Origin of the sequence: Actinomadura montaniterrae (assembly GCF_008923365.1) — a bacterium.
Classification (GTDB): Bacteria; Actinomycetota; Actinomycetes; order Streptosporangiales; family Streptosporangiaceae; genus Spirillospora; species Spirillospora montaniterrae.
In genome coordinates this window covers 1-82,753 of the sequence record NZ_WBMR01000018.1, presented here as the reverse complement: position 1 = coordinate 82,753, position 82,753 = coordinate 1, and the positions used below count along the sequence as shown (strand labels likewise).

General features: G+C 69.9%; 74 protein-coding genes and 3 pseudogenes. 54 read left to right on the top strand and 23 right to left on the bottom strand.

Annotated features, from left to right (window positions below; translation table 11 throughout):
- The 6 genes from F9B16_RS09670 to F9B16_RS09645 all read left to right on the top strand — a co-directional run.
- The coding region (locus tag F9B16_RS09670) for an AMP-binding enzyme (RefSeq protein WP_225991507.1) at window positions 1-417 on the top strand (417 nt) is incomplete at its 5' end.
- Window positions 414-1,928 (top strand): AMP-binding protein, encoded by a 1,515-nt coding sequence (locus F9B16_RS09665; RefSeq protein ID WP_225991506.1) that lies wholly within the window; start codon window positions 414-416, stop codon window positions 1,926-1,928. The genes F9B16_RS09670 and F9B16_RS09665, both read left to right, overlap by 4 nt.
- Window positions 1,925-2,854 (top strand): enoyl-CoA hydratase, encoded by a 930-nt coding sequence (locus F9B16_RS09660; RefSeq protein WP_151539659.1) that lies wholly within the window; start codon window positions 1,925-1,927, stop codon window positions 2,852-2,854. Before F9B16_RS09665 ends, F9B16_RS09660 begins: the two co-directional genes overlap by 4 nt.
- Window positions 2,851-4,068, top strand: a complete 1,218-nt coding sequence (locus tag F9B16_RS09655; RefSeq protein WP_192808696.1) for an acetyl-CoA C-acetyltransferase — start codon at window positions 2,851-2,853, stop codon at window positions 4,066-4,068. The genes F9B16_RS09660 and F9B16_RS09655 overlap by 4 nt, the downstream gene beginning before the upstream one ends.
- Before the next feature lie 8 nt (window positions 4,069-4,076).
- Entirely contained in the window at window positions 4,077-6,233 is a 2,157-nt protein-coding gene (locus F9B16_RS09650) for a 3-hydroxyacyl-CoA dehydrogenase NAD-binding domain-containing protein (RefSeq protein ID WP_151539657.1), read from the top strand.
- 20 nt (window positions 6,234-6,253) lie between these two features.
- Window positions 6,254-7,372: an acyl-CoA dehydrogenase family protein gene (locus F9B16_RS09645; RefSeq protein ID WP_225991505.1), complete on the top strand. Its 1,119-nt coding sequence runs from the start codon at window positions 6,254-6,256 to the stop codon at window positions 7,370-7,372.
- Between the two features lie 702 nt (window positions 7,373-8,074).
- Here F9B16_RS09645 and F9B16_RS09640 read toward each other — a convergent pair.
- A complete protein-coding gene (locus F9B16_RS09640; protein ID WP_151539655.1) occupies window positions 8,075-8,923 on the bottom strand; it encodes a helix-turn-helix transcriptional regulator in 849 nt (282 codons plus the stop codon).
- A 22-nt stretch (window positions 8,924-8,945) separates the two neighbouring features.
- Between F9B16_RS09640 and F9B16_RS09635 the strand changes: the two genes are divergently transcribed.
- The 5 genes from F9B16_RS09635 (at window position 8,946) to F9B16_RS09615 (ending at window position 13,641) form a co-directional block, all read left to right on the top strand.
- Window positions 8,946-9,524: an rRNA adenine N-6-methyltransferase family protein gene (locus F9B16_RS09635; RefSeq protein ID WP_151539654.1), complete on the top strand. Its 579-nt coding sequence runs from the start codon at window positions 8,946-8,948 to the stop codon at window positions 9,522-9,524.
- Between the two features lie 397 nt (window positions 9,525-9,921).
- The gene (locus F9B16_RS09630) at window positions 9,922-10,365 is read left to right on the top strand and encodes an ROK family protein (protein ID WP_151539653.1); all 444 of its coding nucleotides are present in this window, start codon (window positions 9,922-9,924) and stop codon (window positions 10,363-10,365) included.
- Window positions 10,366-10,435: 70 nt separating this feature from the next.
- Complete coding sequence (locus F9B16_RS09625; RefSeq protein WP_151539652.1) at window positions 10,436-11,359, top strand: ROK family protein; 924 nt, start codon at window positions 10,436-10,438, stop codon at window positions 11,357-11,359.
- Between the two features lie 720 nt (window positions 11,360-12,079).
- Window positions 12,080-12,715, top strand: a complete 636-nt coding sequence (locus tag F9B16_RS09620; protein ID WP_404800487.1) for a winged helix-turn-helix transcriptional regulator — start codon at window positions 12,080-12,082, stop codon at window positions 12,713-12,715.
- 47 nt (window positions 12,716-12,762) lie between these two features.
- The gene (locus tag F9B16_RS09615) at window positions 12,763-13,641 is read left to right on the top strand and encodes an SDR family oxidoreductase (protein ID WP_151539650.1); all 879 of its coding nucleotides are present in this window, start codon (window positions 12,763-12,765) and stop codon (window positions 13,639-13,641) included.
- Window positions 13,642-13,946: 305 nt separating this feature from the next.
- Here F9B16_RS09615 and F9B16_RS09610 read toward each other — a convergent pair whose 3' ends face one another.
- A complete protein-coding gene (locus tag F9B16_RS09610; protein ID WP_151539649.1) occupies window positions 13,947-14,168 on the bottom strand; it encodes a hypothetical protein in 222 nt (73 codons plus the stop codon).
- Between the two features lie 540 nt (window positions 14,169-14,708).
- Between F9B16_RS09610 and F9B16_RS09605 the strand changes: the two genes are divergently transcribed.
- The gene (locus F9B16_RS09605) at window positions 14,709-15,104 is read left to right on the top strand and encodes an alpha/beta fold hydrolase (RefSeq protein WP_225991503.1); all 396 of its coding nucleotides are present in this window, start codon (window positions 14,709-14,711) and stop codon (window positions 15,102-15,104) included.
- A 641-nt stretch (window positions 15,105-15,745) separates the two neighbouring features.
- Here the strand turns inward: F9B16_RS09605 and F9B16_RS09600 are convergent.
- A complete protein-coding gene (locus F9B16_RS09600) occupies window positions 15,746-16,630 on the bottom strand; it encodes an alpha/beta fold hydrolase (RefSeq protein ID WP_225991502.1) in 885 nt (294 codons plus the stop codon).
- Window positions 16,631-16,647: 17 nt separating this feature from the next.
- Window positions 16,648-17,544 carry an SDR family oxidoreductase gene (locus tag F9B16_RS09595; RefSeq protein WP_151539648.1) on the bottom strand — a complete coding sequence of 299 codons (897 nt, stop codon included), beginning with the start codon at window positions 17,542-17,544 and terminating at the stop codon, window positions 16,648-16,650.
- 113 nt (window positions 17,545-17,657) lie between these two features.
- Here F9B16_RS09595 and F9B16_RS09590 point away from each other — a divergent pair, with 113 nt between their 5' ends.
- Both F9B16_RS09590 and F9B16_RS09580 read left to right on the top strand, forming a co-directional pair.
- Window positions 17,658-18,329 (top strand): winged helix-turn-helix transcriptional regulator, encoded by a 672-nt coding sequence (locus F9B16_RS09590; RefSeq protein WP_151539647.1) that lies wholly within the window; start codon window positions 17,658-17,660, stop codon window positions 18,327-18,329.
- A gap of 852 nt (window positions 18,330-19,181) precedes the next feature.
- Window positions 19,182-20,425: pseudogene (locus F9B16_RS09580) on the top strand (IS256 family transposase).
- A gap of 33 nt (window positions 20,426-20,458) precedes the next feature.
- On the opposite strand, the pseudogene F9B16_RS09575 reads toward F9B16_RS09580, so the two are convergent.
- A pseudogene (locus F9B16_RS09575) lies at window positions 20,459-20,821 on the bottom strand (transposase); the annotation flags it as partial.
- 246 nt (window positions 20,822-21,067) lie between these two features.
- On the opposite strand from F9B16_RS09575, the gene F9B16_RS09565 reads away from it, so the two are divergent.
- The 12 genes from F9B16_RS09565 (at window position 21,068) to F9B16_RS09515 (ending at window position 30,168) form a co-directional block, all read left to right on the top strand.
- Window positions 21,068-21,586: a pyridoxamine 5'-phosphate oxidase family protein gene (locus F9B16_RS09565; RefSeq protein WP_151539646.1), complete on the top strand. Its 519-nt coding sequence runs from the start codon at window positions 21,068-21,070 to the stop codon at window positions 21,584-21,586.
- 105 nt (window positions 21,587-21,691) lie between these two features.
- Entirely contained in the window at window positions 21,692-22,315 is a 624-nt protein-coding gene (locus F9B16_RS09560) for a dihydrofolate reductase family protein (RefSeq protein ID WP_151539645.1), read from the top strand.
- 101 nt (window positions 22,316-22,416) lie between these two features.
- Complete coding sequence (locus F9B16_RS09555) at window positions 22,417-22,839, top strand: SgcJ/EcaC family oxidoreductase (protein ID WP_318839225.1); 423 nt, start codon at window positions 22,417-22,419, stop codon at window positions 22,837-22,839.
- 63 nt (window positions 22,840-22,902) lie between these two features.
- Window positions 22,903-23,940, top strand: coding sequence for a hypothetical protein (locus tag F9B16_RS09550; RefSeq protein ID WP_151539643.1), 1,038 nt, complete (start codon window positions 22,903-22,905; stop codon window positions 23,938-23,940).
- Window positions 23,941-24,135: 195 nt separating this feature from the next.
- Window positions 24,136-24,465: a CHAP domain-containing protein gene (locus tag F9B16_RS09545; RefSeq protein ID WP_151539642.1), complete on the top strand. Its 330-nt coding sequence runs from the start codon at window positions 24,136-24,138 to the stop codon at window positions 24,463-24,465.
- A 754-nt stretch (window positions 24,466-25,219) separates the two neighbouring features.
- Window positions 25,220-25,507, top strand: a complete 288-nt coding sequence (locus tag F9B16_RS09540) for a transposase (RefSeq protein ID WP_192808694.1) — start codon at window positions 25,220-25,222, stop codon at window positions 25,505-25,507.
- Window positions 25,441-26,379, top strand: a complete 939-nt coding sequence (locus F9B16_RS09535) for an IS3 family transposase (RefSeq protein ID WP_225991509.1) — start codon at window positions 25,441-25,443, stop codon at window positions 26,377-26,379. Before F9B16_RS09540 ends, F9B16_RS09535 begins: the two co-directional genes overlap by 67 nt.
- 40 nt (window positions 26,380-26,419) lie before the next feature.
- Complete coding sequence (locus F9B16_RS09530) at window positions 26,420-26,707, top strand: hypothetical protein (RefSeq protein WP_151539639.1); 288 nt, start codon at window positions 26,420-26,422, stop codon at window positions 26,705-26,707.
- 256 nt (window positions 26,708-26,963) lie between these two features.
- Complete coding sequence (locus F9B16_RS09525; protein WP_151539638.1) at window positions 26,964-28,040, top strand: hypothetical protein; 1,077 nt, start codon at window positions 26,964-26,966, stop codon at window positions 28,038-28,040.
- Complete coding sequence (locus tag F9B16_RS50755) at window positions 28,040-28,207, top strand: hypothetical protein (protein ID WP_192808693.1); 168 nt, start codon at window positions 28,040-28,042, stop codon at window positions 28,205-28,207. Before F9B16_RS09525 ends, F9B16_RS50755 begins: the two co-directional genes overlap by 1 nt.
- Window positions 28,208-28,498: 291 nt before the next feature.
- Entirely contained in the window at window positions 28,499-29,248 is a 750-nt protein-coding gene (locus F9B16_RS09520; protein WP_151539637.1) for a hypothetical protein, read from the top strand.
- Between the two features lie 50 nt (window positions 29,249-29,298).
- Entirely contained in the window at window positions 29,299-30,168 is an 870-nt protein-coding gene (locus F9B16_RS09515) for a site-specific integrase (RefSeq protein WP_151539636.1), read from the top strand.
- A 624-nt stretch (window positions 30,169-30,792) separates the two neighbouring features.
- Here F9B16_RS09515 and F9B16_RS09510 read toward each other — a convergent pair.
- Window positions 30,793-31,434, bottom strand: coding sequence for a TetR/AcrR family transcriptional regulator (locus F9B16_RS09510; RefSeq protein WP_151539635.1), 642 nt, complete (start codon window positions 31,432-31,434; stop codon window positions 30,793-30,795).
- A 78-nt stretch (window positions 31,435-31,512) separates the two neighbouring features.
- On the opposite strand from F9B16_RS09510, the gene F9B16_RS09505 reads away from it, so the two are divergent.
- The gene (locus tag F9B16_RS09505) at window positions 31,513-33,114 is read left to right on the top strand and encodes an MFS transporter (RefSeq protein ID WP_151539634.1); all 1,602 of its coding nucleotides are present in this window, start codon (window positions 31,513-31,515) and stop codon (window positions 33,112-33,114) included.
- Between the two features lie 69 nt (window positions 33,115-33,183).
- Here F9B16_RS09505 and F9B16_RS09500 read toward each other — a convergent pair whose 3' ends face one another.
- From F9B16_RS09500 to mhpA, 4 genes are read right to left on the bottom strand one after another with little or no spacing between them, the layout of a single operon-like run.
- Window positions 33,184-34,110, bottom strand: coding sequence for an amidohydrolase family protein (locus tag F9B16_RS09500; protein WP_225991499.1), 927 nt, complete (start codon window positions 34,108-34,110; stop codon window positions 33,184-33,186).
- 43 nt (window positions 34,111-34,153) lie between these two features.
- A complete protein-coding gene (locus tag F9B16_RS09495; RefSeq protein ID WP_151539632.1) occupies window positions 34,154-35,158 on the bottom strand; it encodes a VOC family protein in 1,005 nt (334 codons plus the stop codon).
- Complete coding sequence (locus F9B16_RS09490) at window positions 35,148-36,005, bottom strand: alpha/beta fold hydrolase (RefSeq protein ID WP_151539631.1); 858 nt, start codon at window positions 36,003-36,005, stop codon at window positions 35,148-35,150. The genes F9B16_RS09495 and F9B16_RS09490 overlap by 11 nt, the downstream gene beginning before the upstream one ends.
- Window positions 36,002-37,576 carry a bifunctional 3-(3-hydroxy-phenyl)propionate/3-hydroxycinnamic acid hydroxylase MhpA gene (gene mhpA / locus F9B16_RS09485; protein WP_151539630.1) on the bottom strand — a complete coding sequence of 525 codons (1,575 nt, stop codon included), beginning with the start codon at window positions 37,574-37,576 and terminating at the stop codon, window positions 36,002-36,004. Before mhpA ends, F9B16_RS09490 begins: the two co-directional genes overlap by 4 nt.
- 212 nt (window positions 37,577-37,788) lie before the next feature.
- On the opposite strand from mhpA, the gene F9B16_RS09480 reads away from it, so the two are divergent.
- The 19 genes from F9B16_RS09480 to F9B16_RS09390 all read left to right on the top strand — a co-directional run bounded on the left by F9B16_RS09480 (window position 37,789) and on the right by F9B16_RS09390 (window position 59,714).
- Window positions 37,789-38,424, top strand: a complete 636-nt coding sequence (locus F9B16_RS09480; protein ID WP_151539629.1) for a TetR/AcrR family transcriptional regulator — start codon at window positions 37,789-37,791, stop codon at window positions 38,422-38,424.
- 409 nt (window positions 38,425-38,833) lie between these two features.
- A complete protein-coding gene (locus F9B16_RS09475) occupies window positions 38,834-40,003 on the top strand; it encodes an acyl-CoA dehydrogenase family protein (protein ID WP_151539628.1) in 1,170 nt (389 codons plus the stop codon).
- A 23-nt stretch (window positions 40,004-40,026) separates the two neighbouring features.
- Window positions 40,027-40,932, top strand: coding sequence for a VOC family protein (locus tag F9B16_RS09470; protein WP_151539627.1), 906 nt, complete (start codon window positions 40,027-40,029; stop codon window positions 40,930-40,932).
- Window positions 40,929-41,768 carry an alpha/beta fold hydrolase gene (locus F9B16_RS09465; RefSeq protein ID WP_151539626.1) on the top strand — a complete coding sequence of 280 codons (840 nt, stop codon included), beginning with the start codon at window positions 40,929-40,931 and terminating at the stop codon, window positions 41,766-41,768. Before F9B16_RS09470 ends, F9B16_RS09465 begins: the two co-directional genes overlap by 4 nt.
- 8 nt (window positions 41,769-41,776) lie before the next feature.
- Complete coding sequence (locus F9B16_RS09460) at window positions 41,777-42,268, top strand: flavin reductase family protein (protein WP_151539625.1); 492 nt, start codon at window positions 41,777-41,779, stop codon at window positions 42,266-42,268.
- Between the two features lie 121 nt (window positions 42,269-42,389).
- Complete coding sequence (locus F9B16_RS09455) at window positions 42,390-43,499, top strand: amidohydrolase family protein (protein WP_151539624.1); 1,110 nt, start codon at window positions 42,390-42,392, stop codon at window positions 43,497-43,499.
- 68 nt (window positions 43,500-43,567) lie between these two features.
- Window positions 43,568-45,448 carry a CocE/NonD family hydrolase gene (locus tag F9B16_RS09450; protein WP_192808692.1) on the top strand — a complete coding sequence of 627 codons (1,881 nt, stop codon included), beginning with the start codon at window positions 43,568-43,570 and terminating at the stop codon, window positions 45,446-45,448.
- A gap of 68 nt (window positions 45,449-45,516) precedes the next feature.
- The gene (locus tag F9B16_RS09445) at window positions 45,517-46,470 is read left to right on the top strand and encodes an alpha/beta fold hydrolase (protein WP_151539622.1); all 954 of its coding nucleotides are present in this window, start codon (window positions 45,517-45,519) and stop codon (window positions 46,468-46,470) included.
- Window positions 46,471-46,779: 309 nt separating this feature from the next.
- Window positions 46,780-48,051, top strand: coding sequence for an alpha/beta hydrolase family protein (locus F9B16_RS09440; RefSeq protein WP_192808691.1), 1,272 nt, complete (start codon window positions 46,780-46,782; stop codon window positions 48,049-48,051).
- A 226-nt stretch (window positions 48,052-48,277) separates the two neighbouring features.
- The gene (locus F9B16_RS09435) at window positions 48,278-49,015 is read left to right on the top strand and encodes a TetR/AcrR family transcriptional regulator (RefSeq protein ID WP_225991498.1); all 738 of its coding nucleotides are present in this window, start codon (window positions 48,278-48,280) and stop codon (window positions 49,013-49,015) included.
- A gap of 424 nt (window positions 49,016-49,439) precedes the next feature.
- A complete protein-coding gene (locus F9B16_RS09430) occupies window positions 49,440-50,909 on the top strand; it encodes an ABC transporter substrate-binding protein (RefSeq protein ID WP_192808690.1) in 1,470 nt (489 codons plus the stop codon).
- The gene (locus tag F9B16_RS09425) at window positions 50,906-51,919 is read left to right on the top strand and encodes an ABC transporter permease (protein ID WP_151539619.1); all 1,014 of its coding nucleotides are present in this window, start codon (window positions 50,906-50,908) and stop codon (window positions 51,917-51,919) included. Before F9B16_RS09430 ends, F9B16_RS09425 begins: the two co-directional genes overlap by 4 nt.
- 3 nt (window positions 51,920-51,922) lie before the next feature.
- Window positions 51,923-53,848 (top strand): dipeptide/oligopeptide/nickel ABC transporter permease/ATP-binding protein, encoded by a 1,926-nt coding sequence (locus F9B16_RS09420; RefSeq protein WP_151539618.1) that lies wholly within the window; start codon window positions 51,923-51,925, stop codon window positions 53,846-53,848.
- Window positions 53,845-54,819 carry an ABC transporter ATP-binding protein gene (locus F9B16_RS09415; RefSeq protein WP_151539617.1) on the top strand — a complete coding sequence of 325 codons (975 nt, stop codon included), beginning with the start codon at window positions 53,845-53,847 and terminating at the stop codon, window positions 54,817-54,819. The genes F9B16_RS09420 and F9B16_RS09415 overlap by 4 nt, the downstream gene beginning before the upstream one ends.
- A gap of 9 nt (window positions 54,820-54,828) precedes the next feature.
- Entirely contained in the window at window positions 54,829-55,812 is a 984-nt protein-coding gene (locus F9B16_RS09410) for an alpha/beta hydrolase (RefSeq protein WP_151539616.1), read from the top strand.
- 12 nt (window positions 55,813-55,824) lie between these two features.
- Window positions 55,825-57,369, top strand: a complete 1,545-nt coding sequence (locus F9B16_RS09405) for a phytoene desaturase family protein (protein ID WP_151539615.1) — start codon at window positions 55,825-55,827, stop codon at window positions 57,367-57,369.
- A gap of 148 nt (window positions 57,370-57,517) precedes the next feature.
- Window positions 57,518-58,219, top strand: coding sequence for a maleate cis-trans isomerase family protein (locus F9B16_RS09400; protein WP_225991497.1), 702 nt, complete (start codon window positions 57,518-57,520; stop codon window positions 58,217-58,219).
- Window positions 58,216-58,467, top strand: a complete 252-nt coding sequence (locus tag F9B16_RS09395) for a hypothetical protein (RefSeq protein WP_225991496.1) — start codon at window positions 58,216-58,218, stop codon at window positions 58,465-58,467. The genes F9B16_RS09400 and F9B16_RS09395 overlap by 4 nt, the downstream gene beginning before the upstream one ends.
- Window positions 58,464-59,714 carry an alpha/beta hydrolase gene (locus F9B16_RS09390; protein ID WP_151539613.1) on the top strand — a complete coding sequence of 417 codons (1,251 nt, stop codon included), beginning with the start codon at window positions 58,464-58,466 and terminating at the stop codon, window positions 59,712-59,714. Before F9B16_RS09395 ends, F9B16_RS09390 begins: the two co-directional genes overlap by 4 nt.
- A 10-nt stretch (window positions 59,715-59,724) precedes the next feature.
- Here the strand turns inward: F9B16_RS09390 and F9B16_RS09385 are convergent, their stop codons facing one another.
- Window positions 59,725-60,495, bottom strand: a complete 771-nt coding sequence (locus F9B16_RS09385; protein WP_151539612.1) for a TetR/AcrR family transcriptional regulator — start codon at window positions 60,493-60,495, stop codon at window positions 59,725-59,727.
- A gap of 144 nt (window positions 60,496-60,639) precedes the next feature.
- Here F9B16_RS09385 and F9B16_RS09380 point away from each other — a divergent pair, with 144 nt between their 5' ends.
- The 4 genes from F9B16_RS09380 to F9B16_RS09365 all read left to right on the top strand — a co-directional run bounded on the left by F9B16_RS09380 (window position 60,640) and on the right by F9B16_RS09365 (window position 65,537).
- Window positions 60,640-61,383 carry an SDR family NAD(P)-dependent oxidoreductase gene (locus F9B16_RS09380; RefSeq protein WP_151539611.1) on the top strand — a complete coding sequence of 248 codons (744 nt, stop codon included), beginning with the start codon at window positions 60,640-60,642 and terminating at the stop codon, window positions 61,381-61,383.
- Between the two features lie 49 nt (window positions 61,384-61,432).
- On the top strand, window positions 61,433-62,071 hold the full coding sequence (locus F9B16_RS09375; RefSeq protein ID WP_151539610.1) for a VOC family protein: 639 nt from the start codon (window positions 61,433-61,435) through the stop codon (window positions 62,069-62,071).
- Between the two features lie 140 nt (window positions 62,072-62,211).
- Window positions 62,212-63,822: an FAD-dependent monooxygenase gene (locus tag F9B16_RS09370; protein ID WP_225991495.1), complete on the top strand. Its 1,611-nt coding sequence runs from the start codon at window positions 62,212-62,214 to the stop codon at window positions 63,820-63,822.
- A gap of 14 nt (window positions 63,823-63,836) precedes the next feature.
- Entirely contained in the window at window positions 63,837-65,537 is a 1,701-nt protein-coding gene (locus F9B16_RS09365) for a (2,3-dihydroxybenzoyl)adenylate synthase (protein WP_151539608.1), read from the top strand.
- 117 nt (window positions 65,538-65,654) lie between these two features.
- Here the strand turns inward: F9B16_RS09365 and F9B16_RS09360 are convergent, their stop codons facing one another.
- Window positions 65,655-66,497: an alpha/beta fold hydrolase gene (locus tag F9B16_RS09360; protein ID WP_192808689.1), complete on the bottom strand. Its 843-nt coding sequence runs from the start codon at window positions 66,495-66,497 to the stop codon at window positions 65,655-65,657.
- 172 nt (window positions 66,498-66,669) lie between these two features.
- Here F9B16_RS09360 and F9B16_RS09355 point away from each other — a divergent pair, with 172 nt between their 5' ends.
- Both F9B16_RS09355 and F9B16_RS09350 read left to right on the top strand, forming a co-directional pair.
- Entirely contained in the window at window positions 66,670-68,760 is a 2,091-nt protein-coding gene (locus F9B16_RS09355) for a hydantoinase/oxoprolinase family protein (RefSeq protein ID WP_151539606.1), read from the top strand.
- A gap of 10 nt (window positions 68,761-68,770) precedes the next feature.
- On the top strand, window positions 68,771-71,071 hold the full coding sequence (locus tag F9B16_RS09350) for a hydantoinase B/oxoprolinase family protein (RefSeq protein WP_151539605.1): 2,301 nt from the start codon (window positions 68,771-68,773) through the stop codon (window positions 71,069-71,071).
- Between the two features lie 154 nt (window positions 71,072-71,225).
- On the opposite strand, the gene F9B16_RS09345 is transcribed toward F9B16_RS09350, so the two are convergent.
- Window positions 71,226-71,579 (bottom strand): recombinase family protein, encoded by a 354-nt coding sequence (locus F9B16_RS09345; RefSeq protein WP_151539604.1) that lies wholly within the window; start codon window positions 71,577-71,579, stop codon window positions 71,226-71,228.
- An 84-nt stretch (window positions 71,580-71,663) separates the two neighbouring features.
- Window positions 71,664-72,362, bottom strand: a complete 699-nt coding sequence (locus tag F9B16_RS09340) for a hypothetical protein (RefSeq protein ID WP_151539603.1) — start codon at window positions 72,360-72,362, stop codon at window positions 71,664-71,666.
- 119 nt (window positions 72,363-72,481) lie between these two features.
- Between F9B16_RS09340 and F9B16_RS09335 the strand changes: the two genes are divergently transcribed.
- Window positions 72,482-73,063: a site-specific integrase gene (locus F9B16_RS09335; RefSeq protein WP_151539602.1), complete on the top strand. Its 582-nt coding sequence runs from the start codon at window positions 72,482-72,484 to the stop codon at window positions 73,061-73,063.
- Between the two features lie 95 nt (window positions 73,064-73,158).
- Here F9B16_RS09335 and F9B16_RS09330 read toward each other — a convergent pair whose 3' ends face one another.
- From F9B16_RS09330 to F9B16_RS09315, 3 genes and pseudogenes are all read right to left on the bottom strand, one after another.
- Window positions 73,159-73,701, bottom strand: coding sequence for an ImmA/IrrE family metallo-endopeptidase (locus tag F9B16_RS09330; protein ID WP_151539601.1), 543 nt, complete (start codon window positions 73,699-73,701; stop codon window positions 73,159-73,161).
- Between the two features lie 65 nt (window positions 73,702-73,766).
- Window positions 73,767-74,515, bottom strand: a pseudogene (locus F9B16_RS52565) (transposase family protein).
- 196 nt (window positions 74,516-74,711) lie between these two features.
- Window positions 74,712-76,337, bottom strand: coding sequence for an acyl-CoA dehydrogenase family protein (locus F9B16_RS09315; protein ID WP_225991494.1), 1,626 nt, complete (start codon window positions 76,335-76,337; stop codon window positions 74,712-74,714).
- 188 nt (window positions 76,338-76,525) lie between these two features.
- On the opposite strand from F9B16_RS09315, the gene F9B16_RS09310 reads away from it, so the two are divergent.
- The gene (locus F9B16_RS09310; protein WP_151539597.1) at window positions 76,526-77,248 is read left to right on the top strand and encodes a DUF1707 SHOCT-like domain-containing protein; all 723 of its coding nucleotides are present in this window, start codon (window positions 76,526-76,528) and stop codon (window positions 77,246-77,248) included.
- 32 nt (window positions 77,249-77,280) lie between these two features.
- Here the strand turns inward: F9B16_RS09310 and F9B16_RS09305 are convergent, their stop codons facing one another.
- From F9B16_RS09305 to F9B16_RS09280, 6 genes are read right to left on the bottom strand one after another with little or no spacing between them, the layout of a single operon-like run.
- The gene (locus F9B16_RS09305; RefSeq protein WP_151539596.1) at window positions 77,281-78,264 is read right to left on the bottom strand and encodes an ornithine cyclodeaminase family protein; all 984 of its coding nucleotides are present in this window, start codon (window positions 78,262-78,264) and stop codon (window positions 77,281-77,283) included.
- 43 nt (window positions 78,265-78,307) lie between these two features.
- On the bottom strand, window positions 78,308-78,580 hold the full coding sequence (locus F9B16_RS09300) for a hypothetical protein (RefSeq protein ID WP_151539595.1): 273 nt from the start codon (window positions 78,578-78,580) through the stop codon (window positions 78,308-78,310).
- A gap of 43 nt (window positions 78,581-78,623) precedes the next feature.
- Complete coding sequence (locus tag F9B16_RS09295) at window positions 78,624-79,358, bottom strand: sirohydrochlorin chelatase (RefSeq protein ID WP_151539660.1); 735 nt, start codon at window positions 79,356-79,358, stop codon at window positions 78,624-78,626.
- A gap of 11 nt (window positions 79,359-79,369) precedes the next feature.
- Window positions 79,370-80,080 carry a phosphoadenylyl-sulfate reductase gene (locus F9B16_RS09290; RefSeq protein WP_151539594.1) on the bottom strand — a complete coding sequence of 237 codons (711 nt, stop codon included), beginning with the start codon at window positions 80,078-80,080 and terminating at the stop codon, window positions 79,370-79,372.
- A complete protein-coding gene (locus F9B16_RS09285) occupies window positions 80,077-80,238 on the bottom strand; it encodes an Insertion element protein (RefSeq protein ID WP_151539593.1) in 162 nt (53 codons plus the stop codon). The genes F9B16_RS09290 and F9B16_RS09285 overlap by 4 nt, the downstream gene beginning before the upstream one ends.
- A 13-nt stretch (window positions 80,239-80,251) precedes the next feature.
- The gene (locus F9B16_RS09280) at window positions 80,252-81,919 is read right to left on the bottom strand and encodes a nitrite/sulfite reductase (protein WP_192808686.1); all 1,668 of its coding nucleotides are present in this window, start codon (window positions 81,917-81,919) and stop codon (window positions 80,252-80,254) included.
- Between the last annotated feature and the right edge of the window lie 834 nt (window positions 81,920-82,753).

Here is an 82,753-nt window from a genome sequence, read left to right as displayed (position 1 = left end):
TACGAGGGCGGCTGGGAGTCGCTGGGCGACATGGGGTGGCTGGACGAGGACGGCTACCTGTATCTGGCCGATCGCGACACCGACATGCTGTTGGTGGGTGGAGCGAACGTGTATCCGGCCGAGGTCGAGGCCGCCATCTCCGAACACCCTTCCGTCTTGTCGTGTGCGGTGGTCGGGCTCCCCGACGACGACTTGGGCCAGCGTCCCCACGCGGTCGTCCAGACCGATCCCGCCGCCGATCTCACCATCGAGGACCTGCGCGCGTTCGTCGAACAGCGCCTCGTCCGCTACAAGGTCCCCCGCTCGTTCCGCTTCGTCACCGAAGCACTCCGCGACGACGCCGGCAAACTCCGCCGCGGCGCCGTCCGAAGGCAAGAGATCGCGATCGCGGCGGAGACCGAAGGAGAACCGGCGTGACGACAGCGCAGCCCGCTTCGGGCACGAGCACCCTGACGCCGATCGGCGATCTCCTCACGGCCTACGCCGCGGACGCCGATCGCCCGGCGGTCACCTGCGACGGGCACACCCGGACGTACGGCGAGCTCGAGTCCCGCGCCAACCGGCTGGCCCGCGCGTACGAGGCCCTGGGCGTCGGGCGGGGTGACTTCGTCACGGTCGCGCTGCCCAACGGGATCGAGTTCTTCGAGGTCTGCTACGCGATCTGGAAGCTGGGCGCCACGCCGCAGCCGGTGTCGCCCCGCCTTCCCGGCCCCGAACTGTCCAGGATCATCAAGCTGGCAGGGCCCGCCCTGGTCGTCGGCGCCGCGGCCGACGGCACACCCGCCGTCCCACCGGGATTCGAGCCCGACGCGGCGCTCGCCGACACGCCTCTCGGCCCGCGCGTCGCCCCGGCGTGGAAGGCGACGACCTCCGGGGGTAGCACCGGAAGTCCCAAGCTCATCGTGGCCGGCCGTGGCGGAGCCGTCGATCCCGACGCCTTCCTGCGCCCGTTCATGCTCCGCCGGGGGCAGGTCGCGCTGGTGCCCGGTCCGCTCTACCACAACGCGCCATTCCTGTCGGCGTTCGGCGGCACCTTCCTCGGCCAGCACGTGATCGTGCTGCCGAAGTTCGACGCGCGGAGGACGCTGGAGGAGATCGAGCGCCACCGCGTCACCTACCTCGCCCTCGTGCCCACCATGATGCTGCGCATCCTGCGGATCCTCGACGCGGAGCCCGGCGGGTACGACGTGAGCTCGCTTGACGCGGTGCTGCACACCGCTGCGCCCTGCCCGCCCTGGCTGAAACGGCGCTGGATCGACCTCGTCGGCCCCGAGCACCTCTTCGAGGCCTACGGCGGCACGGAGGGGCAGGCGTTCACCGTCATCTCTGGATCGGAGTGGGCCGCCCATCCGGGCTCGGTCGGCAGACCGGTCGTCGGAGAGATCAAGGTGATCGGCCGCGACGGGGACGACGAGGCCCCGCCCGGCGAGGTGGGGCGGGTCGTGATGCGCCGGTCCGCCGGCTCGGGCCCGGCCTATCGGTACATCGGCGCCGAGGCGCGCCGGTACGAGGGCGGCTGGGAGTCGCTGGGCGACATGGGGTGGCTGGACGAGGACGGCTACCTGTATCTGGCCGATCGCGACACCGACATGCTGTTGGTGGGTGGAGCGAACGTGTATCCGGCCGAGGTCGAGGCCGCCATCTCCGAACACCCTTCCGTCTTGTCGTGTGCGGTGGTCGGGCTCCCCGACGACGACTTGGGCCAGCGTCCCCACGCGGTCGTCCAGACCGATCCCGCCGCCGATCTCACCATCGAGGACCTGCGCGCGTTCGTCGAACAGCGCCTCGTCCGCTACAAGGTCCCCCGCTCGTTCCGCTTCGTCACCGAAGCACTCCGCGACGACGCCGGCAAACTCCGCCGCGGCGCCGTCCAGGCCGAGGAGACGGCCCGACTCACAGAGGCCCGACTCACAGAGGACAGCCAGTGAACGACGACCAGGCCGCCCGCCCGGGTTCGTACACCTACCTGCGCTACGAGCCGCACGACGACGGCACCATCGTCCGCATCACGCTCGACCGCCCCGAGACCCGCAACGCCCAGAACCGCGGGCTGCTGGTCGAACTCGACGACGCCTTCACCCGCGCCGAGCGCGACGACGACGTCCGCGTGGTGATCCTCGCCGGTGCCGGCGCGGCGTTCTCCTCCGGCCACGACCTCGGCTCGCGGCAGGCGCTGACCGAGCGCGCCCCCGGGCCGGACCAGCACCCGACCTACACCTTCAACGGCGGGACCCGGCAGTCGGTCGAGCGCCGCATGCTCCAGGAGTGGCACTACTTCTTCCAAAACACGCTGCGGTGGCGCAACCTGCGCAAGGTGACGATCGCCGAGGTCCACGGCTCGGTCTATGCCGCGGGCCTGATGCTCATGTGGGCGTGCGACCTCATCGTCGCCGCGGAGGACACCCTCTTCGCCGACCCGGTCGGCCCCCGCCTCGGCGGCGCGGGCGTCGAGTACTTCGCGCATCCATGGGAGTTCGGCCCGCGCAAGGCCAAGGAACTGCTCCTCACCGGAGACGCCATCGACGCCGAGGACGCCTACCGGCTCGGGATGGTCAACAAGGTCTTCCCGGGCGGCGAGCTGAGCGAGCGGACCCTGCGTTTCGCCCGCCGCATCGCGGAACTGCCCACGGTGGCCTCGCTCATGGTCAAGGAATCGGTCAACCAGAGCGTGGACGCGCAGGGGTTCGTCACGGCGTTGAACGCCGCCTTCTCCCTGCACCACGTCGTGCACGGGCACTGGGCGGAACTTCACGGCGGCGGCGTCCCGATGGCCACGGCCGACGACGGGATCGCCGACTGGAGGACCGCGCCCCCCGTCGCCCGGGCCGCCAAGGACACGGCGGGGCCGCAGTGAGCCGCCGCGACGTCCACGTCTTCGACTCCGTCCGCACCCCGCGCGGCAAGGGCGGGCGCCGCGGGGCGCTCCACGCCACCAAACCCGTCGACCTCGTCGCGGGCCTGATGCGCGAGATCGTGCACCGCAATCCCGGGCTGCGCCCCGACCTGATCAACGACGTCGTCCTGGGCGTGGCCACACCGGTCGGCGACCAGGGCGCGAACATCGCCCGCACGGCCGTGCTGAAGGCCGGGCTCCCGCACACGGTCCCGGGCGTCCAGGTCAACCGCTTCTGCGCCTCCGGCCTGGAGGCGGTCAACCTCGCCGCCCAGAAGATCGCCTCCGGATGGGAGGACCTCGTCCTCGCCGGCGGCGTCGAGTCGATGTCCCGGGTGCCGATGGGCTCCGACGGCGGCGCGATGGCGCGCGACCCCGAGACCGCCTACGCCACGCCCTACATCCCGCCCGGTGTCGCCGCCGACCTGCTGGCGACGATCGAGGGCTTCAGCCGCGCCGACGTCGACGGCTACGCAGCCCGGTCGCAGCGCCTCGCGCAGGCCGCGCAGCGGGAGGGCCGCTTCGCCCGGTCGCTCGTCCCGGTCCGCGACCTCACCGGCCGGATCGTCCTCGACCGCGACGAGCATCCCCGTCCGGGCACCACCCCCGAGGGGCTCGCCCGGCTGGCGCCCTCCTTCGCCGACGCCGGGGGAGCAGGCGGTTTCGACGCGGTCGCCCTGCAGAAGTACCACTGGATCGAACGGATCGAGCACGTCCACACCGCCGGCAACTCCTCCGGCGTCGTCGACGGCGCCTCCCTGCTGGTCCTCGGCACCGAGGAGGCCGGAGACGGGCACGGCCTGACCCCCCGGGCACGGATCCTCGCGACCGCGGTCACCGGCACCGACCCCACGCTGATGCTCGCCGGCCCGGCCCCGGCGGCCCGCACGGCCCTCGCGCGCGCCGGCCTCGGCGCCGGCGACCTGGACCTGGTCGAGATCAACGAGGCGTTCTCGGCGGTCGTGCTCCGCTTCATCCGCGACCTCGACCTCGATCCGGACAGGGTGAACGTGAGCGGCGGCGCGATCGCGCTCGGCCACCCGCTCGGCGCCACGGGGGGCATGCTTCTGGGCACCCTCATCGACGATCTCGAACGCACCGGCGGACGCTACGGCCTGTGCACCCTGTGCGTCGGCAGCGGCATGGGCATCGCCACCGTCGTCCAACGAGTGTGAGGAACCAGATGACGACCGACAGCCCGATCCGATGGGCACACGACGACGGCATCGTCGTGTTGACACTCGACGACCCGACCCAGTCGGCCAACACGATGACCGACTCCTTCCGCGCCGCGCTCGGCACCACCGTCGACCGGCTCGAAGCCGAACGCGACGCCATTCGCGGGGTCGTCATCACCTCGGCGAAGAAGGTCTTCTTCGCCGGAGGCGACCTTCGCGACATCCTCCGCACCACTCGCGACGACGTCGCGAAGAACCCGGACTACGGCCGGATCGTCAAGGGCCACCTGCGCCGCCTGGAGACCCTCGGCCGGCCGGTGGTGGCCGCGATCGGCGGCGCCGCGCTGGGCGGCGGCCTGGAACTAGCGCTCGCCGCCCACCACCGGGTCGTCGTCGACGATCCCGCCATCCCGCTCGGGCTGCCCGAGGTCACGCTCGGCCTGCTGCCGGGCGGGGGCGGCGTCGTGCGCACCGTCCGCATGCTCGGCATCACCGCCGCGCTCGACCGCGTCCTGCTGCCCGGCACCCGCTTCACCCCCGCGCAGGCCAGAGACCTGGGGCTGGTCGACGCGCTGGTCCCCTCGGCAGCAGGCCTGCTGCCGGCGGCGAAAGAGTGGATCGCGGCCAACCCCGCCCCCGTCCAGCCCTGGGACCGTCCCGGCCACCGGCTGCCGGGCGGCGACCCCGCCGACCCGGCGTTCGCGGCCGGGCTGCCGCGGCTGACCGCGAACCTGCGCAAGCGGCTCGGCGGCGCGAACCTTCCGGCGCCGCACCACATCCTCGCCGCCGCCGTCGAGGGCGCTCAGGTCGACTTCGAGACCGCCCTGGAGATCGAAGCGCGGTACTTCGCCGACCTGGTCACCGGGCCGACCGCCAAGAACATGATCAAGGCGTTCTTCGTCGACATGCGCCGGGTGCGGGGGCCGCGCGGCCGGCCGCCCGGGCCGGCGACGTTCGCCCCGGACCGGGCGGTCGTGCTCGGCGCGGGGATGATGGGCGCCGGGATCGCCCACGCCTGCGCGGCCGCCGGCATGCACGTCGTCCTCACCGACACCTCCATGGCAGCGGCCGAGCGCGGCAAGGAGCGGGTGGCCGGCGTCCTCGCCGACGCCGTCGCCAGGGGCCGCCTCGGCACCGGCGACCGCGACCGTATCCTGAGCCGGATCACCCCCGCCGCCGATGCCGCCCAGGCCTCGGTTGCCCGGCTCGTCATCGAGGCGGTGTTCGAGGACCCGGCCGTCAAGGCGGACGCGCTCGCCGCAGTCGAACCCCACCTCGCCGAGGACGCGCTGATCGCCTCCAACACCTCCACCCTCCCCATCACCGGCCTGGCCGAAGGCACGTCCGACCCGTCCGGCTTCGTCGGGCTGCACTTCTTCAGCCCCGTCCACAAGATGCCGCTGGTCGAGGTCATCCGCGGCAAGGCGACCAGCGACGAGACCCTGCACCGCGCGCTCGACGTCGTACGGCTGCTGAAGAAGACGGCGATCGTCGTGAACGACAGCCGCGGCTTCTTCACCAGCCGCGTCATCCGCACCTTCAACGACGAGGGGCTGCGGATGCTGGCCGAGGGCGTCCCGGCGCCCTCGATCGAGCAGGCGTGCCGGCAGGCCGGCTATCCCACGCCCGTCCTGCAACTGTCCGACGAGCTCAACTTCGCGCTCATGCGCCGCATCCGGGCCGTCGGGCGGGCCGAGGGCGAGGCCCCCGGAGTCGCGGAGCAGGTCGTCGTCCGCATGCTCGACGAGTACGGCAGGGGCGGCCGGACGGCCGGAGCCGGCTTCTACGACTACGCCAGCGGCCGGCGCGCCCGCCTGTGGCCGGGCCTGCCCGACGCCTTCGGCGGGGACCGGACCGACGTGCCCTTTCAGGACCTCGTGGAACGCCTGCTGTTCATCGAGGCGATCGAGGCGGTGCGCTGCCTCGACGAGCGCGTCATCGAATCCGCCGCCGACGCCAACGTCGGCTCGCTGCTCGGCATCGGCTATCCACGCTGGACCGGCGGCGTCCTGCAGTACATCGACGGATACGACGGCGGACCGGCCGGCTTCGCCGCCCGCGCCAGGCAACTGGCGGACGCCTACGGCGACCGGTTCCTGCCGCCGCCGTCGCTGCTCACCGGCGCCGAGCGCGCTGACCGCTACGCCGGAGAACCGGCATGACACTGGACGACCCCCCATGGATGACCGACGAACTCGCGCTGCTGCGGCGAACCGCCCGGGACTTCTTCGTCCGCGAGGCACTGCCGCACTCCGAGCGGTGGGAGCGGCAGCGGCACGTCGACCGGGCCTTCTGGCGGCTCGCGGGACGGGTCGGTCTGCTCTGCCCCACCGTGCCGGCCGAATACGGCGGACCCGGCGGGACACTGCTCCACCAGATCGTCATCACCGAGGAGCAGAACCGGGTGCTCGACAAGGGCTGGGGAAATCCCGTGCACAGCGGGATGGTGGCGTCGTACCTGCTCGACCACGGCACGGAGGAGCAGAAGAAGCGCTGGTTGCCCGGCATGGTCTCCGGCACGACCATCGCCGCGATCGCCATGACCGAACCATCGGCGGGCAGCGACCTCAAGGGCATCCGCAGTACCGCGGTCCGCGACGGTGACCACTACGTCCTCAACGGCACGAAGACCTTCATCTCCAACGGAGGCACCGCCGACCTCGTCATCGTCGCCGCCAAGACGCCCGCCTCCGGGCCCGGCGAACTCTCCCTCCTCGTCGTCGACACCCGCGACCGCGCCGGCTTCCGGCGGGGCCGCACCCTCGACAAGATCGGCCAGCATGCCGCCGACACGGCCGAGCTGTTCTTCGACGATGTCCGCGTCCCCGCCGGCAACCTCCTCGGCGGCGAGGGCGAGGGACTCGACCTGCTCCTGCGGCAACTGCCGCAGGAACGCCTGCTGATCGCCGTGGGCGCCGTCTCCAGCGCTGAACGGGCCGTCGACCTCACCGTCGACTACGTCAAGGACCGGACGCTCTTCGGCAGGCCGTCCTTCACCTTCCAGAACACCCGCTTCGAGCTCGCCGAGTGCGCGGCCCTCACCAGGGTCGGCCGGGCCTTCCTCGACGACTGCGTCCAGCGGCACCTGGCCGGCCGGCTCGACGGCGCCACGGCAGCGATGGCCAAGTACTGGCTTACCGACATGCAGTGCCAGGTCGTCGACCGCTGCCTGCAGCTGTTCGGCGGCTACGGCTACATGCGCGAGTACCCGATCGCCCGCATGTACGCCGACGCGCGAGCACAACGGATCTACGGCGGCGCCAACGAACTCATGAAGGAGCTGATCGCGAGATCCCTGTGACCGCCCTAGCGCACGCGTCCGCCGCCCGTGATCGGCTTTGCGGATCGAGGCGGAGGCGGGCAGGGACGACCCTGTGGCCTCCCGAAAACACCATGTCCGTGCAAGTCGTCAGCGTTGGGGGCGGCGGGCTGAAGCTCTCCACAAGCGCAGTGGCGGCCCATTCGCCCAGCAGGCGAGCGAGCGGCTCACTAGGAGGTTCGTCCAGCCGAGCGTGATGCAGGCGAGGACGTCGGTCTTGCGTGCGGACAGGACCGGCAAGAGCGCCTGGGTGGTGGCGCAGGCTTTGGCGAGTTCTTCGCATGTGAATACGGCTCCCAACTGCGACGTGACGGGGCAAGACCGGAGGATCTGGAGGCCGAGGCCGACGAGCCGAGCCCTGAGTTCAGCCGGAATTGATGGACTCGCTGCAGGTCGGATGGCTGCGCGGGCGGGATTCGGTGTGGGGAGGACGATGCTGGTCAGCGCCAGGACCGGTTCTGGTTCACGTGTGACCGGCTCTCCCGCGAGGTCACTGGAGCGATCGTCCGGGTCGACGCCCGCCGGCGAGCAGGAGCTTGCCTCATCGACTTCTTTGAGTGCGTCAGATCCCCTCGTCGTAGCCGCCAACATCTTCGACGGCGTACGTCCTTGCAGTGCGGCTATCCCGGGTTGTCACACCTCCTACTCGACCAAGGTGGCGCGTAACGCCTGCACTGCACTGGATCAAGCGACCTCTGAGGCGCCGCGCTTCTGCCGGAACGCGGTAGGTGTACGCCCGGTATAACTTTGGAATGCGCGGCTGAACGCGCTGGCGCTGTCGAACCCGACGGCGGTGGCGACACTCATGATCGTGGCTTCCTGATCGACGAGCAACGTCATGGCATGCAGGATTCTGCTGTGCAGGGTGTACTGCCGCCAGGTCATTCCGGTCGAGGCGTGGAAACGGCGGCGCAGCGTCCGCTCCGAGACGCGGACCGTTTCGCAGACCTGCCGCAGATCCACGGTGTCCAGATGGTCGTCGGTATGGCGCATCACGGCGGCGACGAGCGGGTCGGTGCTGGTGGGCAGGAAGAACGGCAGCTCGTACCGCAGCCCATCGGACACCAGATGGGCCAGGGTCTCGAAGTAGCTGTCGGCCACCGGATCGCTGGACGTCCTGCCGATGCGCCAGCGCAACGCATAGATCATCATTTCGCGGAGGACCGGTTCCACCGGCAGGACGCGGGCGCGGCCCGCCCGGTCAGGGACCAGGGACGGCTCGAAGAACACCGACACGGTCCTGGCCTGCGCGAAGGTGCTCTTGTGCGCCAGGCCCGCCGGAATCCACACCGCCTGCCGCGGCGGGAGGCGGTAGCGCGCCACCGCGGTCTCCACCAGCACCACGCCTTCGAAGGCGTATTCAAGTTGATGCAGATCATGCGAATGCCACGGCATGTCCGCCGGCAGATCGCGCAGATCGCCTTCAAATGCGTACGACCCGGCGGCCATCCCTCCGTACGGACCGGGCATCACCCGCCTGTCATTGGCCGCTGAGGGCGCGAGAACGGCCGTTTCCGCAGAGCGGGCTGCCATGCCCGAACGGTACCAATGTTGCATGAACGAATCCCACCTGTCGTACCTGGCGAGCCCCGCCTGGGCCCAGACGCTGCGCACCGACCTGCTTCCGTGGCTACAGCGCACGGCCGACCTCGGTGATGACGTCCTGGAGATCGGCCCTGGCCCCGGTCTCACCACCGACCTGCTCCTCGAAGTGGCCGGCAAGGTGACCGCGGTCGAAGTGGACCACGACCTGGCAACCGGCCTTCGCGAACGCCTCCACGGACAGAACGTGACGGTCATCCACGGGGACGCCCGCACCGTCGAACTCGCCGTGGGCCGGTTCACCGCCGGGACCTGCTTCTCAATGCTTCACCACATGGAGTCACCCCAGGCCCAGGACGAGTTGTTCGTCCGGCTCCACGCCCTCCTGAGGCCCGGCGCCGCTCTGCTCGGAGTCGACTCCGTCGACAGCGAAATGATCCGGCGGGGACACCGCGACGACACCTACGTACCCGTCGACCCCGACACCCTCGAAGACCGCCTGCACGCCGCCGGATTCGCAGACATCACCGTCCACCGCCCCAACCAACACCAATTCCGCTTCACCGCAAGAAAACCCACCCCCCCTTCGTGACCACCCCCAGACGAACGAGAAAGACGAAGCCAACACTCCTGGTTTGCGAATTGAGAGCAAATGGTTAGTGTGCGCGGCCCGCTGCCGTCCAGGTGTGCGCCGTTTGAGTCGGACTCTGTTAACGGCTGTGTGCGCACCAATTTTCGTACCGCTTGAGATGGCGAGCAGTCCGTTCTGATCGCAGCCTCGAATTATGTACGCACGCAGGCAAACCACGGTGCCGGGGTCAGTCTTTCCAGTTGGTCGCTGAGAGGCGCGGGCGCCGGAGGGTTACAGCCAAACCTGCGCCTAGCCTTGGACGATGGGCAGGGTGGGCAGGGTGGGCAGGGTGGGCAGGGTGGGCAGGGTGGGCAGGGCTCGTTCGTGCCGAGCAGGACCTGGATGAAACGCCGAGAGCCTGATCAGCCCCGCCGCCATCACCGCCGAGACGCACCGCAGGCTCGCCGAGGGCGGAACGGGCAGCACGCTGGAGACGCTCTTCAAGCGCGACCCCGGCACCGTCGACCACGCGGCGGTGCGGCACGCCGCCGCCGAGGGGGACCCACTCGCCACCGCGGTCACCCGCGAGGCCGCCGAACGCGTCGCGTCCGTCGCGGTCAACGTCGCGAACATCACCGACGTCGACCTGATCGTGCTGGGCGGTCACGGCATCAGGCACATCGAGGCCCTCTACCGTGACGCCGTCGCCGAGGCCCTGGCGACCAGACCGCTGTCACGGCACATCCGGGTCGCGGACGTCGCGGTGTCGCCGCTCGGCCCGGACGCCGCCGTCGTCGGCGCGGCCTCGCTCGTCCTGCACGCCACCTATTCGCCGCAGCTGTCGGCGCTCCTGGAGGACTGACCGGAGCCGTTCGTCGCCTCCGCCGTCCGCAAGCCGCTCACCCAACGCCTCGCAGACCAAGGATTTCTTCATGGACCATGACGTCGTGCTCGCGGCGGACATCGGCGGCACCAAGATCAGCGCCGCTCTCGTGGGCGCCGACGGGCGGCTGCTCCGCCAGTCCGAAATCGCCACCCCCGCCACCGAGCCTCTGCTCGAGGAGGCGATGCGCGAGCTGCTCGGCTCGGTGGCCGAGGGCGCGTCGCCACGCGCGATCGGGTTGGCCTCGGCGGGTCCGATCGACCTCTCAAGCGGCCGCGTGAGCCCGGTGAACATCCCGGCCTGGCGGGAGTTCCCGCTGCTCGACCTGGTCGGCACGATCATCTCCGGCGTCCCGTCCGTCCTGGTCGGCGACGGCATCGCGGCGGCGTTGGGCGAGCACTGGCTCGGCGCGGGGCGCGGGGTCGCGGCGATGCTCGGGATCGTGGTGTCCACGGGCATCGGCGGCGGTCTCGTCCTCGACGGCGAGGTGTACCTCGGTCCGAGCGGCAACGCCGGCCACATCGGGCACGTCGTCGCCGACCCGGCAGGTCCACCGTGCTCGTGTGGCGGCGTCGGATGCGTCGAGGCCTACGCGAGCGGACCGTCGATGGTCAGGTGGGCTCAAGGCCAAGGGTGGACGGGGCCCGACGCCCGCGCCCTCTCCGTCGATGCCGCTCAAGGCGACCCGATCGCGCTCGCCGCGTTCGACCGCGGCACCCGAGCGCTGGCCCGCGGCATCGCCGCCACGGCCACGGTCTGCGACCTGGACCGCGTCGTGATCGGCGGTGGCCTCTCGGCCGCCGGTGAAGTGCTCTTCGCGCCGCTGCGCAGGCACCTGGAAGGCTTCCTCACCCTCGATTACGTCCGGCGGCTGACCGTCGAACCGTTCGAGCTCGGACGTTCCGCCGGACTGCTGGGCGCGGCCCGCACCGCCCTCCCGACCGCTCAGCTCGAGTTCCCTATCCCGGGGTGATCTTGTTGTCTCGGGTGCGGGTGGCGAGGTCGGCTGTTTTCGTTCTTCTTCAGAGCCCCGGCCGAGACGCTGAAAGCCCACCCGATCATCAACGCCAGCATCGACCCCGACGAGAGGGGCGGGCGAGGTCTATCGCTGTCAGCGGATCCGGGCGAGGTTAGGGGTGTGAAGGGGGGCTTTGGTTCGGGCGGCGATGTCGCTGGGCGATGTCTCCGGCGCCGTCTCCACCAGGACGAGTCCGTGAAGAGCCGTTGAGGGCCCGCCGAGTGGCAACGGCTTTCTCATCCAGGCGCGGCCGCTGTCCAACAGCGTCTCGGCCGACTACACGCCCGACGTCTATGCCTACTCCAAAGCGTTCGCCGACGCCCAACCCGGTTACGCCGCGGCGATCGCCGTCGCCCTGGTCACCTTCGCGTTCTCGTTCGTGTTCCTGCGCGCCGGCCAACGGAGGGGGGCGCTGTGAGCGCGCCCGCCAGTCGTCTCGGACGCCCGGTCACCCGACTGGTGCTGATGACCGCCGCGGCCCTACTTCGTGCAGCCGCTGATCTGGCCGGTCATCGACTCCACCAAGAATGAGGACGACCTGTTCAGTGCGGTCGGCTTCTTCTTCGGAGACCACTTCTCATAATTAGAGAGAGCGATAACTTAGTATGTTTTCAGGACTTTTGGCGAGGGAGGGCTGCGGTGTCAGCGAAGCGGAGTTACGGGGACGGCTGCGGGATGGCCGTGGCGCTTGATCTGGTCGGTGAGCGGTGGGCGCTCATCGTAGTGCGCGAACTGCTCCTGGGGCCGAAGCGGTTCACCGACCTTCGCGCCGGCATGCCTCTGGTGAGTCCCAATGTCCTGGCCCAGCGTCTTCGAGAACTGGAAGACGCCGGCGTGGTGCGGCGCGCCAAAATCGGCCCTCCCGCAAGGGCGCAGGTGTACGAGCTGACCGAGTGGGGCATGCGCCTGGAGCCTGTGCTCCTTCACCTGGGTTCGTGGGCCACCGGGGCCCCGCAGGCGACGGACGCCCCCTACCGCAGCGCCGATTCCCTGATGCTGTGGCAGCGTGCCGCCTTCGATGGCCGGGTTGAGCCGGATTTGAGAGCGGTCTATGTCATGCGGATCGATGACGACGGCTTCGTTGTGCGGGTCGGCGGCGGCAGCCTGTCGGTGGAGCGCGGAACCGTGGAGACCGCGGACGCCCGCCTGGGGGCGAACCTGCAGACGATGAGGTCGGTGCTCAAGGGCCAGTACGAGTTCGCCGCGGCGGTCAGGGACGGTGCCCTGGAGTTCGAAGGCGACGAAAAGGCAGTGCTCAGGTTGATCCGCTCGCTCACACCGACACGGGTGCCGGCTACCGCCATGAGGTGACCTGCCTATGGTTGTTTTTTAGGACTAGTTACTACTAAAGTACAACCATGATCCTCGTCACCGGAGCCACCGGCCTCAGCGGCTCACTCATCGTCGAAGAGCTCTCTCGCCAGGGTGTCCCTGTGCGTGCGCTGTTCAGGAATCCTGACCGGGCCGGGCAACTGCGGTCGCTGCCCGGGGTGGAGCCCGTCCAGGGCGACATGCTCCGTCCGGAGACCCTGGTGGAGGCGTTCGAGGGCGTCGAGCGCGTTCTGCTGATCTCCTCCGCCAAGGAGCGCATGGGGGCGACGCAGGCGGCGTTCATCGACGCGGCCAAGGCCGCCGGCGTACCGCACATCGTCAAGCTCTCGGGCAAGGAGGCCGGTGTCGGCTTCGACCTTCAGGGCTTCCAAGGAACCCGCGAACACCTGGAGATCGAGCAGTACCTGGAGAAGTCCGGCGTGGCCTGGACCCACCTGCGCCCCAGCCAGTTCATGCAGCTCTACCTGCCCGGCGGCAACTACGGCATCGACCCGGTCCGGCATGAACTGCGCATCCCCAACCCCCGCACCAGGCTGTCGCCGATCGACATCGAGGACATCGCCAAGATCGCGGTGGCCGTCATGACCAGCGAAGGCCACGAGGGCAAGATCTATGAGATGACCGGGCCCGAGGCCCTGAGCATGCAGGACGTCGTCGAGCGCATGACGGAGGCGACCGGCGTCCGTCACACCTACGTCGAGGTGTCACGAGAGGACAGGCTTCGCGAGTACCGCGAGCGTGGCCTTCCGGCAGCGGGCGTCCAGATCATGGACGAACTCATCGCCGAACGCGGTCGTCACACCGAATCCCACCTCTGGCTGGACGCCCACCGCACATTCGGAGTCACCCCGACGAGCTTCGCCGACTTCGCCAGGCGCAACGCCAAGGCCCTCCTCGGCCAGTAGCCGTTTCAGGATCGGCCAGTGTGGACCCGTCCCAGGCACATGTGAGAGCCACCCATCGCTGGGCCTTTTCCACTTTGATCGCGCTGCTCACATTGCCCGGAAGAAAGACCTTCCAGGCTGGGGCCCATCGGGCAGCACGAGCAGGTCCGCGCCACTGTCGCGGGCGGCACCTCTCGGGCGGCGCCAAAGCCGGGGCGGGCTGCAGTAGAAGCCCGTGACGGCGAGGGCGTGATCGAGACGCTGCATGTGTAGCGGGCGGGCGTCCGCGACGGGCGTCGACGGTCCGCTGGTCACCCGGTCATGCGTCAGGAGTCGGCACCGGGCGCGACGCGGCTCTGGGCGAACGGCGCCAGGAGAAGGTCGATGAGGCGCTGGCGGGCGTCTTCCTCGCCAGTGAGGTGCAGGAGACCGGATCGGGCGGCTTCGGAGATGTCGATCTTGTGGGCGCACACCGCGCGGAGGGTGTCCGCGTCCGTGGTGAGAACCGCGTCGGGCCGTCCGGTCGCAGGCAGCCGAGCGATGCGCACCGCAGTGCTGGTGACCTCGGCGGCGTAGGTGTCGGTGCCGACGCGGAACTCGTAGGCGCCGCGCAGCCCGGCTGCCCGTGCCGGGTCGAAGGTTGGGTCGCCTTGATGCCGAGGAGCAGGGAGTCGATGCCGTGCACGCCTTCGGGCGGGGGCGGCGCGTCGGTTCCCCAGCGTCCGAGGTGGAGCAGGACGGGTTCATGGCCGAACTCGCACATGACCGCCCGAGGGATTGCGCTACGCCGCGTTCCGCCTCGACGACGGGGTGACCTTCCCGCACGTGGTGATCAGCGAGGAAGCGGCGGACCCGCTGGGGCGATCCGCCGCGTTCAAGGCGATTCAACGAAAGTTTGTTGAGCGCCAGGTCCCCGGCAACCCGTGCCCGCAATGCCGCCTCCCTCGTGGGGTCGTACCGTTTCGGTTTCGGGACCGACGGCCAGGACGCGGCGGCCGGCGAATGACCGCTCGGGCGGCATCCCTTCCCGAGCCGGTGCCGGCACGCACCGTCCGCGGGCTCCGGCCCGGGTCTGGTGCTCTCCCACGGTGCTAACGGGAGCATCGAGCGCCAGTTCGGCCCGGTCCTCGACGGCCTCGCGGCCCACCGCACCGTCGTCGGAGTCGATCTGCCGGGCTCCGGACGACGCCCCGGTCCGAGGCACCCTGAACGCGCCCGCGCACGCGGACCAACTGGTCGCCGCCGCCGAAGGGCTGGACACCTCGATCCGCGTCCCGACCCTGATCGTCGTCACCATCGGTGACCGGCTCGTCTCCCCGGACCTGCAACGGGGGCTCGCCGCCGCCATTCCCGGGGCGGCGCGCGCCGAAATCGGCACCGGCCACGCACCCTTCGGTGAAGCCTCAGGCGAGTGGCTGGACGCCATGAACGCCTTCCTCCGTCCCAGCCCCGCAGAAGGCCGCGTTCGCCGGAACAACGGATGAACCGGGTCATCTCCGGAGCCGCATCCAGAGTCACGGGGTTGTGATCAGAAACATCCGGGAGCCGGGGCCCAGTCCTGGGCCCCGGCTCTTGGAGGCCCCTCGAAACGACAAGCCGGTGCGCATCCAGGACCGGGCCGCTTCGCCGTCCACGGCGCCGTCCCGCTTCACCAGGATCTTCGCCGCCCGCCTTGGATACGTACCTAGAGTTCGTCGTGGTGGTCGTCATGCCCTTGAGTCAACCGGCGGAGCGGTTCGTCCGACATCGTTGAAAGCTCGGCTCCATGCGCCAGCGTCCATCCCGTGACCGAGTGCAACAGCTGCGGCTCACCACTGTCCGATTCGGAACCGCTCACCGCGTAGCCAGGCCAACATCGGCTTCGAGTTCTCCACCGACCGGACTGCATTCACGTGACGCAAGAAGGGTTTCTGGCAGATGGGCAGGAGTCCCGCGATCGTCGCTGGTCGCGGCGGCGCCGGATGTTCACCGCGCTCACCCCCCGCCGTCGGCGGGCACCTGTAGAAGGCCGTCGGCGGCAGGGGCGTCAATGCCTGCTGATCCTTGCCCGTGGCGGCTTGCAGCAGGGGCGGCGGCGGCCCGGGCGATCCGATTCCGACGACGGCCTGTTGTCGGAATCGGACGGTCAGAGCTGCAGCAAGGTTTCGGCGAGCTCACGCGGCTTTGAGACGAATGGGGAGTGGCTGGTGTGCATTTCTCGCACGTCGGTGGGGTTGCCGGGGGTGTGCTTGTCGGCTTCGTTGATGAAGCGGTGTTGGGCTGCGGGCGGAACGGCCTGGTCTTCGGTGCAGCTGATGTAGGTGCGGGGGATCCGGCCCCATCGGCCGGGGGTGATGGTCACCGGTTCGCCGAGCGGGCCTGCGGGAGTATCGGGGGTCAGCAGGTTGGTGATCGCGTCCCAGTCGTGGTCGTCCACATCGGCGGCGAACGCGGCCTTGACGCGGGCGCGGTAGTCCGGGTCGCCGGAGCGGAAGTCCATGCGCAACGCGCCGGCGACGGCCGGGTCGGCGAGGAGGATGGAGGGGATCAGGCCGGTCGAGAACTCCGGTGCGGCCATGTAGTCGCTGAACGACGTCCCGTCAGCGGTCATCCAGGCGGACAGGTAGACCAGGCGGCCGATGAGTTCGGGGATGGCCTCGCCCACCTGGTTGAGCACGAGGCCGGCCATGCTGTGTCCGAGCAGGATGATCTGGTGGCGGGGCAGGCGGTCGGCGAGCCCGCGGACGGTGGCGGTGACCTGGTCGCTGTAGTTGCGCAGGGTCAGGTGCGCGATGGGAGAGGGCTCGGTCGCGAACTCGTGCGGGTTCAGAGGCCGCGCGGCGTATGAGCGGGGGAATCGTGCGGCCAGTCCGTGCCCGGGTAGGTCCTGCGCGACCACGTAGTGGCCCTCCTGGGTGAGGAGGGCCGCGAGCCGCTCGAACGCCCAGGCGCCGTGCGACCCCCCGTGGACGAGGACGAATATCTTCGCGGCCTGGTTAGTGGGAGCCGTCGGCTGTGTTTCGCGGTTCACTGTTGTCTCCGGTCTGTTCAGGCGGGGGTGACGGTGTAGGGGGCGTCGCCGCGGAACACGTCGGCGTTGCGGCGGGCGAATTGGGCGAAGCTCGTCGGTTCGATCCCGAACCGCCGGTGGGTGGACAGGTCGACGGTGGAGGTGCCGAGGCTGCGGCGTTCTTCGAAGAGCTGCGCGAATGCGGCGGCGCGCGGCGGCGGGTACCCGGCCTCCAGCCAGGCGCGCTGCTTGTCCTCACTGGACACGTCGACGTAGCGGACGGGTTTGCCGATGGCGTCGGCGATGTGCCGGGCGGCTTCGGCCATGGTGAGGGCCTCGGGCCCGGTCATGGCGTAGGTCTCGCCTTCGTGGCCGGGTGTGGTGAGCACGGCGTAGGCGATCCTGGCGATGTCGTCGATGTCGATCGGGGCGAGGGTGGTGTCGCCGAGCGGGAGGCGGAGTTCGCCGGAGCCGACGATGTCGGGCACTTCCTCGAAGTACACGTGCATGAACTGGCTCGGGCGCAGCAGCGTCCATGGTGTACCGGAGGCGATCAGGTATCGCTGGATCTGCTCGTGGCTGCGGGTGGAACGGAACCTCTCCGGATCGAACCCGTCGGTCGATTCCTGTCCGGAGAACTTCACGATGTGGCCGACGCCGGCCTTGCTCGCGGCGTCGATGAAGGTGCACTGGGTCTCGAGCATCTGCGGGCCGGCGCTGGAGATCATCAGCACGCGGTCCACTCCGGCCAGTGCGGATTCCAGTGTCTCGGGCCAGAGCATGTCGCCGTGGACGATCTCGACGCCTGGCAGCTCCCGAAGACCTTCCGCCTTGGCCGGATCCCGGACGAGCGCGCGGACCGGCTCGCCGTGGCGCGCGAACTCGGCTACGACCGCCGATCCAGGGCGCCCGTTCGCTCCTGTCACGAGAATCATCGCTCCTGCTTTCCTCGGGGACGGAGCGACTCAGATTACACATCGGAACTAAAAAGTACAATTATGGAACCAAGGACGTTCGTTTCGGTACGGGGTCGACTAGACTCACTGCCATGGCAAGCACGCGCAGCTACAACGACGCCTGCGCCGCCGCGCACGCCCTCGATCTGGTCGGCGAGCGGTGGGCGCTGCTGGTCGTCCGGGAGCTGCTGCTCGGGCCCAAGCGCTTCAGTGACCTGCGGGCCGGGTTGCCGCACGCCGGCCCCAACCGCCTGTCGCAGCGGCTGCGCGACCTCGAACTGTCCGGCATCGTGCGCCGCCGCAAACTCGGCCCGCCCGCCCGATCCTGGGTGTACGAGCTGACCGACTGGGGCCGGCAACTCCAGCCGGTCCTCATCCACCTCGGCCGCTGGGGCCGGCTCTCCCCGTTCCGGGACCTCGACGCCGACATCAGCGTCGACGCCCTCATGCTGGCGCTCTACGGGGACTTCGACCCGGAGGCGAGCGACGGCCTTACCGCCACCTGCGCGCTGGTCTTCGGAGACGACCACGTCACCGTGCGCGTCAGCGACGGCCGCATCGACATCACCCGCGACGACCCTTCAACGCCCGACGCGACCGTCACCACCGACACCCGGGCATTCGCTGCTGTACTGACCAGAAAGCGCACCATCGAGGAGGCCGTGCAGGCCGGAGACATCACCGTGGCCGGCGACGTGACCGCCGTCGAGCGCCTGCTCGCCTCCATACCCCGACCCGACATCGCCCAGGCGCCGCGGGCATAACCGTTTGAGAGGGTGTGGAGCTCGGGGAAGACGCCCAAGGCCCCTGTTCCGTCCGGCGGAGCTACCGGGCAAGGGGAAGACCGGGCGGGTGAACGCAAGTGAACCCTTGGATGAGGCCTCGTCAAGGAACGCTCTAAAGGCGGGACGAGAACCAGGGCGGTAGGGCCTGGCCGCTGGAAGAGGCGGCAAGCGGCGTCCGGCCCCCCTTTAGCTGGACGTGAGAACACCGCTGGCCTTGGGGTTCAAAGGGCGTTCTTTCCGCCCGCATCTCGCATGCGCGGAACGTGGAACCTCGTCGAGGCCCGGACCGGAGTTGGTTCGGTAGGCCGGTCGCAAGAGGCGCGGAATCCCTCGGCGGGACAGGATGCCCAAGAAGCGGACGCCGCGGCCGAAAAGCAACGGGACTCGTGACAGCGCGGTTGCTCCTCCAGGCGACCGTCACAGGGAACCGGCCGGATGCCAGCCATGCCGCTGGGCCCGGAAGGGCGCTGACGTGGGCGGGTGAGCCTTTGAACGCCGAAGCCGAACGGCTTGGCCGAACCGACGGAGCAAGTTGGGCGCCAACGTGGTGAACGGGCCCGAGGACGTTCTGGACTTACTGGGCGTTTCATCCTGCGAGTTTCGTTTGATTCCGGGTCAGGTGCCTCGCCATGTGGGAGTGGATTCGCCGGTGAGGCGGCGGTTCATGAGGTCGATCATTGCGAGGTGGATCGTGGCGGTGGAACTGGCCGGGGGTTGCGTCCACGGAGGTGGTGTATGAGTTTGACCTGGTCAGAGGGCGTGGCGTCGTGACGTGAGACGGCCATCGCGTGATCCTTCGAATCGACCAAGATCAGAAGGAGAGGAAACGCGATGGCCGTGGACAACAGTGTGGACCCTGGAGGCTGGTTGGCCGAGCAGATCGGGGTGTGTGAGCCTGATGTGTTGCGGTCGATGGTCAAGACGATGGCCGAGGCGCTGATGTCGGCCGAGGCCGATGCGGTGTGCGGCGCCGGTTACGGGCAGCGCTCGGACGAGCGGGTCAACCGCCGCAACGGCTACCGGTCCCGGGACTGGGACACCCGCGCCGGCACCGTCGAGCTGGCCATTCCCAAGCTGCGGTCGGGGTCCTACTTCCCCGAGTGGCTGCTGGAGCGGCGTCGCCGGGCCGAGCAGGCCCTGGTCAGCGTCGTCGCCACCTCCTATCTCCTGGGGGTGTCGACGCGGCGGGTGGACAAGCTGGTCGAGCAGATGGGCATCAAGGGCATCTCCAAAAAAGCCAGGTCAGCGAAATGTCCAAGGTGCTGGACGCTCAGGTGGCGGCGTTCCGCAACCGGCCGTTGGAGGGCGGGCCGTATGCGTTCCTGTGGGTCGACGCCCTGACGCAGAAGGTCCGTGAGGGCGGCCGGATCGTCAACGTGCATGTGCTGGTGGCCACCGGTGTGAACGCCGACGGGCACCGCGAGATCCTCGGTGTCGAGGTCACCTCGGCCGAGGACGGCGCGGGCTGGGTGGCGTTCCTGCGCGGGCTGGTCGCCCGCGGCCTGACCGGCGTCCAACTGGTCATCTCCGACGCCCACGCCGGTCTGGTCGAGGCGATCGGGGCGACACTTCCCGGGGCCGCGTGGCAGCGGTGCCGCACCCACTACCTGCGCAACTTGCTCACCCGCGTGCCCAAGTCGGCGCAGCCGTGGGTGGCGACGCTGGTGCGCACCATCTTCGACCAGCCCGCCGCCGAGGAGGTCCACGCTCAGCACGCCCGTGTCGTCGCCTCGCTGGAGGCCAAGCACCCCGACGCCGCCGAGCACCTGGACCAGGCCAAACCCGACCTGCTCGCCTTCACCGGCTTCCCGCGGCAGCTCTGGCGGCAGATCTGGTCCAACAACCCCCAAGAACGCCTCAACAAGGAGATCCGCCGGCGCACCGACGTGGTCGGGATCTTCCCCGACCGGGCCGCGATCGTCCGCCTGGTCGGCGCCGTCCTGATGGAACAGACCGACGAATGGACCGAAGCCCGCCGCTACATGGGCCTGGAATTCCTCGCCAAAGCCCGCCTGCGAGTAATCGACGGCACCACACCCGACCCCGCTACCGAGCAGCAGAAACTCACCGCTTAACCTGCAGAAACAGGATCACGCGGAGATCAACTCTTACACCACTCCGCTGGACGTGACCCTGGCCGGGAGGGTCTCGTAGTCGCGGACCAGGCGGCGGTGCAGCATGAGCCAGCCGAGGGTGCGTTCGACCACCCAACGGCGTGGTAGCGGGGTGAAGCCCCGGGCGCCTGGCGGGCGTTGGACGATCTGCATGTCGATGCCGAGCGCGGCAGCGTGTTCGACCGGGTGTTGGCGGTAGCCGCCGTCCACCCAGATGGTGCGGAGGGCGGGCTGCCGGCCGGCGATCTGGTTGATCAGAGTGGTGCCGGCGACCGAGTCTTGGACCGAGTCTTGGACCGAGGCGGCGGTGACCAGGACGGCCAGCAAGAGGCCGAGGGTGTCGACCACGATGCTGCGTTTGCGGCCGTTATCTTGAGGCCCCGGCGTGCACGGGCAGACCGCCGAGCAGGTCGCTGAAGCGTTTGGGGCCGAGCAGGAGCTCCCGGTTCACCAGCAGAGCCCGCCGGTCACGATGACGTCCAGCCCGCGGGCCACCCCGCACAGATCGCCATAGCTACGACTCATGCCTCGATGATAGAGCTTAATCCTAATTTAGGATCACTGCCTATTTTTTTAGGAGTATCTCTTGTATGTTGGGGCGTCATGAGCTTTCTCGAGACCGGAGCCGCGGGCCTGCCGCAAGGCGATCTGCGGCTGCTGCACACGCCTGCGGCGCGACACCTGCTGACCACGGCCCTGGTGGCGCGGCTGGCCTACATCGGCAAGGACGGGACGCCACGGCTGAACCCGGTCAACTTCCTGTGGACTGGCGACGAACTGGTCATCGCAGCGTTCGCCGGCGCCTACAAGGTCCGGGACCTGCACGCACGCCCCGACATCGCCGCGTGCATCGACACCACCGAGGCGCCCCCACAGGTCCTCATGCTTCGAGGGCGGGTCACGCTGACCGAGGTCGAGGGTGTTCTTCCCGAATATGGCGAGATGCAGCGCAAGATGATGGGGGCGCAAGCCGGCGCGACCTATGTCGAGGCGATCGACCGCCCGGGGCTGCGCATGGTGCGCATCGTCTTGCGACCGGCCTGGGTCGGTGTGCTCGATTTCCGGGAACGGTTCGCCGAGCGCACGCCCGCTCCCGTCTTGGCCGCCTTCGGCGCGGGCTGATGGCACCGGGCCGTGGAAAGTCGTGGCGGCGGGAGACGAGGGCGTGCCGAACCATCCATCCGTCCGAAGAGAGAACCCGATGAACGCTGATGGGGAGGTGAAACGGTGAGCCGCCTTGTCGTCTCGATGCAGATGTCGGTCGACGGCTGCGTGGGCAGTGATGTCGCCGGGGCACGGTGGCAGCTGTGGGACTGGGGGCCGGACTGGCCCTGGACTCCCGACGTCCGCGCGCGGTTCAACGAGGTGTTCGCGTCCGCCTCGGGGATCCTGCTCAGCCGGCCGATGATCAGCGAAGGCTACCTGGACCACTGGCGCGGCACCGCCCAGCAGCATCGCGACGATCCCGACTACGCCTTCGCGGCCCGGATCGGCCAGCTTGCGAAGGTCGTCGTCACCCGGCACGCGCTGACCACCCAATGGCCGGGCACGACGGTGATCACCGGCGATTTCACGGAAGCAGTGCAGCAGGCCAAGCAGGCCACCGGCGGCGACCTGGTCTGCTTCGGCGGCGCCGGCTTCGTTGCGGCACTGCTCGACCATGGCCTCGTCGACGAACTGCAGCTCTACATCAACCCCGGCATCGCCGGGCACGGCCCACAGATCTTCGGCGACACCCTCGCCACCGGACGCCTCACCCTCCTGGACGCCACCCCCACCGACTGCGGAATCGTCATCACCCGCTGGCGGCCGCCGGACCGGCACCCCGAACCCCTAAAGGGTGATCGGTAATGCTCACTTGAGCCGGGATCTCCGGCCCGCGGCGCCGTAGGGGCCTGCTCGGCCCGACACCCGGGCCGGCAAGAGACACCCTCTGACATCGGGAGCACATTGTGAAGAGTGGTCGTACGCATGCTGTGAGGCCCGGTGGCGGCCTGAGCACCGAGGCCGGAGAACAGACCGTGGCCGCCGTGTTCGAGGACATTTCGCAGGCGTGGGCCGACGGCGACGCGGGTGCCTTCACCCGTCGGTACGCCGAACAGGCGACGGTGATCCTGCCGGGCGTCCTCCTGCGGGACCGGATCGAGGTCCGAACCGCGATGGCGGCGGCGTTCGCTACCTGCCTGAAGGGCTCGCAGCGCGTCCATGCCGTGCGAAGCGTCCGGTTCCTCCGCCAGGACGTGGCGGTCGTCATCACCAGGAGCGCCACGATGCTTTCGGGCCAGACCGGGGCTACGGACGAGCAGGGCGAATCGGCCACGTGGACACTCTGCCGGAATGACGGCCGATGGCTGATCGAGGCCCTTCACAGCTGACCCGCCCCTACCGAGCCGCCGGAAGCACACCATCCAGACAAGCGAATTTAAGAACCACCGAAAATGCGTTCCATTCCACGCTGGCTGTCGTCGACCACCGCCCTCACCCCCGCGGCCTGGCCGATCGCAACCGGGCCGGCGTCCGCGACCACGCGCGGACCGGCCACCACTACGGCCTCGCACGCCTGGACCGCCGCCTGGACCGCCGCACCGCAGCGTCCGGGCCCGAGCTTCACCCCGAACTGGTCCGAAGAAGGCTTCGCTCACCAGACCATCCGCCAAATCGTCCGCGTTACTACCGGCGGCACATTGGCCCGGATCAGGCTGTCGAACCTCTACGGCACCGCCCCGCTGACGGTCACCGGAGCGACCATCGCCCGCGCCGCGAGCGGAGCAGCCGTCCGGAAGGGCACCCTCCGGCACCTCACCCTCAAACGGGCGCGCACCTTCGCCATCCCGGCCGGCGCCGAACTCGCCAGCAACCCGGTGCAGCTCAAGCTGGTGCCGCCGGACTCGGTGACAGTCGCCCTGGTCCTGGCCGGACCGACCTACCACGCACTGGCCCAAGCCACCGGCTACCGAGCCGAAGGCGACCACCAGGCCGACGCCGGCGCCGCCGCGTTCACCGAGACGACCCAGTCCTGGTACTACCTGAGCGGGGCTGGATCTGACCGGCGTCCCGCCGCAACGCTCCGCCACCGTCGCCTTCGGCGACTCCATCACCGACGGCATGGGCAGCACTCCAGACGCCAACGACCGCTACCCCGACCAATTGGCCGAGCACCTGGTCATGCCCCGACCGTTTATGTCGACATCGCCAAGCGGGTCGTAACGACCGAGGCGCAGGTTCGACGAGTCCTAACTCCGCCGCGATTGGAAAGCCTCCCCTCACCGCACTGGGGGCAGGGCGAAGATGTCGTCCACTCGGAGAACTGGCTGATCGACCTGTCCTCGGATAATGAGGAAGAGGTACTACGTCGCTCCCAACTCTGCACCCTCCTCGGCGAGGGATTGCCGGGCCTCGATGACCGTGAACGATATTGTGCTATCGAATCTATTGACCAGAATCATCGAAAGGGGGAGAATGATCAATGTAGGTGATCAATCTCGCCCTGCCTTGGTACGTGGTGGGGCCTTACCTGAGGAAGTATTTTGGAGAAATCCCCCTCACGGGATGCGCGTCCCTCGTACGCCCGACTCGCCGTTCGCCTGGCCACCGCACTGGCGCTCGTTTGCGCGGTGGTAAGCGCTCCGATCCTTCAGCGTCCCGCATCGGCAGCGGACTTCTGCCAATGCGTGACCTTCGTGCAGCGCTACGAAAGGCTCACCGGAGCCATGGCCAATGCCACTGACATGGGGCCGGTCCTGCAGCGGAACGGCTTCGCATACGTCGGCTACGGGATCGATCCCAACGTCGGCGATGTGGCGGTGTGGAGGAACAACGTCATCGCCCCTAACGGTCACATCGCCGTCGTGTCCAAGGTGACCTGGGACTCTCCCGGCTGGATCATCACCTTCCGCGGCGCCAACCAGGGCCTCGTGGGAAAGTTCACCCAGAACAACTGCAGCAATGTCAGCCTGAGAGCCGATCTGCAAAGCAATAAGGCTTACTACTACCGGCGTTGACCGTTTCCGGGGGATCGTCACGGGTCTGACTTCCGTGGTGACGGTCAAGGCGCATCAAAAGGGGCCAAAAGGGAGGCGATCGCCATTATTCAGCCCTCCATGACCCCTGGCCGGGCATCCTTATGGGGATGCTCGTCGAAATGAAGGACCCTGGGCTCCTGGGGTGGCCGGTAATGGTCCTGAAACCGCTGTCCTCTCTCGGGGCGGCCAAATATAAGAGCCAAGAGGTCGAAAGAAGAGTGGAGCCATCCAGCATGAAAAGCGTGGCCAAAAGATCCCAAAAATCAGAGCCGTGAGAATTTCGACGGCACTCAGTGACAGCTGTTGAGTTGGATGAACGGCCTACAAGAAGACCGCCCGCCCTCCCGGCGGTTCGAGGGCGGGCGGCTTCCTGTGGTGCCGGCGGCCACTCCCGGACTTCCAAGCGACCGGAGTAGCCACGTTCTCGATGGCCACGGTGATCGGTACAGGGCAGCCTGCTCGCGCTCCGGGCCAACGCGAGATTCATGTACCTGACCCTTGACCTCGATGGGTACCACCAGGACGCCCGACGATCCACGGTTCGCGTCGGCCGGGTCAGGTATGCGGTTGCGGGGCATCGCCGTCTCCACCCGAGTGCCGTACGGCGATCGCCACGCTCCACAGCCCACGCTGTCCCCGATCGCCAAGCCGTCGCGCCTGATGGTGAGCTTCCCCCCGTTCCACGGCCACGTGACCTGAGTTGGCCGTGGGCCAACGGGGAAGGAAGTGTCTCGTGCCGCCACCTCATCCGCCGGAGTTCCGGCGCCGTGCTGTCGAGCTGGCCCGGACCGGCGACAAACCGGTCACGGCGCTGGCCAAGAGCTTGGGCATCAGCCAGTCGTGCCTGAGCAATTGGATTCGACAGGCAGAGGCCGACGAGGGCCGCGGGGACGGCCTGACCAGCGCCGAGAAGAAGGAACTGGTCGAACTGCGCCGCAAGGCCAAACAGCTGGAATTGGAGGACGAGATCCTCAAACGGGCGGCGGCGTACTTCGCCCGCGAGAACGTGCTCCCAAAATAAGGTACTCGCTGGTCCGTGAAATTGCCGATTACGACATTCCCGTCGCGGTGGCCTGCCGAGTCCTGGGCGTCTCCCGCTCCGGCTACAAAGACTGGCTCGGCCGGCCCACCTCGATCCGCAAACAGAGCAACGCCGAATTACTCAAGCTCATCCGCGCCGTCCACGCCGAATCCCGGCTCAGCTACGGTGCACCTCGCGTCCACGCCGAACTGACACTCGGGCTGGGTGAGCGGGTGAACCACAAACGGGTGGAGCGGCTCATGCGCGAGGCGGGCATCCAGGGGATCTACCGGCGCAAGGGCCGCCGCAACCCGGTCAACGAGCCCACCGAGGAGGACCTGGTGCAGCGCGCGTTCGACGCCGAGGCCCCGGACCGTCTCTGGGTCACCGATATCACCGAACACCCGACCGCCGAGGGGAAACTCTACTGCGCAGCGGTTCTTGACTGCTTCTCCCGCCGCATCGTCGGCCATTCCATCGATATCCGGCAAACCAGCGAACTGGTCATCGACGCGATGGCCGCGTCGGTGACCCGCCGCAAACCACCGGCCGCCTCCACGGTTCTGCACTCCGACCACGGGACGCAATACACGTCCTGGGCATTCGGGAAGCGCCTGCGGGATGCTGGACTGCTCGGCTCGATGGGCACGGTCGGCGATTGCTTCGACAATGCAATGATGGAGTCATTCTGGGGAACGATGCAACTCGAGCTTCTGGACACCAAGAAGTGGTCGACGAGAGCCGAACTCGCCGCCGCAGTGTTTGAATGGATCGAGTGCTGGTATAACCCATTCATAAGGCATTCCAGCCTTGGAATGCTGAGCCCGGTCGCCTTCGAGGAGCAACACCGCACCTCGCCATCGACCGACTGACCCATCTCACCCCAGGTGGCCGTGCTACGACTGCTACCGAGTGCTGCGGCGCGAACCGATGCTGTCGTCGCGTGTGCTGGTCTGGCAGGAGATGCAGGGGCTGTCCGATGAGGAGGTGCTGACGGTCATCCCTTCCTACCATCCGATCTGGCGCGACGCCGACCCGGAGGTGATCGTGTTCGCCAATACGAGCGCGGCTCACGGCAACTTCCGGGCGTGGGCGCGGATCACCGTGCTGGCCGACCACGCGCTGCGGGAGTCGGGCCGCGCCACGGTCGATCGGCAGGTGCTGGGGTGGGTGTTCAGCAGGCTCGGTGGTGAGCCATGAGCGGCCCGCTGCGGCGCGCGTCGGCAGCACGCGCAGGCCTGCGCCCGGGTGCGAGCTCGGGTGCGGACGCCTCGGATCGGGGGAGCCGGTGGAGCGTGGCGCAGGCAGCATCGGGGCAGGCAGCATCGGGGCAGGCAGCATCGGGGCAGGGGGCTGCGGGGCAGGAGGGGGTGGGACAGGACGCCGTAGGCGGGGCGGTGCCCGCAGTGGTGATCGTGGTCGATGCTCACAATGACTACCGGCATACCGGGAGGCGTTGGAGGCGCATGACGCCGCCGCCGGACGCATCACCGTGCATCCCACTGCGAGTTCCAAGGGTTTGCTGAGCCTGGGCCATGATCTGTTGGTGGTACTGGGGAAACAGCCGCACACCAGGTGGGAGAAGCGGGACATCGCGCGGGTGTGGCGGCAGGCCGGGGCCTGGATCTGCGGTTATCAGATCACCGATGTGACCGTGCTGCGCGCACACCTGCTGGAGCCGACCGCGCTGGCCCGGCTGTTTGAGTTGGCCGCCGACACCGGCGCGGCGCTGACGCTGGTGTGGCATGCGGCACCGCCCGCCGACTGGCATGCGGTGCTGCCGGCCGCGCCGCTTGCAGTCCTGCCCGACATTCAGCGGGCGTTCGCGGTGGCGCGGGACCGCCGCCCGACACTGTCCCCGCCCACGCCGGCGGCCATGTACTGCTCGCCGGTCGGTGCGCAGGCCGGCTGCGCGGATGCCACCGAGGCCCAAGCGGAGGCGCTGGTGGAGGCGCCGGCGCAGCCGCTGCCGCTGCCGCGACTGCCCGATCTCCAGCTCCCGCGGTTCCGGGCCGAGGTGTTCCGGCGGCTGCCGCGCCGTGAGTTCGCCCTCGTCGACGCCCTGTACGCGACCGGGATGGATTCGGCGTGCGCATTCTTGACCAACCACCCCCGCTACGAGCCGAAGGAGCCGGCAGCGTTACCGGCTCTGGAAACAGGTTCGCAAACGGGTTCTGTCCAGGACCTCAGCGGGGCACAGGCGCTGGGCGGAACCGGGCCGGAGCCAGCGGGGACACCGGCGGGGTCACCGGCGGTGCGGCTGTATCCGTTCCGGTGGCTCGTTGACGACGATGTGCGCACCTATCTGCTGTCGCTGGTGTCGACCAGCCCGTCTGCGGACCACTCCATCGCGTTGCTGCGCGGTGCGCAGGCGGGGTTCTTGCGGCACGGGCTGCTGCTGACGCTGCCCCCCGACCCTGGCCGTGCACCAGGTCCAGGCTTCATGAGTCCGCCGTTCACCGCCGATCTGGTCGAGCAAATCAGATCCAGCGTGGTCGAACCTGCGGCCTCGGCGGCGCTGCGGTGCACCTGATGACCGCTTTGACCTTCTCCCGGCTGGGCATGGTGTCGGTCCGTGACCTGGCCGACGATGTCTCCACCTTGGTCGTCGACGACCCTGCTGGGCGCTCCGGTGGGCAGATCATGGTGCCCGTGCCATGGTGCGCCCGCCACCTGCTGGCCGGTCATACGCTGAGCTGAGCGACCCCCCGTCCTACGGTCGGCTGCTGGCCGAGGGGATCGGGGTCCGCGCAGGCCTGGTGTGGGAGGCGGCGAGCGCATGTGGACTGCCGACCGATCAGTTCCCGCTGCCACGGAGCCCGGGCCTGCCCTGGTACGCCGACATCGCCGTGCACTGGGTGGCCGATCCGCCGCATCCCAACATCCATACCGTCCCGGGGCTGGAACAGGGCAGCTATGCCGCGCCGACTTGACCTCGACCGCCTTTGGCAACGCGCTGCCGAACGCGATCTGCTTCCGAGCACGCTGGCCATGCGTGCCGGACTCCACCTGGACGGGTGGAATTTGCGGCAGCATTTGCACGGGCTGCACGACCTCACCGCGGCCGAGCTCGTGGCGATCGCCGACCTTCTCGGGCTGGCCGTCGACGATCTGCTGATCGCCGACGATCCCGCTGCCGGGACGGGCACCAGCGAACAAGACCCGGGCGTGCCAAGCCCCGCCCCGGAATTCGGACACGTCAGCTGGGACACCGCCCGTGCCGTACTGGCGGCGCTGCTGACCTACGGTGCGCTGACCGAAGCAACGGTGATGACCGCCCTCCAGCTGCGCGCCAACGAGTTGGACGCCGTGTTGGAGCTGATAGGGCAGATGCTTCGCCTGGGCAATGTGATGACGGTGCGGCACGCTCACGGCCGACTGGAGCTGATCACGTGCGATCGCACGGACCTGAACCGCTATACCGATCGGCTCTGCGAGCTGATGGGGCAGGTGCGGTCGTTGTCAGCTGACCACACGCCCCTTCTGCTGGTCGCCATTCGCGCCCATGCGGTAGGTGCGCACGCCGGGCCGCCCCTGGTGCCCTGGAGCACCGCAGAGCCTCTCATCTGGCGGGGAGCCGCACAGGCACCCGCCCACCACGAGACCGCGGGCCGGCCCGTGCGGCTGATCCCCCACACCGACATGCTGTTCGCGTTGCGCCTGACCGACCAGCCCGCCGACCAGCCGGCCGGAACGGCCACGGTGCGGCAGCCTCCTCGGCCCGCCGGACCCGAGTGGTAACGCCCTACCGCCAAGCCCTACTGACAAGCCTCACCGACAAGGGCCTCGCAATGACCGACCCCGCCCTGCCAGACTCCGATTTCCCCGATTCCGAACCCCAAGACCGCGCCTCCCGCGCCCCGGTCGGCTCCCGTGCTCATGTCACCATCGGCGGTCTGGTGCCGTACGCACCTGACGAGGCCGAAGCAATACGCGCGCAAATGCACACCATCCTGGGCGATCAGATGGAGCAACTGGCACAAGCCCAGCTGTCGAGCCGGCCCGCCGCATCGTCCGACGGCGGCGGCCACCGCCCGGCCCACCATGACCAGTGCGGACATGACGACCAGTGCGAACACTGCCTTCGGCCGCCGACCCCGACGTGGGAGGAGTTGACTGTCGCCTGGTTGCTGACCAAGAAGCCGAGCAGCCGCGCGAGCTACCTGCGCACTCTGCAACAGTGGCTGTCAAGGACCTACTACCCGCATGTGCCCGACCGCGAGACCACCGAAATCTGGTTGGAGTATCTGCCCAACCAGGGCCCCGGCCGAAGCCGCCTCGGCGTCGCCGCCAGCACTCTGGCCGCCCGGCGGGGTCTGCTGTCTTCCTGGTACAACTTCCTGATCGAACATGGGGCCAGCGACCACAACCCGGCCGCCGACATCCGTCTGGGCAAAGGCCCGGTGAGAGCCCGTCGACCCGTTGCTCCCTACAGCCTCGCCGCCAGCGCCGTGCTGGTCGAACACGCCCTGGGGCGCGCCGAGCGGCTCGGCTCCGAGAGCGCCTGGCGAGACGCCGCACTTGTCACCGCGCTCTACTACACCACCGTTGCCGTACCGGTATTGCTGGCCGCCGACCTGGCCGAGACCATCGGAGTCGCCGACACTGACACCCCCTCACACGACGGCTGGGCCGCGACCACCCGGATGTGCCGCTGTTGAGCATCCCGCCACCGGCCCAAGAGGCGATGCGCGCCTATCTGGCCTGCCGTGCCGAACGGCTGCATCAGCACCCCCGTGGACTGCGAGGCCCGTTGCTGGCGACGATCCCGCCAACCGATTCGTCCGGCGACCACCCCCTCACCCAGGCCGGCGTGGCGCGAACACTGACCGCACTCGGCGCCCAAACGGGTCTGCAGCCACGCCCAGCGATCACGGCGTGCCCAGCCGACCAGGCACGCACCGCCTCGCTGCCGGTGATCAGGGTCATCGGCCGGTCGGCCTGACGAGCACACGACCAGCCCACGAGCCGGTCGGCGTGACCCACCCGCCCGGGGCCCCAGCCCATCGGCGGGCGCGGTTCGATGGTGCGGCGGTGGCCGCGTCGCACACGCGGTCCGGCCCACCCCATGCGACCACAGCGTCTGCATGCCAGTCTTTGCTCGCGGTTCTGCCGCGGTAGCACCGGCTTCCTGCCGCGAGCCGACCACCAGCGAGCCAGCAGCGGCGCCCACACCCAGACCGGCGTCCACAGCCGCTCCGACAAGATCAAGCCGTTCGCTCGCCGGAAGGGCAGAACGTGGTCGGAAACGACCGCTGCGACCGGGCTGGTGGCGGGCAGGAGCTTCAGAGTGTGGTGGCGCCGCCTTGGTCGGTGATCGCGTGGACGCGGTCGGCGGCGTCGGCGGGTGGGATGCCGGTGGCGATGAGGGCGGCGGTCGCGGCGGCTTCGCCAGTGGCGTCGGTCCAGCCTGGGGAGTCGTTGGTCTCGACGAGGGTCAGCAGGAACGCCTCCAGCGCCTGGGCTAGGACGGGGGCGGGCAGGTGGTCGGCGAAGAGGCCTTCCTGCTGGCCGCGGTTCAGGATCGAGATCGTTTCCTCGCGGGCGGGGCTGAGGACGGCGCGGACGCCCTCCTCGCCTAGGTCGCGGCGGGCGAGGGAGATCAGCATCCGGTAGCGGTCGCCGACCTCCCAGACGGCGAGGGTCATCCGCGCCATGGCGGTCGCCGGGTCGGCGTCCGGCCGGCGGGCCCGGGTGAACGCCTGTTCCAGCGCATGGCGGGCCTCCTCGGCCAGTGCGGCGATCAGCGCCTGGCGGTTCTTGAAGTGCCCGTAGAGGGTGCGGCGAACGACTCCGGCGGCGCGGGTGATGTCCTCAATGCTCGCTTCCGGATCGCGGCTCAGCTCCTGGCGGGCGGCGGCCAGGATGCGGGCGCGGTTGGAGCGTGCGTGACTGCGCTGCGGGGTGCCTTCTGTGAGGTTCGCCATGCCTTCAATACTTGCACATCGATGTGCATGTATCTAAATTTGCACATGGATGAGCAAGTTTTGTGGGAGGGAAGAACGATGCGAGGGATCGCCTCGACGCCGGTGGAGCGGATGGAAACGCCCTACGCCCGCAGGTGGTGGGCGCTCGCGGTGCTGTGCCTCAGCCTGCTGATGGTGCTGATGGCCAACACGTCCTTGCTGGTCGCGGCGCCGGACATGACGCGGGATCTCGGGTTGAGCGGCAGCGACCTGCAATGGGTGATCGACGGCTACACGGTCCCGTACGCGGCGTTGATGCTGGTGCTGGGCGCGGTGGGCGACAAGTACAGCCGCCGCGGCGCGCTGGTCACCGGACTTGTGGTCTTCGCGGGCGCCTCGGTGGCCGGCAGTCTGGCGCACAGCGCGGCGGCGGTCATCGCCGCGCGGGCGGCGATGGGAGTCGGTGCGGCGGTGGTGATGCCGGCGACGCTGTCGCTGCTGGTGGGGATGTTCCCGCGCGGGGAGCGAGCTCGGGCGATCACGGCCTGGTCGGCGACGTCCGGGCTGGCCATCGCCGCCGGTCCGCTGCTGGCCGGATGGCTGCTGGGCGACCACGGCTGGGGCTCGACGTTCCTGATCAACGTGCCGATCGCCGTGGTCGCCGCTGTTGCCGTGCTGGCGCTGGTGCCGCCGTCGCGCGCCGCGGCGATGGGACGACTCGACCTGGTCGGCGGGCTGCTGTCGGTGGTCACCGTCGGCTCCCTCGTCTACATGATCATTGAGGGGCCGCACTACGGATGGGGCATCGCCGCCATCACCGCGGCCGTGGTCGCGGCCGCCGGGCTGGCCGCATTCGTGGCGTGGGAACGGCGTCACCCGCGTCCGCTGCTGAACCTGGGAAGGTTCCGTGACCGGGCGTTCAGCGGAGCGGTGATCGCCGTGCTGCTTTTCTTCCTGGGCGCCTTCGGCACCATCTACTACAGCAGTCAGCATCTGCAGTTCGTCCTCGGCTACGGCCCACTGGAGACCGGTGTGCGGTTGCTGCCGCTGGCGGGTGCGGTCTTCGCCGGCGCGGCGGTGACGGGACGCCTGACGCCGCGGCTCGGCATGAAGCCCGTCGTGGTGGCCGGGATGGTGCTCGGCACCGTCGCGATCTTCCTGCTCACGCGGGTCGACGCGGGCTCCACCTACACCGACTTCCTGCCGACCCTGCTCCTGCTGGGCGCGGCCATCGGGCTGAGTACGTCGCCCTGCACCGACACCATCATGGGCGCCTTCCCTGAAGCCGAACTCGGCGTCGGCGGCGGCATCAACGACACGGCCCTGGAATTCGGAGGCTCGCTTGGCATCGCCGTTCTCGGCTCCGTCCTGGCCACCGCGTACAAGGACAGGCTGGGCGGTGCGCTCGCCGGGCACCTGCCGCCCGCCGTCTTGGACGCCGCCAAGGACTCCATCGGCGGCGCGCTGGGCGTGGCGGAGCAGGTCGGACGGAACCCGGCGGGCGGTCCCGAGCAGGCCCACGCCCTCGTCATGGCCGCCGACAGCGCCTTCGCCCACGCGGTCGCGCAGGCCAGCCTGGTCGGCGGCATCATCCTGGCGGTCGGGACCGTCCTGGTGGCCCTGATCCTTCCCGGCCGACGTCCCGCCCGGTCGGTGCCGGAGCAGGACGAGGCGGAGGTCTCTGTGCTGTCGGGTCGCTGACCGCCGAGAGCGAAGCGGCCGCGTCCGCACGTCGGTAGGCCCCGCCACCAGGCGGGGCCTACCGACGTTTCAGGCCAGGCGCGGGAAGAGGGCGAGGGCGTTGGCCGAGTCGATGGCCTGGTGCAGGTCGGTGTCGCCGGACTCGTAGGCGTCCAGGCCGTCGGTGAAGTACTTGACGGCGAGGTCGGGCGCGAAGGGCCAGTCCGAGCCGAACAGGACGTGCCCGGGACGGGCGAACGCGAGCAGGCTCGGCAGCGCCGTCGGGCTGCCGGACAGAGCGGTGTCGAAGTAGAAGGACGACAGGTCCTCGAACACCTCGCCGGAGTCGCGGCCCTGCCCGATGAAGGTCACGGCGATGCGGTGGGCGGCGTAGGGGAGGAAGCCTCCGGCGTGCGACAGGATGATCTTCAGGTTCGGGTAGCGGCGGGGGACGTTGTGCAGGACGAGGTTGGCGGCGGCGCGGGTGGTGTCGAGCAGGAAGTCGGCGGCGAACGGCGGCAGCCCGGGGACGGCGGGCGCGGGGAGCTCGGCGGGGTGGACGAACACTACGGCCGAGCGGCGGTCGAGTTCGGCCATGAGCGGCTCGAACGCCGGGTCGCCGAGGTAGGTGCCGCGGTTGTTGGCGAGCAGGACGACCCCGTCGGCGCCCAGTTCCTCCAGGGCCCGGACGGCTTCCTGGACGGCGCCGTCGACGTAGGGGAGGGGGATGGTGGCGAAGTAGCCGAACCGGTCGGGACGGTCCTTGGCCAGCTCGGCGCCGAAGTCGTTGACCTCGCGGGCCTTGTCGAGGGCGCGGGCGTCGTCGCCGAGGTGGGTACCGGGCGTGGACAGCGAAAGCACGCCGGTGGAGATGGAGTTGTCGTCCATCAGCGCGATAGCGCCGTCGGCGCTCCAGGCGGGCAGTTCTCGCCCGCCTGCTTGGCCGATGCCTTCTGAACGCAGCCATTCCACGTACCCGCCGGGCAGTAGATGCTGGTGAACGTCGATCCGACCCATGCTCATTCTCCTTGGTCGATGTCGTGGGGTCGCGCGGACGGGCTCAGTCGTCCGGGATCCCCTTCCCGCTGAGGGCCGGGACGGTCTGCTCCTGGCGGGTCAGCGACGCCGCGGCCTGCTTGAACTGGGCGAGCTTGTCGACGACGGTCTGCCCGACCGGCGTGTGACCCCAGATGCTGATGCCGCGGTGCGTGCTCGGCTCCCAGGTGGTCTCGTCGATGACGATGGGATTCCAGCCGACCTCCCATTCGAAACCCGATGGCGTCACCGCGTAGTAGGACAGTTCCCGGTCGTTGGTGTGCTGCCCGACCGACAGGGCCATGCGGAAGCCGAGTTCCTTGACGCGCTGGTAGGAGCGGGTCATGTCGTCCAGGTCGGCGACCTGGACGTTGAGGTGCTGGACGCGGGTGCGGATCGGGTCCAGGCGCAGGCCGCGGGTGGCGGCGACGGCGATGGAGTGGTGGCGGCGGTTGACGCGCAGGAAGCGGATCTTGAGTTTGACGCCGCTGATCGTCTCGTCGATGTAGTCGGTGAGGCGGGCGTCGAAGAGCGTGGCGTAGTAGCCGCGCAGTTGGGCGGGCCGGGTGGAGGTGAGGGCGATGTGGCCCATGCCGTCCTGGCCGGTGACGAACCCGCCGGTGCGCAGGAGCGGTGGCTCGGCCGCGAGACGCGGGCCGGTGTAGATCTCCTGGGTGATGCCCTTGGGGCCGGGAAAGCGCCAGAGGCGTTCGACGCCGCGCAGGTCCGCCTGCTCCGCGGTGCCCTCCCGGAGTGGGACGCCGCGGTCGCGGACGCGGGCGAGGATCCGCTCGAACGCGGCGTGGTCGTCGACGTGCCAGCCGACGGCGGTGACGTCCTCGGCCGGTCCGCGTTGCAGCAGGAAGCGGCACCGGTGGTCGTCCAGGCGGAAGCGCATGGTGTCGGCGTCGAGGGTGTCGGCGTGGAGGCCGACGCCCTCGGCGCCGAAGCGGTGCCAGTCGGTGAACTTGCGCGTCTCGATGACGACGTGGCCGAGGTGGACGCGGCCGAAGACCGACTCAGTGCTCATCGAGGAACTCCCGGACAGAGCGGTTGAACAGCTCGGCGCGCTCCCACTGCACCCAGTGGCCGGTTCGCGAGATCATCAGCAGATCGCAGTCCGGCATGGTCGTGGCCAGGGCGAGGCCCCCGCGCGGGTGGTTGACCTTGTCCGCCGCGCCCCAGATGACCAGCGTCGGCGTCCTGAGCTTGGTCAGGCGGCGGTCGCGGGTGAAGTCCATGCGCCAGAGCGTGCGCAGCGCGGACGTCCCGGACGGGCGCCGTAGCGGCGGGTCGGCGATGACGTCGGGATCGACGCTGGCCTGGTAGCGGTCGTCGATGACCTCGTCGGGGACGGCGGATCCGTCATGGACGAGGTAGTGGCGGATGAATGTGGCGAGCTTGTCGCGCGACGGACCGCGCCCACCGTAATAGGACAGGAGACTCCGCAGGCCCGGCGTGGGCAATGATCGGGTGGTGCCGATGCCACCGGGTCCCATGAGGACCATACGATCGACGCGGCCGGGGGAGTCCAGGGCCAGGCGTAGCGCGGCGGCACCGCCGTAGGAGTTGCCGATCAGGTGCGCCGAGCCGAGCCCGAGCTCGTCGAGCAGCCCGCGCACCGCGCCGGCGAGGTGGCCGAACGGGTCGCTCTGGTCGACGTGCTTGCTGGAGCGTCCGTAGCCGGGCAGGTCCGGGACGATGACGCGGTGGTGCACGGTCAGGGCGTCGATGTTGCGGACGTAGTTGGACACGCCGGACGCCCCCGGGCCTCCGCCGTGCAGCAGAACCACGGCAGGGCCGCTCCCGGCTTCGGCGACGAACAGGTCCTGCCCGTTCACGCGCACGGTCTTCTCGGACAGCGTCGAGGAGGTCATGCCGCCTTCTCTCGCGAAGTGGTCTGGCGGTTGAGGAAGGGAGGAGGGGAGGTCAGGGGGCTGGTCGCGGTCGCGGCGGTGTAGACGATGCGGTCCGGCCGCAGCACGAGAGCCACCGCCCGCATCTCCCGCATCCAGTCGGTCAGCGTGCCGTCGGTGTCCACGACCGCTCCTGGCCTGGGGGCCGCCCCAGCGGGGAGCACCTGCAGGACGGTATCCGCTGCGGCCTGCCACGTTTCGTCGGGGGAGGAGCCGAGGTGGAGCAGCGACCAGCCCGCGCCGAGGACGTCGTCGAGCCGCACCCGCGCGTTCGACTCGTCCAGGACCCAGGGCTGCGGCACCTTGCGGCCCGGCGCGGCCGTGCCTTCGATGGTGCGGAAGAAGCCGTCGCGGTAACGGCAGGCCGGGATCCACGAGGCGGCCTGGAGAGCCCGGTTGAGACGGCCCAGCCTGCCCAGCCCGCGGAAGGCCGGGTCGCGCAGCGCGGTGATCCAAGGGCGCCGTTCGGTGATGATCCGTCCGACCAGGACGGCCCGCCTGGTCATGTTCCGCACGTGCGGGGCGCGTTCGGCCTGGTAGCTGTCCAGGACCGAGTCCGGCAGGGCGCCGGACAGGACGGCGGCCAGTTTCCAGCACAGGTTCGCGGCGTCGCGGACGCCGGCGGCCATGCCCTGCCCGATCCAGGGCGGCATGACGTGCGCGGCGTCGCCGGCCAGGAAGATCCGCCCGATTCGCCAGCGGTCGGCGAAGCGGACGTGGTGGCTGTAGATCACCGCACGCAGGATCGAGACGTTCTCGCCGGTGATGCCCTGCCGGCCGAGCAGCCGCCAGATGGCCGCCTCTGTCACCAACTCTTGTCCGTCCTCGCCTGGCAGGACCGGGAACTCCCAGCGGTGATGGCCCAGCGGCGTCGGGCAGTCCACCGCCGGGCGGTCCGGGTCGCAGTGGAAGCGCAGCCGGTCGTACCCCGGCCACTCATTGAGCAGTTTGGTGTCGATGACCAGCCAGCGGTCCTCGTAGGTGCGTCCCTCGAAGCCGACGCCGAGTTGTCCCCGTGTGGGGCTGGAACCACCGTCGGCCGCGATGACGTACGACGCGCGCACACGGGTCAGCCGGTCCCGCCCCAACTGGGCGACCAGCAGTTCGACGCCCTGGTCGTCCTGCCGCACCCGGAGGCATTCGTGCTCTAGCAGCACCTCCACATTCGGATACCGCTGCACGCCTTCGCGCAGCACGTCCTCCATGGCGGGCTGGTAGATGAACATCTGGGGCGGATGCCCCTGCTCACGGGGCGTGGGGACGGCGCTGATGAAGGACCGACCGGCGGCGTCGACGAAGTCGATCGGCCTGTCGGGCAGCATGTCCTGCTTCAACCGCTCGGCGAGCCCGGCCTGCTGCCAGACGCGCATCACCTCCTCGTCGGTCGAGATCGCCCGCGCCCGGCTGTAGACGGACGCTTTGCGCTCAATGATCACCACCGAGACGCCCAGCGCGCCGAGCAGGTTCGCGGCGGTCACGCCGGTCGGGCCGTACCCGATCACGGCCACGTCGTAGTGAGGACTTTCGGACACAGCGGCCCGCCTCCCTGCGGTGTCGGAATGGAACGATTGGTACAGTCAGGAACGATTGTTCCAGACAGTAGGTGATTGTGAGACGCGGCGTCAAACAGGAGGCCAGGATCTTTCGGCCATCGGGAACAGGCTCTGTCGGCCGACGTTCTTCGGCCTGGGAAACTGGAGAGAGATACGTGCCCGCAGCGGAGGGCAGGTCGGGAAGGACAGGGATGGGCCCCAGGACCGAGCGGCGACAGCAGCACGGCGAGGAATCGCGCCGGCGGATCCTCGACGCGACCGTGGAGATCGCTGCCGAGCGCGGCTACGAGGGCACCAGCATCGCCCTGGTCAGCGAGCGGTCCGGGCTGCCGCGCAGCTCGATCTACTGGCACTTCCGCGACAAGGACGACCTGCTCGCGGCTGTGATCGAGCGCAGCTACCACCTCTGGCGAGAACGCCTGATCGCAGCGGGATCGGCGCGGACTCCGGATCTGGACCGCGCTGGCGCGTTGCGCGAGATCACCGCAGCCATCGCCGCCAGCCTGCTCGACCAGCCGGAGTTTCTACGGCTCGGCATGATGCTGACTCTCGAGCGCCGTCCGGTCGAGGCCAAGGCGCGCGAGTTGTTCGTGGGCATCCGTAACGAGGTGCTCGCGTTCGCCACGCGGGAATTCCAGACCATGCTGGCCGACGTGTCGGCCGCTGAACGCGAAGCGGTCGCGCGCAAGCTCGCCGCCTTCATGCTCGCGGCCGCCGACGGGCTCTTTTTGGCCTATCAGCTCGCCCCGGACACCTTCGACCTGCTCGGCCAGTTCGAGTTGCTCGCCATCGTGGTCGACGCAGCCTGGGATCGGTTGACCGTCTGAGCGACGGCCCGAAGCCGACGTCGGGCAAGGTGGTCGCGCTGGAACGTTCGCAGCTCTGCTGCGGGCGCAGGCCGGCGCTGGCAGCCTCGGTCCCCCCGTAAGGGGCAGAGACTTTCATCCTCGGTGGGGTCGCTCCTTCCATGGACTGGACCGCATGTTCGGCCGCACTAACGGCCGTCGGCGACCGCTCTACTCGTGATGCCGGCTGCTGGGGCCTGAAGATCGTCGCGTTGCCGAGAGCGGCGGCGCGGCTGTGGATGGGCGACGAACGCACCGGCTTCCGCTGGGCTCTACGGGAGTGAAGGAAATCCGCCACCTCCGTTGACGGGGTGCTCAGTGGCCGCTTACGCTCTGGACCAATCGTTCCGGACTGGACCGATCGTTCCGCTGGCGGTTGAGGAGGTACTGGATGACGGTGGTGGAGACGGCGCGGCGGCTCGCGCCGGAGCTGGCGGCGGCCGTGGACGAGGGGGACCGGCTGCGCCGGCTGCCGGACGCGACGTGGAAGCTGCTGGTCGACTCGGGGCTGGTGCGGGCGTTGCAGCCGGCCCGCTGGGGTGGCGGCGAGGTCCCGCTGAGCGAGTTCATGGACGCGGTGATCGAGGTGTCGCGGGCCAACCCGTCGGCGGGCTGGGTGATGGGCGTGATGGGCGTGCACCCCTGGCAACTGGCGCTGTTCGACGAGCGCGCGCAGCAGGAGATGTGGGGCGAGGACCCGACACGGATCCATTCGTCGTCGTACATGCCGACGGGCAAGGCGACGCGGGTGGACGGCGGGTACCGGCTGGAGGGCCGCTGGTCGTTCTCCTCGGGCTGCGACCACGGCAACGGCGTCAACCTGGGTGCGATCGTCGACGTTCTCGACCTCGGTGAGGGCGTGAAGATCCCGGACTACCGGTCACTGCTGGTGCTGCCGGGCGAGTACGAGATCGACGACAACTGGCACACGGCCGGCCTGCGCGGCACCGGCTCCAAGGACATCGTGGTTACCGGGGCCTTCGTCCCGGATCACCGGGTGCAGTCGCACCTGGACTACGCGGCGTGGAACCCGCTGCCGGGGCAGGAGCGCAACGACGGCCCGCTGTACCGGCTGTCGTGGTCGGCGGTGTTCAACCTGGTGCTGGCGGCGTCAGTGTTCGGCATGGCACGAGGCTTCCTGGACGCGTGGACCGAAGTGACCGCGAACCGGGTCGTGCCCCCCAAGGTCGCTCAGCGGGATGACCCGCTCACCCAGATCCGGCTGGCGGAGGCGGAGTGGACGTGGGACGCGGCGGCCTCCAAGCTGCGCCGCGCCGTCATCGAGATGCAGGCGATGGCCGAGCAGGGCGAGCACCCGTCCGATGACTATCTCGCGCGGATCCGCTGGGACGTCAACCACGGCTGCGAAGTGGTCGGCGCCGCCGTCCATGGCCTGTACCACGCGACCACGGGACGCACCGCCTACACCGATCACCCGCTGCACCGGCTGTTCCAAGACGTCCAGACCGCGCTGGGCCACGCCTACCTCACGCCCGAAGGGCACGCGCGCAACTACGCCGGCCACCTGCTGGGCGCGGGCCCGCAGGTCCTGACCGCCTGACCTCCCGAACAGGAGCGCCCACGATGATCCAGGCATTGAGCTACATCGGCTTCATCTCACCGGCCGCCAAGGAGTGGGAGACGTTCGGCCCGGAGATCCTCGGCGCCGAGCTGGCCGGACCGGGCCCGGACGGGTCGGTGCGGCTGCGGGTCGATGAGGCCGCGCACCGCATCAGCATTCACCCCGGCGACCACGACGACCTGGCCTACCTGGGCTGGGCGGTCGACGGCCCCCGCGCCCTGGCCGAGGCGAAGGCCCGGCTCTCCGACCTCGGCGTCACAGTCCAGCAGGGCGACTCGGAACTCACGACCGAGCGCGCGGTCGTCGAGCTTGCATGGTTCGTGGACCTGTTCGGGTTCCGGCACGAGCTGAGCTGGGGGCAGCGGACCGTCCCCGCGTCGTTCCGTCCCGGCCGCCCGATGTCGGGCTTCGTCACCGGGGCGCAGGGCCTCGGGCACGCGGTCCTGGTCGTCCCGAGCTTGGCCGACGCGGAGGCCTTCTACTGCGAGGTGATGGGCTTCCGGCTGTCCGACCAGATCAACGCGCAGGGCATGACGATCCGGTTCTACCACTGCAACACCCGCCACCACTCCCTGGCGCTGGCCGAGGTCCCCGGCGTCGTCGGCTACCACCACCTGATGCTGGAGACGGCGTCGCTGGACGACGTCGGCACCGCCTACGACGAGGTCCTCAAACGCGAGATCCCCCTCGCCATGACGCTCGGCCGGCACGTCAACGACCTGATGACCTCCTTCTACGTCCGCACCCCGTCCGGGTTCGAGATCGAGTACGGCCACGGTGGGCTCCAGGTCGACGACACCGCGACCACGCCGCGCGCCTACGACTCCTTCAGCATCTGGGGTCACCACCCGCCCGCCGAACCGCTGCTGCCCGGCATCGCCCGCCCCTTCCCCGGAGACGACCAATGAGCACCATCACCACGGCCGACGTCCCCGTCGGCGACCACCGCTTCCACGTCCACGAGACCGGCGACTCGTCGAGCGAGGCGGTGCTGTGGCTGCACGGCTCGGGCCCCGGCGCGACCGCCCTGTCCAACTGGGAGCGGGTCATCGGCGACCTGTCCGGGGACCTGCACAACATCGCGCCGGACGTGATCGGGTTCGGCGACTCCAGCCACCCCGACCCGCCCCCGCCGACCGCAGCGGACTTCACGCAACTGCGCATCGACACCCTGATCGGGCTACTGGACGAGCTCGGCATCGCCCGCGCTCACCTGGTCGGCAACTCCATGGGCGGCATCATCGGCCTGGGCATGGCGCTCCAGCACCCCGACCGGATCGGGCGGATCGTGCTGATGGGCAGCGGCGGCGCCCCCGTCCCGCCCACCGAGGACCTGCTCAAGCTCGTCACCTACTACGACGATCCGACCGTCGAGGCCCTCGCCGATCTGATGCGCGCGATGACCCACGACCCGTCCCAGCTGGGGGAGGACCTGGAAAAGATCGCCGAAAGCCGGATGGAGCGCATCCAGCGTCCCGAGGTCCGCCGCTCGCACCTGGCGACGTTCGCGCACAACCTGCCCGGCCTCTACGAACCGGAGCAGCTCGCCGGGCTGCGCAACCCGACCCTCGTCGTGCACGGGCGCGAGGACCGGATCATGCCCCTGGCGGCCGGGCACTACTTCGCCGAGCACATCCCCGACGCGCAGCTGTACGTCATGCCGAACGCCGGCCACTGGGCGCAGATCGAGCAGCCCGAACGGTTCGCCTTCGTCGTCGGCGCCTTCCTCACCGGCCGCATCTAGGAGAGACCGTGCACTCGGCAGACAAGGAGGCGGCCCAGCGCTCCTTCCGCGACGTACTGGGCCGCTTCACCACCGGCGTCGTCCTGGTCACCGCGAAAACTCCGACCGGTCCGGCCGGGATGGCGGCCAACTCCTTCACCTCGGTGTCCCTGGACCCGCCGCTCATCGCCCTGTGCGCGGCGCGGACGTCCACCACCTGGCCGGCCGTCCGCGCCGCCGGCGGGTTCGCGGTCACCATCCTGGGCGACGAGCACGAGGACGTCTGCCGCACCTTCGCCGCCCGCGACACCGACCGGTTCGCCGGACGGGACTGGGCGCAGACGCCAGCGGGCCATCCACTGCTGCCCGACGGCCTCGCCTGGCTCGACTGCGAGATCGAGGCCATCCATCCCGCGGGCGACCACGAGCTCGTCATCGCCCGCGCGACTTGCTGGTCCATCGCCCAAGACCGCGGTCCGCTGATCTTCCACTCCGGCCGCTACACCCGCCTGGCCTCCTGACCCGCCAGGCCGAACGACGGCCGCGCCCGCCCCCGACCCGGGACGTACAGGGATAGACCTGCCTCCGCCGGCAGACCGGCACGCCGCCTTCCGCTCACACCACCCCCAAGGAGCGATCACCATGGCAGACACCGGCCCCACTCCACCATCGCTCGCCGCGAGCCGGGCCCCCGTCACGCGGCGCACCCTGTTGGGCGCGGCCATCGCGACGTCGGCGACGCTCGCACCACTCACTGCCGCCCATGCCGCCGCATCGTCCAACGGCGCCCCGTACCGCATCGACATGCATGCGCATTTCCTGCCGCCCGATTACCGCAACGCGCTGCTGGCGCACGGATACGTCACGATCGGCGGCTACCCGACACCGCAATGGTCGCCAGAGCGCGCGCAGGAGTTCATGGGCCGCTACGGGATCCAGGCGCAGGTCCTTTCGATATCCGATCCCGGGGTGTCGTTTCTGTCCGGAGACCAGGCCCGGCAGCTGGCCCAGTACTGCAACGAGTACGCCGCCAGCCTCATCGCCGACAAGCCCACCACCTTCGGCGGTCTCGCCGTACTGCCGATGCCCGACGTCACGGCCTCCATCGCCGAGCTGAAGTACGCGCTGGACCACCTGAAGCTCGACGGAGTCGTCCTGCTCTCGTCCTACAACGGCGTCTACCTCGGCGACCTGCGTTTCGAACCCCTCATGGCGGAACTGGCCCGCCGCAACGCCTACGTCTTCGTCCACCCCGCCGCGGTGCCGGCGAGCAACAAGCCCGAACTGCCACTGCCCGACTTCCTTTACGAGTTCACCTTCGACACCACCCGCGCCGCCACCAATCTGATGTACACCGGGACGATCAAGCGGTACCCGACCATCCGGTTCCAGCTCGCCCACGCCGGCGGCACCGTCCCGTTCCTGGCCAAGCGCCTCGCGCTCATCAACGGCTTCTCGCTCCCAGACCCGGTCAACAAGGTGCTCCCGGACATCCCCGCCCACATCCGCGGCTTCTACTACGACACCGCGCTCAGCCCCGCCGCCTCGGCGATGAAGAGCGTGCTGGAGGTCACCGGCCGCGACCACGTCGTCTTCGGCAGCGACTGGCCCTTCAGCGAGCTCACCCTGCAGGGCAAGGGCGACCCTCAACCCCAGCTCAGCGACACCTTCACCAGCGCCCAGCGCCGCCAGGTCGAACGGAGCAACGCCCTGCGCCAGCTCCCCCGCCTCGCAAAGGCCCTGCACGACTGAGAAAACCGATCCACAACATCGTCTGTCCTCGGGGGCGCCGCTTCGGCGTGCGATCCAAGGAGATGAGAATGAACCGGCTCGGCTCCATCACGCTGGCGGCCGCATCGGCGACCGCCCTGACCTGCGTCCTCGGCGCGATGCCCATCGCCGAGGCCGCCCCGGCCAAGGCCTCTATCCGTCCGCAGGCGAAGGCGCCCTCAGGTCCGGACGCCTGGGCGAACTACACCGTCCCCAAGCCGTCCTACCCGCGCGAGGCCCGCACCGTCGACGTGGAGATCCCGATGGACGACGGGGTCGTCCTGCGGGCCGATGTCACCCGGCCGGCGCTCGCCGACGGCAGTCCCGCCCCTGGACGGTTCCCGGTCGTGGTCGTCCAGGGCTGCTACGGAAAGCCGGTCGCGCTGCTCACCGACTCCGATTACGCCAGGTACGGGTATGTCGAGGTCATCGTGGACGTGCGCGGCACCGGAAACTCCGACGGCAGCTTCCGCGCGCTGGACTCCCGCGAGCGCAAGGACTCCTACGAGATCGTCCAATGGGCGGCCAAGCAGCCCTGGTCCACCGGAAAGGTCGGCGCGGCCGGATTCTCCTACTACGGCGCATCTGCGAACCGGACCGCCGAGATCGCGCCACCGGCCCTCAAGGCAGTCGTCGCCGGCGCGTCACCGGTCGACATCTACCGCGAGTTCATGGCCGACGGCGGACACTGGGCCTCACCGTCCTTCCTGTGGTTCCTGCTGGAACTCACCGGCACGCTCCCGAGCCCGTCCCTGGACGACCCGGCCAAGGCCCTGGAGATCCTGCGCAAGCGCCTCGCTGCCGACGGCAACGGAATCCCGTGGCGGTTCGACCAGCTCATCAAGCTGTTCAACGGCCAGAACAACTGGGACAACGCCGACTGGCGCGAGCGCTCCCTGGACGTCACCAAGATCAAAGCAGCCACCCTGGTCTACACCGGCTGGGAGGACCTGTTCTTCCGTTCCTCGCCACGCCAGTACCGCGACATGAAGCTCCAGCCTGGCCGCAAGCAGCTCGTCATCGGCCCCTGGACCCACTACACCCTCAACAAGTCCGTCAAGCCGGAAGAGACCCCGTCGCCGACCAAGATGCAGCTGGCGGTCGCCTGGTTCGACCACTGGCTCAAGGGCCGGAACAACGGGATCGACAAGGTCGGTCCGGTCACCCTCTACGACCAGGGCGCCGACCGCTGGACCCAGTACAAGGACTGGCCCTCCACCGCCACCGACTACCGGCGCCTCTATCTGAACGGCACCAAGAGCGGCACCGCCACCTCGCTCAACGACGGCACGCTCGCCGCCGCACCGCCCACCACCGGCGGAGCCGACACCGGCCAGTTCAACCTGCTCGGCGGCCTGTGCTCCCGCTCCACCACCCAATTCCTCGGCGGAGCGATCCCCGAAGGCGTCCCCTGCAACACCGACAACCGTCCCGAGGAGAAGCACTCCTTCACCTACACCACCCAGCCGTTCACCACCGCCACCCAGATCGCCGGTTCGGTCGGCCTCACGCTGCGCGGATCGAGCACGGCCAAGGACGCCAGCTGGGTCGGGCGGCTCTCCGACGTCGCACCCGACGGCCACTCCACACCGATGACCCAGGGAGTCCTGCTCACCAGCCGCCGCTCCTACGACCCCGCTAAAACCGTCTACGCCGCCAACGGCGACCCCATCGAGCCCTACCACTACTACACGCCCGACAGGGCACAGCCCGTCAGCCCCGGGCAGCAGGCCACCATGCACATCGAGATCCTGGCCACCGACTGGATCCTCAAGCCCGGACACCGGCTCCGCCTCACCGTCTCCGGCTCCGACACCCCGCACATCATGCCCTCCCTGCAGAGCCCGGAACGGTTCGGCATCGCCACCGTCCACCGCGACCCGAGCAACCCCAGCTACCTGACCGTCCCGCTCCGCGCCGTCACCAACTGACCCCACAGCTCCGGCCCCGGATCCAGCGCGCCGGATCCGGGGCCGGACTTCCCCGCCCGAGGAGAGCCATGGCAACTTCGCAGTACGGACCGCACAACCCGGACGCGACCTACGTCCCGCACGCCTACGACGAGCACCTGTTCGACACCGGCGAAGTCCACCTCAACTACGCCGTCGCCGGCACACCCGACCTCCCCGCCCTTCTGCTCATCCCCGGCCAGTCCGAGTCCTGGTGGGGATACGAACAGGCGATGCACCTGCTCGAACAGGACTTCGAGGTGTTCGCCGTCGACCTGCGCGGGCAAGGACGCTCCACTCGCACCCCCGGCCGCTACACGCTCGACAACTTCGGCGCCGACCTCGTCCGCTTCATCGCGGGCCGCATCCAGCGCCCCGTCATCGTCAGCGGCCTGTCCTCCGGTGGCGTGATGTCGGCGTGGCTGTCGGCCTACGGCGTGCCCGGCAGTATCCGCGGCGCCCACTACGAGGACCCGCCCCTGTTCCACTCCGAGGTCGACACCTCCTGCGGGCAGTCGCTGCGCCAGGGCGTCGGCCCGATGTTCGCGCTCTGGAGCAAATACCTCGGCGACCAATGGAGCATCGGCGACTGGAAAGGCATGCGCGAAGCCGCTCCACGCGAACTCCCCGGCCCGCTCGCCGCCCTCTTCAACGACCAGGCCACCGGCGACGAACCACCCCAGAACCTCAAGGAATACGACCCCGAATGGGCCCGCGCCTTCTGGACCGGAACCGTCGCCGCGAGCTGCGACCACGCCCGCATGCTCGCCTCGGTCAAGGTTCCGGTCCTGCTCACCCACCACTTCCGCATGGTCGACGAGCACACCGGCCGCCTGATCGGCGCGCTGTCCGACCTCCAGGCCACCCGCACCAGGGAACTCATCACCAACGCAGGCCAAAAGGTCGACTACCGCTCTTTCCCGCGCATGGGCCATGCCATGCACATGGAAGACCCGGCCCTCTTCGTCAGCACCCTGACCGACTGGGCCGACACCCTCTCCTGATCAACGCAGCTCACGACCGTTGACATGGCGGCCGTGAACTGCTCGCCTCCAAACAGGCATTTCCCTGGACGAACGTCGTCACACCCCTTGAGGTGCGTCCGTCCCGGCACCGCGCCGCGTAGTGACCACGCGAACCGGAGCCCGTGCCCGCCTGCGCACTCTTCGATATCTCCGCCCGTGCTGCCGGGCACCTTTTCCATGCAGTCGCGCTCCGCTGTGGCCGCGAACTGCTCCCCAGCTTCCAAAGGACCTCCAATGACGGGCTCAGGCGCCCTAAAGAAGCAGATCAGACCGGTAAGTCTCGTCTTAGTGATCACCTCGCTGTTGTGGGCGGGCATCACTGCAGGAACGCCCACCGCCGCTGATGCGGCACAAAGTCTTACGCCGGTAGGCAAGTTCCTTGATGCGGTCGACCACACCTTCGCCACCGCACCGCCCGACGGGCCCCACAAGGTAGGGGTGAACGTCCAGTCGTACCGCTTCCAGGACCGCCAGTTGCAGTTGACGACCTGGTATCCGGCCAATCCCGCGGTGGGCGCGAAGCCCTACGAGACCCCGGAGCACGTGGTCGGCACCGCCGTCAAGGACGCTCCGCTCGACCGCTCGGGCGGCCCATACCCTCTCATCCTCTTCTCGCCGGGACTCGGCGCCCCCGGCGACGGCTACTACTTCTACACGCAGAACCTGGCCAGCCAAGGCTATGTCGTCATCAGCATCGACCACCTCGATGCACTGACCGCTCTGCCCGGCATGGGAACCGGCCTCTATACCGTCAGGTCGGTCGCGCGGGCGCTCCAAGCGCTGGTCGCGAACAATTCCAGCGACTCGGTCTTCAACCTGTTCAGCGACTGGTTCAAGAAAACCCAGTTCGGCATGACCTACCGCCCGGCGGAGATCAGCTTCACCATCGACCAGGCCGTGCGGCGAAACGCCGACCCGAAGTCACCGTTCCACCGAATGATCAACACGAACGACATCGGCATGACGGGACACTCGCTCGGCGCCGCCTACACCCTTCTCAAGGGGGGAATGCCGATCTACTGCGACTACCCGCTCACGGCCAAGGAGAGCGACGTGGAGCACTCGGTCATCACCGACGTGAACCCGTGCGCGATGTCGGAGGTCAAGGCCATGAAAGGCCCCTTCGCCCTGCAGGATCCCCGGATCAAGGCGGTCGTTCCGCTCGCCGCGCCCTGCTTCATCAAGGACTCGCAGATCGCGCGGAGCGCCGCACAGATCCGTACACCCCTCATGTTCATCAACGGCGACGATCCGAAGTTCGAGGCGTCGTTCGGGACGCAGTACACGACCTACAACCACGCGGTCGGCCCGAAATACTTCGTGGAGGTCAAGGACACCGACCATTTCGTCGTCACCGACATGATCGAGGCGCTTCCCCCGGCGCTCAAGGGAATCTTCCCGGCCGACGACCATCGCGACTTCGCTCAGAAGGCTGACATCTACAAGGCGTACTCCACCGCCTTCTTCAACCGCTATCTCAAGGGCGACACGAGAGGCATGAACACGCTCCACACCAAGAAGTCCCCCTTCGTGACGCGCCTCTGGTTCGAGGACCGCTGACCGGGCATCGGCGGGAGCCGGGCGTCTGAAGATCCGATCGGTGCCCTGGCGGGCTCGGGGGCCGTCAGGGCACCGGATCGGCGTGGGATGAACAGATCCATCGTGCTGTGCTCAACTGCTGGGATCAGACTCCGAACGCGGTACCGGGACGCCGGCGCCGCCGGGGCGGGGTCGAGTGAACTGGCTACTGTCGGTACCGTCTCGGGCATCCCGAAAGGCGGTCGGCGTGGTGGAACAGCGGGGCGGACGTTCGCCGGCGAAGGCGAGGACACGCCGGGACCTGGTCGAGCAGCAGATCTACGAGCATGCGCTGAAGTTGTTCGCCGACAAGGGCTTCGCCTCGACGAGCCTCCAGGACATCGCGGATTCGATGGGGACGAGCAGGCCGAAGCTCTACTACTACGTCAAGACCAAGGACGACCTGCTCAACCGCCTGGTGGAGGAGATCACCGAAACCGGGGCCCAGGCCGCGCGGGAGATCGAGAGCAGCACCGAGCCGGCCGCGGAACGCCTGCGGCGGCTCGTCCATGGCATGGCGCTGCGCAGGGCCAGGGAACCAGAGCGTTTCCGCCTGCTCGACCGCTGTGAGAGCGAGCTTCCCGCCGGTCTGGCGGCCAAGCATCTCGCCGCGAAGCGGATGGTGGTGCGCGGCCTGAGCGAGGTGCTCGCGGACGGGATCACCGAGGGCGTGTTCCACCCTCTGGATGAGCGGGTCGCCGCGTTCACGATCATCGGTATGTGCAACTGGGTGGCCTGGTGGTACCGCCCGGGGGGCGAACGCGACGAGGGCCGGATCGCCGATCAGGTCACCGAGATGGCGTTGGCCGCCGTTCTCGCCGAGCCCGGTACGCCCTCCGCCGACCGGGGGCCACAAGGGCTGATCAAGCTCATCCGCCGAGACGTCGACGTGCTCGAGCGGCTGCTGGACCCCCGCGCCGAAAGCTCCGGCCCGGACTTCGCCTGATCCTCTGCCTGCAGCCCGGCGTGCGCGGCTGGTGATCGCCGCCGCGCGTCCGGATGGGCCCCTGTCACACGAACCGCTCGGGGAAACGCCGATCAGGGCACGAAGCTTTCGTCTTTGACGTAGTCGTCAAACTCTTGACATGTCCGTTAGGCGAGTTTAGCTTCGTTCGCGTGAGGTGGCTCACAGGGTTCGCCGGACCCGTGGGTCGACCGCCCGGTGTGGCGGATGTGCGTCCGGCGTGAGACAAGCGACAGCCCGATGCCACCTGGCGGTGCCCGCCGCCTTGGCATCGAAAGACCTGGGAGCGACTGGGATGAGACTCAGAACCCGCGGCGCAGGCGCGGCCGCGTTGACGGCCGTGGTGACGCTCGGTGCGGCGGCCTGCGGAGGGGGGTCGTCCTCGGGATCGGGCGGCGACCGGACCATGGACGTCAGGCTCATCGCCGACCCGACGACCCTGGACCCGCAGTCGGCGAGCAACGTCGGCAGCCTGGGGGTGGCGAACTACCTCTACGACACCCCGGTGGCGCTGCGGGAGGGGAAGATCGTTCCGTCGGTGGCCTCGTCGTGGAAGGTGGCGACCACGAGCATCGAGATGACGATCCGCAAGGACGTCACGTGCTCGGACGGATCCAAGCTCACCGTTAAGGACGTCGCCGACAGCATCAAGCGGCTGAAGTCGCCGACCGTGACCTCGCGCATGAACGTCTTCGGGAACGTCAAGGACTTCACGGTGGCCGCCGATGAGGCGGCGAGCACCGTGAGCGTGAAGGTGAGCCAGCCCTACGGCGACCTGCTGCAGGGCATGAGCCAGATGTTCATCATCTGCCGCAAGGGGCTGGACGATCCCTCGTCGCTGGCCAAGACCACCGACGGCACCGGACCCTACCGGCTCGCGCAGAGCGTCCCCGGCGACCACTACACCCTCGAGCGCCGCGCCGGCTACACCTGGGGGCCGGGCGCCGCCGCCGGCGGATCGGTGAAGCCCCCCGCCAAGCTCGTCCTGCACGTGATCGCCGACGACGCCACCGCGGTGAACTCCTTCGAGACCGGTGGCCTCGACCTCACCGACGCGCAGGGCCAGACGGCGACACGCCTGAAGAACAGCCCGAACGCCACGCAGAAGAAGACCTCGCAGGTCGACAACTACACCATGTACCTGAACGAGGGCTCGGGGCGCGTGACCTCCGACGTCAATCTGCGCAGGGCGCTGTTCGCCGGGCTGGACAGGGCGAGCCTGGCGACCAGCGTGATCGGTCCGGGTGCCACCGTCCCCAAGACCCTCGTCCTTCCGCGCGGGCTGTGCTACCAGCCCGACAAGGTCGGCACCGCGATGCCCGCCTACGACCTGAACGCCGCGCGGCGCTACGCGGAGGCGGGTGGCTACACCTCCTCCGGCGGGAAGCTGATGAAGGACGGGAAGCAGGTCTCCATCACGGTGCTGATCCCCAGCCTGTTCGGGCCGAACATCGCCGACTTCCTCATCTCCAGCTGGGGCAAGCTGGGCGTCGCGGTGAAGCCGGTGGTCAAGCCCGGCGCCGACACCGTGCGGATCGTGTCCACGCCCAAGAGCGACTGGGACGTCTACGTGGCGGGCGGATTCAACAACTCGCCCAGCCAGCTGCTGGCGACGTTCGGTTCCCAGGCCCCGCCCCAGGGCCGCAACAACGGCTCGGTCCACAACGCCGAGTTCCTCAAGCGAGCCGACAAGGCCTCCGCGCAGATCACGACCAGCGCGTGCGACGACTGGTCCGCGGCGGAGCAGGCCCTCTACGAGCAGGCGGACATCATCCCCTGGGGCGCGGTGAACGTCACGTGGTTCGGCCACGACGTGCAGTTCTCGCCCTACCTGCTCTCGGCCGTCTACCCCGACGGGCTCGGGTTCAAGAAATGACCAGCACCACGATCGACACCGCGGCCGGGACGGAGGCCGATGCCCCGGCCGCGGCACGGTCCGGCCGCTGGCGCGCGTTCGTCCTGCGACGACTCGCGACGATCGCCGGCGGGCTGGTCTTCCTCCTGGTCATCACCTTCCTGATGATCCATCTGGTGCCGGGCGACCCGGTCCGGGCCAGCCTCGGCCTCAACGTCTCACCGGAGGTGGTCGCGGCCCGGCGCGCACAGCTCCATCTCGACCGGCCCCTGTGGGTCCAGTTCTGGTACTACGTCCGCGACCTGGCGCATTTCAAGTTCGGCACCTCGATCCAGACCGGTGAACCGGTGGACCAGCTCATCCGCAACCGGCTGACGGCCACGGTGCAGCTGGCGGTCGCCGCGATGGCGCTGGTGCTCGTCATCTCGCTGCTGCTCGGGATGTGCTTCGGGTGGCTCACCGCGGGCGGGCGAAGGCGGCGTACCGAACTCGGCTTCAACCTGGTCTCGGGGACCGTCACCGCCGTCCCGGACTTCCTCACCGGCACCCTGCTCGTCGTGGTCTTCGCGCTGGGGACGCACTGGTTCCCGGCCTCGGGAAGGCAAGGACCGCAGTCGATGGTGCTGCCCGCGCTGGCGCTCGCCCTGCCCCCGGCCTTCTTCCTGGCCCGCGTGGTGCGGATCGAGACCGTGAAAGTGCTGGAACAGGACTACATCCGGACCGCCAAGGCGAACCAGCTGCCCACGGTGCGGCTGTTCGTCCGGCACGTGGCTCCCAACGTGCTCGCGCAGTCGCTGACAGTGGCGGGGCTGGCGCTGGGCGGCCTGGTGGGCGGCAGCGTGGTCATCGAGAACATCTTCGCCTGGCCGGGCATCGGCACCGCCATCGTCCCCGCGATCACTGGGCACGACTATCCGGTGGTCCAGGCCTGCATCCTCGTGCTCGGCCTCATCATCCTGCTGGTCAACGCGCTCGTCGACGTGGTGCTGGTAGCGCTCAACCCGCGCATGACGGCGCTGAAGGAGTACTAGACAATGCGTAGACGCCTGCGGGGGCTGCCGGCCGCCGTGCTGTCCTCCCCGACCGCGCCGCTGGCGTTGCTCCTGGTGGCCGCGTTCGTCGTCATCGGTGTCATCGGCCCCGGCGTGTGGGGCGACGCCGCCGTGAAGGTCCGTCCCGACCTGGCCTACCAGGGGCCGTCGGCAAGGGCGCTGCTCGGCACGGACTCGCTGGGCCGCGACGTGCTGGCCCGCACCCTGGCCGCCACCCGCCTGAGCCTGCTGCTGGCCATCGCCGCCACCTGCGTCGCCACCGTGATCGGTGTGCCCGCCGGGGTCCTCGCCGGTCTCGCCGGACCCAGGGTGAGGCGGTGGACGGCGCGCGGCGTGGGGCTGGCCTTGGCCGTCCCGGGCATCCTGGTGGCCCTGTTCTTGATCGCGGTCACGGGGCCGGGGAACCTGGGCATGGTGCTCGGCGTCGGCATCGGCATCTCGCCGCTGTTCGCACGCGCCGCGCAGACTCTCGCGACCTCGATCGCCGAACTCGACTACATGGCGGCCGCCAAGGTGATCGGCGTCAGCCGCCGCCGTCTCCTGACCCGCTACGTGCTGCTCAACACCGCCGAGCCGCTGATCCTGCAGATCGGCGTGGGCGCCAACCTGTCGCTGGTGGCGGTAGCGGCGCTCAGCTATCTCGGCGTCGGTGTCCAGGCACCGGACTACGACTGGGGCGCCGTCCTGCACTCCGGTTTGGAGGCGCTCTACACCTCACCGCTCGCGGCGATCACGCCCGGAGCGGCCATCACGCTCGCCGGTGTGATGTTCAGCCTGCTGGGGGAGGCGATCGCGCGAAGCCTGAACCCCGCGCTGCGGATCGCCGCCGGGCGCAAGGAGCGGACCCCGCGCGGGACGCCCGCGAACGACGACGCCCCGACGGCGGAGAAGAGCGTTGAGGCGGCGATGGACAACGCGCCTGCGGTCGCTCGGATCCGCGGGCTGCAGGTGGAGTTCGGGCACGGTCGTTCGACGGTCGCCGCCGTCCGCGGCGTCGACCTCGACATCCGCGCAGGCGAGGTTCTCGGGGTCGTGGGGGAGTCGGGAAGCGGCAAGTCCGTCACCGCGCTGGCGCTCGCCGGGCTGCTGCCTCCCTCCGCCCGGATGCGGGCGGCGACGCTGGAGTTCCAAGGCGTGGACCTGGCGACCGCCGGCCGGCGGGCACGCCGCGCGGCACTGGCCAACCGCCTCTCGGTGGTCTTCCAGGACCCGATGTCCTCGCTCAATCCGCTGATCCGCATCGGCAGGCAGTTGACCGAACGGGTGCGCGTGCACGACGGGCTCGATCGCGCGAGCGCGCTCGGCCGCGCCGAGGAGCGCCTCACCACCGTCGGCCTCAGTGCCCCCAAGCGACGCCTGCGGCAGTACCCGCACGAACTTTCCGGAGGGATGCGCCAGCGCGCGATGATCGCCATGGCCCTGATGAGCGACCCCGCACTGATCATCGCTGACGAGCCGACGACCGCGCTCGACGTGACGATCCAGCGCCAGATCCTCGACGTCCTGCTGGAGGTGAACGACAGGAGCGGCACGGCCGTGCTGTTCATCTCGCACGATCTGGCCGTCGTCGGCGAGATCTGCGACCGGATCGTGGTGATGTACCTGGGACGCATCGTGGAGGTTCTCGACAGAGCGATGCTGGACTCGCCGTCGCACCCCTACACCCGGGCCCTGCTCGGGGCGGTCATCGACCTGGACACCGATCCTGCGTCCCCGCTCACGACGATCAGCGGGCAGGCCGGGCCGTCCGACTCCGCGTCGGCAGGCTGCCCCTTCGCGCCGCGCTGCCCGGAGGCCATGGAGCGGTGCCGCACCGAGATGCCCGGACTCGAACCCGAGGCGGGGGTCGGCCACATGGTCGCCTGCTGGGCCAGGACCACGGCGCCCATCGCGGAGCGTGTCGGATGAGCGGGCTCCTGACGGTGGACGGGCTCCGGGTGACCTATCCCGGCGGCGAGCGGCCCCTGCATGCGGTGGACGGTGTATCCCTGCACATCGAGGCGGGGACGACGCTCGGCCTGGTCGGAGAGTCAGGATCGGGGAAGTCGACCCTGGGGCGAGGGATCCTCGGCCTGGCGCCGGTCACCGCGGGCACCGTACGGCTGAACGGAAAGGACATCACCCACGCCACGGCGAAGGCACGCAGGGATCTGTGCTCGCAGATCCAGATGGTCTTCCAGGACCCGTACGCGTCGCTGAACCCGCGGATGCCGGTCGGCAAGGCGATCGTCGAGCCCATGGCCGAGCACCTGTCGCTGTCGAACCGGGAACTCCGGCTGGAGAGCGGCCGGCTCCTGGAACTGGTCGGGCTGTCGGCCTCGGACGCGAACCGGTACCCGTTCCAGTTCTCCGGCGGGCAGCGGCAGCGGATCGCGATCGCCCGGGCCCTCGCCCTGAAGCCGTCCCTCATCATCGCCGATGAGATCACCTCGGCGCTGGACGTCTCCGTCCAGGCGGCCATCCTCAACCTCCTGCGGGAGTTGCAGCGCGAGACCGGCGTCGCCTTCCTGTTCATCTCGCACAACCTGGCCGTGGTGCGGTATCTCTCCGACCGCATCGCGGTGATGAACCTCGGCAAGATCGTCGAGGAGGCCGACGCGGGCCGCCTCTTCTCGGAGCCCCGGCACCCTTACACGAGCGTGCTCATCGGGGCGGTTCCCCGGGTACATCAGCGGGAGGACGCGCTGCGCCCGTTGCAGGGGGACGTGCCCGATCCGTTGCACCCGCCGGCCGGGTGCCGGTTCCACACCCGCTGCCCGGTCGGGCCGGCCGTCCGCTCCGATCGGGGTTCCTGCGCTGTTGATCAGCCGCTCGGGGAGAGCGGACCCGACGGCACCGTCGCCTGTCATTTCCCGCTGACGTCCAGCGGCCGATCCTAGGAGAACCTCATGCCGACCGACTATGACGAGCTTCGCCGGCGCCGGATGGCCGAGCTCGATGAGGACCTGAGCGCGGTCTACAAGGCCGTCGGCAACGGTCGCGACCTGCGCGAGATGGGTGTTGAGACCGTTCGCCGCAGCCACGCCGCGATGTTGTCCGCCCAGAAGCTGCCCGAGGGCGTGACGGTGGAGACCGTGGAGGTCCCGGGGCCCGCCGGGGCGATCCCCACCAAGATCTACCATCCGGCGAACGGCGGTGACCGCGGCGTGTACGTGCACACTCACGCCGGCGGCTGGATCAGCATGAACGGACTGGAGCACGTCGACGGAATGAACGGCGCCCACGTCCGCGATTGGGGCTGCACGGTGGTGCACCCGGATTTTCGAGTACCTCCCGAGCACAAGTTCCCGGCCGCGATCGAGGACTGCTGGGCCACCGTCCAATGGGTGCACGACAACGCCCAGGACCTCGGTGTCGACCGCGGCCGCATCGCCGTCGGCGGCGGCTGCACCGGCGCGAACATCGCCGCGGTCATGGCGCTGATGGCCAGGGACGAAGGCTCGCCCGACCTGGCGCTCCAGGTGCTGCTGTCCCCGCAGCTGGACACCCGCGAGGACTACCGGTCCCATTTCGAGTTCGCGAGCGGATACGGGCTGTCCCGCGACTCCGACCTCTACGTTATCGAGCAGTACCTGGCCGACCCTGAGCAGCGCTGGGATTGGCGCGCCTCCCCGGTGCTGGCCGAATCGGTGCGGGGCGTCTGCCCGGCCCTCATCGCCGTCGGTGAGTGGGAGGTGCTGCGCGACGAAACACGCTTCTACGCCGCGAGGCTGCGAGACGCCGGCGTCCATGTCGACTATCTCGAAGGAGAGAAGGCCGGCCACGGCTACACCGGCTGGCGAGTGCCAGGAACCGGGGAGCTCATCGAGGTCGCCAAACGGCACAACGCCGAGATCGACAGGATCGTGCGTGACCGTCTCGGACCTCGCTAGCTTGAGGCGCCGATGACCTCCGCCGCCGCGGGCGAATACGACGCGATCGTGGTCGGTGGCGGCCACAACGGGCTCACCGCCGCGGCGTATCTCCAGCGAGCTGGACTTTCGACCCTGGTGCTGGAGGCCGGGGCCGAGACGGGCGGGCTCGCGACCACCGTCGAGCCCGGCCCGTCCGGCTACCTGCACAACCCGCACGCGAACTACCTGATGTACCACGACATCATGCCCGCGGTGCGCGACCTGAGGCTGCGCGCCCACGGCCTGGAAGTGGCGTGGCCGAAGGCCCAGCACGGGATCGCGTTCGCCGACGGCCGTCCACCGATCGTCGTCCACCGCGCGGACGCGTTGGACCTCACCCGCGCGAGCGTCGCACGGTACTCCGCAGCGGACGCGACCCGGCTGACGGGCCTGCTGCGCCGCGCCGACCGCGTCCGACGTGCGATGAAGCACCAGGTCTACAACCCGCCGGACCACGCGGGCTTCGAACGGTTCACCGCGGCCGTCGAGACCGCCTACCGCGGATCGGTTCCCCGGCGGGCGGCGGAGATGCCCGCGTGGGAGCTGATCGGTTCGCTCTTCCACACGCCCGAGCTGCGGACCCTGCTGCTGCGGGCCGCCCACGAGCTGGGAGCGGATCTCACCGCCGAGGGGTCCGGGATGTCCTTCCTCGGCGCCGTTCTCCCGACGCTGGGGCGGATGCGGCTCCCGCTCGGCGGGATGCGGACGCTCGCGCGTGCGATGACAGATGCCTGCGCCGGGCTCGGCGTAACAGTGCGCACGCGAGCGCGTGTCAAGGAGATCGTGACGGACGGGTCCGCCGCCACGGGAGTCCGCATCGAGGGCGGTGAGATCCTGGCCGCGCGAAGAGCGGTGGTGTCCAGCGCCGGCCTCGCCGCCACCCTGCTGGACATGGTCGACGCGGACGTGCTGCCGCCGACCGCTCGCCGCGAGGTCGAGGAGTTCGCCGCACGACCGTCGACCGCCCTGGCGAGCTCGATGTTCTGCCTGCGCAGACGTCCTGAATACTCCTCAGGCCGCTGGGACCCCGACATCGACCAGTGCTTCCAGGTCATGGTCGGGCTGGACGACCCCGGTGCCGTCCTGCAGCAGACACGCGAGGTCGACCAGGGCGCGCTGCCGCTGCCCGCGACCGCCGTCCGAGTGAACTCGATGTGGGATCCGGCGCAGGCTCCCGCAGGCAAGCACGTCGCCGGTGCCGACACGGTCTTTCCCGGATTCCTGCATGACAGCGGCGGATGGGCGGACGTCGCCGGCTCGTACAACGAGGCTCTGCTCGACGTCCTCCAGCGGTACGCGCCGAACCTGAACGGCGGCAACGTCATCTGGAGCACCTTCGTCGTGCCCGAACGGCATGACCGCAAGATCTTCCTCAGGAGCGGGACGGACCAGTACCGGGCACCGGTCCGGCGGCTCTACCTGTGCGGCGCGTCGACCCATCCGGGCGGCGGCGTCCACGGCGGGCCGGGCTACAACGCGCTGGCGGCGATCGCCGAGGACGCCGGCCTGCCGGCCGCCGCCTACCGGCATCGGTGAGGCCCCCGCCCGGCCCGACACAGAATTCTTCGCTAGTGTCGAAAATTCGTCTATAGTGTAAAAAAGTGAGTGCTTCAGGGAGGTGCACGTGAGTGTTCACCGCGTCGGCTTGGTGGTGCCGAGTTCGAACGTCACAGTGGAGACGGAGATGCCTCGGCTGCTGGGGAGGCATGCGGACGCACAGTTCTCGTTCCACTCGACCAGGATGCGCATGCGCGCGGTCTCGGCCGCCGAACTGCGTGCGATGAACGCGCAGCGCGAGCGCTGTGTCATCGAGGTCGCGGACGCAGATCCCGAGGTGATCCTCTACGCCTGCCTGGTCGCGCTCATGGCCGGAGGGCCGGGGGAGCACCGGCGGGTGGAGTCACTGGTCGCCGAGCAGCTGGCGACCGGCGACTCGGCGGCGCTCGTGCGGTCGAGCGCCGGTGCGCTCGTGGAGGGACTCAAGGCTCTGGGCGCCCGGCGGATCGGGCTGGTCATGCCCTATCTGCGTCCGCTCGCCGAGCAGGTGGTGTCATACCTGGAGCACGAGGGGTTCACCATCGCCGACTGGCGCGCTCTCGAGGTCGGTGACAACACCGAGGTGGGTTGCATCCCCGGCGCCCGCATCATGGCTGCGGCCCGCTCCATGGAACTCGAAGCTGTGGACGCGCTCGTGCTGTCGTGCTGCGTCCAGATGCCCTCGCTCGACCTGATCGAACCCGCCGAGCAGGAGTTCGGCATTCCCGTGCTGTCCGCCGCCACCGCCGCGGCGTACAGCATCTTGCGCGCCCTGCGGCTGCCGATCGCCATCCCCGGGGCCGGTGGACTGCTGCGCGCCGACGAGAAGCAGAAGGAAGAGGTGGCATGAGCATGACTGTCCTTTATGTGCTCGACGTTCCGGAGAACACGGGCGTCGCTGAGGTCGCCGCGGCGGCGAAGGGGGTCAAAGTGGGCAAGGTCGGGCCCTACTTCGAGATCGCCTCCGACGGGACCATCGTCATCGACCGCCGGGCGACCGGATGCCGTCACGCGGTCTGGTACTCCAGCGTCGCCGGACTGCGCAACGCGCGCATCACCCAGCACGACAAGGACGCCTTGCGGGTGGAGCCGGCGTGAGCGGGCTCGGAGCGGGGCGGTACGTCGAGAGCGCGCAGCCTCCCGCGGCGACCGTCACCTCGGTGCACGCGCTCAAGACCCATGACGGTGCCAAGGTGACGGGTGTCCTGCGGACCGTACCGGGCGCCGAGACCGTTGTGGCGCTCATGCATCCGCGGCAGGATCTGACCCATCACGGCCTGGTCCCCGAATTGCTGGCGCGCGGGTTCGCGGTGTGGACGCAGGGCTCCCGGTCGGTCAACAACGACGTCGCCCTGGTGCACGAGCAGGCGCTCCTGGACGCCGCGGCGGGACAGGTCTTCCTGCGGGAACAGGGGTTCCAGCACACGGTGACCCTCGGCCATTCGGGCGGGGGCGCGCTATTCGCCTTCTATCATCAGCAGGCGGGGCTGGTCGGCGACGAACGCATCGCGAGGACGCCGGCGGGGCGCCCGATACCGCTCGCCGAAGCGGACATGCCGGTGCCGGACGCCGCGGTCTTCGTGGCGCCGCATCCGGGCCAGGGCGCTCTGCTGCTTCGGCTGATCGACCCGTCCGTCAGCGACGAATCCGATCCGCTGTCGGCCGATCCCGAACTCAACGCCTTCGAGCCCGCCAACGGGTTCGCGCTCCCGCCGGAAGCCTCGCACTACGCACAGGAGTTCGTCGAGCGCTATCGGCAGGCTCAGCGGGATCGCGTCGCCCGGCTCGACGAGATCGCCCGGTCCCGGGTGGCCGAAGCTTCGGCCGCCCGGAAACGCTATGCCGGTTCCGACGACCCGGTCGACCGCCGTGCCGCGATCGCCCCCAGGGTCATGACGATCTACCGTACCGACGCCGACCTGCGCAGCGTCGATCCGTCCCTCGACCCGAACGACAGGCCGTACGGGTCGCTCTTCGGACGCCGTCCCGACCTGACCAACTACGGTCTCGTCGGGTTCGCGCGGTTCTGCACTCCGGACGCATGGCTGTCCACGTGGTCGGCGCTGTCCAGCAACGCCGGCTTCGTGCGCTGTGCGCCGGGGGTCACCAGCCCCACACTGCTCGTCGGGCTGAGCGGTGACCAGGCGTGCTTCCCCTCCGACATCCGGACGATGGAAGAGGCGCTCGCCGCGAAGGACCTGACCATCGCCCATGTGCGCGGCACGCATTTCGGCGGCCCGATCACCAAGGGAGAGCCGACGGGATACGCGCTTGCCGGTGCCGAAGTAGGCTGCTGGCTGGCCGAACGCTTTCCCGCCGGCCGGACCGGGACGGAAGGGCCGTGAACCGGACGGCTCAGTCGTTGATCAGGCGTTCGAGGTAGTCGAGATCCTGGCGGAGCAGGGACAGCGCACGTGCGGGGCCTTCCCCCTCTCCGCGCCGGTCGCCGGGCTGCTGGAGCGAGGCGACGGCCATGTCCGCGATCTGCGCGGTGACCTTCTCCGGGTCGTCCCTGCCCGCCTTGTACCACCAGGCCAGCCAGTTGCACATGCCGATGATCGCCAGGGCGGCCGCCCTGGTGTCGACGGGACGCAGCGAGCCGTCGCGGACTCCCTCATCGATGACGCCGATGAACTCGCGCAGCACGTTGCGGCGTCCCTGCGCGTAGACGCTCGCGAGCTCCGCGGGAAGTTCCGGTTCCGAGCGGATCATCAGCTGGAACCGCTCGGGGTGGGTGGTGAGCCGCGTCGCCAGCAGCTTGACCATGCCGTGCAACCGGGTCACCGCGCTGCTGGCTGCATCGCTGCTGACCTGCCGCAGTTCCTCGGCGGAGGTCCAGGTGAGCTCCTGGACCAGTCGGGCGAGCAGGTCGTCCTTGCTGCGGACGTAGTGGTAGATCGCTGGACGGGTCATCCCGGCCGCGTCGGCGATGTCCTGGAGGCTGGTGGCGGCGAACCCCTTCTCGGCGAACAGCCGCTCGGCCTCCTCGATGATGCGCCCCTCGACGAGGTCGCGCCGGGTGCCGCTCTTGCCGCGGGCGTCCGATCCCGCGGCGGACCGCCGGCCGCGGGCACTCGTCGGCTTCTGCGGGGCCTCTGTCTCCGGACCGGTAGCGCGATCTGCCATGCGGGTCAGCGTAGCCGCCTTGGAACGCACCTCTCGCCGACGGCAACCCCCATCTTGACGTATCATCGCTTGTGTCAAATAATTGACGTTATCGTTGAATTGGAGGTTTCGGCATGGAGCCGAACAGGGCGAACGGTGATCGCGATGGCTGACCAGGGTGCGAGGGCGGCCCTGATCACCGGGGGCTCCGCCGGGATCGGCCGGGCGATCGCCGAGATGCTGGCCGGCGAGGGGTACGGCCTCACGCTGATGGCGCGCAAGCCCGACCGGTTGCGCGAGTGCGTGACCGCGCTCGAGTCAGGCGGGGCTTCGGTGCTGGGAGTCGCCGGCAATGCCGCTCTGGAGGAGGACCTGGACAGGGCCGTCGCCGAGCATCGAGATCGCTTCGGGCGGCTCGACGTCCTGGTCAACAACGCCGGCGTCGGCCTGCACGGCTCGATCGAGGAGACGTCGGTCAAGCACCTCGACCTGCAGCTCGCGGTCAACCTGCGGGCCGCGCAGATCCTGATGAGCAAGACCGCGCCGCTGCTGCGCAAGGCCGGCGCCGAGCACGGCAAGGCGCTGGTGGTCAACGTCAGTTCGATGTTCGGGCGGTACCCGCAGGCCGGCACGGCCGCCTACTCCACCACCAAGGCGGCGCTCGTCGCGCTGAGCGCCGCGGCGCACGGCGAGCTCAGCACATCCGGTGTGCAGGTGACCGCGTTGTGCCCGGGCGCCACCGACACCCCCGGCTTCGCGTGGGCCGCCGACCGCAAGGGCGACGTGATGATGCCCTCTTCCGACGTGGCGGAGGCCGTGCGTTTCCTGCTGCGCACGTCCGGCCGCTGCTTCGTCCCCGAGATCGCGCTCGCCGTGGCAGGCGGCGACCTGCACAACATGGGCGCGTGACCGCGCGTCCGCAAGTACGACAGCGCAAGTCCCGACAGGAGGATGCACCATGTCCGAACTGGAACACCACGCGCGCGGAGTCGACCACGTCGCGTTCCCGACCTTCGACCCGGCCGCGACCGTGCGGTTCTACCGCGACGTGCTCGGCTTCCCGGTCGTCCACTCGATCTGCGCGGCAGGGTGGGGCCCCAGCGACCACCCCGACTTCATCCACTTCTTCTTCGACATCGGAAAGGGAGACCGGATCGCGTTCTTCTACTACTTCGGCCTGAAGCCCCAGACGAACGGCACCCAGGGCGACGCCCACGCCAGGTTCGAGGACGACGTGCCCGGCTTCTTTATCCGCTCCAGGCATCTCGCCATCCACGTCGACGGCGAGGAGCAACTGCTGGAGTACCGGCGCAGGCTGGACGCCAGCGAATGGCCGGTCCAGCGCAAGGTCGTCCACGAGACCATCGAGTCGATCTACACCAACGACCCCAACGGGTACATGGTCGAGTTCACCCGGGCGCTGCGGCCCGTCACCCCCCAGGAGGACCTGGACGCCGCCCTCACCATCGATGCGCTCGTGGACATCTCCCAGGAGCCCGAACCGACCCTGGCCGCCCTCCTCACGCGCAAGGCCGAGCTGATCGTCGAGCGCGCGGAGAGGTGGGAGCAGGCACAGCGGGAGAATGCCGGCCTCTGAGGCCCGCCACCCGCGCAGCGACCCGCCAGGAATCAGACCCGCCCCGCCGACCATGGCGGGCGGATCGAAATGAGCATTCGAGGTGTCATGCCCAGCGGAGAGAACCCATATCCGGGAGCCCGGCGGTGAAACTCAACCGTGTGGCCGTCGTCGGAGGCGGACCCGGCGGCCTGTACGCCGCCAGGCTGCTGAAACTGCGATGGCCGGACTGCCAGGTCGTGGTGCACGAACAGAGCGTGCCGAGCGCGACCTTCGGTTTCGGGGTCGGCCTGGCGGGACGCACGCAGCGTCGCCTGGAGGCCGCGGACCCCGACAGCCTCCGCGACATGGTGGCCGCGGGCTATCGCTACGGCTCGGAAATGCGGAACCGCACCGGCGCCGCGCTCGTGCGAGCCGTCCACGACGGCGCGCAGATCGGAATCGCCAGATCGCGCCTCCTGGACATCCTGCAACGGCATGCCGAAAAGGCGGGCGTGGAGATCGTCGTCGGTCAGCGGGCGGACGCCTGGTCGCTGGACGCCGACCTCGTCATCGCCGCGGACGGAGTGAACAGCAGCGCCCGGACCGCACGGGCCCAGGACTTCGGAGCCGAGGTCGCGATCGGAGACGGCTACTACCTGTGGGCCGGGACAGACTTCGCGCTGCCGACGGCGATGTTCGCACCCGCCGAGACCGAGCACGGCACGTTCGTCACCCACGCCTACCCCTACCAGCCCGACCGCAGCACCTTCCTGATCGAGACCGATGCGGACACACTGCGCCGCGCGGGACTCGGAGCCATCCGGCACGAACCGGCACGCGACGCCAGCGACACCGTCAGCCTCGCCTACCTCGAAGAGGCCTTCGCCGGGGTCCTGGAAGGGCACAGGCTCATCGGCAACCGCACGCAGTGGCTGCGCTTCCGGACGGTCCGCTGCGCCCGATGGCATGTGGACGGCACCGTCCTGCTGGGGGACGCCGCGCATACGGCGCACTACTCGATCGGGTCCGGGACCAAGATCGCCATGGAGGGGGCCATCGCCCTCGTGGACGCCCTCCAGCGGAGCGAGGACCTTCCCACCGCCCTGACGGCCTACGAGAGCGAGCGCCGACCGAAGGTGGAGCGGCTCCAGGACCTGGCCGAGCGCAGCAGGCTGTGGTGGGAGAGCTTCCCGCAACGGCTGGAGACACCCGTGGAGCGGGTTACGGTCGCCTACATGTCCCGGGCGGGGAACGTGCCGCTCGCCCGCTTCGCCCAGACCAATCCCGAGGTCGTCCGCCGGGCGCTCGCGGACTACGCCGGCAGGACCGTGCGGGACCGACTCCCCGACGACCCCGACCGGTGGGTGCTCACGCAGCCCCTCCAACGCGACGACCTCAGCTTTGCGTCCCGCGTCGTGGAGCATGAGTCGCTTCTTGCGGACGCCCGATTCGCCGAGTTGCACCACGGCAGCGCCCCCGCCTGGTCGGCTGCCGGGGATCGGCTTCTGGAGCAGGCGACGAGCCTGCATCGGGACGGCATCACCGGGTTCCTCCTGTCCGGACCACCGGACCGGCCCGCCGTGCTGAACCGCCTCGACCTCGCCGAACGCATCCGGCTCGCGACGGGCTCACTTGTCGCCGTCCATGCGCCCGAGCGGCTCTCCGCAGACCTTGCCGCCGGGCTCGTCAGCTCCCGCATCGACCTGGCCTGCTGGGACATCGCCGTGGCGGCGGCCGCAGAGCCGCCCCCGGAGCCGCGCCCCGCCGCCGCGTCTGCTGAACTCGGGTGAGAAGGGACCATCCGATGGACCACAACAACCCTGCCGCGCAGGTCCCGCCCCGGCGGGTCGCCGACTATCCGCCGGATCTCGTCCGCCTCTACAAGGAGGCGGGGATCTGGGGAGACCTCAGCATCCCCGGCGAGTTCCACCGCGTCGCCGAACGCAACCGCGACCGGCCCGCCGTCGTCACCCCCGAGGCCGCGCTGACCTACGCGGAGCTGGACCAGAGCACCGACCAGATCGCCTACGGGCTCGGCGACCTGGGACTGCGCCCCGGCGACCCCGTCCTCTTCCAGATCGGCAACCGGATCGAGACGGTCCTCGCCTGGTACGGCTGCCTCAAGGCGGGCCTGATCCCCGTCTGCACCCTGGCGCTCCACCGAGGACACGAAATATCCCAGATCAGCCGGCGCGCCGGCGCGGTGGCTCACCTGGTCGAAGGGGGCACGGAAGGCTTCGACCTGGTGGCGTTCGGGCGGGAGCAGGCCGCCGGACACCCCACCCTCCGCGCGCTGATCGTGGTCGGGACCCACCCTGCGGCCGGTCTCGGCGACGCCGTCAGGTTCCAGGATCTCGGGTCCGGTGTCGAACCCGCCAAGGCCCGCCAGTGGGTCGAGCAGGTACAGGCAGGCATCGACCCGGGCGACGTCGCGGTGTTCCAGCTCTCGGGCGGTACCACAGGTGTCCCTAAAGTCATTCCGCGTCGTCACGCCGAGTACTGGTACAATGCCGCCGCCTATGCGCGCGCCTGGGGCTGGGACGTCGACAGCCGCATCACCGCCATGGGACCGATCGTCCACAACGCCGGCATCGTCTGCTCCCTGCACGGCGCACACAGCGTCGGAGCCTGCCTGCTGCTGGGCAACGGACGCCTGGAGCAGACCGTCCCGTTCTTCGCCGCGCAGAAGGCGACCCACCTCATGCTCGGCAGGGCGGCGTACTCCGCGTTCGAGCACCCGGCGTTCGCGGGCATCGTGCCGACCCTTCAGCGAGTAATCCTCACCGGCGGCAAAGTGCCGGCACGTGTCTTCGAGGCGTACGAGGAGCTCGGGCTCTGGAGCGGCCAGCTGTTCGGCATGGGCGAGGGCCTTTTCATGATCACTTTTCCGGGCTCTCCGCGCGGTGTCCGGGCCGGTACTGTCGGCACGGTGCTGTCGCCGCACGACCGGATCAGGATCCTCGAACCGGGCGGCGAGGACCCGGTCCCCGACGGGCAGGTCGGCGAGCTGTGCTGCCAGGGGCCGTACACGATCCGCGGCTACTACGACGCGGACGAGCACAACGAGCGCGCCTTCACCGGGGACGGGTTCTACCGGACGGGGGACCTGGCCGCGATCGTGGAGATCGACGGTGTCCGGTGCGTCACCGTCGAAGGACGGATCAAGGACCTGATCAACCGCGGCGGTGAGAAGGTGAACGCCGAGGAGGTCGAGTTGCTGCTGGTCCGGCATCCGGCGATCGCCGCCGCGGCGCTGGTGGCCATGCCCGACCCCCGGCTCGGCGAACGGGCCTGCGCCTACCTGGTCGCACGGGACGAACCCGTCGGCCTGGCGAGCGTCCGCCATCACCTGGAGGGCCTCGGCGTCGCCAAGTACAAATGGCCCGAACGGCTGGAATGGGTCGATGAGTTCCCGGCCACCCGGGTCGGAAAGATCGACAAGCAGCGGTTGAGGCGGGAGATCGCCGAGAAGATGGCCGCCGAGACCGGCGCCACCGACCGATGATCGAGCGGCGGCGCGTCGCCGGCGGGCTTGCGCCCGGCGATGCGCCGCGCTCGCCTTCCAGGCCTTAGGCCCTCGAACAGGATGCTCGCGGTTGCGGCGTTCGGCACATCGGCGCTGTCACGCGTCGTGCGCGGCCTTAAGCAGGTGCGCCAGTTCGCGTGGCCGCGTGCTCTGGATCGAATGGCCGCTGCCCGGCACCTCATGAAGTCGGTCCGGTTCCAGCAGCGAACGCAGCGGCGGCCTGTCGGCGTCGGGAACGAAGGAGCCGCGACCGGCGATGATCAGATGCAAGCGGGAGGCCTGCTCGCGCATCTCCTTCCAGAAATCGGTGAAGGAGCCGATGCGCATCGCGGGATCCGCCCGCCAGGTGCGCAGGTCCGAACTCGTATCGGGCCACGGCCGCGTTGCGTGGAACACGCTGTGGCGCAGAGGAGCCAGGGCACGTCCCGGGGACAAGGCGGCGACGGCGGCGACCAGGTCGTCCAGTGTTGCAGGTCCGAGCGAACGGATCTCGGGGAGCTTGCTCGCGGCAGGAACGGCCGAACCAGGGGAGACGTCGACCAGGACCACGTGCCGGATCGCGGGGAGGGAGCCGGCTGCCGCGAGCGCGATCATGCCTCCGAAGGACATGCCGACCAGGGTGCGCGCCTCTGGTGCGAGCTCACTGATCGCCTCGGCGATCGAGGGGGCCAGGTCGCGGGGCGAGTAGTCGCGGGGCCGGTAGGAGGACCCGTGACCGGGCAGGTCAAGTGCCAGGGACGGGATGCCGAGCGAAGCCATGACCAAGTCCCATGTATGCGCGTTCTGGCGTCCACCGTGCAAGGCGACCAGACGGGGCGGGGAGGTCCCGTATCTGAGCGCACTGATGCGGCCGGCCGCGGTAGTGGTCTCGATCCGATCGATGACAAGACCGGAGGCGTCGATTCCCTGCGCGGCGGCGGCCTCCTGCAGGAACCGCATGTCGGGCGTCTCCGGTCCTTCCATTGGCCTGTGCACGGCGCTCTTCTCCTGATCTGGGGATTACGGACGCACCCGCCACGAGTTTACAGTATTGACGAATAACTGACGTAGTCGTAAATTCGTAGCTGTTGCCCAGCTCACCCACCGGCTGTGGGCTCCCGGGAGTAACATCATGTCGTTCGTGATAGGCGTCGACGTCGGAGGCACGTTCACCGACGCGGTGGCGGCAGGGTCGGACGGGCGGGTGGTGAGCGCCAAGGCGCCGTCCACGCCTCCGGACTACTCCGGCGGGATCATCGAGGCCCTGACCCTGCTGGCCAAGCAATGGAACCTGACGCTGCCCGAGCTGCTCGCCGACACGGCCAAGTTCTCGCACGGGACCACGTCGTCGCTCAACGCACTGGTCATGCGCAAGGTGCCGCCGGTCGGATACTTGACGACCGCCGGACACCGCGACGCCCTCTACATCATGAACGTGGAGGGCAGGTACCTCGGGCGTCCCCAGCACGAGTTGCAGGACCCGCTGCGCCAGCGCAAGCCCGAGCCGCTCGTGCCGCGCCGGTTGGCACGCGAGATCGTGGAGCGCATCGACTCAGCCGGCCGGATCGTCGTCGCCCTGGACGAGGTGCGGGCACGCCGCGCGATCCGGGAGCTCCGGGACGCCGGCGTCAGCGCGTTCGCCATCTCCCTGCTGTGGGCCTTCCGCAATCCCCTGCACGAACGCAGGCTCAAGGAGCTGATCGACGAGGAGGCGCCCGGGGCGTACGTGGCACTGTCCAGCGAGGTGAGCCCGCGCATCCGGGAGTTCGCTCGCGCGGCGACGACCGTCATGAGCTCCCAGATCGGCCCTGGGCTGCGCGACTACCTCGGACGCTTGGAGACCCGGCTCACCGAACTCGGGCTCCGCGTGCCCCTGCTCGTGATGCAGAGTTCCGGCGGTGCCGTCACCGCAACCGAGGCGCCGGCGACCGCGATCACCACGGTCGGATCGGTCCTGACCGGGGGAGTGGTCGGCGCGCTGCGCCTGGCCCGCCAGACCGGTCGCCGCAACGTCATCGCCACCGACGTCGGCGGCACCACCTTCCTCGTCGGCCTCATCGTCGACGGCGAGCCGGTGCGCACCACGAGCACGATCATCAACCAGCATCCGGTCAACGTGCCGAGCCTCCAGGTGCACGCCATCGGGTCGGGCGGCGGGGCACTGGCATGGGTGGACCAGGGCGGGCACCTGCGAGTCGGGCCGCTCAGCGCGCAGGCGGTCCCCGGCCCGGCCTGCTACGGGCATGGCGGGCTCGAGCCCACCGTCACCGACGCCAACCTGGTGCTGGGCATTCTCCCCGAGCGCGGCCTGCTCGGCGGCAGGCGCCCGTTGTCGCGCGAGCTCGCCGAGAAGGCGATCGCCGAACGTGTCGGCCGTCCCCTCGGGCTCGGCACGCTCGAGGCCGCTGCCGCGATCCACGCCGTTCAGAACGCGCAGACCGCCGATCTGCTGCGCAAGGTGGTGGTGGAATCCGGCCACGACCCGCAGGACTTCAGTGTCTTCGCCTTCGGCGGGGCGGGCCCCGCCCACTGCGCCGCCTACGCCGCAGACCTCGGCGCGCGAGAGGTCGTGGTGCCGCTCGGCGGTGCCGCCGCCGGATTCTCCGCCTTCGGGCTCGCGGGCGCCGACATCATGGTGAGCGCGGAGCGCTCGGACCCGCAGCCGTGCCCGATGGACCCCGGGCGGGTCGCCGCGATCTTCGACGATCTGGAACGGGACGTCCGCTCGCGGCTGGCCCGCCAGGGTGAGGCTCTGGAGGAGCAGGAACTGCGGCGCGAGATCGACCTGCGCTACTCGCTCCAGTTGTCCGAGGTCACGACGCCGCTCGCGGCCGGCCCGGTCACCACCGCCTCACTGGAAGACTGCCTGACCGAATTCGAGCGGCTCTACCAGCGCATGCACGGCGAGAACACCGGATTTCGCCAGGCAGGGATGTTCGCCGTGACGTTCCGAGTCCACGGCGTCGGCCGCACTCCGCAGCAGCTGCGGCTCCCGGACATCGGCACCGCGGACTCGGAACTGGCGGCGAGCGCCCGCAGGCCCGTGTGCCTCGACGGGACCGATCCGATCGAGACCGACGTCTACGACTACCGCCTGCTGCGCGCGGGACATCGCATCAACGGCCCGGCGATCGTCGAAGTGGACACCACCACCGTCGTCGTGCCCGCCACCGCGCGAGGAGAAGTCGACGCGCTGGGCAACCTCGTCATGACCTTCGGCTGAAAGGGCTGCCATGTTCCTGCACGTACCGGGCTCAGAGTCCTTCGCCTCCCAGACACCGGACCACGACGGCCTCCGCACCGAGATCGGTGAGAAGGTGGGCCTGCACACCGTCACCGACGAGCAGGTCGCCGCGCTGGATCCGCTCACCTACGAGGTGATCCGGCACCGGCTCTGGTCGATCACCGACGACATGGGGTCGACGCTGCGCCGGATGTCGGGCTCCCACATGGTCACCGAGGCCAACGACTTCGACTTCACCATCAACGACGAGGTCGGCAGGGAAGCCCAGGTCGGCCTCTACAACACGATGCTCGTCGGGGCCATCGACATGGCCATCGACTGGATCCTGCGCAACCGCGCCGACAACCCCGGCATCGCCGACGGCGACATGTTCCTGTGCAACGACCCGTGGGTGGGAGGCGGGCTGCACCAGAACGACGTCCTGATCACGCAGCCGATCTTCGTGGGCGACGAGCTGTTCGGCTGGACCGCCGCAGTGTGCCACGAGCCCGATCTCGGCGGTCCCAACCCCGGCTCGGGCTCGACGTCCGCCGACGACGTGTTCGGCGAGTCGCTGCCGACCCCGCCGGTCCGCGTCGTCCACGGCTTCGAGATCCAACGCGACGTCGCGGACGTCTGGGTGCGCCGGTCCCGCGTCCCCCACATCGTCGGCCTGGACCTGCGGGCCAAGGTCGGAGCCAACCTCACCGGCCGGCGCCGGCTGCTGGACACGATCGAGAAGTACGGCGCGGACACCGTCAAAGCCGTCATGCGCCGGATGATGGACGACGCGGAGAAGCGGCTGCGCGACAAGCTCCACGCCGTCCCGGACGGCACCTGGAGCGCCGAGGGGTACCAGGACCAAGCCAAGCTCGGCGACACCGGAACCCACCGCATCAGCGTCACCATGAGCAAGGCGAACGACCACCTCACCTTCGACTTCACCGGCACCGACCCGCAGACCGGTGTCATCAACTGCACCTTCGGCGGCCTGCGCGGCGCGATCATGATGGCGGTGCTGCCCACCCTCGCCTCCGACATCCCGTGGTCGGCGGGCGGCATCATGCGGTGTTTCGACATCGTCTCGGAACCGGGCACGATCAACAACGCCACCTTCCCCGCCGCGATCAGCCGCGCGCCCGTCGGCCCCGCCTGGCTCACCGGCACCCTCATCACCCAATGCCTGTCGGCGATGCTGGGTACCGCCGAAGAGCCGCCCGGCCCGGTCAACGCCGCCTGCTGCGGCACCTGGGAAGGACTCAGCGTCGCCGGACTCGACGAACGCGACGGCGCCGGCACACCGTTCCTGTACTCCGCGATGGACCCGATGGCTGGCGGCTTCGGCGCCGCTCCGGACGCCGACGGCGTCGACACCGGCGGGCTGCTCTGCATCCCCATGGGCCGCAGCCCCGACGTCGAAATGACCGAGTACTTGTACCCGGTACTGAGCTTGTGGCGCAAGGAACTGCCCGACTCGGGAGGCCCCGGCCGCCACCGCGGCGGCGTCAGCGCCGGCCTGGCCCTCACTCCGCACGGCACATCCGCCCAGATGCGGATAGGCTTCGCGGCCTCCGGCAAGGCCACCAGCCAGAACCCCGGCCTGTCCGGCGGCTACCCCGGCAGCACCGGATACGACGGCGTGGTCCGCGGCACCCGCCTGGAACAACTCCTAGCCGCCGGCCGGCTCCCGACCGAACTCGACCAACTCGGCGGGGACCTCGACCCCGGCGGGTGCTTCGATGTGAAGTTCATCGGCCCCGGAGACGTGGTGTACCTGCAATGGCAAGGAGGCGGCGGCTACGGCGACCCGCTTCTGCGCGTTCCGGAGTCCGTCGCCGAAGACGTCCTCAACGGCCACGTGACGCCACAGGCCGCGTCCGCGATCTACGGGGTCGTGCTCGATGACGACGGCGAGGCCGACCTCGGTGCGACCGCGGAGCTACGGGAGCGACTGAGAGCCGAGCGGGTCGGCAGGGACCGAACGACCAGGAAACCCGAGAGTCGGCCGGAGACGCAGATCGGGAAACCGCTGGACGACAACCTCGACCGCCTTCCCGACGACACGATCGCCTGCCGGCACTGCGCGACGGCGCTGGGCAGCGCGGGCGAACCGCTGACGGTCGAGCTGATCGAGGCGCCGCCGGCCGCAGCCGGTCCGCACATCGGAACGAATCCGGAGCTCTACATCGATGCCCAGGTCGGTTTCAGACAGCATGTGTGCCCCGGCTGCGGAGTGGCGTTGCGCAGCACAGTAGGCCCGTTGTCCGCCTCGAGCGTGCTCCACGCCGTCGGCGCACAAAACGCTGGTTGAGCGGAGTCTCCGTCGTGCTGTACTCGCGACCATCGTGCGGGCGGAGATGCTGGAGGAGAGGACTCGACCATCTGTCACGCCTGGCACGGTGCTCAGGCCACGCTCTTCCTGATCCATTCGATGAAGGTGGTAACCGGGGAACCGGTCAGCTCCGTCATTGTGCGGTCCTGCCCTGAACTCGTCCGCGGTACGCTTCACGACGCCCTGGCCCGGGTCCCGGGGGTTTACCTTTGAGCTTGCCGTTCTTCTTGGCCAGCGCCACGCCCTCGCGGGTGCGAAGGTGGCCGAGGTTCGCCTCGAGCTCGGCGACCATCGCCAGGGTCTGCAAGAACAGCCGGCCGAACGGGTCGTTCCAGTCGTTAACCGATCCGCCCAGCCCGAACAGCACGCCGCAGCCGGACAGGTCGGTGAGATTCTGGCTGGCCTCGGCCGTGTTGCGCGCGAACCGGTCGAATTTGGTCACGGTGAACACGCTGTCGAGCCACACCGCCCCCACCGCCTGGTCCAAGCCGCTGAGGTTGCGACGGGTGGTTCCCTAAACGGACGGGGCACGAGCGGGCTCTTGGTCTTGATGTACGGTTTTCGCTTCAGATCACTCTGAGGCCGGGGACGCTGCGGCGCGTTGTTCGGCCGCGGCCGCGCGTTCGCGTTGCGTGGCTGCCTCGGCGTGGGCTGCGGCGAGAGCGTGGCGTACCTCGGTCAGTGTGGCGGTGGCCGCGGCGCGCTCAGCGTTGGCTCGGGCGGCGTGTTCTCGGCTGACGCGTATCTCCTCTTGCGCGGCGGTGGCTTCGGCGCGGGCCTGTGCGGCGTCGGTCATGGCGGCCTGTAGTGCCTGTTCCAGGGGTCTTGCTCGCTTCGCAGCTTGGTGAGCTGGTCGCGGGTCTCGGCCAGCGCGGTTTCGTTCTTGGCTGCCTGACAGTGCAGCGCGGACGTCCTGGCCGGCTCGGACGGCCAGTGTGGTCTCCCGCTCGGCGGCTTGGCGGGCCTGCTCGGCCATTTCGGTCAGATTCTCGGCGGCAGCCGCGCATTCTTCGGCGCGTCGCTGGGCGGCCTCAGCGGCCTCGGCTGCGGCCCGGGCGGTCTCTGCGGCGTGTTCGGCTTCCTGGGCGGCCTGTGTGGCATGGCGTGCCTGCTCTTCCAGCGTGGTGTTGCGGGCGGCGATGGTGCTGCCGAGCTGGTCCAGGATCGTGGCGATCTTCTGGTCGCGGCCTGCGGTGTCGGCGAGTTGCCTGCTCAGGTCGGTGAGCGCGGCGGCGTGGGCGCGGCGGGCGGCCGCTTCCTGCTCGGTCACCGTGATGCGGGTGGCGAGGGGCTGTTCGGTGGCGGTGCCGACCGTGTTCGCCCGGGCGCGGCGCGCCGCTTCCTTGCAGTCGGTGCCTCCGGGGCCGTGGCCGGGAGCGTGGTACTGGCGTGGCCGTCCGGTCCAGCGAGATCGCCGGTCTCGATATCGAGGACATCGCCTTCCCTGAGCCGGGCCGGATGACCGTTACCATCCGCGCTTCCAAGACCGACCAGCAGGCGGCCGTTTCCGTGCAGCACATCCAACGCGGCCAGCACCTGGCCAGCTGTCCCGTGCGCCTCACCCAGGCCTGGATCGACACCCTGGCCGCGCACGGCATCACCCACGGGCCGCTGATCCGCGCCGTCGACCAGTACGACCGGCTGGCCGGCACCCCCGGCTACGCGGCCCGCCGCCCTTCCGGTGAGGTGCCCCGGATCGGTAACACCATCCTCAACGCCCTGGTGCGGGCGGCGGTTGCCCGCGTCAACGACGCCGCAGCAGCCCGCGGCCGGCCCGTGCCGCTGGAGGACCCCAGTGCCTACTCCTGGCACGGACTGCGCGCCGGGCTGGCCACCAGCGGCGGCGAGGCCAACACCCCGCCCACCGCCATCGGCGAACGCGGCCGCTGGAAGAGCCTGCTGATGGTCATGCGGTACTGGCGTGACGGCGCCGCCTGGCGCCGTCAACTCGAAGCCGAGATCGGGCTGTGACATCGGGCTGTGACGCCGAACCCCATGACCCGGCGCTCGGGCCCTGGCGGAAGCGAGGGGGTGGACATGCGGTCGGCTCGCAGCGACTCCGCACTCTATGATCGGGCCCTCGAGCGCTGAGCGATGCGCCGAGTTCCCGAGGCGTCCATGCGCCATTGGGCGAACCGTTCGCTGACGTTGAAGTCGCGGGCGACGCGGGCGTTGTCATAGCCGGCGAACGCTGCCCTGATGGCGGCCTTCTTCGGTACCAGGAGCTCCGCCGAGAGGTAGACCGCTTCCCTCTCCGCCTGCGGGTTCATCTTCCGGCAGCCCTCGTCGGTCAGCAGAGCCCCATCGAACTCGTGTTCAAGGATGAGGTGGCCGACCTCGTGGGTCACATTGGAGCGGCGGCGGACCGGTTCATGCGCGGTGTTCTCCACGATGAACCTCGCGGTGCCGTAGGGGATGAGTGCCGCGGACCACATGCCCGGCCGCAGCAGGGTGAAGTGCTCGATCACGTCGGCGGGGCATCCGAACTCCGACAGGCCCTCGACCGGATACACCGGCACCCCGTAGTCGGAGCACAACCGGTAGGGGTCGAACGGCGCGTCGTAGGTGAGGCCCAGCTCGGCGCGGAGGTCGAGCGCGAGGGCCTGCATCGCCTTTTGCGTCCAGCGCGGCGAACGGTCCGAAGCGGGTCAGGCTGCCCGTCTGCGCAAGGGCTTCAGCACCGGGATGTTCCAAGGCATCCCTGCCCCGCCTCAGGCCGTTCGAGCTCTATTAGGGTGTTCCACCACTTCATGTGCGCGAAGGCGTGCTCGACCCGGGCGCGCACCCGTTTGTGGACGATGTTGAGCTCGTGTCGCCAGGCGGGCAGTTCGCCGCCGTCGCGGGGACGCCGATAGGGCATGATGACCTGCCGGTTTCCCTGGTAGCCGCCGTCGGCCATCACGTGCGCGCCCCTGCATGCCCGGTCCGCGCCGGAGTCGCGGAAGGCGGTGCAGTCGTTGTGATTGCCCGGGACCGGACGTCCGACCGCGACCACCAGCCGGGTGTTGGCGTCGATGACCACCTGCATGTTCACCGAGTACCGGTAGTTCTTGGACGAGGCGGTGACCGTCCGGTCGTGGACGGGACGAGTGTGCCGTCCACGATCAGTACCGTGTCCGGACTGTGCCGGCGGGTGACCGGGGCCAGTGCGAGCAGCGGCGCCAGGTGGTCCACGACGCGGTGCGCGGCGGACTTGGACACCCCGAACAGCAGTGCGACCTGCCGCAGCGTGAGGTTGGTGCGGTAATACACCGCGATCAGCAGCACCCGGTCGGCCAGCGGCAGGCTCCACCGCCGCCCGGTCCCGGTCTGCTCACCGCCCCGACCTGCCACGACCCGCACCAGACGCCGGAACTGCCGCACCGACAGGCCGGTGAACACCGGTACCCACTCGTCCCGATCGGCCCTGATCACCCGCTCCACACCAAGATCAACGATCTTGATCGCCCGGCGTTACGGGACAGCCTTTAGGTGGCACAGGTCTGCACTGGGGATCACGCGGGGCTGCGCGACCGCCAACTACTAACGGGTACGCTAGCGGATGATCTTGCTCGAGGTAGGCGCGGCCGGGTCGATGCGGCGGCTCGCGGGGCTTCGAATGCTGATCTCGAGTGCGGCCTCAACCGATCTTCGGGGTGGCGCGGTCGATGATGGGGGCGAGGTCGAGGCCGGGGGGGAGGGTGCCGAAGGCGGCGCCCCAGTCGCCGGTGAGGCGGGTGGCGCAGAAGGCGTCGGCTACGGCCGGGTGACCGTGCCTGACCAGCAGTGATGCCTGCAGGATGAGCGCCAGGCGCTCGGCGACGCGGCGGGCGCGGTACTCGATCGTGGCGGTGTCGGCGAAGGCGTCCTTGGCCTCTTGGGCGGCGGCGTCGAGGCGCGGGTCGGCGCCGCGGGCGAGCTCGACTTCGTCGAAGAAGGCGTCCAGGGTCTGCGGCTCGCGTAGGATCGCACGCAGGAGATCGAGAGCGGCCACGTTGCCGGAGCCCTCCCAGATGGAGTTCAGGGGGGACTCGCGGAAGAGGCGCGGCATGCCGGACTCCTCGACGTAACCGTTGCCGCCGAGGCATTCGAGGGACTCGGCGGCGTGCGCCGGCCACCGCTTGCAGACCCAGTACTTGCTGACCGCCAGGCCGAGCCGCTTGAACGCCGCCTCGGACGCGTCGCCGCGCACCGAGCGGTCCGTGGCGCCGGCGAGCCGCGTCATCAGGACGGTGGCGGCCTCCGACTCGACCGCGAGGTCGGCGAGGACGTTGCGCATCAGCGGCTGGTCGATGAGGTACGCGCCGAACGCCTTGCGGTGCGCGGCGTGGTGCGCGGCGGTGGTGACGCCCTGCCGCATGCCGGCGGCGGCGCCGATGACGCAGTCCAGCCGGGTCATGTTGACCATCTCGATGATGGTGCGGACGCCGCGGCCCTCGTCGCCGACCCGCCACGCGACCGCGTTCTCGTACTCGACCTCGGACGACGCGTTCGACTTGTTGCCGAGCTTGTCCTTCAGCCGCATCAGCCGCAGCGGGTTGAGCGTGCCGTCGGGCAGGACGCGGGGGACGAGGAAGCAGGTCAGCCCCTCCGGCGCCTGCGCCAGGGTGAGGAACACGTCGCACATCGGGGCGCTGGTGAACCACTTGTGGCCGACGAGCCGGTACGTCCCGTCGGGCTGCGGCGTCGCCTGCGTGGTGTTGGCGCGGACGTCGGAGCCGCCCTGCTTCTCCGTCATCGACATGCCCGCGAGCAGCGCGTTCTTGGTGAGCGGGGCGCGCAGGCCGAAGTCGTACTCGGGCTTGGCGAGCAGCGGCTCGTACTGCGCGGCCAGCTCGGGAGCCTGGCGGAGGGCGGGGACGGCGGCGTACGTCATCGAGATCGGGCAGCCGTGCCCGGCGTCCACGCGCCAGGTGTAGAACTTGGCGGCGCGGGCGACGTGCGCGCCCTCGCGGGGGTCGGCCCAGGCGGAGCCGTGCAGGCCGTGCGTCACCGCGACGGTCATCAGCTCGTGCCACGCCGGGTGGAACTCCACCTCGTCGACGCGGTGCCCGTAGCGGTCGTGGGTGCGCAGGACGGGCGGGTTCTCGTTGGCGAGCCGCCCCCACTCCTGCGCGCGCTCGGTGCCCGCGAGGCGGCCCAGCTCGTGCACCTCCGCGGCGGCCCAGCCGGCGCCCTCGCGCTCCAGCCCGTCCAGCAGGGCGGGGTCGTCGGCCAGGTCGTGGCCGGCGAGCGGGGGAACCTGGTTGAACACCTCGTGGGTCACTGCGCTGCTCCTGTGCTGCCGAGGACGGGTCGTCGGGGGACCTCCCCGTCGCAGGATACAGAACCGCGTTCGGGTCGTCGGACGATCATGCCTCCGCCCCGCCGCCTGGGGCATCCTCCTGAAGTGGTGGGGCGATCTCGTCCGCGCGGCGGATTGTCCATGCGGCGCGGGGGCATAACTTCGAAACCATGAGTCAGTCCAGTCCGCAGCAGGGGCGGCCGCCGTGCCCGAGCCGCCCGCGGCAGCGGCGGGAGGACCTGCACCCCGCGCGGCCCGGCGCCGATCCGGCCGGGACGGTCCCCGTCCCGGGCGCGGTCCGGGCCTCCGACGCCGAGCGCGAGGCCGTGGTCGAGCGGCTGCGGGTCGCCTCGGTGGAGGGGCGGCTGACGTTCGAGGAGCTGACCGTGCGGACGGAGGCCGCCTACGCGGCGGTCACCCGCGGTGACCTCGAGCACATCACCGCGGACCTGCCCGGCATGGGCGCGCCCGGCGCGAACCCGGCTCCGCCGCAGGTGAAGCGGCGGTTCAGCGCCGTCATGGGGGACTGCAAGGAGCGCATCGTCGGCCGCATCGACGGCCCGCTGGAGGCGGTGTCGGTGATGGGCGACGTCGAGCTGGACCTGCGCGGCGCGCAGGTCCCGACCGGCGAGGTGCACATCGCGGCCACCGCCGTGATGGGCGACGTGAAGATCATCGTGCCGGACGGGGTGGCGGTCGAGCTGATGGGCCACGCGTTCCTCGGCGACCGCCGCGTCCAGGTGCGCGAGCCGTGCCCGGGCGAGCGCATCCCCGTCGTCCGGGTCACCGCGAACGCCTTCATGGGCGACGTGAAGATCGTGGACGACGAGCACCACGCGCCGGTCCGCCGGGCCGTCGCGTCCTGGTGGCGGGACCGCCGCCCCGACTCCTGACCGGCGCGCACACGCGCGCGACGCCGCAAAGCTCAGAGGCTCACCTCCGTCCCCGCGCCGCGCCGCCGCGCCTCGCGCAGCACCAGCGCCGTCGCGGCGAGGTCCTGGACGACGACGCCGACCGACTTGTACAGCGTGATCTCCCCTTCCGACGCACGGCCCGGGCGGGTGCCCTCGATCACCTCGCCCAGCTCCGCGCGGACGTGCGCGGGCGTGATGACGCCGCGCTCCAGCGGCTCGGCCAGGTCCAGGTTCGGCGGGACGGCCGACAGGGCCGCCGCGCGGGACTCCACGAACAGCGCGGCGTCCGCGATCGTCGCGTCGTCGACCTCCCGGCCGCGCGGGTTGTAGCCGATCGAGGTGACGTGCGTCCCCGGCGCCAGCCACTCGCGCCGGACGACCGGCTCCGCCGCGTAGGTGGCCGCGCTGACGATCCCGGCGCCCGCCATGGCCTCCTCGTAGCCCGCGACGGCGCGCACGTCGGCGTCCACGGCGTCCGACAGCTCCTCCGCGAGCTTCACCGCCTTGGCGTGGTCGCGCCCGGCGATGCGGACCTCCTGGACATCGCGGACGCGCGGGACCGCGATCGCGTGCGCGCGCGCCTGCACGCCGGTGCCGAGCACCGCGACGACCGAGGCGTCGTCGCGGGCCAGCAGCCGCGCGGACAGCGCCGCGCAGGCGGCGGTCCGGATCGCGGTGATGTAGGTGCCGTCGAGCAGCGCGGCGGGCTCGCCGGTGCCGGGGTCGAACGCGACGATCACCGCCTGCCGCACGGGCAGCCCCGCCTCGGCGTTCCCGGGGAACACCGACACGAGCTTGCTCACCAGCGCGCCCGCCGACGGCGCGTGGCCGGGCATGTCGAGCAGGAGCGCGTCCCGCTCGGGGACGGCCGCGGCGGTCCGCTCGGGCACGTGCGCGCGGCCCGCGCTGAGGTCGGCCATCGCGGGGGCGAGCGCGTCGATGAGCGCGTCGACGTCGAGCAGTCCCTCGACGTCCCGCCTGGAGAGGAAGAGCACGGCGGGACCCTAGCGGCCCCCTCCGACAGAACGCCGCCGCAGGTCAGCGGGAGTCGTCGGTGCGCTCCGCCTCGCTCACGCCCGCCTCGTCGGGCGGCAGCGCGTCGGGATGGCGGCGGTGGACGCCGGGTGTGCCGGTGCCGCTGACGTCCTCCTCGGGGCCGTCCCGGTCCGCCGGCTCCTCGCCCGGCACGTGCGCCGGGACGGGCGCGCCCGGCACCGTCCGGCCGCGGGCGTCCGAGCCCTGGTTCACCGGGGCGAAGTCGCGGTCGTGGGTCGTCTCGGGCTCGTGTCCGGGGTCCTCGCGCTCGTCCATGCCGGGCCGCATACCCCGAGCGGGGCGGGCGGAACGTGCGGAATCAGACGGCGGTGGCCGCGCGGGCGGTGTCCAGCGCCTCGTCGTAGCGGCGGACGGCCAGCTCGGCGATCTCCGGCGCCGCGCCGAGGACGGGGGAGACCGCGTGGGCGCCCGCCTCCAGCGATTCGGCGCGCACCTTGTCCGCGAAGTAGCCCGGCGCGAGGAAGTAGGAGGCCACCGCGACGCGGGGCGCGCCCGCGTCGCGGAGCGCCGCGACCGCCTCGGCGGGCGTCGGACGCGACGCCGACGCGAACGCCGGGACGACGCCGCGCCACCCGCGCGCGCGCCACTCCCGAGCCAGCCGCCAGATCGTCGCGTTCGCGGACGCGTCGGACGACCCGGCCGCGACCAGCACGACCGCGGTGTCCGGGTCGCCCGGCTCCACGCCCGCCTCGGACAGCCGGCGCTCCAGCGCGTCCGTCAGCAGCGGGTGCGGGCCGAGCGTCCGCGCGGTCCGCAGCTCCAGCCGGGGCCACCGCGCCCGGACCCGGTTCAGCACGCCCGGGATGTCGGTCTTGCTGTGGTACGCGGCGGTCAGCAGCAGCGGCAGCACGACGGCCTCCGCGGCGCCGTCCCCGGCCAGCGCGTCCAGCGCCCGGTCGGGGGCGGGCGTCGCGTGGTCGAGGAACGAGGCCTGCACGGGCACGCCGGGACGCAGCGCCCGGACGGCGGCGGCCAGCTCGGTGACGGTCGCGGCGGCGCGGGGGTCCCTGCTCCCGTGCGCCACCGCGACCATCGGGACGGCGCTCACAGGTGGATGCCGCACTCGGTCTTGCCCATGCCGGCCCAGCGGCCGCTGCGCGGGTCCTCGCCGGGGGCGACGGGACGCGTGCACGGCTCGCAGCCGATCGACGGGTAGTCGTCGTAGTGCAGCGGGTTGATGATGACCCCGTTGTCCTCGATGTAGTTGTCCATCTCCTCCTGCGACCAGTCGAGGATGGGGTTCACCTTGACCATGCCGCGCTTGCGGTCCCACTCGACGACGCGGCGGTTGCGGCGGCTCGCGGTCTCGTCCCGGCGGATCCCGCTGAACCAGGCCATGTAGCCCTCCAGCGCGCGGCCGAGCGGCTCCACCTTGCGCAGGTGGCAGCACAGGTCGGGGTTGCGGCCGTAGAGGCGGGGGCCGAGCGCGGCCTCCTGCTCCTCGACGGTGCGCGACGGCGTGACGTTGATGACGTTCACCGGGTAGACGGCCTCGACCGCGTCGCGGGTGCCGATCGTCTCGGCGAAGTGGTAGCCGGTGTCGACGAACAGCACGTCGATGCCCGGCTTCACCTTCGACACGAGGTGGATCAGCGCGGCGTCCGACATGGACGAGGTGAGGCAGATGCGGTCGCCGAAGGTGGCGACGGCCCACCGGATGACCTCCAGGGTGGGCGCGCCCTCCAGCGCCTCGGCGGCGGATTCGACGATGTCCTCGAGGTCGAGCGTCGGCCTGTCGGTCTCCAGCAGCGTCACCGGGACTCCTTGGTCTGTTGGGCGGCTCGGACACCCAGGAACTTCAGCTGGAAGGAGCGGAGGCAGTCGTGGCAGAACCACGCCCCGTGCTCCTCGAGGGGTTCGAGATCTTCTTCGCCGCAGTACGGGCAGTAGAACGGCGCGGCACGTTCGCTCATTCCGGTCTGCCCGTTACTTGAGGTCGGCCTCGTCGGCGCGCTGCGCCCACTGGGCGAACGTCTCGCCCTCGGTGCGCTGCTCGTCGAACTTCCGGACGACCCGCTCCACGTAGTCGGTCAGCCCGGCCGACGTGGTCTTCAGCCCGCGGACCTTCTTGCCGAACGAGGCGCCGAGCTGGCCGCCGAGGTGGATCTGGAAGCCCTCGACCTGGTCGCCGTTCTCGTCCACGACCAGCTGGCCCTTGAGCCCGATGTCGGCGACCTGGATGCGCGCGCAGGCGTTCGGGCAGCCGTTGACGTTGATCGTCAGCGGCTGGTCGAAGCCGGGCAGCCGCTTCTCCAGCTCGTCCATCAGGTCCATCGCGCGCTGCTTGGTCTCGACGATCGCGAGCTTGCAGTACTCGATGCCGGTGCACGCCATCGTCTGCCGCCGGAACGTGGACGGCCGGACCTGGAGGTCGTGCTCGGCCAGCGCGTCGGCGAGCGCCTCGGTGTTCTCCTCCGGGACGTCGAGGATGACCATCTTCTGCTCGATGGTCGTGCGGACCCGGCCGGAGCCGTACCGGTCGGCCAGCTCGCCGATGGCGCCGAGCAGCTCGCCGTTCACCCGGCCCACGCGCGGCGCGAACCCGACGTAGAAGTTGCCGTCCTTCTGCGGGTGGATGCCGACGTGGTCGCGGTGGGCCTGCGGCGCGGCCGGCTCGGGGCCGTCCGGCAGCGCGTACCCGAGGTACTCCTTCTCCAGCACCTCGCGGAACTTCTCCGCGCCCCAGTCCTTCACCAGGAACTTCAGCCGGGCGCGGCTGCGCAGCCGCCGGTAGCCGTAGTCGCGGAAGATCGAGGTGACGCCGTGCCAGACCTCGCTGGTCTGCTCCGGCTTCACGAACACCCCGAGGCTCTGCGCGAACATCGGGTTCGTGGAGAGGCCGCCGCCGACGTACAGCTGGTAGCCGGTCTCGCCCGCCTCGTTCACCACGCCGACGAACGCGATGTCGTTGATCTCGTGGACGGTGCAGTGCGCGGTGCAGCCCGACAGCGCCGTCTTGAACTTGCGCGGCAGGTTGGAGAACTCGGGCGAGCCGATGTACTTGTCGTGGATCTCGCGCAGGTCCCGGGTCGCGTCGATGACCTCGTCGGCCGCGATGCCGGCCAGCGGGCAGCCGATGATGGTGCGCGGCACGTCCCCGCACGCCTCCATCGTGTGCAGCCCGACCGCCTCCAGCGCCTCCCAGATCGCCGGGACGTCCTCGATCCGCACCCAGTGCAGCTGGACGTTCTGCCGGTCGGTGATGTCGGCGGTGCCCCGCGCGTACCGGGTGGAGATGTCGGCGATGGTGCGCAGCTGCGGCCCGCTGAGCTGGCCGCCGTCGATGCGCACCCGCATCATGAAGTACTTGTCCTCGAGCTCCTCGTCCTCGAGGGCGCCCGTCTTCCCGCCGTCGATGCCGGGCTTGCGCTGCGTGTACAGCCCCATCCAGCGGAACCGGCCGCGCAGGTCGGCGGGGTCGATCGAGTCGAAACCGGTCTTGGAGTAGACGTCGATGATCCGGCGGCGGACGTTCAGCCCGTCGTCGTTCTTCTTGTTCTCCTCGTTCTTGTTGAGCGGTTCCCGGTAGCCGAGGGCCCACTGGCCCTCGCCCTTCTTGCGCTTGATCGCGGGTGGCACGGCGCGCGTCCTCATCTGTGGTGGTGAGGGACGCGTAGCGCACCGGCGCTCTGAGGCAGCCGGCTCGACGCTGAGCAGGATGAAGTCAAAGGTGACGCCGATGCACCACGCGCCCGGCTGAGCAAGGGGGCGTGGTCTGGGGCGTCAGCGACAGATCGCGCTGCGGACGCGCAGGAAGTCGACGTGCCGGCGCTTGGCCAGCAGCGGGTCCGCAGCAGTCATGCTCAAACTCTGACACGCCGTCTCGCGGGCTGTCCAGTGACGTCCGGAATGTGGGCGAGTGAGAAGAGTCATCCTTGACGCTTCCAGTTCACCGGGGGTTCGGCGCCCTGCGCACGCTCCCCGGACGGCGCCGGGGTGCCCCGGGCGGGTCCGGACGGCTCCGACGGCGTCGCGGGCGCGGCCTTGTGCTGGCAGTCGCACCACGAGCCGCCACGGCACTCCCCGTGGTGGCGTTCGCGGCAGGACTGGCATATCACCCCTCCATTGTCACCGATGCGCATCGATGCTCGCGCACGCGCACACCTGGCGCGCTACCCGTGCGCGCGGGCGGCCCACGCCCTACGGTTGGGCGGTGTGACCACCGTCTCGGACGCCGCGGGCGACTCCCCGGCCAGGAGCGACGGCGCCACGCCCGTTGACGGGGACGGCGCCGCGCCCGCCGATGGGGACGGCGCCGGCTCCGACGGCCCCGCCGATCCGGCGGGCACGGACGGCGCGGCCCGGTCCGCCGCAGCAGCGCGCCAGGGCCGTGTGCCCGCCGCGCGGAAGGGATCGCCGGGTGGGTCGTCCAAGCGCGCGCGGGCGGACATGAGCTCCGATCATGGGGCTTCCGATCACGGGCATACC

What these genes read in the sequence shown, in the direction of transcription:
- F9B16_RS09650 (WP_151539657.1), top strand. Translation starts at nt 4,077, where the DNA reads ATGACGACCGACAGCCCGATCCGATGGGCACACGACGACGGCATCGTC.
- F9B16_RS09645 (WP_225991505.1), top strand. Translation starts at nt 6,254, where the DNA reads ATGACCGACGAACTCGCGCTGCTGCGGCGAACCGCCCGGGACTTCTTC.
- F9B16_RS09640 (WP_151539655.1), bottom strand. Translation starts at nt 8,923, where the DNA reads ATGGCAGCCCGCTCTGCGGAAACGGCCGTTCTCGCGCCCTCAGCGGCC.
- F9B16_RS09635 (WP_151539654.1), top strand. Translation starts at nt 8,946, where the DNA reads ATGAACGAATCCCACCTGTCGTACCTGGCGAGCCCCGCCTGGGCCCAG.
- F9B16_RS09625 (WP_151539652.1), top strand. Translation starts at nt 10,436, where the DNA reads ATGGACCATGACGTCGTGCTCGCGGCGGACATCGGCGGCACCAAGATC.
- F9B16_RS09620 (WP_404800487.1), top strand. Translation starts at nt 12,080, where the DNA reads ATGGCCGTGGCGCTTGATCTGGTCGGTGAGCGGTGGGCGCTCATCGTA.
- F9B16_RS09615 (WP_151539650.1), top strand. Translation starts at nt 12,763, where the DNA reads ATGATCCTCGTCACCGGAGCCACCGGCCTCAGCGGCTCACTCATCGTC.
- F9B16_RS09595 (WP_151539648.1), bottom strand. Translation starts at nt 17,544, where the DNA reads ATGATTCTCGTGACAGGAGCGAACGGGCGCCCTGGATCGGCGGTCGTA.
- F9B16_RS09590 (WP_151539647.1), top strand. Translation starts at nt 17,658, where the DNA reads ATGGCAAGCACGCGCAGCTACAACGACGCCTGCGCCGCCGCGCACGCC.
- F9B16_RS09565 (WP_151539646.1), top strand. Translation starts at nt 21,068, where the DNA reads ATGAGCTTTCTCGAGACCGGAGCCGCGGGCCTGCCGCAAGGCGATCTG.
- F9B16_RS09550 (WP_151539643.1), top strand. Translation starts at nt 22,903, where the DNA reads ATGCGTTCCATTCCACGCTGGCTGTCGTCGACCACCGCCCTCACCCCC.
- F9B16_RS50755 (WP_192808693.1), top strand. Translation starts at nt 28,040, where the DNA reads ATGACCGCTTTGACCTTCTCCCGGCTGGGCATGGTGTCGGTCCGTGAC.
- F9B16_RS09520 (WP_151539637.1), top strand. Translation starts at nt 28,499, where the DNA reads ATGCGTGCCGGACTCCACCTGGACGGGTGGAATTTGCGGCAGCATTTG.
- F9B16_RS09515 (WP_151539636.1), top strand. Translation starts at nt 29,299, where the DNA reads ATGACCGACCCCGCCCTGCCAGACTCCGATTTCCCCGATTCCGAACCC.
- F9B16_RS09510 (WP_151539635.1), bottom strand. Translation starts at nt 31,434, where the DNA reads ATGGCGAACCTCACAGAAGGCACCCCGCAGCGCAGTCACGCACGCTCC.
- F9B16_RS09505 (WP_151539634.1), top strand. Translation starts at nt 31,513, where the DNA reads ATGCGAGGGATCGCCTCGACGCCGGTGGAGCGGATGGAAACGCCCTAC.
- F9B16_RS09500 (WP_225991499.1), bottom strand. Translation starts at nt 34,110, where the DNA reads ATGGGTCGGATCGACGTTCACCAGCATCTACTGCCCGGCGGGTACGTG.
- F9B16_RS09495 (WP_151539632.1), bottom strand. Translation starts at nt 35,158, where the DNA reads ATGAGCACTGAGTCGGTCTTCGGCCGCGTCCACCTCGGCCACGTCGTC.
- F9B16_RS09490 (WP_151539631.1), bottom strand. Translation starts at nt 36,005, where the DNA reads ATGACCTCCTCGACGCTGTCCGAGAAGACCGTGCGCGTGAACGGGCAG.
- F9B16_RS09480 (WP_151539629.1), top strand. Translation starts at nt 37,789, where the DNA reads ATGGGCCCCAGGACCGAGCGGCGACAGCAGCACGGCGAGGAATCGCGC.
- F9B16_RS09475 (WP_151539628.1), top strand. Translation starts at nt 38,834, where the DNA reads ATGACGGTGGTGGAGACGGCGCGGCGGCTCGCGCCGGAGCTGGCGGCG.
- F9B16_RS09470 (WP_151539627.1), top strand. Translation starts at nt 40,027, where the DNA reads ATGATCCAGGCATTGAGCTACATCGGCTTCATCTCACCGGCCGCCAAG.
- F9B16_RS09465 (WP_151539626.1), top strand. Translation starts at nt 40,929, where the DNA reads ATGAGCACCATCACCACGGCCGACGTCCCCGTCGGCGACCACCGCTTC.
- F9B16_RS09455 (WP_151539624.1), top strand. Translation starts at nt 42,390, where the DNA reads ATGGCAGACACCGGCCCCACTCCACCATCGCTCGCCGCGAGCCGGGCC.
- F9B16_RS09450 (WP_192808692.1), top strand. Translation starts at nt 43,568, where the DNA reads ATGAACCGGCTCGGCTCCATCACGCTGGCGGCCGCATCGGCGACCGCC.
- F9B16_RS09445 (WP_151539622.1), top strand. Translation starts at nt 45,517, where the DNA reads ATGGCAACTTCGCAGTACGGACCGCACAACCCGGACGCGACCTACGTC.
- F9B16_RS09430 (WP_192808690.1), top strand. Translation starts at nt 49,440, where the DNA reads ATGGACGTCAGGCTCATCGCCGACCCGACGACCCTGGACCCGCAGTCG.
- F9B16_RS09425 (WP_151539619.1), top strand. Translation starts at nt 50,906, where the DNA reads ATGACCAGCACCACGATCGACACCGCGGCCGGGACGGAGGCCGATGCC.
- F9B16_RS09420 (WP_151539618.1), top strand. Translation starts at nt 51,923, where the DNA reads ATGCGTAGACGCCTGCGGGGGCTGCCGGCCGCCGTGCTGTCCTCCCCG.
- F9B16_RS09415 (WP_151539617.1), top strand. Translation starts at nt 53,845, where the DNA reads ATGAGCGGGCTCCTGACGGTGGACGGGCTCCGGGTGACCTATCCCGGC.
- F9B16_RS09410 (WP_151539616.1), top strand. Translation starts at nt 54,829, where the DNA reads ATGCCGACCGACTATGACGAGCTTCGCCGGCGCCGGATGGCCGAGCTC.
- F9B16_RS09405 (WP_151539615.1), top strand. Translation starts at nt 55,825, where the DNA reads ATGACCTCCGCCGCCGCGGGCGAATACGACGCGATCGTGGTCGGTGGC.
- F9B16_RS09400 (WP_225991497.1), top strand. Translation starts at nt 57,518, where the DNA reads ATGCCTCGGCTGCTGGGGAGGCATGCGGACGCACAGTTCTCGTTCCAC.
- F9B16_RS09395 (WP_225991496.1), top strand. Translation starts at nt 58,216, where the DNA reads ATGAGCATGACTGTCCTTTATGTGCTCGACGTTCCGGAGAACACGGGC.
- F9B16_RS09385 (WP_151539612.1), bottom strand. Translation starts at nt 60,495, where the DNA reads ATGGCAGATCGCGCTACCGGTCCGGAGACAGAGGCCCCGCAGAAGCCG.
- F9B16_RS09380 (WP_151539611.1), top strand. Translation starts at nt 60,640, where the DNA reads ATGGCTGACCAGGGTGCGAGGGCGGCCCTGATCACCGGGGGCTCCGCC.
- F9B16_RS09375 (WP_151539610.1), top strand. Translation starts at nt 61,433, where the DNA reads ATGTCCGAACTGGAACACCACGCGCGCGGAGTCGACCACGTCGCGTTC.
- F9B16_RS09365 (WP_151539608.1), top strand. Translation starts at nt 63,837, where the DNA reads ATGGACCACAACAACCCTGCCGCGCAGGTCCCGCCCCGGCGGGTCGCC.
- F9B16_RS09360 (WP_192808689.1), bottom strand. Translation starts at nt 66,497, where the DNA reads ATGCGGTTCCTGCAGGAGGCCGCCGCCGCGCAGGGAATCGACGCCTCC.
- F9B16_RS09355 (WP_151539606.1), top strand. Translation starts at nt 66,670, where the DNA reads ATGTCGTTCGTGATAGGCGTCGACGTCGGAGGCACGTTCACCGACGCG.
- F9B16_RS09350 (WP_151539605.1), top strand. Translation starts at nt 68,771, where the DNA reads ATGTTCCTGCACGTACCGGGCTCAGAGTCCTTCGCCTCCCAGACACCG.
- F9B16_RS09330 (WP_151539601.1), bottom strand. Translation starts at nt 73,701, where the DNA reads ATGCAGGCCCTCGCGCTCGACCTCCGCGCCGAGCTGGGCCTCACCTAC.
- F9B16_RS09310 (WP_151539597.1), top strand. Translation starts at nt 76,526, where the DNA reads ATGAGTCAGTCCAGTCCGCAGCAGGGGCGGCCGCCGTGCCCGAGCCGC.
- F9B16_RS09300 (WP_151539595.1), bottom strand. Translation starts at nt 78,580, where the DNA reads ATGGACGAGCGCGAGGACCCCGGACACGAGCCCGAGACGACCCACGAC.
- F9B16_RS09295 (WP_151539660.1), bottom strand. Translation starts at nt 79,358, where the DNA reads ATGGTCGCGGTGGCGCACGGGAGCAGGGACCCCCGCGCCGCCGCGACC.
- F9B16_RS09285 (WP_151539593.1), bottom strand. Translation starts at nt 80,238, where the DNA reads ATGAGCGAACGTGCCGCGCCGTTCTACTGCCCGTACTGCGGCGAAGAA.
- F9B16_RS09280 (WP_192808686.1), bottom strand. Translation starts at nt 81,919, where the DNA reads ATGAGGACGCGCGCCGTGCCACCCGCGATCAAGCGCAAGAAGGGCGAG.